Source organism: Ottowia sp. (assembly GCF_046348305.1).
In the GTDB taxonomy this organism is placed as follows: domain Bacteria; phylum Pseudomonadota; class Gammaproteobacteria; order Burkholderiales; family Burkholderiaceae_C; genus Ottowia.
The window spans coordinates 171,492-284,177 of the sequence record NZ_JAXMEM010000006.1 but is presented as its reverse complement, the minus strand read 5'-3'; the positions used below and the strand labels follow the sequence as shown (position 1 = coordinate 284,177).

Annotated in this window: 100 protein-coding genes, 1 tRNA gene and 1 pseudogene (2 of these 102 running past the window's edge); 57 read left to right on the top strand and 45 right to left on the bottom strand. The window is 67.4% G+C overall.

Annotation, left to right across the window (positions count from 1 at the left end; genetic code table 11):
* From U1F38_RS09005 to lptF, 5 genes are all read right to left on the bottom strand, one after another.
* Positions 1-312: the 5' portion of an EVE domain-containing protein gene (locus U1F38_RS09005; RefSeq protein WP_409986714.1), read on the bottom strand. The gene continues 171 nt to the left of window position 1, outside the view; the window shows 312 of its 483 coding nt (coding positions 1-312); it begins with the start codon at positions 310-312; its stop codon lies beyond the left edge, outside the window.
* Positions 313-371: 59 nt separating this feature from the next.
* Complete coding sequence (locus U1F38_RS09000) at positions 372-1,544, bottom strand: pyridoxal phosphate-dependent aminotransferase (RefSeq protein WP_409986713.1); 1,173 nt, start codon at positions 1,542-1,544, stop codon at positions 372-374.
* Positions 1,534-2,475: a CysB family HTH-type transcriptional regulator gene (locus U1F38_RS08995; protein ID WP_409986712.1), complete on the bottom strand. Its 942-nt coding sequence runs from the start codon at positions 2,473-2,475 to the stop codon at positions 1,534-1,536. Before U1F38_RS08995 ends, U1F38_RS09000 begins: the two co-directional genes overlap by 11 nt.
* 63 nt (positions 2,476-2,538) lie before the next feature.
* Complete coding sequence (gene lptG, locus U1F38_RS08990; protein WP_409986711.1) at positions 2,539-3,645, bottom strand: LPS export ABC transporter permease LptG; 1,107 nt, start codon at positions 3,643-3,645, stop codon at positions 2,539-2,541.
* Positions 3,642-4,742 carry an LPS export ABC transporter permease LptF gene (gene lptF, locus U1F38_RS08985; protein WP_409986710.1) on the bottom strand — a complete coding sequence of 367 codons (1,101 nt, stop codon included), beginning with the start codon at positions 4,740-4,742 and terminating at the stop codon, positions 3,642-3,644. Before lptF ends, lptG begins: the two co-directional genes overlap by 4 nt.
* A gap of 25 nt (positions 4,743-4,767) precedes the next feature.
* Here lptF and U1F38_RS08980 point away from each other — a divergent pair, with 25 nt between their 5' ends.
* The 4 genes from U1F38_RS08980 to U1F38_RS08965 all read left to right on the top strand — a co-directional run bounded on the left by U1F38_RS08980 (position 4,768) and on the right by U1F38_RS08965 (position 8,341).
* On the top strand, positions 4,768-6,288 hold the full coding sequence (locus U1F38_RS08980; RefSeq protein WP_409986709.1) for a leucyl aminopeptidase: 1,521 nt from the start codon (positions 4,768-4,770) through the stop codon (positions 6,286-6,288).
* A gap of 31 nt (positions 6,289-6,319) precedes the next feature.
* On the top strand, positions 6,320-6,766 hold the full coding sequence (locus U1F38_RS08975) for a DNA polymerase III subunit chi (protein WP_409986708.1): 447 nt from the start codon (positions 6,320-6,322) through the stop codon (positions 6,764-6,766).
* Positions 6,753-7,091: a hypothetical protein gene (locus tag U1F38_RS08970; RefSeq protein WP_409986707.1), complete on the top strand. Its 339-nt coding sequence runs from the start codon at positions 6,753-6,755 to the stop codon at positions 7,089-7,091. The genes U1F38_RS08975 and U1F38_RS08970 overlap by 14 nt, the downstream gene beginning before the upstream one ends.
* 119 nt (positions 7,092-7,210) lie before the next feature.
* A complete protein-coding gene (locus U1F38_RS08965; RefSeq protein ID WP_409986706.1) occupies positions 7,211-8,341 on the top strand; it encodes a branched-chain amino acid ABC transporter substrate-binding protein in 1,131 nt (376 codons plus the stop codon).
* A gap of 46 nt (positions 8,342-8,387) precedes the next feature.
* Here the strand turns inward: U1F38_RS08965 and U1F38_RS08960 are convergent, their stop codons facing one another.
* The 3 genes from U1F38_RS08960 to U1F38_RS08950 all read right to left on the bottom strand — a co-directional run bounded on the left by U1F38_RS08960 (position 8,388) and on the right by U1F38_RS08950 (position 11,698).
* The gene (locus tag U1F38_RS08960; RefSeq protein ID WP_409986705.1) at positions 8,388-9,284 is read right to left on the bottom strand and encodes an EamA family transporter; all 897 of its coding nucleotides are present in this window, start codon (positions 9,282-9,284) and stop codon (positions 8,388-8,390) included.
* Complete coding sequence (mnmC, locus tag U1F38_RS08955; protein ID WP_409986704.1) at positions 9,281-11,317, bottom strand: FAD-dependent 5-carboxymethylaminomethyl-2-thiouridine(34) oxidoreductase MnmC; 2,037 nt, start codon at positions 11,315-11,317, stop codon at positions 9,281-9,283. Before mnmC ends, U1F38_RS08960 begins: the two co-directional genes overlap by 4 nt.
* A 108-nt stretch (positions 11,318-11,425) precedes the next feature.
* Positions 11,426-11,698 (bottom strand): oxidative damage protection protein, encoded by a 273-nt coding sequence (locus U1F38_RS08950; RefSeq protein WP_409986703.1) that lies wholly within the window; start codon positions 11,696-11,698, stop codon positions 11,426-11,428.
* Between the two features lie 137 nt (positions 11,699-11,835).
* On the opposite strand from U1F38_RS08950, the gene U1F38_RS08945 reads away from it, so the two are divergent.
* On the top strand, positions 11,836-12,918 hold the full coding sequence (locus U1F38_RS08945; RefSeq protein ID WP_409986702.1) for a DUF6817 domain-containing protein: 1,083 nt from the start codon (positions 11,836-11,838) through the stop codon (positions 12,916-12,918).
* 194 nt (positions 12,919-13,112) lie between these two features.
* Positions 13,113-14,402 (top strand): O-acetylhomoserine aminocarboxypropyltransferase/cysteine synthase family protein, encoded by a 1,290-nt coding sequence (locus U1F38_RS08940; RefSeq protein WP_409986701.1) that lies wholly within the window; start codon positions 13,113-13,115, stop codon positions 14,400-14,402.
* Positions 14,403-14,603: 201 nt separating this feature from the next.
* Here the strand turns inward: U1F38_RS08940 and lpdA are convergent, their stop codons facing one another.
* The 5 genes from lpdA to msbA form a co-directional block, all read right to left on the bottom strand.
* The gene (gene lpdA, locus U1F38_RS08935; RefSeq protein ID WP_409986700.1) at positions 14,604-16,001 is read right to left on the bottom strand and encodes a dihydrolipoyl dehydrogenase; all 1,398 of its coding nucleotides are present in this window, start codon (positions 15,999-16,001) and stop codon (positions 14,604-14,606) included.
* Between the two features lie 173 nt (positions 16,002-16,174).
* Entirely contained in the window at positions 16,175-17,545 is a 1,371-nt protein-coding gene (locus U1F38_RS08930) for a dihydrolipoamide acetyltransferase family protein (protein WP_409986699.1), read from the bottom strand.
* A 4-nt stretch (positions 17,546-17,549) separates the two neighbouring features.
* The gene (locus U1F38_RS08925) at positions 17,550-18,590 is read right to left on the bottom strand and encodes an alpha-ketoacid dehydrogenase subunit beta (protein WP_409986698.1); all 1,041 of its coding nucleotides are present in this window, start codon (positions 18,588-18,590) and stop codon (positions 17,550-17,552) included.
* A 3-nt stretch (positions 18,591-18,593) separates the two neighbouring features.
* Positions 18,594-19,829, bottom strand: a complete 1,236-nt coding sequence (locus U1F38_RS08920) for a 3-methyl-2-oxobutanoate dehydrogenase (2-methylpropanoyl-transferring) subunit alpha (RefSeq protein ID WP_409986697.1) — start codon at positions 19,827-19,829, stop codon at positions 18,594-18,596.
* 198 nt (positions 19,830-20,027) lie between these two features.
* The gene (gene msbA / locus U1F38_RS08915; RefSeq protein WP_409986696.1) at positions 20,028-21,824 is read right to left on the bottom strand and encodes a lipid A export permease/ATP-binding protein MsbA; all 1,797 of its coding nucleotides are present in this window, start codon (positions 21,822-21,824) and stop codon (positions 20,028-20,030) included.
* Between the two features lie 208 nt (positions 21,825-22,032).
* On the opposite strand from msbA, the gene tolB reads away from it, so the two are divergent.
* From tolB to rplI, 7 genes are all read left to right on the top strand, one after another.
* Complete coding sequence (tolB, locus tag U1F38_RS08910) at positions 22,033-23,334, top strand: Tol-Pal system beta propeller repeat protein TolB (protein WP_409986695.1); 1,302 nt, start codon at positions 22,033-22,035, stop codon at positions 23,332-23,334.
* Between the two features lie 214 nt (positions 23,335-23,548).
* Positions 23,549-24,088: a peptidoglycan-associated lipoprotein Pal gene (pal, locus tag U1F38_RS08905; protein WP_409986694.1), complete on the top strand. Its 540-nt coding sequence runs from the start codon at positions 23,549-23,551 to the stop codon at positions 24,086-24,088.
* Between the two features lie 2 nt (positions 24,089-24,090).
* The gene (gene ybgF / locus U1F38_RS08900; RefSeq protein ID WP_409986693.1) at positions 24,091-24,870 is read left to right on the top strand and encodes a tol-pal system protein YbgF; all 780 of its coding nucleotides are present in this window, start codon (positions 24,091-24,093) and stop codon (positions 24,868-24,870) included.
* Between the two features lie 440 nt (positions 24,871-25,310).
* The gene (gene rpsF / locus U1F38_RS08895; protein ID WP_409986692.1) at positions 25,311-25,676 is read left to right on the top strand and encodes a 30S ribosomal protein S6; all 366 of its coding nucleotides are present in this window, start codon (positions 25,311-25,313) and stop codon (positions 25,674-25,676) included.
* 25 nt (positions 25,677-25,701) lie between these two features.
* Positions 25,702-26,010 carry a primosomal replication protein N gene (gene priB, locus U1F38_RS08890; protein ID WP_409986691.1) on the top strand — a complete coding sequence of 103 codons (309 nt, stop codon included), beginning with the start codon at positions 25,702-25,704 and terminating at the stop codon, positions 26,008-26,010.
* A 1-nt stretch (position 26,011) separates the two neighbouring features.
* Positions 26,012-26,293, top strand: coding sequence for a 30S ribosomal protein S18 (gene rpsR / locus U1F38_RS08885; protein WP_409986690.1), 282 nt, complete (start codon positions 26,012-26,014; stop codon positions 26,291-26,293).
* A 14-nt stretch (positions 26,294-26,307) separates the two neighbouring features.
* Positions 26,308-26,760: a 50S ribosomal protein L9 gene (gene rplI / locus U1F38_RS08880; protein ID WP_409986689.1), complete on the top strand. Its 453-nt coding sequence runs from the start codon at positions 26,308-26,310 to the stop codon at positions 26,758-26,760.
* Positions 26,761-26,824: 64 nt separating this feature from the next.
* Here rplI and U1F38_RS08875 read toward each other — a convergent pair whose 3' ends face one another.
* From U1F38_RS08875 to U1F38_RS08835, 9 genes are all read right to left on the bottom strand, one after another.
* On the bottom strand, positions 26,825-28,825 hold the full coding sequence (locus U1F38_RS08875; RefSeq protein WP_409986688.1) for a hypothetical protein: 2,001 nt from the start codon (positions 28,823-28,825) through the stop codon (positions 26,825-26,827).
* A gap of 43 nt (positions 28,826-28,868) precedes the next feature.
* Complete coding sequence (locus U1F38_RS08870) at positions 28,869-30,452, bottom strand: serine hydrolase (protein WP_409986687.1); 1,584 nt, start codon at positions 30,450-30,452, stop codon at positions 28,869-28,871.
* Between the two features lie 106 nt (positions 30,453-30,558).
* Positions 30,559-31,911, bottom strand: a complete 1,353-nt coding sequence (locus U1F38_RS08865; protein WP_409986686.1) for a prolyl oligopeptidase family serine peptidase — start codon at positions 31,909-31,911, stop codon at positions 30,559-30,561.
* A 50-nt stretch (positions 31,912-31,961) separates the two neighbouring features.
* Entirely contained in the window at positions 31,962-32,951 is a 990-nt protein-coding gene (locus U1F38_RS08860; protein WP_409986685.1) for a helix-turn-helix transcriptional regulator, read from the bottom strand.
* A 159-nt stretch (positions 32,952-33,110) separates the two neighbouring features.
* On the bottom strand, positions 33,111-34,103 hold the full coding sequence (locus U1F38_RS08855; protein ID WP_409986684.1) for an AraC family transcriptional regulator: 993 nt from the start codon (positions 34,101-34,103) through the stop codon (positions 33,111-33,113).
* A gap of 123 nt (positions 34,104-34,226) precedes the next feature.
* Positions 34,227-35,195: a tRNA (adenosine(37)-N6)-dimethylallyltransferase MiaA gene (gene miaA, locus U1F38_RS08850; RefSeq protein ID WP_409986683.1), complete on the bottom strand. Its 969-nt coding sequence runs from the start codon at positions 35,193-35,195 to the stop codon at positions 34,227-34,229.
* Between the two features lie 180 nt (positions 35,196-35,375).
* Positions 35,376-37,196, bottom strand: a complete 1,821-nt coding sequence (gene mutL, locus U1F38_RS08845; RefSeq protein ID WP_409986682.1) for a DNA mismatch repair endonuclease MutL — start codon at positions 37,194-37,196, stop codon at positions 35,376-35,378.
* 47 nt (positions 37,197-37,243) lie between these two features.
* Positions 37,244-38,830 carry an acyl-CoA carboxylase subunit beta gene (locus U1F38_RS08840; RefSeq protein WP_409986681.1) on the bottom strand — a complete coding sequence of 529 codons (1,587 nt, stop codon included), beginning with the start codon at positions 38,828-38,830 and terminating at the stop codon, positions 37,244-37,246.
* Entirely contained in the window at positions 38,827-39,756 is a 930-nt protein-coding gene (locus U1F38_RS08835) for a Bug family tripartite tricarboxylate transporter substrate binding protein (protein ID WP_409986680.1), read from the bottom strand. The genes U1F38_RS08840 and U1F38_RS08835 overlap by 4 nt, the downstream gene beginning before the upstream one ends.
* Positions 39,757-40,018: 262 nt before the next feature.
* Between U1F38_RS08835 and U1F38_RS08830 the strand changes: the two genes are divergently transcribed.
* On the top strand, positions 40,019-40,234 hold the full coding sequence (locus U1F38_RS08830) for an acetyl-CoA carboxylase biotin carboxyl carrier protein subunit (protein WP_409986679.1): 216 nt from the start codon (positions 40,019-40,021) through the stop codon (positions 40,232-40,234).
* Entirely contained in the window at positions 40,231-41,796 is a 1,566-nt protein-coding gene (locus tag U1F38_RS08825; protein ID WP_409986678.1) for a class I adenylate-forming enzyme family protein, read from the top strand. Before U1F38_RS08830 ends, U1F38_RS08825 begins: the two co-directional genes overlap by 4 nt.
* 3 nt (positions 41,797-41,799) lie before the next feature.
* Here U1F38_RS08825 and U1F38_RS08820 read toward each other — a convergent pair whose 3' ends face one another.
* The gene (locus U1F38_RS08820; protein WP_409986677.1) at positions 41,800-42,534 is read right to left on the bottom strand and encodes a GntR family transcriptional regulator; all 735 of its coding nucleotides are present in this window, start codon (positions 42,532-42,534) and stop codon (positions 41,800-41,802) included.
* A gap of 125 nt (positions 42,535-42,659) precedes the next feature.
* On the opposite strand from U1F38_RS08820, the gene U1F38_RS08815 reads away from it, so the two are divergent.
* Positions 42,660-43,310: a DedA family protein gene (locus tag U1F38_RS08815; RefSeq protein ID WP_409986676.1), complete on the top strand. Its 651-nt coding sequence runs from the start codon at positions 42,660-42,662 to the stop codon at positions 43,308-43,310.
* Between the two features lies 1 nt (position 43,311).
* Here U1F38_RS08815 and U1F38_RS08810 read toward each other — a convergent pair whose 3' ends face one another.
* The 3 genes from U1F38_RS08810 to tsaE are packed head-to-tail and all read right to left on the bottom strand — an operon-like array spanning position 43,312 to position 45,592.
* Entirely contained in the window at positions 43,312-43,644 is a 333-nt protein-coding gene (locus tag U1F38_RS08810; RefSeq protein WP_409986675.1) for a cupin domain-containing protein, read from the bottom strand.
* Between the two features lie 35 nt (positions 43,645-43,679).
* On the bottom strand, positions 43,680-45,095 hold the full coding sequence (locus U1F38_RS08805; RefSeq protein WP_409986674.1) for an N-acetylmuramoyl-L-alanine amidase: 1,416 nt from the start codon (positions 45,093-45,095) through the stop codon (positions 43,680-43,682).
* The gene (gene tsaE / locus U1F38_RS08800; RefSeq protein ID WP_409986673.1) at positions 45,092-45,592 is read right to left on the bottom strand and encodes a tRNA (adenosine(37)-N6)-threonylcarbamoyltransferase complex ATPase subunit type 1 TsaE; all 501 of its coding nucleotides are present in this window, start codon (positions 45,590-45,592) and stop codon (positions 45,092-45,094) included. The genes U1F38_RS08805 and tsaE overlap by 4 nt, the downstream gene beginning before the upstream one ends.
* 36 nt (positions 45,593-45,628) lie before the next feature.
* Here tsaE and queG point away from each other — a divergent pair, with 36 nt between their 5' ends.
* Entirely contained in the window at positions 45,629-46,678 is a 1,050-nt protein-coding gene (queG, locus tag U1F38_RS08795; RefSeq protein ID WP_409986773.1) for a tRNA epoxyqueuosine(34) reductase QueG, read from the top strand.
* A 100-nt stretch (positions 46,679-46,778) separates the two neighbouring features.
* On the opposite strand, the gene U1F38_RS08790 is transcribed toward queG, so the two are convergent.
* Positions 46,779-47,690 carry an AEC family transporter gene (locus tag U1F38_RS08790; RefSeq protein WP_409986672.1) on the bottom strand — a complete coding sequence of 304 codons (912 nt, stop codon included), beginning with the start codon at positions 47,688-47,690 and terminating at the stop codon, positions 46,779-46,781.
* A 104-nt stretch (positions 47,691-47,794) separates the two neighbouring features.
* On the opposite strand from U1F38_RS08790, the gene U1F38_RS08785 reads away from it, so the two are divergent.
* The 3 genes from U1F38_RS08785 to U1F38_RS08775 all read left to right on the top strand — a co-directional run bounded on the left by U1F38_RS08785 (position 47,795) and on the right by U1F38_RS08775 (position 51,011).
* Positions 47,795-48,757, top strand: a complete 963-nt coding sequence (locus U1F38_RS08785) for a tripartite tricarboxylate transporter substrate binding protein BugE (RefSeq protein WP_409986671.1) — start codon at positions 47,795-47,797, stop codon at positions 48,755-48,757.
* 69 nt (positions 48,758-48,826) lie between these two features.
* Positions 48,827-49,741: a site-specific tyrosine recombinase XerD gene (gene xerD, locus U1F38_RS08780; RefSeq protein WP_409986670.1), complete on the top strand. Its 915-nt coding sequence runs from the start codon at positions 48,827-48,829 to the stop codon at positions 49,739-49,741.
* A 166-nt stretch (positions 49,742-49,907) separates the two neighbouring features.
* On the top strand, positions 49,908-51,011 hold the full coding sequence (locus U1F38_RS08775) for a PA0069 family radical SAM protein (RefSeq protein ID WP_409986669.1): 1,104 nt from the start codon (positions 49,908-49,910) through the stop codon (positions 51,009-51,011).
* A 71-nt stretch (positions 51,012-51,082) separates the two neighbouring features.
* Here U1F38_RS08775 and U1F38_RS08770 read toward each other — a convergent pair whose 3' ends face one another.
* From U1F38_RS08770 to U1F38_RS08705, 14 genes are all read right to left on the bottom strand, one after another.
* A complete protein-coding gene (locus U1F38_RS08770) occupies positions 51,083-52,744 on the bottom strand; it encodes a phosphoethanolamine transferase (protein WP_409986668.1) in 1,662 nt (553 codons plus the stop codon).
* A gap of 324 nt (positions 52,745-53,068) precedes the next feature.
* Positions 53,069-54,199 carry a molecular chaperone DnaJ gene (gene dnaJ / locus U1F38_RS08765; protein ID WP_409986667.1) on the bottom strand — a complete coding sequence of 377 codons (1,131 nt, stop codon included), beginning with the start codon at positions 54,197-54,199 and terminating at the stop codon, positions 53,069-53,071.
* 105 nt (positions 54,200-54,304) lie between these two features.
* Positions 54,305-56,242, bottom strand: coding sequence for a molecular chaperone DnaK (gene dnaK, locus U1F38_RS08760; protein ID WP_409986666.1), 1,938 nt, complete (start codon positions 56,240-56,242; stop codon positions 54,305-54,307).
* Between the two features lie 260 nt (positions 56,243-56,502).
* On the bottom strand, positions 56,503-57,081 hold the full coding sequence (grpE, locus tag U1F38_RS08755; protein WP_409986665.1) for a nucleotide exchange factor GrpE: 579 nt from the start codon (positions 57,079-57,081) through the stop codon (positions 56,503-56,505).
* A 186-nt stretch (positions 57,082-57,267) separates the two neighbouring features.
* On the bottom strand, positions 57,268-57,612 hold the full coding sequence (locus U1F38_RS08750; RefSeq protein WP_409986664.1) for an FKBP-type peptidyl-prolyl cis-trans isomerase: 345 nt from the start codon (positions 57,610-57,612) through the stop codon (positions 57,268-57,270).
* A gap of 13 nt (positions 57,613-57,625) precedes the next feature.
* Positions 57,626-57,934, bottom strand: coding sequence for a winged helix-turn-helix transcriptional regulator (locus tag U1F38_RS08745; RefSeq protein ID WP_409986663.1), 309 nt, complete (start codon positions 57,932-57,934; stop codon positions 57,626-57,628).
* A 151-nt stretch (positions 57,935-58,085) separates the two neighbouring features.
* The gene (locus U1F38_RS08740; protein WP_409986662.1) at positions 58,086-58,559 is read right to left on the bottom strand and encodes a MarR family winged helix-turn-helix transcriptional regulator; all 474 of its coding nucleotides are present in this window, start codon (positions 58,557-58,559) and stop codon (positions 58,086-58,088) included.
* Between the two features lie 64 nt (positions 58,560-58,623).
* Entirely contained in the window at positions 58,624-59,760 is a 1,137-nt protein-coding gene (locus tag U1F38_RS08735; RefSeq protein ID WP_409986661.1) for an ABC transporter substrate-binding protein, read from the bottom strand.
* A gap of 65 nt (positions 59,761-59,825) precedes the next feature.
* The gene (locus U1F38_RS08730) at positions 59,826-60,239 is read right to left on the bottom strand and encodes an acyl-CoA thioesterase (RefSeq protein WP_409986660.1); all 414 of its coding nucleotides are present in this window, start codon (positions 60,237-60,239) and stop codon (positions 59,826-59,828) included.
* 28 nt (positions 60,240-60,267) lie between these two features.
* On the bottom strand, positions 60,268-61,503 hold the full coding sequence (locus tag U1F38_RS08725) for a serine hydrolase domain-containing protein (RefSeq protein WP_409986659.1): 1,236 nt from the start codon (positions 61,501-61,503) through the stop codon (positions 60,268-60,270).
* 64 nt (positions 61,504-61,567) lie between these two features.
* Positions 61,568-62,332, bottom strand: a complete 765-nt coding sequence (locus U1F38_RS08720; RefSeq protein ID WP_409986658.1) for an SDR family NAD(P)-dependent oxidoreductase — start codon at positions 62,330-62,332, stop codon at positions 61,568-61,570.
* A 209-nt stretch (positions 62,333-62,541) separates the two neighbouring features.
* A complete protein-coding gene (locus U1F38_RS08715) occupies positions 62,542-63,789 on the bottom strand; it encodes a thiolase family protein (protein ID WP_409986657.1) in 1,248 nt (415 codons plus the stop codon).
* 139 nt (positions 63,790-63,928) lie between these two features.
* Positions 63,929-65,830: a feruloyl-CoA synthase gene (locus U1F38_RS08710; RefSeq protein WP_409986656.1), complete on the bottom strand. Its 1,902-nt coding sequence runs from the start codon at positions 65,828-65,830 to the stop codon at positions 63,929-63,931.
* A gap of 55 nt (positions 65,831-65,885) precedes the next feature.
* Positions 65,886-66,677, bottom strand: a complete 792-nt coding sequence (locus U1F38_RS08705) for a crotonase/enoyl-CoA hydratase family protein (protein ID WP_409986655.1) — start codon at positions 66,675-66,677, stop codon at positions 65,886-65,888.
* A 220-nt stretch (positions 66,678-66,897) separates the two neighbouring features.
* Here U1F38_RS08705 and U1F38_RS08700 point away from each other — a divergent pair, with 220 nt between their 5' ends.
* The 5 genes from U1F38_RS08700 to U1F38_RS08680 all read left to right on the top strand — a co-directional run bounded on the left by U1F38_RS08700 (position 66,898) and on the right by U1F38_RS08680 (position 71,954).
* Positions 66,898-67,860 carry a Bug family tripartite tricarboxylate transporter substrate binding protein gene (locus U1F38_RS08700; protein WP_409986654.1) on the top strand — a complete coding sequence of 321 codons (963 nt, stop codon included), beginning with the start codon at positions 66,898-66,900 and terminating at the stop codon, positions 67,858-67,860.
* A gap of 39 nt (positions 67,861-67,899) precedes the next feature.
* Entirely contained in the window at positions 67,900-68,844 is a 945-nt protein-coding gene (locus tag U1F38_RS08695) for an AEC family transporter (protein WP_409986653.1), read from the top strand.
* 72 nt (positions 68,845-68,916) lie between these two features.
* Positions 68,917-69,828, top strand: a complete 912-nt coding sequence (locus U1F38_RS08690) for a 2-keto-4-pentenoate hydratase (protein ID WP_409986652.1) — start codon at positions 68,917-68,919, stop codon at positions 69,826-69,828.
* Between the two features lie 215 nt (positions 69,829-70,043).
* The gene (locus tag U1F38_RS08685) at positions 70,044-70,997 is read left to right on the top strand and encodes an alpha/beta hydrolase (protein WP_409986651.1); all 954 of its coding nucleotides are present in this window, start codon (positions 70,044-70,046) and stop codon (positions 70,995-70,997) included.
* A gap of 72 nt (positions 70,998-71,069) precedes the next feature.
* Positions 71,070-71,954, top strand: coding sequence for a YbgC/FadM family acyl-CoA thioesterase (locus U1F38_RS08680; RefSeq protein WP_409986650.1), 885 nt, complete (start codon positions 71,070-71,072; stop codon positions 71,952-71,954).
* Positions 71,955-72,014: 60 nt separating this feature from the next.
* Here the strand turns inward: U1F38_RS08680 and U1F38_RS08675 are convergent, their stop codons facing one another.
* Positions 72,015-72,905 carry an SMP-30/gluconolactonase/LRE family protein gene (locus tag U1F38_RS08675; RefSeq protein WP_409986649.1) on the bottom strand — a complete coding sequence of 297 codons (891 nt, stop codon included), beginning with the start codon at positions 72,903-72,905 and terminating at the stop codon, positions 72,015-72,017.
* 86 nt (positions 72,906-72,991) lie between these two features.
* Complete coding sequence (locus tag U1F38_RS08670; RefSeq protein WP_409986648.1) at positions 72,992-73,942, bottom strand: YgfZ/GcvT domain-containing protein; 951 nt, start codon at positions 73,940-73,942, stop codon at positions 72,992-72,994.
* A gap of 51 nt (positions 73,943-73,993) precedes the next feature.
* Between U1F38_RS08670 and mltG the strand changes: the two genes are divergently transcribed.
* From mltG to U1F38_RS08560, 22 genes are all read left to right on the top strand, one after another.
* Positions 73,994-74,983 (top strand): endolytic transglycosylase MltG, encoded by a 990-nt coding sequence (gene mltG / locus U1F38_RS08665; protein ID WP_409986647.1) that lies wholly within the window; start codon positions 73,994-73,996, stop codon positions 74,981-74,983.
* Positions 74,983-75,639 (top strand): dTMP kinase, encoded by a 657-nt coding sequence (tmk, locus tag U1F38_RS08660; protein WP_409986646.1) that lies wholly within the window; start codon positions 74,983-74,985, stop codon positions 75,637-75,639. The genes mltG and tmk overlap by 1 nt, the downstream gene beginning before the upstream one ends.
* On the top strand, positions 75,636-76,637 hold the full coding sequence (locus U1F38_RS08655) for a DNA polymerase III subunit delta' (RefSeq protein WP_409986645.1): 1,002 nt from the start codon (positions 75,636-75,638) through the stop codon (positions 76,635-76,637). Before tmk ends, U1F38_RS08655 begins: the two co-directional genes overlap by 4 nt.
* Before the next feature lie 22 nt (positions 76,638-76,659).
* Entirely contained in the window at positions 76,660-77,031 is a 372-nt protein-coding gene (locus U1F38_RS08650) for a PilZ domain-containing protein (protein WP_409986644.1), read from the top strand.
* Positions 77,032-77,285: 254 nt separating this feature from the next.
* Complete coding sequence (locus U1F38_RS08645; protein ID WP_409986643.1) at positions 77,286-78,092, top strand: TatD family hydrolase; 807 nt, start codon at positions 77,286-77,288, stop codon at positions 78,090-78,092.
* Positions 78,089-78,763 (top strand): ankyrin repeat domain-containing protein, encoded by a 675-nt coding sequence (locus U1F38_RS08640; protein ID WP_409986642.1) that lies wholly within the window; start codon positions 78,089-78,091, stop codon positions 78,761-78,763. Before U1F38_RS08645 ends, U1F38_RS08640 begins: the two co-directional genes overlap by 4 nt.
* A 260-nt stretch (positions 78,764-79,023) precedes the next feature.
* The gene (gene thrS / locus U1F38_RS08635; protein WP_409986641.1) at positions 79,024-80,931 is read left to right on the top strand and encodes a threonine--tRNA ligase; all 1,908 of its coding nucleotides are present in this window, start codon (positions 79,024-79,026) and stop codon (positions 80,929-80,931) included.
* 75 nt (positions 80,932-81,006) lie between these two features.
* Positions 81,007-81,630, top strand: coding sequence for a translation initiation factor IF-3 (infC, locus tag U1F38_RS08630; protein WP_409986772.1), 624 nt, complete (start codon positions 81,007-81,009; stop codon positions 81,628-81,630).
* Between the two features lie 145 nt (positions 81,631-81,775).
* On the top strand, positions 81,776-81,979 hold the full coding sequence (rpmI, locus tag U1F38_RS08625; RefSeq protein WP_009517525.1) for a 50S ribosomal protein L35: 204 nt from the start codon (positions 81,776-81,778) through the stop codon (positions 81,977-81,979).
* A 27-nt stretch (positions 81,980-82,006) separates the two neighbouring features.
* A complete protein-coding gene (gene rplT / locus U1F38_RS08620) occupies positions 82,007-82,363 on the top strand; it encodes a 50S ribosomal protein L20 (RefSeq protein WP_409986640.1) in 357 nt (118 codons plus the stop codon).
* A 119-nt stretch (positions 82,364-82,482) separates the two neighbouring features.
* Positions 82,483-83,553 (top strand): phenylalanine--tRNA ligase subunit alpha, encoded by a 1,071-nt coding sequence (gene pheS / locus U1F38_RS08615; protein WP_409986639.1) that lies wholly within the window; start codon positions 82,483-82,485, stop codon positions 83,551-83,553.
* Between the two features lie 14 nt (positions 83,554-83,567).
* Entirely contained in the window at positions 83,568-86,009 is a 2,442-nt protein-coding gene (pheT, locus tag U1F38_RS08610) for a phenylalanine--tRNA ligase subunit beta (protein WP_409986638.1), read from the top strand.
* 23 nt (positions 86,010-86,032) lie between these two features.
* Positions 86,033-86,377, top strand: coding sequence for an integration host factor subunit alpha (locus U1F38_RS08605; protein ID WP_409986637.1), 345 nt, complete (start codon positions 86,033-86,035; stop codon positions 86,375-86,377).
* A 104-nt stretch (positions 86,378-86,481) separates the two neighbouring features.
* Positions 86,482-86,904 carry a MerR family transcriptional regulator gene (locus tag U1F38_RS08600; RefSeq protein ID WP_409986636.1) on the top strand — a complete coding sequence of 141 codons (423 nt, stop codon included), beginning with the start codon at positions 86,482-86,484 and terminating at the stop codon, positions 86,902-86,904.
* Positions 86,905-86,939: 35 nt separating this feature from the next.
* Positions 86,940-87,016: transfer RNA gene (locus U1F38_RS08595), tRNA-Pro, on the top strand.
* A gap of 417 nt (positions 87,017-87,433) precedes the next feature.
* Entirely contained in the window at positions 87,434-87,643 is a 210-nt protein-coding gene (locus U1F38_RS08590; protein ID WP_409986635.1) for a hypothetical protein, read from the top strand.
* Positions 87,644-87,668: 25 nt separating this feature from the next.
* On the top strand, positions 87,669-90,761 hold the full coding sequence (locus U1F38_RS08585; RefSeq protein WP_409986634.1) for a BPTD_3080 family restriction endonuclease: 3,093 nt from the start codon (positions 87,669-87,671) through the stop codon (positions 90,759-90,761).
* Positions 90,758-91,351 carry an ORF6N domain-containing protein gene (locus U1F38_RS08580; protein WP_409986633.1) on the top strand — a complete coding sequence of 198 codons (594 nt, stop codon included), beginning with the start codon at positions 90,758-90,760 and terminating at the stop codon, positions 91,349-91,351. The genes U1F38_RS08585 and U1F38_RS08580 overlap by 4 nt, the downstream gene beginning before the upstream one ends.
* 38 nt (positions 91,352-91,389) lie before the next feature.
* Entirely contained in the window at positions 91,390-94,263 is a 2,874-nt protein-coding gene (locus U1F38_RS08575) for a site-specific DNA-methyltransferase (RefSeq protein ID WP_409986632.1), read from the top strand.
* Between the two features lie 10 nt (positions 94,264-94,273).
* The gene (locus U1F38_RS08570) at positions 94,274-97,390 is read left to right on the top strand and encodes an SNF2-related protein (protein WP_409986631.1); all 3,117 of its coding nucleotides are present in this window, start codon (positions 94,274-94,276) and stop codon (positions 97,388-97,390) included.
* 381 nt (positions 97,391-97,771) lie between these two features.
* Positions 97,772-99,226, top strand: coding sequence for a hypothetical protein (locus U1F38_RS08565; protein WP_409986630.1), 1,455 nt, complete (start codon positions 97,772-97,774; stop codon positions 99,224-99,226).
* A gap of 11 nt (positions 99,227-99,237) precedes the next feature.
* Positions 99,238-101,325, top strand: a complete 2,088-nt coding sequence (locus U1F38_RS08560; RefSeq protein WP_409986629.1) for a 3'-5' exonuclease — start codon at positions 99,238-99,240, stop codon at positions 101,323-101,325.
* Positions 101,326-101,501: 176 nt separating this feature from the next.
* Here the strand turns inward: U1F38_RS08560 and upp are convergent, their stop codons facing one another.
* Positions 101,502-102,146 carry a uracil phosphoribosyltransferase gene (gene upp, locus U1F38_RS08555; RefSeq protein ID WP_409986628.1) on the bottom strand — a complete coding sequence of 215 codons (645 nt, stop codon included), beginning with the start codon at positions 102,144-102,146 and terminating at the stop codon, positions 101,502-101,504.
* Positions 102,147-102,304: 158 nt separating this feature from the next.
* Here upp and U1F38_RS08550 point away from each other — a divergent pair, with 158 nt between their 5' ends.
* Positions 102,305-102,874, top strand: coding sequence for a sigma-70 family RNA polymerase sigma factor (locus U1F38_RS08550; protein ID WP_409986627.1), 570 nt, complete (start codon positions 102,305-102,307; stop codon positions 102,872-102,874).
* Complete coding sequence (locus U1F38_RS08545) at positions 102,871-103,512, top strand: NrsF family protein (protein ID WP_409986626.1); 642 nt, start codon at positions 102,871-102,873, stop codon at positions 103,510-103,512. The genes U1F38_RS08550 and U1F38_RS08545 overlap by 4 nt, the downstream gene beginning before the upstream one ends.
* An 84-nt stretch (positions 103,513-103,596) precedes the next feature.
* On the opposite strand, the gene U1F38_RS08540 is transcribed toward U1F38_RS08545, so the two are convergent.
* Positions 103,597-105,114 (bottom strand): helicase HerA-like domain-containing protein, encoded by a 1,518-nt coding sequence (locus U1F38_RS08540; RefSeq protein WP_409986625.1) that lies wholly within the window; start codon positions 105,112-105,114, stop codon positions 103,597-103,599.
* Positions 105,115-105,181: 67 nt separating this feature from the next.
* Between U1F38_RS08540 and U1F38_RS08535 the strand changes: the two genes are divergently transcribed.
* The 8 genes and pseudogenes from U1F38_RS08535 to U1F38_RS08500 all read left to right on the top strand — a co-directional run.
* Positions 105,182-105,910 (top strand): YebC/PmpR family DNA-binding transcriptional regulator, encoded by a 729-nt coding sequence (locus tag U1F38_RS08535; RefSeq protein WP_409986624.1) that lies wholly within the window; start codon positions 105,182-105,184, stop codon positions 105,908-105,910.
* Between the two features lie 6 nt (positions 105,911-105,916).
* Positions 105,917-107,194, top strand: a complete 1,278-nt coding sequence (gene purD / locus U1F38_RS08530) for a phosphoribosylamine--glycine ligase (protein ID WP_409986623.1) — start codon at positions 105,917-105,919, stop codon at positions 107,192-107,194.
* Between the two features lie 940 nt (positions 107,195-108,134).
* The gene (gene hemF / locus U1F38_RS08525) at positions 108,135-109,052 is read left to right on the top strand and encodes an oxygen-dependent coproporphyrinogen oxidase (RefSeq protein WP_409986622.1); all 918 of its coding nucleotides are present in this window, start codon (positions 108,135-108,137) and stop codon (positions 109,050-109,052) included.
* A pseudogene (nadD, locus tag U1F38_RS08520) lies at positions 109,043-109,660 on the top strand (nicotinate (nicotinamide) nucleotide adenylyltransferase); the annotation flags it as partial. The gene hemF and the pseudogene nadD, both read left to right, overlap by 10 nt.
* Before the next feature lie 18 nt (positions 109,661-109,678).
* A complete protein-coding gene (gene rsfS / locus U1F38_RS08515; RefSeq protein ID WP_409986771.1) occupies positions 109,679-110,392 on the top strand; it encodes a ribosome silencing factor in 714 nt (237 codons plus the stop codon).
* Positions 110,389-110,859 carry a 23S rRNA (pseudouridine(1915)-N(3))-methyltransferase RlmH gene (gene rlmH, locus U1F38_RS08510; RefSeq protein ID WP_409986621.1) on the top strand — a complete coding sequence of 157 codons (471 nt, stop codon included), beginning with the start codon at positions 110,389-110,391 and terminating at the stop codon, positions 110,857-110,859. Before rsfS ends, rlmH begins: the two co-directional genes overlap by 4 nt.
* A gap of 120 nt (positions 110,860-110,979) precedes the next feature.
* Entirely contained in the window at positions 110,980-112,116 is a 1,137-nt protein-coding gene (locus U1F38_RS08505; RefSeq protein ID WP_409986620.1) for a Dyp-type peroxidase, read from the top strand.
* Between the two features lie 42 nt (positions 112,117-112,158).
* Positions 112,159-112,686, top strand: partial view of a family 1 encapsulin nanocompartment shell protein gene (locus tag U1F38_RS08500; protein ID WP_409986619.1) — the 5' portion only. Its footprint extends 282 nt past the window's final position; only the first 528 of its 810 coding nucleotides appear in the window; it begins with the start codon at positions 112,159-112,161; its stop codon lies off the right edge, out of view.

The window sequence follows — 112,686 nt, the reverse complement described above, 5'->3', positions numbered from 1 at the left end:
CCAGCGGGGTTTGTCGGGGCTGGACTTGGGGTCGAAATAAGGCGATGCGGGGTCGAACTGCGTCGGGTCGGCGCGCACGCCCGACGCCACGCGGGCCAGGCCGGCGATGCCCGGTTGAGGGCAGCTGGAGTGGTAGAACAGCACGCCGTCGCCCACCTGCATGGCGTCGCGCATGAAGTTGCGCGCCTGGTAGTTGCGCACCCCCGTCCAGGGCACGGTTTGCGCGGGCGCGGCCAGGGCGTCGTCGATGCTGCACTCGGCCGGCTCGGACTTCATCAGCCAGCAGCGGGGCGGGCGGGTGTCAATGGTCATGAATGAATTCGGGCGCTGGCGCCCGTCAGTCAAGCGCAAGCAGCTATCAATTCAATAGTTCACAGCCGGGTCAGCCGCGCCAGCGCCGCGCGCAGCGTATCGTCCTGCTTGGCAAAGCAAAAGCGGATGGTCTTTTGCTCGAAGCCGTCGCCGTAGAAGGCGGCCAGCGGAATGGCGGCCACGCCGTGCTCGCGCGTGAGCCACTGGCAGAAGTCGGCCTCGCCCAGCTCGCGCTCGGGGCCGGGCATGTCGGCGTAGCTGGCGGTTTGAAAGTAGGTGCCTTCGCAGGGCAGCAGGCGAAAGCGCGTCTGCGCCAGACCCGCGCGAAACAGGTCGCGCTTGGCGGCATAAAACGCCGGCAGCTCCAGGTAGGGCGCGGCGTCCTGCATGTAGGCGGCCAGGCCGTGCTGCATGGGGGTGTTGACGGTGAACACGTTGAACTGGTGCACCTTGCGGAACTCGGCCATCAAGGCGGCGGGCGCGGCGACGTAGCCCACCTTCCAGCCCGTCACGTGATAGGTCTTGCCGAAGCTGCTGACGATGAAGGCGCGCGCGGCCAGGCCCGGCCAGCGCGCGGCGCTCTCATGGCGCAGCGGGGCATAGACCATGTGCTCGTACACCTCGTCGCTGATCAGCAGCACGTCGGTGGGGCCCAGCAGGTCTTGCAGCGTTTGCATGTCGGCGGCCGACCACACGGTGCCGCTGGGGTTGTGCGGGCTGTTGATGACGATGGCGCGCGTGCGCGGCGTGATGGCGGCGGCGATCTTGTCGAAGTCGGGCCGAAACGTGCCGGGCGTGAGCGGCACGCGCACGGCGGTGGCGCCCGCCAGCTCGATGTTGGGCACGTAGCTGTCGTAGCTGGGCTCCAGCACGATCACCTCGTCGCCCGGGCCGGCGCAGCACAGGATGGCCGTCAGGATCGCCTGGGTGGCGCCGGCGGTGATGGTGATTTCGCTCTCGAAGTTGTAGGCACGGCCGTAGAGTGCTTCGATTTTTGCAGCAATGGCCTGGCGCAGCGGGGCCGCGCCGGGCATCGGCGGATACTGGTTGTGGCCCTGGCGCATGGCGGCATCGACGGCATCGATCAGTCTCGGGTCGCAGCCGAAGTCCGGAAAGCCCTGGCCCAGGTTGACCGCCTGGTGCTGCGTGGCCAGCGCCGACATGACGCTGAAGATGGTGGTGCCCACGTTGGGCAGGCGCGATGGAAAGGCGGGGGTGCGTTCAGAGCTCATAGGTGGATGACTGGCCGCTCATGGCCTTGAGGATCAGCGCCTTGTCCAGGCGGTCGGACAGCAGGCTGGCAAAGTGATAGACGAAGTCGCGCAGGTAGGCGCCGCGCTTGAGCGCCACGCGCGCCGTGTTGTGGCCCAGCAGCTGGCCCAGTGGGCGCAGGGCCAGATCGGGGTCGGGCTCGCCCTGCACGGCCATTTCGGCAACGATGCCCAGGCCCAGGCCCAGGCGCACATAGGTCTTGATGACGTCCGAGTCGATGGCCTCCAGCACGACGCGCGGCGTGAGGTGACGCTGTGCAAAGGCGTGGTCGATGCGTGCGCGGCCAGTGAACGAGGGGTGATAGGTCACCAGCGGCTCGGCGGCGATGTCCTCCAGCGTCACGCGCTGCTGCTGGGCCAGCGGATGCTGCGCGGGCAGCACCAGCACGTGCTGCCATTCGTAGCAGGGCAGGGTGACCAGGTCCGGAAAGTCGGCCAGCGACTCGGTGGCGATGCCGATGTCGGCCACTTCGTCCAGCACCATGCGCGCCACCTGGTCGGGCGCGCCCTGGTGCAGGCTGATGTTGACCTTGGGGTAGCGCTCGCGCAGCTTGGTGACGGGCGCGGGCAGCACGTAGCGCGCCTGCGAGTGCGTGGTGGCGATCGACAGCGTGCCGCTGTCCTGCGCGCTGTACTCCTCGCCGATGCGCTTCAGGTTGCCGACCTCGCGCAGGATGACGGCGATGCTTTCAACCACGTGCTGGCCCGGCTCGGTCACGCGCTTGAGGCGCTTGCCGTGGCGGCTGAAGATCTCGATGCCGAGCTCTTCCTCCAGCTCAATGATGGCCTTGGACACGCCCGGCTGCGAGGTGTGCAGGGCCTTGGCCGCCTCGGTCAGGTTCAGGTTGCGGCGCACGGCCTCCTGGACAAAGCGAAACTGGTGCAGGTTCATTGTTTTGGGAATATGAAACGCCAAGATTATGGCGTATTCCATCTAAACAACGCCGTTGCGGCCCTACTGCCGCAGCACCAGCCAGCCAAACGCCGCCAGTGACAGCACCGAGTAGATCAGCCCCGGTGCGGCGGCGGCCAGCCACGGCACCCAGTTGCGCAGGTTGCCGATGAAGCCAAACACGTTGTTGAGCAGGAAAAAGCTGATGCCCACCAGCACGCCCAGAAACACCAGGCCGGCGATGTTGCCCGATCGGAAGTGCAGGTAGGCAAAGGGCAGGGCCAGCACCATCATCACCACGCAGCTGAGCGGGTAGAACACCTTGCGCCAGAACTCGATCTCGTAGCGCTGGGCGCTCTGGCCGTTTTCGCGCAGGTGGCTGATGTAGCGGTACAGGTCCACCGTCTGCATGCGGTCGGGGCTGAGCAGGGCGGCGGCCACCATGTCGATGGTGATCTCGGTGGGCCAGGACCAGTTGTCGTGATGCTCGACCTGCACGCGCGGGTCGGCGTCGTTCACGTGCTCGAACGTGCGTCGCTGCACGTCCTGCAAGGCCCAGGCCTTGTCGCCGAAGGTGCCGCGCGCGGCCTGCACGGTGGCCAGCAGGCGCGCGCCAGCGGGGTCGAACTCGAAGATGCGGATCTGGTTCATCGTGCCGTCCGGGCTCAGCGTGGCGACGTTGACGGAGTAGCTGCGCTCGCCTTGGCGGTCCTTCATCCAGGCGCCGGTGCGCCCCACCGTGATGTCGCCGATGAAGCGCGCCTGCATGGTGGCGGCCGCGCGGTTGGCCGCCGGCGCCACGTAGTCGCCGAACACGAAGGTCAGCACCACGAAGCCCAGGCCCAGCAGCACCAGGGTGCCCAGCGCCTTCAGCGGCCCCAGCCCGCTGGTGCGCAAGATGGTGTATTGCGAGCTTTCGGCCAGCCGCGCCATCACGAAGATGGTGCCGATCAGCACCGCGATGGGCAGCAGGTCGTACAGGTGGCTGGGCATTTGCAGCGCCACGTACAGCAGCGCCCAGCCCAGCGAATAGCCGCGGCCGGCGTAGTCGCGCACGTCCCCGAGTTGATCGACCAGGTCGAAAAACGAGAACAGCAGCAAGAAGGCCACCGCGACGAAGCCGACCGAAATCAGCACGTCGTTATAGATCAGGCGGCGAATGGTTTTCATGGCGGCTCGCCCGGTGTCGTGCGGCCGGCGGGCGGCACGCGCCAGTTGCGCTCGCGCCAGCGCAGCCAGCCGAAGGCCCCCGCCGCGATGCTGCCGTGCAGCGCCAGCATGAAGACACTGGCGTTCACCGCGCCGCCCTCGATCCAGTTTTGCCCGGCGTTGATCAGGTTGTAGTAGGCGGCGAAGGCAAACAGCGAAAACACCAGCCCGGCGCTGCGGCCCACGCGCGGGTTCACGCGGGTGACGGCCAGGGCGATCAGCACGCAGTTGACGGCGGCCAGCACCAGGCCCAGGCGCCAGGACAGCTCGGCCAGGTTGGACGCCGTGGCGTTTTGCAGCAGGGTGGGGGTCGACTGCAGGCGCGGCGCGTCGCTGGGCTCGGCCCGGGCGGCCTGGGTGCCGATGCGATTGCTGTACCGCACGAACTCGCTCACGCGCATGTCGCCGGTGCTGCTGTCGGTCTGCAGGCGAAAGCCGTGGTCCAGTTGCAGTTCGCGCTCGCCCCCCTGCGTGACGACGCGTCCGCGCTCGGCCGAGACCACCGCGTCGCTGTCGCGCTCGCGCGCGGCGATGAAGATGTTGGTGCCCGAGTCGGCGGCGGCGGTGTCCTTGTCGATGAAGAACACGCGCTGGCCGCCGGCCGATTCGATGAAGCGCCCGGGTGCCACGCGCTCGACGTCGCCGCGGTCCTGGTAGCGCTCGCGCAGGTCCTTGATCTGCCGGTTGGACCAGGGCCAGATCACCAGCGCCAGCACGGCGACCGCCAGCAGCACCGGCCAGGCAAAGCGCAGCAGTGGCCGCACGAAGCGGCCCAGCCCCTGGCCGCAGGAAAACCAGATCACCATCTCGCTGCTGCCGTACATGCGCGTGAGCGTGGCGGTGACGGCGACGAACAGGCTCAGCGTGAGGATGGTGGGCAAATGCCCCAGCACCGTCAGGCCCATGACCAGCAGCACCTCGGAGGGGTTGACCCGCCCGACCGAGGCCTGCCCCAGCGTGCGGATCAGCATCACCGTCATCACCACGGTGATCAACACCACCAGCGTGGCGCTGAAGCTGCGGCCGAGCTCTTTGCGAAGGGAAGAATCGAATACCATTGATTGAAAGGAGCAACACGCGATTATGGACGTTGAACTCGGCGCACTGCGCTTTGACACCGCCGCCACCCGCCGCACGCCGGCGCTGCTGGTGCTGGTGGCCGATGGATTTCAGGCCGCCGGCGATGACGCGCTGTCGGCGTGGATCGGCAAGGCCCTGGCCAGCGGCGACTTCAAGACCGAGGCGGGGCGGCTGACGACCTCGTTCGGCGCGCCCGCCCTGGCCGCCGAGCGCCTGGTGCTGGCCGGCATCGGCGACGGCCACCCGGCGCGCGTGCGCAAGGCGGTGGCGGCGGGCGTTGCGGCCTTGCGTGCCAGCGCGGCCGACGCGGTCACCGTGTGCTTTGCCCAGCAACCCCAGGCGGTGCACGCCGCCACGCTGGCGCTGCTCGAGGCCGGCTACAGCTACCAGACCACCAAGAGCCGGCCCGACCCCAAGAAGAAGACGCCCTCGCTCAAGAGCGCCGTGATCGGCGTGCCCAGCGTGGCCGCGGCGCGCGCCGACTTCGAGCGCGCGCTGGGCACCGCCCATGGCGTCGCCCTGGCGCGCGAATGGGCCAACCGCCCGCCCAACCACGCCACGCCCACCCTGCTGGCCGGCGCGGCGCGCCAGCTGGCCAAGCGGCCGGGCATCGACTGCCAGGTGCTGGGGCCCAAGGAGGTCGCCAAGCTGGGCATGGGGGCGTTTCAGGCCGTGGCGCAGGGCTCGGGCGAGGAGCTGCGCTTCATCGTGCTGCGCTACACCGGCGCGGGCAAAAGCGCGGCGCCGGTCGCCCTGGTGGGCAAGGGCATCACCTTCGACAGCGGCGGCATCTCGATCAAGCCCGCCGCCGACATGGACCAGATGAAGTTCGACATGGGCGGCGCCGCCAGCGTGCTGGGCGTGTTCCGCGCGCTGGCCGACCTGAAGCCCGCGCTCAACGTGGTCGGCCTGATCCCGGCGTGCGAGAACATGCCCGACGGCCGCGCCGTCAAGCCCGGCGACGTGGTGAGCAGCCTGAGCGGTCAGACCATCGAGATCCTGAACACCGACGCCGAAGGGCGCCTGGTGCTGTGCGACGCGCTGACCTATGCCGAGCGCTTCAAGCCGCGCGCCGTGATCGACATTGCCACGCTCACCGGCGCCTGCGTGGTGGCGCTGGGCGAGGTGCGCAGCGGCCTGTTTGCCGCCGACGAGGCGCTGGGCCAGGCGCTGCAGGCCGCCGGCGAGCGCGCGCTGGACCCGTGCTGGCGCATGCCGCTGGACGACGAATACGCCGAGGGCCTGAAAACCAACTTTGCCGACGTGGCCAACGTCGCCGGCCGCTACGGCGGCGCCATCACCGCGGCCAAATTCCTGCAGCGCTTTGCCAAGGCCTACCCGTGGGCGCATCTGGACATTGCCGGCACCGCCTGGAAGCAGGGCGCCAACAAGGGCGCCACCGGCCGGCCGGTGGGCCTGCTGGTCGAATACCTGCTGGCGCTGGCTGCCGACGCAGCGGCACCCCAGGCGGGTGCCAAGGCCAAGACGAAGGGCCGGGCGGCGCGGCGCGCGGCGTCGGCCTGAGCGCGCTTCGCTCTTCCGTGGCGCGCAGCGCATGACCGAGGTTCAGTTTCACGTCAACGTGCCCGACAAGGTGCACTACGCCTGCCGCCTGCTGCGCAAGGCGCAGGCCAGCGGCGCGCGCATCGGCGTGCTGGCGCCGCCGGATGTGCTGGACGCGCTGGACGTGGCGCTGTGGCGCTTTTCGGCGACGGACTTCGTCGCCCATTGCCGGGCCGACGCGCCGCCAGCCATGCGTGCCGCCTCACCCATCGTGCTGGCGCAGGACTGTGCCGCGCTGGACGCCGACCGGGTGCTGCTGCACCTGGGGCGCGAACTGCCCGACGGCTTCGAGCGCTTTGCGCGCCTGATCGAGCTGGTGGGCGCCGACCCCGAGGACTTGGCCCAGGGGCGCCTGCGCTGGCGCCATTACGCCACGCACGGCCATTCCCCCCAGCGGCACGACGTCGCCCAGCCAGCCGAGCACCATGACCCCCGATAACGCCAACCTTCCGCCCAGCGCGCCCCACCGCTACATCCCCACGCTGACCGAGCGTGCCAGCGACGGGCCACCGCCGGCCGGGCAGCCGGCCCCGGCGCCCGAGGCCGCCCGCGCCCCCACGGCCGGCGCCACCGTGACGGCCGAGCAGGTGCTGGCCTTGCTGGCGCCTGATCTGGATCAACGAATCAGCGAGGCCATCGCCCAGGCCTTGCACGAACAGATGCTGGGCCTGGGCGCGCGCGTGCGCCGCAGCGTGGCCGCCGTGGTGCAGGACGCCGTGGACACCGCCTTGCGGCAAGCCCGGCGCGGCCCGATGTCGGGATAAACCCGCGGTTCGGGCCGGCGGCGGATTAGCGTGTTCCCTATATGTTTCGCGCCGGATTTGCGCTATCGTTCGCGCCCGTTGACGCGCTGTTGCGTCATCCAACTTACGGAGGTTTTTTCATGCAGCTTCAACTGAAACTGACCGTGGCCGCGGCCCTGGTGGCCGCTTGTGGCATGGCCAGCGCGCAAGAGCAGGTCGTCAAGATCGGCAGCGTGGCGCCGATGTCCGGCGGTCAGGCGCACTACGGCAAGGACAACGCCAACGGCGTGCTGATGGCCATTGCCGACCTGAACAAGCAAAACATCACGATCGGCGGCAAAAAGATCAAGTGGGAAGCCGACGTCGAGGACGACGCCGCCGATCCCAAGCAGGGCACCGCCGTGGCGCAAAAGCTGTGTGACATGAAGGTCAACGGCGTGGTCGGCCACCTGAACTCGGGCACCACCATTCCGGCCTCCAAGATCTACCACGACTGCGGCATTCCCATGGTGACCGGCGCGGCCACCAACCCCGACCTGACCAAGCCGGGCTACAAGGAAATCTACCGCATCATCGCCAACGACAGCGCACTGGGTGCCGGCATGGCGCACTACGCCAAGGACGTCCTGAAGATCAAGACGGTGGCCGTCATCGACGACCGCACCGCCTACGGCCAGGGCTTGGCCGACATCTTCGCCGACACTGCCAAGAAGCTGGGCCTGAACGTGGTCGAACGCCAGTACACCACCGACAAGGCCACCGACTTCCTGCCCATCCTGACCGCCATCAAGGGCAAGAAGCCCGACGCCATCTTCTTTGGCGGCATGGACCCGCAAGGCGGCCCGATGCTGCGCCAGATGGACCAGCTGGGCATGACCGGCGTGAAGTTCATGGGTGGCGACGGCCTGTGCACCGTCAAGCTGGCCGAGCTGTCCAATGGCGCCAAGTCGCTGGCCAACACGGCCTGCGCCGAAGGCGGCACCTCGCTGCAGAAGATGCCTGGCGGCGTGGAATGGAAGAAGCGCTATGACGCGGCCTATCCGGGCCAGTTCCAGGTCTACAGCCCCTACACCTACGACGCCACCATGCTGCTGGCCGACGCCATGAAGCGTGCCGACTCGGTCGATCCGAAGGTCTACAACGCCAAGCTGGAGCAAGCCAACTACAAGGGCATCACCTCCACCATCGCGTTCGAGCCCAACCACGAGGTCAAGAACGCAGCCATCACGATCTCGACCTATCCGAACGGCAAGAAGACGCCGCTGGATTGATCCAGTTGCTCCGCTCTTGAAAAGCCACCCTTCGGGGTGGCTTTTTTCATGAGCGCCAGGCCCGGCTCACGTGCGGCCACAGCAGGTTGAGCGCCAGGCCGGCCATGATCAGCCCGGCGGCCAGCAGCTTCCAGGGCGGCAGGGGCTCGGCCAATACCACGGCCGACGCGCCCATGCCGAACACCGGCACCAGCAGCGAAAACGGCGAGATGGTGGCCGCCGGATAGCGCGCCAGCAGCCAGGCCCACACGCCGTAGCCGAAGATGGTGTTGCCCACCGACTGCCAGGCCACGGCGGCCCAGGTCACGGCATCGGCCTGGGCCAGGCCGGCGGCCATGCGCGGCCAGCCTTCCAGCACCCAGCTCATTGCCAGCAGCGGCGGCACCGCGAACAGGCTGGACCAGGCGATGTAGGCCAGCACGTTCACCGGCCCGGCCGCGCGGCTGGCGATGTTGCCCAGGGCCCAGCACAGCGCCGCGCCCAGTGTCAGCGCCAGGCCCAGCAGCGTGGTGTGGCCGTCGGTGTGGCTGGCGATGATGGCAATGCCTGCCACCGCGATCAGCGCGGCCACGCCCTGAAAGGCGCGCACGCGCTCGCCACTGGTCAGCATGGCCAGCGCCACCGTGAAGAACACCTGCGCCTGCACCACCAGCGAGGCCAGGCCGGGCGTGATGTCGCGCGTCATGCCGTAGAACAGCAGGCCGAACTGGCCCACGCCGATCACCAGCCCGTAGAAGGCCAGGTTGCCCCACGAGGCCTGCGGGCGGCGCACGAAGAACACCAGCGGAACGGCGGCCAGCGCAAAGCGCAGCGCCGCCAGCAGCAGCGGCGGCAGGTGCGCCAGCGCGAACTTGATGATGACGAAATTGGTGCCCCACACGGCCACCACGGCCAGGATCAGCAGCAGGTGGCGCAGGGTGAGCGGGGTGGTGCGCAGGGTCATGATGGCGTGGGTCTGCCGGCGGGAACGTCCGGCGGGGCAAAGCGTCGCGCACGCAACCGCCGCGCCAGCGAGCGGGCCACGGGCAGCGGCTCGTCGTGCAGCGTGGCGGCCAGCAGCTCGCCGCACAGCACGGCCAGCGTCAGGCCGCGTGCGCCCAGGCCGGTGCACAGGTGGATGGGCAGCGCTTCGGCTGGTATCGAATCGATAGCTGCTCGCGCTTGATTGGCGGGCGCTACGGCCCGATTTGATTCAAATTCGTCGCTGGGGCGCCACCCCCAGGCACCAACGGCCGGCAGCCGGTCGGGCAGGGTGGCGCGCACCCCCGCCCAAGCCTGGGCGCGGCCGTCCGTCCATTGCGGGGCCAGGGCGGCAGCGGCGCCGGGCAGCAGGTCGGCCAGGCGCTGGTGATTGGCAGCGTGATCGTCGGCTTTCAACTCGGGCTGCGCGCTGTCCCGCTCGAAGGTCGAGCCCGTGACCCAGCGCGGGCCGTCCGCGCCCGGCAGGTGGGCGATCAGGCTGCCGTGGCCGTTGACGGGAAACGCGGGCAAGGCGCCATCGGCCGCGCCGCCCGGCATGGGGCCGAAAGCCACCTGGCCGCGCAGCGCGTGCAGGGGCAGGGCGTCGTCCAGCAGGGCCAGGGATTGAAAGCCGGCAGCGATGACGACCAGCTCGACCTCGGCCAGCGTATCGCCGCGCGCATCGCGCAGATGCCAGCGGCGGTCGGCGCGGTCGATGCGCGCCACGGTGCAACTGCCGTGCCACGCCACGCCCGGCGCCGCCAGCATGGCGCGCACCAGCGCGGCGGGCCGGACCCAGCCGGCGCGCTGGTGCCACAGCGCCGGGTGACTGTCGTCCAGCGGCACCTGAGCGGCCTGCGCCTGGGCGCGCGTCAGGGCGTGGTCGCCGGCCAGGCTTTCGGCCTGCGTGGCCACCGGCAGTTCGTCGGCCTGCCAGGCGGCGGGTCGGCGGCGCTTGCCGGGCTCGTGGCGCTCCAGCACGCCGCTGGCGGCAAAGTCATGGCCCGCGCGCAGCAGGCCGGCCGCGCGCGTCAGCGTGGCGCGTGCGCCGGCGTGCGTGAGCTGCGACAGCGGCCGGTCGTCGGGCGACACGTGGGGCGCCACCACGCCCGCGGGCAGCGCACTGGCGCCAGCGGCGGGCTCGGGCGCGGCGTCGAGCACGCGCACCTGCCAGCCGCGCCGCGCCAGGCTGAAGGCCACCGCCGCACCAGCCAGGCCGCCGCCGATGATGGCGCAGCGCGCGGGCGGCTGCGGCCAGCTCGGTTCGGCGTCGGCGCGGGCGCGGGGCGTCCAGCGCGGGGCGTAGCGCGCACGCAAGGCGTGGCGCTTGGGCGGCAGGCCGGGCACGCGCTCGATGGTGAAGCCGCAAGCCGCCAGGCGCTCGCGCACGTCGCCGGCCACGCACCAGGTGGCGGCGCGCGCGCCCGGTCGCATCAGGCGCGCGGCGGCCTTGAACGTGGCCGCGCTCCACATGTCGGGGTTGCGCTCAGGCGCAAAGCCGTCCAGAAAGAGAGCGTCGTGCGCGCCGCTCAGCTCGGCCAGCATCGGGCGCACATCGCCCACGGCCAGGGTCAGCTGCACGCGCTCGTCGTCAAAGCTCAGGCGGTGCACGCCGGGCAGCAGGCCACGCCACTGGGCGGCCAGCGCGGCGGCCAGCGGGGCCAGCTCGGCAAAGGGCGCGGCGCTGCGGATCAGGTCGTCGGCCTCGCAGACCCAGGCCTCCACCGCCGTATAGAACAGCCGCGCCGGTCGCTGCGGGTCGCGGCGCCAGGCCTGCCAGGTGGCCAGAAAGTTCAGGCCCAGGCCAAAGCCGGTCTCCAGCACGGCCCAGCGCGGCGCACCGGCCCAGGCGGTGGCTTGTCCGGCGTCGGCCAGCAGGTCGCAGCCGTGCAGAAAGACGTGGCGCGCCTGCGCCAGGCCGCCATCACCCGCGCTGCCGTGGCTGCGGTAGATGTCGCCAAAGCGCGCGCTGGTGGGCGTGCCGTCGTCGCGCCAGAGGACGGGGGAGGGCGGCATCCGATGGACTATTAAATCAGGAGCTGCTTGCGCACATCAGGCGCGCGCTGCGGATGGATTTGGCTTGAAAATGAATTCGCCGGCCGCACAGGCGCGCGCCAGCGGCGCTCACGCCTTGGGTGCCACGTAGCCGGCGGCCTGCTCGGCGCCGTCGCCAAAGAAGTGCGCCTCCATCTGCCGGCGCAGGTAGGCACGCGCATTGGCATCGGCCAGGTTCAGGCGGTTCTCGTTGACCAGCATGGTCTGCTGACGCAACCACTCCTGCCAGGCCTGCTTGCTGACGCTGGCCCAGATGCGCTGGCCCAGCTCGCCGGGGTAGGGCGGCAAGTCCAGGCCCTCGGCCTCGGTGCCGAGCTTGATGCAGTGGACCATGCGTGCCATATCCCGATTTCCTTGGTGCGTATCTGTTCGAGCGAAGCCTTGGATTATCGGGTCTCTCGCCGCGGGGCGTTGGCGCAAGCCGTCGATCGGCAAGAATTCGCCGATACTGCGTCAGGCCCATTCACCTTGCCACCTCCATGACTTCCGCCCTTACGTTTGCCCCGCTCGACCCCGACCTGCACCAGCGCGCCTTGGCGCTGCTGGACGACGAATGGCTGGCCCGCGACGCCGACCTGGCCCCCGTGCTGCCCATCGTGCTGGCGCGCGGCGTGGGGCAGGACTGGCACAAGGCCGGCACCTTTCGCCACCACCTGGTGGGCGTGGCGCGCAGCCTGGCGCTGTGGCGCCAGCCGCGCGACGTGCGCCTGCTGGGCCTGCTGCACAGCGTGTACGGCAACGCCTTTGTCGACCTGGTCAAGTTCGACCCCGAGCGCGAGCGCGCCCGCCTGCGCGACGCCGTGGGCGAACGCGCCGAGCAGCTGGTGTACCTGTTTTGCACCGCCTCGCGCGCGCAGTTCGTGCGCCAGGTGCTGGCTGGGCAGATCGATGCCGACGGCAGCGTGCAGGTGCATGAGCACCGCCTGCCGGCCGACGTGGTGGCCGCCTTCATCATCGTCAGCATGGCCGACACCTGCGAGCAGTGGTTTGCCTGGCAGGACGACATCTACAGCGGCTTTCCGGACGTGCCGCACGTGCCCCAGGCCGCACACTGGATGGCCGCGCTGTGGCCCGGCCCCATGCGCCCGCCCAGCCGAATTTATGCGCAGATCAGCGCGCTGGGGGCGGCGCTGCAGCATCCGGCATTGAAAGGCCTGCTGCCCATGCCGCCGGTGTTCGAGCACTGCACGCGCACGCTGTCCGCCAGCGACGAAGCCGCCGCGTCGTCGCTCTACTGGTCGGTCATCTCGCAGGCCCAGCCGCTGGTGCAGATGGACGGCGCCGTCGCCGCGCTGGAGCACGCCGCGCGCCTCAACCCCTGGGTGGGCGAGCCGCAGATGGTGCTGGCCCAGCTCCACCTGATCGCCGGCCGCAGCCAAGAGGCTCAGGCCGCCGCCACCGGCGCCCTGCAGTGCTACAGCGCCTGGGGCAACGCCTGGGACAAGCGCGTGCAGTGGGACGCCTGGATGGCCTGGGCCCGCATCCTGCGCCAGGGCGCGCAGACGGGCGCGTGGCCCGAGCGGCTGGACAAGCTCAACAATGTGGCGCTGAAGGCCGCATAAGCTCATGCGCAATCTGTCTGATCCGCGGCGCATGGCGCGGGGCGCGCGCCGCTAGACTTTCGCAGTCTGGCCGCTGCATGGGATGTCATTAAGGCGGTGCGCAGAAGTTTTAGACAAATCTGCTGCTGACGCTTTCCAAGCAAGCGCAAGCAGCTATCAAAACCAGAGTTTTCCAAGCCTTCAAGGAGCATTCGATGAGCGATTCGTGGAAGTTCGAGACCCAGTCCGTGCACGCCGGCTACACGCCCGACCCGACGACCAAGTCGGTGGCCGTGCCCATCTATCAAACGGTGTCCTACGCCTTCGACGACACGCAGCACGGGGCCGACCTGTTCGACCTCAAGGTGCCGGGCAACATCTACACCCGCATCATGAACCCGACCACCGCCGTGCTGGAGCAGCGGCTGGCCGCGCTGGAAGGCGGCGTGGGCGCGCTGGCGCTGGCCTCGGGCATGACGGCGATCCACTACGCCATCCAGACCATCGCGGCGGCGGGCGACAACATCGTCTCCACCTCCACGCTGTACGGCGGCACCTACAACCTGTTTGCGCACACCTTCCCGCAGATGGGCATCGAGGTGCGCTTTGCCGACTACCGCGACCCGGCCGCCTTCGGCAAGCTGATCGACGCGCGCACCAAGGCGGTGTTCTGCGAATCCATCGGTAACCCGCTGGGCAACGCCACCGACCTGGCCGCACTGGCCAAGGTGGCGCACGAGCACGGCGTGCCGCTGATCGTGGACAACACGGTGCCCAGCCCCTATCTGTGCCGCCCGTTCGAGCATGGCGCCGACATCGTGGTGCATGCCGCCACCAAGTACATCGGCGGCCACGGCAACAGCATGGGCGGCGTCATCGTCGATTCGGGCAAGTTCCCCTGGGCCGAGCACAAGCAGCGCTTTGCGCGCCTGAACGAGCCCGACGTCAGCTACCACGGCGTGGTCTATACCGAGGCGCTGGGCGCCGCCGCCTACATCGGTCGCGCGCGCGTCGTGCCGCTGCGCAACCTGGGCGGCGCCATCAGTCCCATGAACGCCTTCTTGCTGCTGCAAGGCCTGCAAACCCTGCCGCTGCGCATGGACCGCACCTGTGCCAACGCGCTGGCCATTGCCCAGTACCTGCAAAAGCACCCCAAGGTGGCCTCGGTCAACTACGCCGGCCTGCCCGAGCACCCCGACCACGCCGTTGTCCAGCGCCTGATGGGCGGGCGCGCCTCCGGCATCATCAGCTTCACGCTCAAGGCCGCCGATGGCCGCGCCGCCGGCGGGCGCTTTCAGGATGCGCTGGGCCTGTTCCTGCGCCTGGTCAACATCGGCGACACCAAATCGCTGGCCTGCCACCCCGCCAGCACCACGCACCGCCAGCTCAGCCCCGAAGAGCTGGCCAAGGCGGGCGTGTCCGAAGGCATGGTGCGCCTGTCGGTGGGCATCGAGCACATCGATGATTTGCTGGCCGACCTGGAGCAGGCACTGGGCAAAGTTTGAGTGCATGCCGGGCTTTGAAACGGACGGGTTTCGATCCAGCCGAAGCACCCCTAGGCAGGCACATCCAGCAAGCGCCGATCGGGCGTGCGCGACCCGCGAGCTGCGAGGCCGTGCAAAAGCAATAGCTGCCAGCGCTTGATCCGCAAGCGCTGGCAGGTGTTTTTATTCTGACGATCGCGCACGGCCGGCGGTGCTGCGCGATCAAACGTGCAAGGCCTGCCCCAGCGCCCGCAGCGCTGCCTCCTGCACCGCCTCGCCCAGCGTGGGATGGGCGTGGATGGTGTGGCCCACGTCCTCCAGCCGCGCGCCCATCTCGATGGACTGGGTGAAGGCGGCGGCCAGCTCGGACACGCCGCCGCCCACGGCCTGCCAGCCGAGGATCAGGTGGTTGTCCTTGCGGGCGACCACGCGCACGAAGCCGGTGGTGGATTCGAGCGTCATGGCGCGGCCGTTGGCGGCGAAGGGGAAGTGCGCTTCGATGCAGTCGATGCCCGCGGCCTTGGCTTCGGCAGGGGTGCGGCCGGCGACGACGACCTCGGGATCGGTGAAGCACACGGCGGGAATGGCCATGGGTTCGAAGCGACGGTTTTTGCCCGCCACCTGCTCGGCCACGCATTCGCCCTGCGCCATGGCGCGGTGGGCCAGCATGGGCTCGCCGGTCACGTCGCCAATGGCCCACACGTTGCGCATCGAGGTGCGGCAATGCGCGTCGATGGCCACGTGGCGCCCCGCCATGTCCAGTTGCAGCGATTCAAGGCCGAAGCCGGCGGTGCGCGGGCGCCGGCCCACGGCCACCAGCACGCGGTCGGCGGGCAGGGTGAAGTCCTCGGCTTTCACATCGCTGCGCACGTGCACGCCGTGTTTGGCGTCCCAGCCTTGCACCTTGCAGCCCAGGTGCAGGGTGATGCCGCTTTTCTTGAGCGCCTCCAGCACGGGCTGCGTCAGCTCCGGGTCGTAGGTGGGCAGCACGCGGTCGATGGCCTCGACCACCGTGACGTCGGCGCCCAGCTTGCGGTAGGCCATGCCCAGCTCCAGCCCGATGTAGCCGGCGCCGACAACGACCAGGCGCTTGGGGATGGCGTCGGGCGACAGGGCCTGCGTCGATGACCAGATGGCGCCCCCGAAGGGCATGCTGGGCAGCTCGACCGGCTCGGAGCCGGTGGCCAGCAGCAGGTGCTCGCAGCGCACGCGCACCGGCTCGCCCTCATGCAGTTTGACGGTCACGGTCTTGCCGTCGTCGATGTGGGCCCAGCCCTTGAGGACCTGCACGCCGGCCTTGCGCAGCAGCGCGCCCACGCCGCCGGTCAGGCGCTGCACGATGCCGTCCTTCCAGCGCACGGTTTGCGCGATGTCGATGCCCGGGTCGGCCACGCGAATGCCCAGGGGCGAGCCCTTGGCCTGGTGGCGCGCCTGCTCGAACGCGTGCGCGGCGTGGATCAGCGCCTTGGATGGGATGCAGCCGATGTTCAGGCAAGTGCCGCCGGGGCTGGCGCCTTCGGCCAGCACGGTGGGCACGCCCAGTTGCCCGGCGCGGATGGCTGCCACATAGCCGCCGGGGCCGCCGCCGATGACCAGCAGTTTGGTTGAGAGTTCTTTCATTTCAATTTTCCATTGCGTTGCGCACCACCTGCTGACCATGAACCGCAAAGAGCCGAACGGCCGCGGAGCAGGCCAGGCCAGCGGACGCCGTGGAGCGGGCTTGGCCCGGCCACTGGCGTCGTCCCCCTTCAGGGGGAAGGCGCCGAAGGCGACTCAGGGGGTGTTTCATTTCTTTACTCCACGAACAGCAGGGCCGGGGTTTCGAGCAGGGCGCGCACGGCCTGGATGAAGCGTGCCGCGTCCATGCCGTCCACCACGCGGTGGTCGAACGAGGACGAGAGGTTCATCAGCTGGCGCGCCACCACCTGGCCGCCACGCAGCATGGGCCGCTCGATGATGCGGTTGACGCCGACGATGGCGACCTCGGGGTGGTTGATGACGGGGGTGGTGACGATGCCGCCCAGCGTGCCCAGGCTGGTGATGGTGATGGTGGAGCCCGACAGTTCGTCACGCGCGGCCTTGCCGGTGCGCGCGCCCTCGGCCACGCGGGCCACGCCGGCGGCGCAGGCCCACAAATCCAGCGCTTCGGCGTGGCGCAGCACGGGCACCATCAGGCCGCCGTCGGTCTGCGTGGCAATGCCCAGGTGAACGGCCTCAAAGCGGGTGACCACGCCGGCCTCGTCGTCGTAGCGGGCGTTGACCTGCGGAAACTCGCGCAGCGCCAGCACCAGCGCGCGCGCCAGAAAGGGCAGCAGCGTGAGCTTGCCGCGCGCGGCGCCGTGGATGGCGTTGAGGCGCTGGCGCAGGGCCTCCAGCTCGGTCACGTCCACCTCTTCGACATAGCTGAAGTGCGGGATGCGGCGCTTGGCCTCCTGCATCTTCTGCGCGATCTTGCGGCGCAGGCCGATGACGGGAATCTGCTCCTCGCCATGGCGCTCCACGTAGGGCGATGCGCCCGCGGCCCCGGTCTGTCCGCCAGCGGCATAGGCGTCCAGGTCGGCGTGCTCGATGCGCCCGGCCGGCCCGCTGCCGTGCACGCGCCGCAGGTCGATCCCCATGTCCAGCGCGCGGCGGCGCACGGCGGGCGAGGCCAGGGGGCGATCGCCTTCCTTGCGCGCGACGGCGGCTGGCTGTGCTCGCGATGCTATGCGTTCAGTAGCTGCTGGCGCTGGTTGCACGGGGGCTGGCGCCGATTTTTTTTCTCGACCTGCCGTTGCGCTTGCTCCCTCCCCCGCTGGGGGAGGGTTGGGGTGGGGGCCAGCGGCGGCGTGCCGCCCAGCCGCTGCGCCCATGGCAGGCAGGCCCCCATCCCCGCCTTCCCCCAGAGGGGGAAGGAGTGAGGACTCCTTCAGGTTGCCCTCACCCTCCACTTCCAGCCGCACCAGCTCGGCGCCAACGGCCAAGACCTGGCCCACGGCGCCGCCCAAGGCCAGCACTTTGCCGTGGGTGTGCGCCGGCACCTCGACCGTGGCCTTGTCGGTCATCACGTCGGCCAGGTGCTGGTCTTCCACCACGGCGTCGCCCGGCTTGACGTGCCAGGCCACCAGTTCCACTTCGGCAATGCCCTCGCCAATGTCGGGCACGCGAATCACGTAAATACCCATGGCGTCAACCCTCCACAGCGCGTTTGAGGGCTTCGGCAACGCGCGAAGGCCCGGGGAAGTAGGCCCATTCCTGGGCATGCGGATAGGGCGTGTCCCAGCCCGTCACGCGCTCGATGGGCGCCTCCAGGTGATAGAAGCAGTGCTCCTGCACCAGCGCCACCAGCTCGGCGCCAAAGCCGCTGGTGCGTGTGGCCTCGTGGACGACGACGCAGCAGCCGGTTTTCTTGACGGAATCGACGATGGTGTCCAGATCGAGCGGCCAGATGCTGCGCAAATCGATGATCTCGGCGTCGATGCCGCTCTCGCGCGCCGCGGCTTCGGCCACCCACACCATGGTGCCGTAGGTGAGCACCGTCACCGCCTTGCCGGGGCGAAACACCGCCGCCTTGTCCAGCGGCACCTTGAAGTAGCCCTCGGGCACCTTGCCCATGTCGTGCTTGGACCAGGGCACGACGGGCTTGTCGTGGTGGCCGTCGAAGGGGCCGTTGTACAGGCGCTTGGGCTCCAGAAAGATGACGGGGTCGTCGCACTCGATGGAGGCGATGAGCAGGCCCTTGGCGTCATACGGGTTGCTGGGCATCACGGTGCGCAGGCCGCACACGTGGGTAAAAAACGCCTCGGGGCTCTGGCTGTGCGTCTGGCCGCCGTAGATGCCGCCGCCGCAGGGCATGCGGATCGTCATGCTGGCGGTGAAGTCGCCCGCCGAGCGGTGGCGCAGGCGCGCCGCCTCGGACACGATCTGGTCGGTGGCGGGGTAGAAGTAATCGGCAAACTGGATTTCGACCACGGGTTTGAGTCCATAGGCGGCCATGCCGATGGCGGTGCCGACGATGCCCGATTCACTGATCGGTGCGTCGAAGCAGCGCGTCTTGCCGTACTTGGCCTGCAGGCCTTCGGTAACGCGAAACACGCCGCCGAAGTAACCCACGTCCTCGCCGTAGACGATGACGTTGTCGTCGCGGCCCATCATCACGTCCAGGCCCGAGCGCAGGGCCTGGATCATGGTCATGGGGACGGTCTTGGATTCCGGTTTTTTGTCCGCCATGGCTTACACCCCCATCTGCTGGCGCTGCCGGCGCAGGTGCTCCGGCATCTCGTGGTACACGTCGTCAAAGATGGTCGCGGCGCTGGGCACGCGGCCATCCAGCAGGGTGCCGTGGCGCTCGGCCTCTTTTTGCGCGGCGATGATTTCGATCTCCAGCTCCTTGTGCGTGTGCTCGTGCCGGGCCTCGGTCCATTCGCCGATGGCGATCAGGTGCTTTTTCAGGCGCGCGATCGGGTCGCCCAGCGGAAAGCGCTGCCAGTCATCGGCGGGGCGGTACTTGCTCGGGTCGTCGGACGTGGAATGGGGCCCGGCGCGGTAGGTTTCCCACTCGATCAACGTGGGGCCGTGGTTGGTGCGCGCGCGCTCGGCCGCCCATTGCGAGGCGGCGTACACCGCCAGAAAGTCATTGCCGTCCACCCGCAGCGAGGCCAGGCCCACACCCACGCCGCGCTGGGCAAAGGTGGTGCCTTCGCCGCCGGCGATGGACTGGAAGGTGGAGATGGCCCACTGGTTGTTGACCACGTTGATGATGACCGGCGCGTGATACACGTGGGCGAAGGTCAGCGCCGTGTGAAAGTCACTCTCGGCCGTGGAGCCATCGCCGATCCAGGCCGAGGCGATTTTTGTGTCGCCCTTGATGGCCGAGGCCATCGCCCAGCCCACGGCCTGCGGCACCTGCGTGGCCAGGTTGCCCGAGATGCTGAAAAAACCCGCGCGCTTGTACGAGTACATCACCGGCAGCTGGCGGCCCTTGATCGGGTCGCGCTCGTTGCTCATCAGCTGGCAGATCAGCTCGACCAGCGAGATGTCGTCGCGCGAGAGCAGCAGGCCCTGCTGGCGATAGGTGGGAAAGCACATGTCGCCGTCCTGCAGCGCCATCGCGTGGGCCACGGCAATGGCTTCTTCGCCCAGGCACTGCATGTAGAACGACAGCTTTTTCTGGCGCTGCGCGTTCAGCATGCGGGCGTCAAAAATGCGCGTCTTCATCATGGCACGCAGGCCGCGGCGCAGGCGCTCGGGGTGCATCGCCGGCACCCAGGGGCCGACGGCCTTGCCCTCATCGTCCAGCACGCGCACCAGGCTGGTGGCCAGGTCGGCCGTGTCGGCGGCTGGGGTGTCGGTGGGGGGGCGGCGCACGCTGCCGGCGGGCGAGGTGCTGAGGTACGAAAAATCGGTCTTGTGGCCCGGCCGCCCCGTGGGCTCGGGCACGTGCAGCGTGAGCGCTGGGTGCACTGTCATGGTCTGTCTCCGGTCTCGCAATCGTGTTGCGTGCCTCGTTGCAGGGTCTCGGGCGGCACGCCGGGGGTGGTGGCGCTCCGTCCGTCTTGTTTGCGCGGTAGCGCAGGCGCGATCGTACCGGAGCGCGGCCCCATGCTGCACCCGCCGCAAAAAAATTGTCGCCGGCGGGGGCTTGGGCCGGCGCCTGCGCAGGGCCGCTCAGGGCGCGTCGGCGCGGGCGGGTGCCGACTGCCCGTGCAGCCGCGCGTACAGGCCGCCGAGGGCCAGCAACTGGGCGTGCGTGCCTTGCTCGACCACGCGGCCGCGCTCCATCACCACGATGCGGTCGGCGCGTTCGATGGTGGACAGGCGGTGCGCGATGACCAGGGTGGTGCGCCCGGTCATGGCGGTGTTCAGTGCCTGCTGCACCAGGCGCTCGCTGTGCGTGTCCAGCGCGGACGTGGCTTCGTCCAGCAGCAGCACGGGGGCGTTCTTGTACAGCGCGCGGGCAATGGCCAGGCGCTGGCGCTGCCCGCCCGACAGCTCGGTGGCGTTGTGGCCTACCCGCGTGTCGATGCCCTGGGGCAGGGCGGCCACGTGCTCGGCCAGGTTGGCCTGCGCCAGGCAGCGCTGCACGCGCTCGCGGTCGATCGGCTCGGCCCCCAGCGCCACATTGGCGGCGATGCTGTCGTTGAGCATGGTCACGTCCTGGCCGACCAGCGCGAACTGCGCGCGCAGTGCGGCCAGCGGCCACTGCGTGATGTCGATGCCGTCCAGCTCGATGCGGCCGGCATCGGGCGCGACGAAGCGTGGCAGCAGGTTGACCAGCGTGGTCTTGCCCGAGCCCGAGGGCCCCACGAGGGCCACCGTCTCGCCGGCGCGTACAGCCAGATCCACGCCGTCCAGCGCCGGCGCGGCGTCGTCGCGGTAGTGCACGCTGACGCCGTGCAGCGCGATGTCGCCGCGCGCGGGTGTTGCGGGCGCGCTGGCGTGCGGCGGGTCGGGCTCGGGGCGCACCGTGTCCAGCAGCTCCAGCCCGCGCTCCAGCGCGGCCAGCCCGCGCGTGACCGGATGCACCACGTCGGCGAGGCGCCGCGTGGGCGACACCAGCATCAGCATGGCGCCGATGAAGGCCACGAAACCGCCCACCGTGATGGCACCGCCGCCCCCGCCGCTGCGCCCCTGCGACAGCGCAATGGCGATCACGGTGGACAGCGCGATGGCGGCCACCAGTTGCGACAAGGGCATGGTGGCGGCCGAGGCGCGCGTGGCCTTCAGCGCCAGATCGCGCAGGCGCCGGCTCAACTGCGCAAAGCGCCGGCTTTGCAGCGTCTGGGCCTGGTGCAGGCGCACCATGCGGTGCGAGAGCACGTTCTCTTCCACCACGTAGGCCAGCTCGTCGGTGGCGTCCTGGCTCTCGCGCGTGACCCGGTACAACTGGCGCGAGAGCACCTTCAGGATCAGCGCCACGGCCGGCACCAGCACCAGCACGATCAGCGTCAGCTTCCAGTTCAGGTAGATCAGGTAGGCCATCAGCGCCACCACCGTGAAGCCGTCGCGCCCCAGGTTGAGCAGGGCCTGCACCAGCAGGGTGGAGCCGGTCTGCACCTCGTAGACGATGGTGTTGGCCAGCTGGCTGGCCGACTGGCGCGAGAACAGGCTCAGGTCGGCGTGCAGCAGGCGCTCGAACAGCTGCTGGCGCAGCACCACCATGCCGTCGGCGGCGATGCGCGAGAGCGCGTATTTGCTGGCGAACTGCGCCAGTCCGCGCAGCACGAACAGGCCGATGATGGCGGTGGGCACCATCCACAACTGCAACTCGCCCTCGGTGAAGCCCTTGTCCAGCAGGGGCTTGAGCAACGCCGGTATGGCGGGCTCGGTCAGGGCGCTCATGAAAGTGGCGCCGATGGCCAAAAACCACCCCGTCCGATACTGCCCGAAATACGGCCACAGGCGGCGCAGGCGTTGCCACAGCGAGGCGACGACGGCGGGGTCTGGGGTGGGTTCGGCGGACATGCGGGCGGTGGCGGGAGAGCGTCGATTCTAGGGGGCGGCACTGTGCGTCCCGTCGCACGCCCCTGCGCGGTCGCGGGAACCATTGGCCGCGCGATCCCTCTCAACGGTTTTCAAGGCGGCGCTACAGTTTGTGACCTGGCGCCGCTTCACATGTGTAACATCGGCCCTCATGCGCTATCTGCTGCGGGCCGTTTTCTGATCGCATTGCATGAACATTGACTCCTCCTTCCGCCGAGTGCCAGACGGCTACCGGCGCAGCCTGTTGGGCGCATTGCTGTTGACTCCCGCGTTGCCGGCGCTGGCGCAGTTTCGCGTCGAGGTTTCCGGCGTGGGCCTGACGCAGATGCCTATTGCCCTGGTGCCGTTTCGTGGCGAGCCGGCTTCGCCCCAGCCCATCAGTGCCATCATTCGCGCCGACCTGGAGCGCAGCGGCCAGTTTCGCGCCGTGGACGCCGCGGGCGCCGCGATGGACGAGACCACGCGCCCGGACATGTCGAGCTGGCGCCAGCGCGGGGCCGATTCGCTGGCCGGCGGCAGCGTGTCACCCTTGGCCGATGGCCGCTGGGACGTGCGCTTTCGCCTGTGGGACGTGGTGCGCGATGCGGACCTGGGCGGGCAGGGCTACGTGGTGCCAAAGGCCGACCTGCGCCTGGCCGCCCACAAGAGCGCCGACTACATCTACGAGAAGCTGACCGGCGACAAGGGCGTGTTCTCCACCCGTATCGCCTACGTCACGCAAAACGGCAAGCGCTACACCCTGTGGGTGGCCGATGCCGACGGTGAGAACGCGCAGCCGGCGCTGTCCAGCCCCGAGTCCATCATCTCGCCGCGCTGGTCGCCCGACGGGCGCCAGTTGGCCTACGTATCCTTCGAGGCGCGCAAGCCGGTCATTTACGTGCATGACGTCGCCAGCGGCCGCCGGCGCCTGCTGGCCAACTTCAAGGGATCCAACAGCGCACCGGCCTGGTCGCCGGACGGGCGCTCGCTGGTGATCACGCTCTCGCGCGACGGTGGCTCGCAGCTCTACCAGATCAGCGCCAGCGGTGGCGAGCCGCGGCGCCTGACGCAGTCGCAAAGCATCGATACCGAGCCGGCCTTTTCGCCCGATGGCAAGAGTTTGTATTTCGTCAGCGACCGTGGCGGCGCGCCGCAGATCTACCGCATGCCCGCGGGCGGCGGTGCAGCGCAGCGCGTCACGTTCGGCGGCAGCTACAACGTTTCGCCCAACCTCAGCGCCGACGGCCGCTGGATGGCCTACGTCGCCCGCACGGGCGGCGCGTTCAAGCTGAACGTGATGGATCTGGCCAGCGGCAATTCGACGGCCATCACCGACACCGGCGATGACGAAAGCCCCAGTTTCGCCCCCAACAGCAAGCTGATCGTCTACGCCACCCGCCAGGGCGGGCGCGAGGCGCTCATGACCACCACGGTGGACGGCAAGATCAAGGCGCGCCTGGCTGGTCAGGCCGGTGACCTGCGCGAGCCCACCTGGGGCCCGTATTCGCGCTGAAATCCATGAATCACCCCCAGTCTCCACACGCTTCGCGTTGTTTCGCCTCCCCCCTTCAAGGGGGCATCGCCAGTAGCCGGGGAGACCCCGGCCACGGCGATCGCTGGCATGGCCTGCTCCGCGGCCGATGGGTTCTTTGGGTTTTGCGCTCTGTGGGCGGTGTTTGACGCCCCAGGCCACTGACAAGTTTTGTTGACACACAGGAGAAAACAGGATGTTCAAACGTTATTTCATGCTTGCCGCCATGGCCTTGTCCCTGGTGCTGGCGGGCTGCGGCTCCGACGTGAAGCTGGATCAACCCGCCGAGGGTTCGTCGACGGCCGCCGGCGCGGGCACGGGTGGAGCGCAAGGTCAGGGCACGGGGCAAAGCTCGGTCACCCAAGTGCAGGCTGGCGCCTCGGCCGCCGACAAGGCCGGCCCGGTGGGCGTGGCCAAGGTGATTTATTTTGACTATGACAGCTACACCGTCAAGCCCGACTACCAGTCGGTGATCGACCAGCACGCGCGCTTTTTGCAATCGCGCCCCAACGCCCGCCTGGTGCTGGAGGGCAACACCGACCAGCGCGGCAGCCGCGAGTACAACCTGGCCTTGGGCCAGAAGCGTGCCGAGGCCGTGCGCCGCGCCCTGACCCTGGTGGGCGCCAACGACAGCCAGATCGAGGCCGTGAGCTTCGGCAAGGAAAAGCCGGCCGTTGAAGGCACCAGCGAAGAGGCCTACGCCAAGAACCGCCGCGTCGAGTTTCGCTACCAGTGAACATGATCATCGCTACGCCCAGACCCCTGCTGCGCGCTTTGGCGCTGGCCGGCGCCGTGCTGCTTGCGTGGCCGGCGCACGCCCAGCTTTTTGGTGACGACCAGGCGCGCCAGGCCATCCTGGACTTGCGCCAGCGCTTCGACCAGGCCGTCACTGCGCAAAACCGCCTGGTGGACGAAAACACCCAGCTGCGCCGCAGCATGCTCGACTTGCAGCAGCAAATCCAGCTGCTGCGCGACGACCTGGCGCGCTCGCGAGGCCAGGAGGAGCAGTTGCAGCAGCAGATCGCCGAGCTGCAAAAGCGCCAGACCAGCGCGCTCGATGGCTTGGAGCAGCGGCTGCAGAAGCTGGAGAAAACCCAACCTTCCAATGCCGAGGGCACCAGCGCCCCCGGGGCTGCCGACGGCGGCGCCGAGAAACAGGACTACGACGCGGCGCTGGCGGTGTTTCGCAAGGGCGACTACGCCGGCGCCCAAACGGGCTTTGCCAACTTCGTCAAGCGCTACCCCAGCAGCGCGCTGGCGCCTGCTGCGCTGTTCTGGCTGGGCAACGCGCAGTACGCCACGCGCAACTACAAGGAGGCCATCACCAACTTCCGCTCGCTGCTGGCGGCCGCGCCCAACCACGCCAAGGCGCCCGAGGCCATGCTGTCCATCGCCAACTGCCAGGTCGAGCTGAAGGACGTGGCCGGCGCGCGCACCACGCTGAACGGGTTGATCAAGACCTATCCGCAGTCCGAGGCCGCGCAAGCCGGGCGTGAACGCCTGTCGAAGCTGAAATAAGCCACCCCCCAGTCTCCACTCGCTGCGCGATGTTTCGCCGGGTGCTCGCCGCCGGAGACGGCGTCCCTTCGATCTTTCCAGTGCTGCGCAGGCAGATCTGGAGCCGCCAGACCTCAGCCCCCTTGCAGGCGGCCGAGCCTGCGCACAAAAGGTCCGGTGGACGTTTTGTTGGCCGGCGAGGGGCCGGGCCACTGGCCCGGCGCGGCCTGCAAGGCTCGCCAGTGACCGGGGAGACCCCGGCCACGGCGATCGCTGGCGTGGCCTGCTCCGCGGCCTCTCGGCTCGTCGGACTTCGGCGCCGCGGGTGGTGGTTGGCGCTGCGGACGGCTGAACTTCGCAAACTGCTATAATTCTTGGTTCCTTGCCGCATCCCGTTCGACGCCGGGGGCGGCTTTCTCTTTGGGCCTTGCCATGGGGCCCGCCATCCACAAGGAGTTTGAATGCGTCACTACGAGATCATTTTGCTGATCCACCCGGATCAGAGCGAGCAAGTGCCGGCCATGCTGGAGCGCTACAAGGGCATGGTCACCGCCGGCGGCGGCAAGATCCACCGCGTGGAAGACTGGGGCCGCCGTCAGCTGGCCTACCAGATCAACAAGCTGAGCAAGGCGCACTACCTGTGCGTCAACATCGAGGCCGACCAGACCGTGATGGGCGAGCTGGAGCACGCCTTCCGCTTCAACGACGCGGTGCTGCGCCACCTGACGGTGCAGCGCAAGAAGGCCGACACGGCGCCGTCTTCGATGATGAAGAGCGTCGAGCGCGAAGAAGCGCGCAAGGCCCAGCAGGCGGAGGCCGCCAACTGATTGCCCGCGGGCGGTGGGTGCGTCGGTGGTCAATCAGCTGCGTCTGAGCGCCACCCTCGCCGAAGCCGGCGCCTTGCGCCACACGCCCGCCGGTCTGCCGGCCCTGGACATGCGGCTCGAACACGAGTCGAGCATCCAGGAGGACGGCCAGATGCGACAGGTCAAGGCGCAGCTCAGGGCGATTGCCTTGGGCACGGTGGCCGAGCGGCTGGCGCGCCAGCCCATCGGCTCCAGTTGGTGCTTCAGTGGCTTTCTGGCCAGCCCCCGCCAAGGCAAGCACGTCGTGCTTCACGTTCAAGACTTTCAGCAAAACCCCATTCACGGAGGCTTTTAAAATGCCCGCATTCAAGAAATTCAACAAGGACAAGCGTCCCAAGCGCAACACCCAGTCGCTGCTGTTCAAGCGCAAGCGCTACTGCCGCTTCACTGTCGCCGGCGTCGAGGAGATCGACTACAAGGACGTTGACACCCTGCGCGACTTCATTGGCGAGAACGGCAAGATCGTGCCCGCCCGCCTGACCGGCACACGCGCCATCTACCAGCGCCAGCTCAACACCGCCATCAAGCGCGCGCGCTTTCTGGCCCTGGTGCCCTACACCGACCAGCACCGCGTCTGAGCAAGGAGCCATTCATGCAAGTCATTCTTCTGGACAAGGTCGTCAACCTGGGCACCCTGGGTGATGTGGTCAAGGTCAAGGACGGCTACGCCCGCAACTTCCTGATCCCCACCGGCCAGGCCCGCCGCGCCACCGCCGCTGCCAAGGCCGAGTTCGAGGCCCGCCGCGCCGAGCTGGAAAAGCACGCCGCCGAAAAACTGGCCGCCGCGCAAGCGCTGGGCGCCAAGCTGCACGAGCAGACCATCAAGCTGACCCAAAAGGCCGGCGTGGACGGCCGCCTGTTCGGCTCGGTCACCAACCACGACATTGCCGACGAGCTGAAAAAGCAGGGCTTTGACGTGCACAAGTCGCAAATCCGCCTGCCCAATGGCCCGATCAAGACCATCGGCGACACCACGGTGGCCGTGTCCCTGCACACCGACGTGGATGCCGAGATCATCGTCGCGGTTTACGGCGAGACGGCCTGACTCGGCGCTTCACCAAACCAAGCAGCCGCCCTCGGGCGGCTGTTTTTATGGGGGATCGAAGGGCTTACTTGAAGTACTTCGACAGCGCCGCCAGCAGCCCCTCGGGGTGGGCTGCGCTGGTCAGAGGCGCCAGCTTGTCGACGTCGTAGGTTTCGTCGCCGTGGAAGGAGGCCCAGTAGTTCTCCTTTGCGTTCCACATGCCGAACTCGCCGGTCTTGGACTGGCACAGTGTGCCGCCGTAGGCGTGGATGCCGAAGGTGCTCTCGGTGTTGTCGGGCTTGTTGTCGCGCTTCCAGTTGGCGTTTTGCCATTCGAAGATGGCGAAGCCCTTGACCAGCGATTGCGGGTTGGCGTCCATGTACTCGCGCACCGCGCTGGCCTGGCCCACCACGGCGTCCACCTTGGCGTCCACCGAGCCGATGGCCAGGCTGTTGGTGCCCAGCTCGGTGATCAGCAGCGGCACGCCCAGCTTCAGGTCGTCGTAGGCCTGCAGGATGTTGTTTTTCAGGTCGTCGCCGTTCTTGAGCTTGAAGGTCTGCACCGAGTTGTAGAAGCGGTTTTGGTACAGATCGGGCGGCAGCTGATCGCGCAGCATGGCGTAGAACTTTTTCTCATCGGCGTTGCTGACCGGCACCGTCATGTAATGGTCGGGCGCCAGCTTGTGCAGCAGCTTGGCCACGCGCACGGCCTTGGGGATCAGAGTGGCCGAGGTTTCACCGCTTTGGTTCAAGTCCAGTTCGTTGCCGATGCTGAAGGAATGCACGGCCGGGTGGATGGCGCCGTTTTTCTTGACGCTGGCGACGATCTGCGTGACCGTGTTCTCGATCTTGTCCCACGGGCGGTTTGGACCATCCTGGTTCTTGAAGTTGTAGTTGGACACCGGGATGATGACCTTGATGCCCAGCGCCTGTGCCTTGTCCAGGAAGGCAATGTGGCCGTTGCCGCCCGTTTCCCAATCCTTGGAGCCGCGCTGGTAGTTGTAGTCATACAGGCGCACGAGGTTGATGCCTTGCGCAGCCATGGCGTCCAGGTCGTTGCGCCCGCAGCCGTTCTTGCTGCCCCACAGGGCCTGGAAGGCGTCGGCGGTGGTGTCGGAGTCGAAGAAGGCGCCCGTCGGTGCGGCAAGGAACTTGGCCGGAATGGCCGAGTACGCCACGCCACGCCAGTTCTGTGCGAACACCTCGGACGGAATGCCGCGGGCACCCGCGTCGACGAACAGCACGGCATTGCTCAGCACGGTGCTGGCGTCAGGCACGCCCGGGCCGGCCAGCAGCGTGGCGGCAAAGCTCAGGCTCCCGCTGGCGCCGTCGTAGCGCGGATCGGACAGGGTCAGCGGCATGATGTCGTAGTCGCCATCGCCGGGGTCGCCCGCCACCGATGCGTTGGGCAGCACCGCGCTGAAGCGCTCGGGCCACAGGTTGACGAACTGGCCCAGGCTTTCGACGTCGGCGCTGCGTGCGGGCGCGTTGTTCATCCACAGCACGTTGGGGTCTACGCCTTGCATCTCCAGTCGCCAGGCGCCATTGCTGTCTTTTGCCAGCGAGGTGCGGGTGGCCGCCAGGGCAAAGCTGGAGCCCTCGGCGGGCGGCTTGAGGTTGTTGAGCAGGGTGAGCACTGGGCGGGTGAAGCTGCCGGCGGGGGCGCCCACGGCGTCAGATGCGCGGGTCACGCGCAGGGTGAGGCGCAGGCTGCGGGCGCTGCTGTCATAGACCACGTCGCGCACGCTGCCGAATACGCCGTGCACGTCGCCCGCCATGTGGAACTGCAGCAGGGCGTTGGGCGCCACGTCGCCGTAGATGCGCTGCCAGTCGGTGTTGACGAAGTCCTGCGTCTTGGCGTCTCCGGTGAGCCGATCGGGGCGGTCGCTGTACCAATCGACCTCGGGCTCCACCCCGCTCAGCGTCACGGCGAGGTCCTGGCCGGCGCTGGCGGCGCTCGCGTTGCCGCTGCTTGCCGCCAGCACGTAGATGCGCTGCGTCGGGTCGCCCGCGTTGCCGGAGTCGTCGCCACCGCAGCCGACCAGCAGCAGAGCGACGGTGGCCAGCAATAGTTGAAGCAGTTTCATTCTTGTGTTCCTCATTGGTTGTGGGTGTTGGAACTGGAGGGAGTCAAGGTTGCTCGGCGGCGCGGGTGAAGTGCCCGTGCTCGAGGTCTTCGGCGTATCGTTCGATTTGCATTTGTCCCGGCGTGAACGTCACGGCCGAAATGGAGCCCGGCGTCGCGCTCTCGCCCTGCGGCGCGAAGGTGAAGACGTCGCCGTCCCAGTGACGCAGGCCATGGCGCACGGCGGCCGGACCGAGCACCAGTTGCAGCGCGTCGCCCGCGGCGTTCAACTCGATCCGGGCGTCGCCGTAGTACGCGTTGCTGTAGCGCCCGACCAGGCTGGCCAATGGCGGCGGTGACGTGGGTGCGGCCGGTGGCGGCTGGCCGACCAGGCGGCCCTGGGGCTTGTACTGACCGTGCATCGCGTCCAGGTTCTGCATGGCCATCAGCCAGTCGGCGGCGGGCGCGTCGTCCCAGGCGCGCTCGCCGAAGAGCACGGCGATGGCTTCGGCCAGCCCGCGCGGTTGCGCGTTGGTGAGCACGGTGACGCCCAACTGGGCCTCGGGCCACAGGATGAAGCTGGTGGCTGCGCCCATCACGAAGGCGCCGGAGTGAGAGACGCTGGCGTGGCCGTGCGGATCGGTGCCGACGTTGAAGCCGTAGCCATATTTGCCATCGGGGTGCGCTGTCATGGCCGCTTGCAGGGCGGCGGGGCTGGCGAGCGCGCGTCCTTGCCACTGGCCCTGCGCCAGCACCAGCTTCATCCACTGCGCCATGTCGGTTGCGCTGGAGCTGACACCGCCCGCGGGAGACTGCGCGTCGGGCTGGCGCGGGGGCTGTTGCACCACGTAGCGCGCGGGGAGGGCGCCATAGGTGTCATAGCTGATGTCTACCTGCACATGGCCCCACGCCCGGTTGGCCTGCGCCGCAAAGTCGGCAAAACGCGAGCTGGTGCGGCCCATGCCGAGCGGCCGGTACAGCGCTTGCTCGGACAGCGTTGCCCAGTCGGTGCCGCGGGCCTGGGCCATGGCCTGGGCGGCTGCGGTCAGGCCGAAGTTGGTGTAGTCGTAGCTGCCGTAGGGCCTGAGTGCGACCGCGCGCAGGCGCTGCAGAATCTCGGCGCGGTCGTAGCCGATGTCTTCGAGCTGATCGCCCGCATGGTCGGGCAGGCCGCTGCGGTGGCCGTACAGATCGCCCAGGGTGAGGCGGCCATTGGTCTGCGGGTTGGGGTAGGCCAGCGCAAAGCCGGGCATCAGGCGCTGGATGGGCGTGCTCCAGTCGATCGCCGGTTGTGCGGTTGCCGCGGCGCCCGGCATCTGGGTGGCCATTGCCGTGGCGCCCACCGACTTGGATACCGAGGCTAGTTGAAACACGGTGTCGGCATCGACCGCGCCGCCTTGATCCACGCGGCGCACGCCAAAGCCTTGGGCGTACACCGTCTGGCCGCGAAACACCACGGCCACCGCCACCCCGGGCACGCCGGTGCGGGCCATCCATTGCGGAATTTGCGTCTCCAGCCGGGTGATGGCGGCTTGCACGCTGTCGGGATTGGGCGCCGGCGGATCGCTGCCGCCGCAGGCGCCGAGCGTGGTGCCCAGGCAGGCGATGCCGGCAATGCCCAAACGGACTCTCAGGGACTTGCAGCGCATGATTCGATCCATGGGTTGGTCTGGACAGGATGCTCGCATGGGGGCCGGATGGCAGGAGGGCAAAGTGAGGGCGGGGCGTCCCGTGTCGAGGTCAGGCGTCCGGGCGCTATCGCGCCGCAAACACCTCGTCCAGCCAATCCATGGAGACGGCGGCGGAGTAGGCCAGGTTGCCGATCTGGCAGTGTCCGTCGGCGCCCTCGGCCACCGTGAACACGTGCGAGGCCGAGGGTCCGCCGACGGTTTTCAGAAAGTGCGCGTGCTGTGCCAGCGGCTCCGGGCCCTCGCCCTCGCCGACCAGGGCGAGGGCGGGGCAGCGAATGCGCCGGAGGCCGTCGTCGCCGACGCGAAAGTCGCGCAGCCGCCGATAGGCCTGCCGGAAGCTGGGCTGGCCCAGGCGCAGCATCAGGTTGCGCATCATCTCGCGCGTTTGCGGTGGCAGGACGCTGGGCGGGATCTGATCGACATCGGCCAGGCGGATGTCCTGCGCGTCGGACATTTCGGCCGGATCGAACCCGACGAAGGACACCATGTAAGCGTGCAGATCGACGATGGGCGAGTTGGCGATCAAGGCGCGGATGCGTGGCTCATGCGCGGCCATGCGGGTGGCGAAATAGCCGCCGTAGCTGATGCCCATCAGTGCCACGCGCCGGGCGTCGGTGCCGGGACGCGCCAGCACGTGGTCCAGCGCCAGCTTGCCGATGCGCTCGTATTCGGGGATGAAGGCCATGCCGGGGTAAAAGCGCAGGGTGTCCATCTGGCCGGGGCCGGTGATCAGCATGAGGTGGTAGCCGCGCTCCAGCGCCGCGCGGCCGTAGGCGAGCCAGGTTTCCTCCAGCGTGCCGTCGTAGCCGCTGATGATCAGCAGGGTCTTGCCGCGGCGCGCACCGGCGTGCGGCGAGCGCACGTAGTAGGCCGGCAGGGGCGTGTCGCGCCAGGGCAGGCTGACGGTGTCGAACCCGCCGCCCTGCTGCTGCATGGCGGCCAGAAAGCATTCGCGGCTCTTGAGGCCCAGGCGTTGGTGCTCGGGTGCCTGCACGCTGCTGTAGTACTCGGCGGCGCGGTAGTTGTTGCAGGCCACCAGGTATTGATCGCGCGCGCTGGCCGCATGGCCGCGGCGGGCCCGGATCAGGGCGTCGGCCTCCTGGCGCGCGCCGGCGGCGGCGAATTCCTGTATCCAGCTGGCCGGATCACCGTTCTTGATTCTTTGGGCCAGCGCCAGGCATTCGCCGACGGAGGCCCCGCCGTAGCGTGCCGCACCCAGCTGGCGCAGCAGCTGGTAGTCCATTTCGGCGTCGGCAAATCCCTGCACGCGGGTGCGGCTGCGCTCCAGCCGGGCTGCGGGCTTGTCGGCTTGCGCCGGGGCCGGCTGGGTCTGTGCCAGCACGGGCTGGGCCAGGGTGCCAGCTGCGGCAGCCATGAAGGCGCGCCGCTGGGGCGTTGCGGGATTTGGTGGGGTCATGATCGTTGGCGTCTGCAGAAGGGATGCGAAACCGGGTGGATCTCGGGCGGTCAGCGCGCGCGCTCCTGGCGCATGTTTTGATGCCATTCGGAGGGCGACAGGCCGAAGCGCTTGCGAAACAGCTTGCTGAAACTGGACTGGTCGGCGAAGCCGCACCGCCACGACAGCGCGCCCACGTTCAGCCGGGCGCTTTGCTCGATCAGCGCGCGGGCATTCAACAGCCGCTGTTCGCGCAGCGCGCCCATGACCGTCGCGCCCTGGGCGGCAAAGGCTTCGTACAGGCGGGTGCGCGAGCATGCGGCGCCGTGGGCGATGGCGGCGACGTCCAGGTCGTGCCGGTGGGCGTGCAGTTGCATGAAGTGCAAGGCGGCGGCGTGGTGCGCGGCGTCGGCGTCGGCCCTGCCGTTGGCTGCGCTCAGGTCGCGGCCCTGGCGCCCCAGGTTGCGCAGCGTCAGCAGGGCCAGGGCATGCGTGGCGTGCAGCAAGCCGGCATGGTCTTCGGCGTCGAGTCGGCCACTGCGGGCCAGTTGGGCGAGCTGATCCAGCTGGCCCGACAGCAGGGGCACCAGCGCGCACTGCGCCGGCGTGATGAGCATGTTGCCTGGCTCGCGCCCCAACGCGGCGGCTGCGTCCGTGCGCGGCAGGGCCAGGAAGACCTCGCGCGAGTTCGGGCCCCAGCGATAGTGCCCCGGACGTTGGGTGTCGTACAGACCGAGCATGCCCGGGCTCATGCGCTGGTGCTCCCCGGGTGCGGCGTCGCGCACCACGTGGCCGGCCTGAATCAGCGTAAGCACCACCATGCCGGGTTCGTTGCTGGCGCGATGGGAGGCGGCCCGCACCTCGTATGCCGTCGATCGCATGATGCCGAACAGGCAAGCGTCGCTGCGCAAGGTGAGCAGCTCGGCGTCGAGCTCCGTGCCCGGCAGCGGCGGCAGCAGATCGACCCAGCGGTGGGCGCGCTCGCGCCATGCGTCAAAGCGCTGCGCGGGCTCGGCGTCGGCGGTGGACAGACGCTCCAGCTCGCACGGAGGCGGCGTCATTGATTTCATGGCCCACAGCATGCCGCCAGAATCCGGCGCGGTCACGAAGGCTGGGACGCTTGCCCCCAAGCTGGGACGCATTGACCCAAGATACGTCCGTGCGCCGTGGATGGTTCTGGATTCGAAGTGCGCCGATCCGCATCGGGCGAAATGGCTGTCTCAATCGGCGAGGCTGCCGCGTGCGTGCAGGCGCCACTCGGTGGGCGACAGGCCAAAGCGGGCGCGAAAGAGCTTGCTGAAGGCCGAAGGATCGGCAAAGCCGCAGCGCCAGGCCAGTGCGCCGACGTTCAAACGGGGGCTTTGCTCGATCAGCAGGCGGGCACGTTGCAGGCGGGCCTCGCGCAGGGCGCCCATCACCGTTTCGCCGCGAGCGGCAAAGGCTTCATACAGCCGCGTTCGCGAGCAATGGGCACCGTGGGCAATGGCGGCGGCATCCAGGTCGTGGCGGTGCGCGTTTTGCTGCATGAAGCGTAGCGCGGCGGCGTGGCGCCCGGCGTGCAGGGGATCGCGCGCGTCCTGTTCGGCGTCTGGTTGGCCTTGGCGGCCCAGGTTGCGCAGCGTGAGCAGTGCCAGCGCGCGCGTGGCCTCCAGCAGGGTGGCATATTCGCTGGCGTCCAGTGCGCCAGGCAGACGGGCCAGGCGGGCCAGGTGGGCCATCTGGCTGGACAACAGGGGTGCCAGAGGAGATTGTTGCGGCGAGATCAGCACGTTGCCGGCGTCGCGTCCCAGGCAGGCCCAGGCTTCGCGGCGCGGCAAGGCCACATAGGTCTGCCGGGCGTGAGCGCCCCAGCGGTAGTGGGCCTTGCGCTGGGGTGCGTACAGGCCCAGCATGCCGGCGCCGGCGCGGTGCTGCTCTCCGGCAGTGCCGTTCAATTGCATTTCACCGGCCTCGAGCAGGGACAGGATGACCATGTCTTCGTTCGGTGGCACGTGCTGTGAGCCGGTGCGCATTTCGTAGGCCGTCGAGCGCTTGGTGCCAAAGAGGCAGACTTCGCTGCGCAGCAGCGACCACGACGCGTCCAGTTCATCGCCCGGCGCCAGCGGCTGGGCGTCAACCCAGTTGTGAGCCACGTCGTGCCAATACGCCAGCCGAGCAGCGGGCTCAAGCTCGCTGGAGGACCAGTGTTCGACCGTGCATGGCGGGGGTGGCATAGCGGATGGGATTTTAGATACAACTGAAAACTTTGAGTGTATGTTTTCTCCAGATCGCCAGAGCAAGTGCCGCCGAGCGCACAAGGCTGCGCTGATCCAGGGCCGCGTGGGTGGCCATGGCCGTCATGCTCTTGAGAAGGCGCCTTCGGGCAGGCGCGACAGCACCTGCGCGCCGAGCGTGGCGCTGGTGGCCTCCGCGTCAATCGTCAGCACGTGCCGCTGGGGCATGGCGCGCAGCCAGGTCATCTGCCGCTTGGCCAGCTGGCGCGTGGCGATGATGCCGCGCTCGCGCAACTCGGCCAGGGGCCAGGCTTCGTCCAGCGCCTGCCAGGCCTGGCGGTAGCCCACGCAGCGCATGGCGGGCAGGTCGGGGCTCAGGTCGCCTCGTGCGCGCAGGGCCTTGACTTCGTCCAGAAAGCCGGCGCGCAGCATGACGTCGAAGCGCTGGGCGATGCGCTCATGCAGCCAGGCGCGGTCCGTGGATTCAAGGGAAAACAGCGGGATGGCGCCCGCGCCTTGGGCGCTGGGTGCTCTTGTTTTTGAAGTGTGAAAGCGGGACAGGGGCTGCCCGGTGAGCTGCCACACCTCCAGCGCACGCTGGATGCGCTGGCTGTCGGTGGGGGCCAGGCGGGCGGCGCTGGCGGGGTCCACGCGCGCCAGTTCGGCATGTAGCGCCGGCCAGCCCAGCTGCCGGGCGCGTTCGTCGATCTGCCGGCGCGTGGCCGGGTCGGCGCGGGGCAACTCGTCCAGCCCGTCAAGCAGCGCCTTGAAGTACAGCATGGTGCCGCCCACCAGCAGCGGCAGGCGGCCGCGGGCGCGGATCTCGGGGATCAGGCGCCGGGCGTCGCGTGCGAACTCGGCGGCGCTGTAGGCCTCGGTGGGTTCACGAATATCGATCAGGTGGTGCGCCGTGGCAGCGCGTTCGGCCGGCGTGGGCTTGGCGGTGCCGATGTCCATGCCGCGATAGACCAGGGCCGAATCGACGCTGATGATCTCCACCGGCAGATGCTCGGCCAGGGCCAATGCCAGCGCGCTCTTGCCGCTGGCCGTGGGGCCGGCCAGACACAGCGCTTCGATGGGGGGCAGTGTCATGTCAGTTGTTCGTGGCGCTGCGAGCCACCCACACCGCATAAAACGCAAAGCGCCAAACGGCCGCGAAGCCGGCCATGCACGCGATCGCCGTGGCCGGGGTCTCCCCGGTCACTGGCGATGCCCCCTGCAAGGGGGTGGGCGAAACATCGCGCAGCGAGTGGAGACTGGGGGTGTGCCATTTCAGCGGCCACGCAGGAACAGTCCATCCAGCTCGCGCAGGCTGAGCTGGCGCCAGGTGGGGCGGCCGTGGTTGCATTGGTCGGAGCGCTCGGTGGCTTCCATCTGGCGCAGCAGGGCGTTCATTTCATCGACCGTCAGGCGCCGGTTGGCACGCACCGCGCCGTGGCAGGCCATGGTGGCCAGCAACTCGTGCTGGGCGCGCTGCACCACGGTGGCGGCCTCGTGCTGGGCCAGCTCGGCCAGCACGCTGCGCGCCAGCTCCACCGCGTCGCCGGCGGCCAGGGTGGTGGGCACGGCGCGCACGGCCAGGGTCTTTGGGGAAAAGGGCGTGATCTCCAGGCCCAGTTGCTGGAGCACGGCGGCGGCGCTTTCGGCCGTGGCCACTTCGGTCGGCGTGGCGGCAAAGGTGGCCGGGATCAGCAGCGGTTGGCTGGTGATGCGGTTGGCGCCCAGCTGCGCCTTGAGCCGCTCGTAGACGATGCGCTCGTGCGCGGCGTGCATGTCCACCACGATCAGGCCCGCGTGGTTTTCGGCCAGGATGTAGATGCCGTGCAGCTGCGCGATGGCGCGGCCCAGGGGCCAGGTGGGTGCAGGGTCAGCCTCGGGCGTTGCGGGCGCCGCGGGTGCTCGATCGGCGGCTGCGTGGGGCTGCCACAAGGCCTGCAACTCCTGCACGACGTGACCCGAGCGTGCTTCAAAATGAATAGCTGCTTGCGCAAATGGGACGGGCGTTGGAGCCTCAAAACGCTTGAAACTTGGTGGCTCGGCGGGCCATGCTGCCGCTGCCGTGGCGGGCTCGCCCAGGAGCGCGGCGCGCGGCGCGGCCAGGGCGTTTTCGACGGCGTGGCGCACGGCCTGGTGCACCTCGCGCCCGTCGCGAAAACGCACCTCGATCTTGGTGGGGTGCACGTTGACGTCCACGCGCGCGGGGTCGATGGCGATGTGCAGCACATACACCGGCTGGCGCTGGCCGTGCAGCACGTCTTCATAGGCGGCGCGGGCGGCGTGCGCGATGACCTTGTCGCGCACGAAGCGGCCGTTGACGTAGGCAAACTGCTGGTCGGCGCGCGAGCGGGCGATGTCGGGCACGCCGGCGCGGCCGGTGATGCGCACGGGACCAGCTTGGTGCTCGATGGCCACGGAGTCGGCCAGAAAATCCTCGCCCAGCACATCGGCCAGACGGCGATCGAGCGCATCGGGCCCCGCTTGCGCACGCCACTGCTCGATCAGCTTGCCCTCGTGCCAGATGGCAAAGCCCACGTCGGCGCGCGCCAGCGCGTGGCGGCGCACAGCCTCGATGCAGTGGGCCAGCTCGGTGGCGTCGCTTTTCAAAAACTTGCGGCGCGCCGGCACGCTGAAAAACAGCTCACGCACTTCCACCGTCGTGCCCGGGCCGCGCGCGGCGGGCCGCAGCTCGCCCGTGCGGCCATCGAGCAGCCAGGCGCCCTCCGCACCGGCCGTGCGCGAAAGCAGGCTCAGCTCGGCAATCGAGTTGACGGCCGCCAGCGCCTCGCCGCGAAATCCCATGGTGCCCACGGCCTCCAGATCCTGTAGGCTGGCGATCTTGCTGGTGGCGTGGCGCTTGAGGGCGGTGGCCATCTCCTGCGGCGCGATGCCGGCGCCGTCATCCTCCACGCCGATCAGGCGCACGCCGCCGGCCAGCAGGCGCAGCGTGATCTGCGTGGCCCCCGCGTCCAGCGCGTTGTCCAGCAGCTCGCGCACCACCGAGGCCGGGCGCTCCACCACCTCGCCGGCGGCGATCTGGCTGATCAGCTCGTCGGGGAGTTCGCGGATGGGGCGGCGGAGGGCGGCGGACAGCATCCCGGCATTTTAGAAAGCCTTGCCGGGCAGGCTGTGCTGACTTTGGTTCAGAACGGCCCGATTTGGCGTCGCGGCAAGTCGCCCTGAATCACGGCCCAGGCATCGTCCACCCAGTCACATAGCACGCGACGGGTTTCGCGGGGGTCGATGATGTCAAGCACGCCAAATTTCTCGGCGGTGCGAAATGGCGAGGTCATGGCCAGATAGTGCGCTTCCAATTCGGCGCGGCGGGCGACCGGATCGGTAGCGGCCTCGATTTCGGTCTTGTGGGCGGCCATCACGCCACCCTCGATCGGGATCGAGCCCCAGCGCGCGGAAGGCCAGGCAAAGCGGTGATTGAGCCGATCACCCCCCTTGGGACCGTGCAGCGCACCCGCCATGCCAAAGCAGCGGCGGATCAGAATCGACACCCACGGTGAACGGCAGGCCGCCAGCGCCTCGCCCACGCGCGTCGCGCCCAGCAACGTGCCGGCCAGTTCGGCGTCCAGGCCGGTGGCGTTGCCGGGCTGATCGACGAAGTTGACCACCGGCAGCCCGAACTGGCTGCACAGGCGGGTGTGGCGCTCCATCTTGTAGGCTGCCTGCAGAGTCATGGCGCCGCCTTGCACCTTGGGGTCGTTTGCCAGAACCCCCACCGGCACGCCGTTCAGGCGCCCGAGCAGGGTCAGTACCGAACCGCCTTGCCAGCGTCCGATCTCGAACAGGCTGGCCCGGTCGAAGACGGCCGCCAGCAGCTTGCGCGGGTCGTAGATCTTGCGGCGATCTCGGGGAATAGCGTCCTTGAGCCATTCGTCCGCGCGGTTCGGGTCATCGTCACAGGCCATGACTGGCGCCAACTCGTGCACGCTGCGCGGCAGATAGGACAGAAAGCGCCGCACCTGCGTCAGCGCATCGGTCTCGTCCTCGGCTTCGTTGTGAACCAGGGCGCTCTTGCGCTGCACCTTCCAGCCGCCCAACTCGTCTTTGTCCACCTCGACACCATAGGCTTGACGTACCACGTGCGGGCCCGCGGCCATCACCTGTGCCTGCCCGCGCACCAGCACCGAAAAATGGGAGGACAGCACCTTGATTGCCCCCTGGCCAGCGCAGGCGCCCAGCGCCACCCCGACCACGGGTACGGTCTGCAACAGCTCCTGCGCGGGCCAGGTGGTGTATTCGGGGATCTTGGTGCCGCCAATCTGCATCAGCAGTTTGACGCTGCCGCCGGCCGAATCCACCAAGCGGATCAGCGGCATGCGCAGTTGATGGGCCAGGCGCTCAATGTATATCCACTTGTCGGCGATGGCGCCTTCCGAGCTGCCTGCCTTGACGGTGAAATCATCGGCGTGCAAGGCCACCTTGCGCCCGTCGATGCGCGCGGTGCCGACGATGGTATTGGTCGGTTCGGTGGATTGATACCGGCCCTCGGCGTCGTAGTGGCCTTTGCCGGCAAGCCGACCCATTTCGAAAAAACTCGCGCCATCGACCAGGGCGGCGATGCGCTCGCGCGCGTTTTGACGGCCGCCATCCTTCAGGCGGGCCAGTGCTTCGGGGCCGCCCATGGTCAGCGCGCTGCGGCGCCGTTGGCCCAGTTCGGTGAGTTCGGCGGCCCACTCGCCAGCGGGGTCGAACTGGGTGTCGTGACGAACGTTCATCGCGCGCCTTTCAGGCCCAGGCTGGTGGCCAGTTCGGTGGCGGCCTGCCATTCGGACATCAGATAACGGTGCGACTCGACGTAGCCGCGGAAGATGGGCCGGTTGCCGGACTGCTCAACCATGGCTTGCCATGTCTTGTCTTGCGAAACCCGGCGCAGTGCGTCCTCCCAGAATCGGATTTGCTCCGCATTGACCCCCGGCGCGAGCATGACGCCGTTGTAGCTGACATAGTCTGCGGCCACGCCCTGCTCACGCCAGGTTTTGATGCCCGCCAGCGCGCCCGTGCCGGGCTGCGCCGCCGCACTGGCCAGCACGCGTAGCTTGCCTGCCTTGACCTGCGGCATGATCACCGGTGCGGTGGCGGAAACCACATCGACGTGGCCGCCGAGGAGGGCCGTGATGGACTCTCCCGAGGAGCGAAAAGGTGCAATGGTGAGTTTGTCGATAGCCACGCCCGCCGCTTTCAGGGGTTGGGAAATCGCCATGTGGGTGTTTTGCCCCAGGGCCGGCGCGACGGCGATGCGCAGGGCCGTGGGATCGGCTTTCAGCGCGGCAACCAGCTCGCTGGCGTTTTTCAATGCCGAGTCGGCGCGCACGGCAACAAGGGAGGTTTCCTCGACCATCATCGCCACCGGTGTGAAGTCGCGTGGGTCGGCCCTGATCAAACCAGTCACAGCGCCAGCGATGGCGCCGGTGTGAAAGGTGCCCAGGTCGTGTGCATTGCCGGCGTTGGTCTTGAGTTGTTGCAGGGCCAGCGCGCCACCGGCGCCAACCTTGTTCTCGATCACGACCGGCTGGTGGTTGGTCAGTTGCAATTGCTCCAGGGCGGCTTTGATCCCGCGGGCGTACAAGTCCACCGTTCCGCCAGGGGCCACACCCACGATGTAGTTGATGCGTTCCGTGGGTCTCCAGGGTGACTGGGCCATGGCCACGCTTGCGGTGATGAAGGCGCTGGCCAGGACGAGTAATGGGGATGCTTTCACGGGGTGTCTCCTGGGGTGGGAACGTGTTGTGGGTCTGACCTGCAGGTTGAAGGCGAATCGGGCATGAGCTGCTGGGAGTTTGGTGCGTCGTTGCCAACAACAAGAGGGGTTCCGAGGCTCATAGTTTAATCATTCAAAAACAAGATTGTCAACAATCATAATGTCGATTAAAATTTTGAGACCCAAAAGCAATCAAGGAGCTTTCATGAGTCAGACCCTGCAATCGGAAGTCACTGGAACCGTCTGGAAGGTAGAAGTCGTTGAAGGCCAGGAGGTGTCCGCGGAGCAGACCCTGTTGGTCATGGAAAGCATGAAGATGGAAATTCCGGTAGCTGCGCCGCGCGCGGGGCGCGTTTTGCAGCTTTTGGTTGGTGAAGGCGAGGCGGTGGCGGAAGGCCAGGGCGTGGTGGTGCTGGGGTGATCTCCGGGCACCTCATCACTTGGGCCGCGCACCAACACGGTGACCGACCCGCTCTGGTGTTTCGCGATCGGAGTTACAGCCATCTGGAGATCGAGCGACGAAGCAATCGAATGGCCCACGCCCTGATGGCGCTGGGCCTGAAACCGGGCGAGCGTCTGGCGGTGCTGCTGGACAACTCGGCAGAGAGCCTGGACAGTCTGTTTGCTGCGGAAAAGGCGGCCTTGCCCTACGTTGCGCTGAACGCCCGCCACACATTTGCCGAGCATCGCGCCATCCTCGGCGATGCCCAGGCTGGTGCGGTGATCGTGGGGCCGCAATACGCCGAGTTGGCCGCTATGTTCGTGCAGGAAGCCGGTGCGTCGCTGACGTCGTTGCGCCATGTTCTGACACTTGGGCCGTGCGTTGCCGGTGCTATTGATTTGGCGGGCGCCTGTGCACTGGCGTCCGACGAGCCACCGGCCCTGGAGGTTGGGCCAGAGCATTGCGTCCGTATCGCCTATACCAGTGGCACCACCGGTCAACCCAAGGGGGTGGTGTACACGCAGCGGCGCGTGCAAGAGCGTCTGGTAAACCACTTCTTGGCCATGGAATATGCCCTGGATGTAGATGATGCAATGCTGCACGTGGGCCCCTTGACGCATGCCGCTGGGGTGTATCTCTTTCCTTGTTTCCTGCGCGGCGCGCGCAACGTGATCCAGGAGCGCTTTGATCCCCTGTCCATGCTCGAGACCATCGAGCGTGAGCGCATCACGCACCTGATGCTGGTGCCCGCCATGATGAGCCGCCTGGTGGAGGCCGTTGAAGGCGGCGCGCGCGCGGACTTTTCAACGCTCAAGCGCATCCACTATGGGACTGCGCCGACCTCGGTGCCACTGATTCGGCGCGCGCAGGCGGTGTTTGGTTCGATTCTGCGCCAGCAATACGGCATGACCGAAGCCGTGCAACCCCTGACGGTGCTGTATCCCCATGAGCACGTGGGCGACGCCGAGGACGGCGCCGACGATCCGATCGGCTCCTGCGGGCGGCCCACGGCCAATGTGCGCATCGTGCTGCGCGATGCCCAGGGCCGGCCCGTGGCGGACGGCGACGTGGGCGAGGTGACCATCGCCCACGCGGGGGTTGGCAAGGTCGAGTTCTGGCGTCGCCCGGATCTGCTGGCGGCCAGCGTGCGCGACGGGTGGTTTTACAGCGGCGACCTGGGGCGAATCGATCGAAACGGATATCTGCACATCGTCGGGCGCAACAAGGACATGATCATCAGCGGCGGCTTCAACGTGTACGCCCGCGAGGTCGAGGATGCGCTGATGGCGCATCCCTGTGTGCTGGAGGCCGCAGTGATCGGTCTGCCCGATTCACAATGGGGTGAATTGGTGGCTGCCGTGGTGGTGCGGCGCGACGGCGCCATGGTCGATGCCGAACACCTGCAAGCGCACTGCGCCGGACGCATCGCCGGCTACAAAAAACCACGCCGCCTGGTGTTTGTCAATGCCTTGCCGCGCAACCTGGCAGGCAAGGTGCTCAAGGCCGAACTCGCGACGTTGTTCAGCGACGGTGGCGGTTGATTCTCAAGTGGCGAGACCCAGCAGGCGTGCCGCTTCGTCAGCCGATTCCTCGCTGCGCTGGCGCGCCAGACGCATCATGGCGTCGGCGTCGCCCCGCTCCAGCGCCTTCGCCGCTTGCTTCCACAGCTGCAGCGATCGGCGTCTGCGCTCCACCGACGCCAGCCCCAGCTTGGTGTAGCGCAGGCTCTGCAGCGAGAGCGCGGCGATCATGCGGCGAAGGCGTTCGTTACCGGCAAAGCGCGCGCAGATCAGGATCATCCGGTAGGTGGTTTCCGCATAGGCATTGCCGTCGTTTGGGTCTTCGGTCAGCGTTTGCAGGCGTTGAACGCCCGCGCGCATGACAGCAAGCAATTCAGGCGGACGCGTTTGCACGAGCTTGCGCGCGGCAATGTCGAACAATCCGGCGCGGATCTCGAACACCTCGCGCAACTCGGTGGGCGAGAGTTGCGTCACCACGGCGCCGCGTCGTGGCAATACCTGAACCAAACCTTCGCGCTCGAGTATCCGGATGGCCTCGCGGATGGGCCCGCGGCTGAGCGAAAATTCGTCCGCGAGTTCCTGCTCCCCGATGCGCGCGCCAGGCGTTAGCTCGCCAGCGATGATGCGGTTGCCGACTTTGGCCGCCACCTGCTCGGGCACCGACAAGGTGGGCCCGGCGGAGTCGGCGAACAGACGCAACTCGATGGCCTGCTCCCAGCGTGCGAAGATGGCTTGATCCGATTCGGTGACTTTGACCACGGCGTGTTGATATGCGGATTGTTTACAAATGGCAGTCAGTATATGCTGCGAGGTCGATCAGGCTCGAGCAAGTGCCGACGCGCATGGCTTGATTGCGCGTCATTCGAGGTCGATAGACTCGCGGCATGGAATACGCAATGCATCTGGTCGACTTCATCCTGCACGTCGACAAATATCTGGGCGCCTTCGTGGCGCAGTACGGCGCGTGGGTCTACGCGCTGCTGTTTCTGATCGTGTTCGTCGAGACGGGCGTGGTGGTGATGCCCTTCCTGCCGGGTGATTCGCTGCTGTTCGTGGCGGGGGCGCTGGCCGGTGCGGGGCTGATGAGCTGGCCGGTGGCCTGCGTGGTGCTGCTGGCGGCGGCCATTTTGGGCGACCAGTGCAATTACAGCATCGGGCATCGGCTGGGGCCCAAGGTGTTTCAGTGGGAGGACTCGCGCTGGTTCAACCGCCGTGCGTTTGATCGGGCGCATGCGTTCTATGAGCGCTACGGCGGCATCACGGTGATCCTGGCGCGCTTCATGCCATTCATTCGCACCTTCGTGCCCTTCGTGGCGGGCGTGGCGGACATGAGCCGCGCGCGCTTCACGCTGTTCAACGTGGTCGGTGGCGCGATCTGGGTGCTGGGGCTGGTGACGGCGGGCTACCTGTTCGGCAACCTGCCCTGGGTGCAGGCCAACCTGAGCAAGATCATCTGGGCGCTGATCCTGGTGCCGGGGCTGATTGCGCTGTATGGCGCGTGGAAAGCGGGGCGCGCCGATCGCCAGGCCGCCTGATTCAACCGGCCAGCAGGCAGATGGTGACCAGCAGCGACGCGTCTTCAACCGCGGTCAACTCGTGCGGCGCGCCGCCGGGCAGGTGCAGGAAGTCGCCCGCGCGCATGTGGCGCACTTCGCGGCCCAGGCGAAAGTCCACCACGCCTTCAAGGCATTGCACGGTGATTTCGCCGGCCACCTGATGACCCGGCATGGTCTTGCCGGCCAGCAGGACCACGCGGATGACTTCGAGTTGGGGGGCCTTGAGCAAGGCGTAGGAGGGGGTCTGGGCCAGTTTGTCGCCCAGCGGCAAAACGCTGCCGAGCTGGCCGGGGGCCAAGTGGGGTTGTGCCATGGCGGTTCCGTTGACTGTGACGCTGAGGCCTGATCTTAGACCTGTCGGTTGCGCGCCAACGGGGGGTTGGCGGCAAAGTACTTCTTGATGCCGCTGGCCAGCGCGTCGGCCAGCTCGTTTTGGTAGGCGGCGCTGCGCAGGCGCTGCTCTTCCTGGGGGTTGCTGATGAAGGCCGTTTCCACCAGCACGCTGGGCACGTCGGGGTTGCGCAGCACGGCAAAGTTGGCGCGCTCGACGCTGCCCTTGTGCAGGCGGCTGATTGCGCCGATGTGACCCAGCATGGCGTCGCCCAGCTTCAGGCTGTCGCGGATCTGGGCGGTGGTGCTCATGTCCAGCAGGGCGCGCTGCACGCCTGCGTCCTTGTCGCCCGTGTTGACGCCGCCGATGCGGTCGGCCTCGTTTTCCTTGTTGGCCAGCCAGCGCGCCGCGGTGCTGGAGGCGCCGTGCTCGGACAGCGCGAACACGCTGGCGCCGTTGGCGTCGGGACGGATGAAGGCGTCGGCGTGGATGCTGACGAACAGGTCGGCGCGCACGCGCCGCGCCTTTTGCACGCGGGTGGCCAGGGCCACGAAGAAGTCGGAGTCGCGCGTGAGAAAGGCGCGCATGGGGTTGCCGCCCACGCTGGCGCCGTCGATGCGGTCGCGCAGTTTGAGCGCGATTTGCAGCACCACGTCTTTTTCGTGCGTGCCGGCGGCGCCGGTGGCACCGGGGTCTTCGCCGCCGTGGCCGGGGTCGATGGCGACGATGATCAGGCGTTCGATGCCGGCGGCCTCAGCGGCGCGCGCCACCGCACGCGGAGGCGCGGGTGTCACCGGTGGCGCGGGCGCTCGCGCGACGGCGGCGTTGGCGCGCTCGATCTGGCGGGCGATCAGATCGCCCAGCGAATCGCCGGCGGGCGCTGTGGGCGGCAGGGGCGCCGTCGCGGCCGTGACGGGGGCCGTGGGCGCGCTGGCGGGGCCCGGCTCGCGCATGCGCTGCGCGATCAGCGCCATCAGCGGATCAACGGGGTGGGCGGGGTACAGGTCGAACACCAGGCGGTTGCGGTACGCCGCCACGGGGGTGAGGGTGAACACCTCGGGACGGATTTCCTGCTTGAGGTCGATCACCAGGCGCACCACGCTGGGCGAGTTTTGCCCCACGCGAATGCCGGCGATGTTGGGGTCGTCGGCGCGCACCTTGGCCACCAGCTCGCGCAAGGTGGCGTCCAGCTGCAGGCCTTCGATGTCCACGGCCAGGCGCGGCGGCGAGACCACCAGACGGTGCGTGGTCTTGAGCGGCTGGTCGGACTCGATGGTGACGCGCGAATAGTCTTCGGCAGGCCAGATGCGCACCGCGACGATGCCGGCGCCGTGGGCGATCTGGTGCGCGCCGATCAGCAGCACCAGCGAGCCGGTCTTGAGCAGGCGGCGCCGTTCGGGTGAGGGCGGGGCGGGCCATTGGGGGGACGTCATGCGCGAAACTCCTGCAGCAGTTGCTCTCCAACGCGCGTGCCGGCGTTCAGGTGCACCGTGCGCTGCTCGCCGGGCTCGACGGACAGGTGCAGTGCCAAATCTGCCACGGGCAGCAGCGGCGCGGCGTGCTCGGGCCATTCGGCCAGTTTCAGGCCCGGAGCGGCAAACACGTCGCGAAAACCGGCGTCTTCCCACTCGCGCGGATCGCCAAAGCGGTAGAAGTCGAAGTGCGCGATGCGCAGGCCGTCGGGTGCCTCGTGGGGCTCCAGCACGGCGTAGGTCGGGCTTTTGATGGGGCCTGCCACGCCCAGTGTGCGCAGCAGGTGGCGCACAAAGCTGGTCTTGCCCGCGCCCAGCTCGCCGTGCAGCGCGATGAAGGCGTTGCGCAGCGCCGGCAGCCGAGCCAGGCGCGCTGCGAACGCCGCGGTGTCGTCCTCGGAATGCCAGGTGAGCACGAGGGCCTGAGGCGTTTTTACAATGGGCGGGTGACTGGACATGGGGTGCAAATCGATTCTCGGGCCTTGCTCGAGCAGGTGCGCGTGTGGGCGCACGAGCTGGGGTTTTCGCAGATCGGCGTGGCCGGGGTGGACCTGAGCAGCGCCGAGCCGGGTCTGATGCAGTGGCTGGCCGCCGGGTTCCATGGAAGCATGCAATACATGGCCGCGCATGGCCTGAGGCGCGCGCGGCCGGCCGAACTGGTGCCGGGCACCGTGAGCGTGATCACGGCGCGCATGAATTATCTGCCCGCCACCATGCCCGAGGACTGGCCGCAGCGCGAGCGCGCGCGCCTGGCCCGGGTGGACGAGGGCGTGGTGTCGGTCTATGCGCGCGGTCGCGACTATCACAAGGTGGTGCGCGCTCGGCTGCAAAAATTGCAAGAGCGCATGGCCGCGCAAATCGGCCCCTTTGGCCACCGCGTTTTCAGCGACTCGGCGCCGGTGCTGGAAGGTGAGCTGGCAGCACGCAGCGGCCTGGGCTGGCGCGGCAAGCATACGCTGGTGCTCACGCGCGAAGCGGGGTCGATGTTTTTTCTGGGCGAACTGTTCGTGGACCTGGCGCTGCCGCCCACGCCCGCCGTGCAAGCGCACTGTGGCAGTTGCACGGCCTGCATCGACGCCTGCCCCACGGGGGCCATCGTGGCGCCCGGGCGGGTGGATGCGCGCCGCTGCATCTCGTACCTGACGATCGAGCATGACGGGCCGATCGATGAGGCGCTGCGCCCGCTGATGGGCAACCACGTCTATGGCTGCGACGACTGCCAGACCGTGTGCCCCTGGAACAAGTACGCCGCCCGCAGCGAGCTGCCCGACTTCGACGCGCGCGACGGCTTGACGGGCGCGCAGCTGACCGAGCTGCTGGGCTGGACGGAGGATGAATTTTTGCGCCGCACCGAGGGCACGCCGATCCGGCGCATCGGCCACGAGCGCTGGCTGCGCAACGTGGCCACGGCCATGGGCAACGCGTTGGCCGCCCTTGCGGCGGGCGATCCGCAGGCGTCGGCGCTGCGCGCGGCCTTGCAGGCGCGCAGCGAACACCCCAGTGCCGTGGTGCGCGAGCACGTGCACTGGGCCCTGGAGCGATAGAAGCTTGATTTTGCTAGCTTTTTTGACCACGATGCCAGCATCTGGATTGCCTGGGGTGCTTTGGTTTCTATAGCGTTTCGCGAGCACTGTCAAGCCGCAGTCAGCGGACCCCCGCCAAGGCCAGTGCCCACGGCAGGCTCAGCAGGCCGAGCAGGGTGGACAGCGTGACCAGGCCCGCCACCAGCGCGCCGTTGTAGCCCATGCGCGCGGCCAGCACGTAGCCGCTCGACGAGGTGGGCAGGGCCGAGAAGATCAGCAGGGCCGTGGTTTGTGGCGCGCTCAGGTGCAGCGCGCGCGCCAGCAGCCAGGCGGCCAGCGGTTGCAGCAGGTGGCGGATGGCGAGCACGCCGGCGCCCAGCGCCTTGCCGCGTGCCAGGCTTTGCAACTGCATGCCGGCGCCGGCCGCCAGCAGGCCCAGCGCAATGGACGAGGCGCCGATGCGCGAGAGCGTGGGTTGCAGCCAGGCGGGCGGGCCCAGGCCGGCCAAATTGGCGGCCAGGCCCAGGGCGGTGGCGATGATCAGCGGGTTGCGCACGATTTCAAATGCGAACGAGCGCTCGCCATGGCGCGCCATCGGCCACACCGCCGCCAGATTGGCCAGCGGCACGCTCACGCCGATCAACACCGCCATCATCTGCACGCCGGGCGTGCCCAGCGCGCGTTCGGCCACGGCCAGGCCGATGAAGGAGTTGAAGCGAAAGGCGATTTGCGCGCTGGCGGCGTGGTCGAGCGGGTCGATCGCGCGCCGCAGCCCCGGCAGGTGGGGCAGGGCCCAGGCCAGCGCGATGCCGCAGGTCATCAGGCCCAGGCCGGCCGCGAGCAACGCGCTGGCGGCGTGCAGATCGAGCGGCGTGCGCACGATCGACTGGAACAGGAAGACCGGAAAGAGAAAGAAATACACCAGCTTCTCGACCGCCAGCCAGAGCGGGCGGTCCAGTGCGGTGTGGCGGCACAGCAGGTAGCCGATCAGGATCAGCGAGAAATCCGGCAGCAGCAGTTCGGCGTCGCGCACCCGGCGAGGATAGCCGAGCCCGAGCCCGCGGCCGCGCCACGGCGCCCTTTCGCCATGCGCATAATGAGCGGCCCCAAAAACCAACCCCCAGGAGAATCGCCGCAATGCAAAGACGTCATTGGATCGCCCTGGCCGCCACCAGTCTGGCCGCCGGATCGGTATTCGCGCAGGCTTACCCGAACAAGCCCATTCGCCTGGTCGTCCCGTTTGCACCGGGCGGCACCACGGACATCATTGCCCGGGTGGTGGCCGATCCCCTGGGCCGCGTTTTGGGGCAAGCGGTGGTGGTGGACAACAAGGCGGGCGCGGGCGGCATCATCGGCGCCGCCGAGTTGGCACGCTCGGCGCCGGACGGCTACACGCTGGGCGTTGCCACGGTATCGACGACCGCCGCCAACCCGGCCATCAACAAGAAGACGCCCTACGATCCGATCGCCGATTTCGTGCCGGTCATCAACATCGCCGCCACGCCCAACGTGATTGCCGTCAACCCCGACTTCCCGGCGCACGATTACAAGAGCTTTGTAGCCCTGCTCAAGAAGGAGCCCGGCAAGTATTCGTATGCGTCCTCGGGCACCGGCGGCATCGGGCACCTGCAGATGGAGCTGTACAAGAGCCTGGCGGGCCTGTTCGTCACGCACATCCCGTATCGCGGCGCCGGCCCGGCCCTGAACGACACCGTCGCGGGGCAGGTGCCGATGATCTTTGACAACGTCCCCTCGTCGCTGCCCTTCATCAAGAGCGGCCGGCTGATCCCGATCGTGGTGGCCGCGCCCGAGCGTCTGAAGGACCTGCCCAATGTGCCGACGTTCAAGGAGGTCGGCCTGGAGCCGGTCAACCGCATGGCCTACTACGGCATTCTGGCGCCCAAGGGGACCAGCAAGGAGATCGTCGACAAGCTGCATGCCGCCGTGCTGAAGGTCCTGGCCGACCCGGCGGTGAAAAAACGCATCGAGGAGACCGGCTCCCTCATCATCGGCAACACGCCCGCGGAGTTTGCCCAGCAGATCAAGGACGAGCTGGCGGTCTACCAGCGCGTGGTGGCGCAGCAAAAACTGAGCTTGTGACGGTCTGTTGATTGCTCTTGTTTTAATAGCTTGATGCGCTTGCTGTTCAAGCGCTGCGGCTTGATTTGAATGAGACAAGCACCGGCCGCGCCCGACGCGTCGATCGACCGCTTCATCGACGCGCTGTGGCTGGAAGACGGCCTGTCGGCCAACACGCTGGCCGCCTACCGGCGCGACCTGGCGCTGTACGCACGCTGGCTGGGCCAGACGCACGGCGCGGCGCTGGCGCAGTCGCAGGAGCACCACCTGCAGGCCTATTTCGCCGCGCGTGCCGACACGCGCGCCACATCGGCCAATCGGCGGCTGACGGTGTTCAAACGCTACTTTCGCTGGGCCCTGCGTGAGGGTCTGATCCGGCAGGATCCCACGCTCAAGCTGCTCGCGGCCAAACAGCCCCTGCGCGTGCCCAAGACGCTGAGCGAGGCGCAGGTCGAGACCCTGCTGGCCGCGCCCGACACCGACACGCCGCTGGGCCTGCGCGACCGCACCATGCTGGAGCTGATGTACGCCAGCGGCCTGCGCGTGAGCGAGCTGGTGGCCCTCAAGACCATCCACGTCGGCCTGAACGAGGGCGTGCTGCGCGTGCTGGGCAAGGGCAGCAAGGAGCGCCTGGTGCCCTTTGGCGAGCTGGCGCGCGACTGGCTGGAGCGCTGGCTGCGCGAAGGCCGCCCGGCCGTGCTGGGCACGCGGCAAACCGAGGCCCTGTTTGTCACCAGCGCCGGCCGCACGCCGGGCACCGCCATGTCGCGCGTGATGTTCTGGGGGCTGGTCAAGCGTTACGCGCGCCAGGCCGGCATCACCACGCCGCTGTCGCCGCACACGCTGCGCCATGCCTTTGCCACGCATTTGCTCAACCATGGCGCCGACTTGCGCGCGGTGCAGATGCTGCTGGGCCATGCCGACATCTCCACCACCACCATCTACACCCACATCGCGCGCCAGCGACTGAAGGACCTGCACGCGCAGCACCATCCGCGCGGCTGACCGCCATCCTTGCCCCCTGGAATCCGCCGCTGGCTGGCTCACCCAGCCCATCGGACAGGCCGCGCTGCTGGCGCTGGCTTGCGGTGCAAGGCAAGTTGATGCTGCGCTTTGGCGCGGACGGCTGAGGGGTTTGCACAGCCTGGAAACTGTATAAAAATACAGTTTCATGAGCCGCGTTGATTTGATTCCAAACGGACCCCGCGACGTCCTTCAGCCGCTGAAGGGCCGTGGCGCAGTGTCCCGGTTGGCGCACCGCTTCGTGCGGGATCAGCGCAGCGCCTTCGATGATGGCTGGGGCGAGGGGGCCGATGACGGCGCGACGCCGGCCCCCGCCACCCAGGTGATCTGGCAAGACGCCCGCAGCGCCATCAGCGCCAACGACTCGCCCGACATCGCGTTCGACTACTCGGTCAACCCGTACCGCGGCTGCGAGCACGGCTGCATCTACTGCTTTGCGCGGCCCACGCACAGCTACCTGGGGCTGTCGCCGGGCCTGGACTTCGAAACCCGCATCATCGCCAAGCGCAACATCGCCGCCGTGCTGGCGCGCGAGCTGGCGGCGCCGCGCTATCGGCCCTCGGTGATCAACGTCGGATCGGCCACCGACTGCTACCAGCCGGTGGAGCGCGAACTGCGGCTCACGCGCGGCGTCCTCGAACTGCTGGCGCGCGTGCGGCACCCGCTGTCCATCGTCACCAAGTCCAGCGGCATCGAGCGCGATCTGGACTTGCTGGCCCCGCTGGCTGGGCAAGGGCTGGCCGCCGCCTACGTGACCATCACCACGCTCGACGCGGGCCTGGCGCGCATCCTGGAGCCGCGCGCCGCCGCGCCGCACCGGCGCCTGCGCAGCATTCGCGCGCTGGCCGAGGCGGGCGTTCCGGTGGGCGTCAGCGTGGCGCCGCAGATTCCATTCATCACCGAGGACATGGAGCAGGTGCTGGCGGCCGCGCACGCCGCCGGTGCGCGCCGCGCCTTCTACACGGTGCTGCGGCTGCCCTGGGAGCTGTCCGAGCTGTTTCAGCAGTGGTTGCAATCGCACTATCCGGACCGGGCCGAACGGGTCATGGCGCGCGTGCGTGACATGCGCGGTGGCAAGGACTACGACAGCAACTGGGGCCAGCGCATGCATGGGCAGGGCGTTTGGGCCGACGTGCTGCGCCAGCGCTTTGACGTGGCCTGCCGCCGACTGGGCCTGAACCGCGAGCGCTTTGGGCTGGATACCCGTCGCTTTCACCCGGGCGTGTTGCGCGGGCAAGGGGACTTGTTTTGATGAAATCGGCCGGCAGGCCTTTATGAATCAGCGCAAGATGCTATAAATACAGTAGTATTCGGCCGATACCCTTATCCCGCCGCCTGGCACATCACGCCCATGTCGCGCCGCGGGTCGTACACCGTCGTGCGCACGCCCAGCAGGCCCAGAACGGTGTGAAAGTAGTTGTCCTGCGACACGGGTTCGTCGCGCAGCTTGGCCAGGCACTTCAGGCTGATGCCGCTCTCCTGCTGGAACTGGGGCGAGAGCCAGAACATCCAGGGGATGTGCTTTTGCACGTCGGGCGCAAAGCGGTAGGGCAGGCCGTGCAGGTACAGGTTGTTTTCGCCCAGCGACTCGCCGTGGTCGGACAAATACATCAGGGCGGGTGACCACTGGGCCTCGTGCGCCTTCAGCCAGTCGATGTTGCTGGCCAGCACGTGGTCGGTGTAGACGATGGTGTTGTCGTAGGCGTTGATCACCTGCTCGCGCGAGCACTGCTGCAGCGCGTTGGTGGTGCATTCGGGCTCGAACTTCTTGAAGGCCTTGGGCGAGCGCTTGTAATACGCCGGGCCGTGGCTGCCCATCTGGTGCATGAAGACGACCACGCCACGCGCGCGCCGCTCGGGGGGCAACTGGGCGATCCGCTCGTCCAGGCCGTTCAGCATCACCTCGTCCAGGCACTCGCCCTCGGCGTCGCACAGGCCGGGGGTTTGCAGCGCCCGGTCGTCCACCGTGGGCACGCGGTCGCACACGCCCTTGCAGCCGCCAGCCTGGTTGTCCAGCCACAGCACGGCGTAGCCGGCACGCTGCAGCACGTCGGCCAGGCCCTCGGTGTTGTCCGGGCGCGCGTTGAAGGACTCGCGCCCCAGGGGCGAGAACATGCAGGGCACCGAGGCGGCGGTGTTGGTGCCGCAGGACCAGGCGTTGCGCAGGCTGACCACGCCGCGCGCGGCCAGCTCGGGCGTGGTGTCGCGCGCGTAGCCGTTCAGGCCCTGGTGGTCGGCGCGCGCCGTCTCACCCACCACCAGCAGCACCAGCGGCGGCTTGGCGCCGGCAGGAAGCGGGGTCAGGTGCGCGTCCTGCCCGATCGGCAGCACCGCGGCGCCGTTGCGCTGGATGGGCTGATTGCCCAAGGTGGCGATGGCGTAGAAGGAATTGAGCGGGTTGATCAGGTAGCGCAGCTGCGTGTGGTTGCGCATGGTGGCCGACAGGTCCTGAAACGACAGGCCCATGGCGACGACGGCCAGCGCCAGGGCGGCAACCAGGGTGAGGGCGTTGCTCCGCAACTGGCGCCGGCCCGAGGGCCACGCGACGCGCGCGCGCCACAGCAAGGCCACAGGCAGCAGGCCCAGCACGGCCAGTGCGCCGGCCATGCGCCAGCTGAGCAGCTCGCGCGCCTCGCGCGTGTCGGTCAGCAGCACGTTGACCATCATGGTGCGCTCGATCACCACGCCGTAGCTGAGCATGAAGTAGGCCCCCGCCGCGGCGGACAGCAGCATCAGGGCGAGTGCCGGCTTGAGCGTCCAGCGCCAGGCAAACAGGGCCGAAAGCGCCACCTGCACCGCGCCGATCATCAGCGCAAACGCCAGGCCAAACAGCAGGCCGCGCGCGTTGCCCAACTCGGGCAGGGCCGCCAGCGCGCGCCACAGCGCCAGATTGCCGATGGTGGCGATCCACAGCGCCGCCAGCACCATCACCGTGAGTGGCCGCAGGCCGTGTGGCGTGGCCGTGGGCGTTGTCGTGTCCATCATGGGCGGTGATTGTCGGACGATTGGCTGAGGCGGGGCTGAGGGTCAGGCGCGGGTGCCGGTTTCTTTGATATGGCTTTTTGTACGGCGTTCACCCGAAGCGATCAAACCTCAAAGAAGCCAATGGCCGCGGAGCAGGCCAAGCCAGCGATCGCCGTGGCCGGGGTCTCCCCGGTCACTGGCGAGCCTTGCAGGCCGCGCCGGGCCAGTGGCCCGGCCCTTCGCCAGCCAACAAAAGATCCACCGGACCTTTTGTGCGCAGGCTCAGCCCCCTGAAAGGAGGGGATGGCGAATCATCGCGCAGCAAGTCAAGACTGGGGGTGAGCGTTACGCCCCGAAGAAGCTGCGTACCTTGTCCGTCCAGCTTTCGGTGCTGGGCGAATGCTTGGCGCCGCCTTTTTTCAGCGACTCGTCAAACTCCTTCAGCAGCTTGCGCTGGTGCTCCGTCAGCTTGACGGGGGTTTCGACGCTGATGTGGCAATACAGGTCGCCCGGATAGGACGAGCGCACGCCCTTGATGCCCTTGCCGCGCAGGCGGAACTGCTTGCCGGCCTGCGTGCCCTCGGGGATGTCGATGGCGGCCTTGCCGCTGAGGGTGGGCACCTCGATTTCGCCGCCCAGCGCCGCGGCCACAAAGCTGATGGGCACCACGCAGTGCAGGTCGTCGCCGTCGCGCTCGAAGATATCGTGCTTCTTGACGCGGATCTCGATGAACAGGTCGCCCGGCGGGCCGCCATTGCTGCCCGGCTCGCCGTTGCCGGTGGATCGGATGCGCATGCCGTCGTCGATGCCGGCCGGGATCTGCACTTCCAGCGTCTTCTGGTTCTTGATCTTGCCCTGGCCGTGGCAGGTGGTGCAGGGCTCGGGAATGATCTTGCCCGTGCCGCGGCAGTGCGGACAGGTCTGCTGCACGCTGAAAAAGCCCTGGCGCATCTGCACCACGCCCTGGCCGTGGCAGGTGCTGCAGGTCTTGGCGCTGGTGCCGGGCTTGGCGCCGCTGCCCTTGCAGGTGGCGCAGTCGTCCCAGCTGGGGATGCGGATTTGCGCCTGCTTGCCGGCCGCGGCCTCGTCCAGCGTGATCTCCATGGCGTAGCTGAGATCGGCGCCGCGAAACACCTGCCGGCCGCCGCGCGCGCCGCCCGCGCGGCCGCCACCGAAGATGTCGCCGAAGATGTCGCCGAAGGTCTCGGCAAACCCGCCGAAGCCTTCGGCGCCACCGCGCATGTTCGGGTCCACGCCCGCATGGCCGTATTGGTCGTAGGCCGCTTTCTTCTGCGGGTCGGACAGCATCTCGTAGGCTTCCTTGGCCTCCTTGAACTTGGTCTCGGCGCTCTTCGGGTCGCTCTGGTTGCGATCCGGGTGGTACTTCATCGCCAGCTTGCGATATGCCTTCTTGATCTCGTCTTCCGACGCGTTCTTGGGAACGCCCAAGACTTCGTAGTAATCGCGTTTGGCCATCTGCGTTCTTCAAATCCATGGAATGACAACGCCGCGCGGGCGAATGTTCGGGTTGAACATTGCCGGCGCGGCGACTTGAAAGGGGCTCGTCGACCGAGCCCGCAGTCAGCCTTTCTTGACTTCTTTCACCTCGGCATCGACCACGTTGTCGTCGGCCGGGGCCGACGCCTGCGCGCCGCCGGGTGCTGCACCCGCGGCACCGGCGGCTTGCGCGGCGGCCTGGGTGTCGGCGTACATCTTCTCGCCCAGCTTCTGGCTGGCGCTCATCAGGGCTTCGGTCTTGCCTTCGATCGCAGCCTTGTCGTCGCCCTTGAGGGCTTCTTCCAGCTCCTTGATGGCGGCCTCGATCTTGTCCTTCTCGCCGGCTTCCAGCTTGTCGCCGTGCTCGCCAATCGACTTGCGCACGCTGTGCACCATGGCATCGCCCTGGTTGCGCGCCTGCACCAGCTCCAGCTTCTTGTGGTCCTCGGCGGCGTTCAGCTCGGCGTCTTTCACCATCTGCTGGATCTCGGCCTCGGACAGGCCCGAGTTGGCCTTGATGGTGATCTTGTTTTCCTTGCCGGTGCCCTTGTCCTTGGCGCTCACGTGCAGGATGCCGTTGGCGTCGATGTCGAAGGTCACCTCGATCTGCGGCAGGCCGCGCGGGGCGGGCGGGATGCCCTCCAGGTTGAACTCGCCCAGCGCCTTGTTGCCGCTGGCCATCTCGCGCTCGCCCTGGTAGACCTTGATGGTCACGGCCGGCTGGTTGTCGTCGGCGGTGGAGAAGGTCTGCGCGAACTTGGTCGGGATGGTCGTGTTCTTGGTGATCATCTTGGTCATCACGCCGCCCAGGGTCTCGATGCCCAGGGACAGGGGCGTGACGTCCAGCAGCAGCACGTCCTTGCGGTCACCGCTCAGAACCTGGCCCTGCACCGCGGCGCCCACGGCCACGGCCTCGTCGGGGTTCACGTCCTTGCGCGGCTCCTTGCCGAAGAACTCCTTGACGGCCTCCTGCACCTTGGGCATGCGCGTCATGCCGCCCACCAGGATCACGTCGTTGATGTCGCCGACGGCAATGCCCGCGTCCTTGATGGCGGTGCGGCAGGGCTCGACGGTGCGCGCGATCAGGTCTTCGACCAGGGCTTCCAGCTTGGCGCGGGTGAGCTTGATGTTCAGGTGCTTGGGACCCGACGCATCGGCCGTGATGTAGGGCAGGTTGACGTCGGTGGCGGCACTGGAGGACAGCTCGATCTTGGCCTTTTCGGCGGCTTCCTTCAGGCGCTGCAGGGCCAGCACGTCGTTCTTCAGATCGACGCCTTGCTCCTTCTTGAACTCGCCGATGATGTAGTCGATGATGCGCTGGTCGAAGTCTTCGCCGCCCAGGAAGGTGTCGCCGTTGGTGGCCAGCACTTCGAACTGCTTTTCGCCGTCAACGTCGGCGATCTCGATGATGGACACGTCGAAGGTGCCGCCGCCCAAGTCATAGACGGCGATCTTGCGGTCGCCCTTGCCGTGCTTGTCCAGGCCGAAGGCCAGCGCGGCCGCGGTCGGCTCGTTGATGATGCGCTTGACGTCCAGGCCGGCGATGCGGCCGGCGTCCTTGGTGGCCTGGCGCTGGCTGTCGTTGAAGTAGGCCGGCACGGTGATGACGGCCTCGGTCACGGGCTCGCCCAGGTAGTCCTCGGCGGTCTTCTTCATCTTGCGCAGCACTTCGGCGCTGATCTGCTGGGGCGCCAGCTTGTTGCCGCGCACCTCGACCCAGGCGTCGCCGTTGTCGGCCTTGATGATCTTGAAGGGCGCCAGGCCGATGTCCTTCTGCACTTCCTTGTCGTCGAACTTGCGGCCGATCAGGCGCTTGACGGCATAGATGGTGTTCTTGGGGTTGGTGACCGCCTGGCGCTTGGCCGAGGCGCCAACCAGCACCTCGCCATCGTCCTGGTAGGCGACGATGGAGGGCGTGGTGCGCGCGCCTTCGGAGTTTTCAATGACCTTGGTGGCGCTGCCTTCCATGATGGACACGCAGCTGTTGGTGGTGCCCAAGTCGATGCCGATGATTTTTCCCATGTTGGTTCTCCGCGAGGATTTGAAATTCAGATGAATGTGATTTGGTGGCCGCAGGGGTGCTTTTCAAGCGAAAGAAGCGCGTTCGATGCACTTTTTGCCGCCGGGCCGTCCCAAGGCGGCGAGCGCCCCCTCGGGGGGCAGCGCACCACGCGCAGCGGGGGAGCGTGGGGGCATCATTTCGCCGCCGCCGGGCCGTCCCAAGGCGGCGAGCGCCCCCTCGGGGGGCAGCGCACCACGCGCAGCGGGGGAGCGTGGGGGCATCATTTTGCGACAGTGACCAGCGCGGGGCGCAGCACGCGGTCGGCGATGGTGTAGCCCTTTTGCAGCACGCTGACGATGGTGCCCGGCTCCTGATCGGCCGGCACCACGCTGATCGCCTGTTCTCGCGTCGGGTCGAACTTGGCGCCGGCGGCGGGGTTGACCTCGGCCACCTTGTTGCGCTCCAACGCGCTCATCAACTGGCGTTGCGTGGCTTGCGTGCCTTCGAGCAGTTGCTCGGCACTGGCGTTTTCCACCTTCAGGGCGGCTTCCAGGCTGTCGACGACGGGCAGCAGGCTCTCGGCAAAGGCCTCCACGGCGAACTTGCGCACCTTGGCGACTTCTTCGTCGGCACGCCGGCGGGCGTTCTGCGCCTCGGCCTGGGCACGCATCGCCTGGTCGACCAGGTCGGCCATCTTGGCTTGCAGCGCCTGAAGCTCGGCTTGGGTGTTTTCCTGCTGGGCCAGCGAGTCCGCTGCATCCGCGGCGGCCGCGGCCTCGATCTCCTCGGGGCTCCGCGGCGGATCAAATGCGCTGTGCGGGACGGACGCGTCGGAGGGGTCGGGCGTGGGATGGGACATGCTCGAAATGTGGTGAAAACCGAATGAAGCGTTTGGATGGCCTTCAGATGGTCGCCCGCGGGCCGATTTCAAGGGTGCCGAGCCGTCGAATGGGCAATTTTTGCGGTCGGCCCGCCCGATCGCGGGGCCGCAGGAGCGAAAAAACCGCTCCGGCGGGAGCGGTTGGGCTGGATTCGTCGGCCGATGTCAGTCGGTGACGGCCAGCAGCTGCACGTCGAACTTGAGCGTGGCGCCCGGGGGAATGACGCCGCCGGCGCCGCGCGCGCCGTAGCCCAGCTCGGGCGGAATGATCAGCGTGCGCATGCCGCCCACCTTCATGCCGGCCACGCCTTCGTCCCAGCCGCGGATGACCATGCCGGCGCCCAGCGGAAAGACAAAGGGGTCGCCCCGGTCGTGGCTGGAGTCGAACTTGGCGCCGGCCTGGCCGTTTTCATAGAGCCAGCCGGTGTAATGCACGGTGACCGTCTGGCCCGTGCGGGCCGGGGCGCCGTCGCCGGTGCGGGTGTCGGTGATTTGCAGGCCGGTGCTCATGGTCTCGCGGACCTTACTTTTTCTTGGCCTGCGCAGCCACCCACTTGGTGGCGAAGGCTTGCAGGTCGGACAGGCGCTTGGTCAGGTCGGCCCCGGTGGGCGTGAGGCTGTAGCCGTCGGAGCCGTGCGTGACCAGCCCGGCCGCGCGCAGCTCTTTCAGGCGGGTGTTGAGGGTGTTGGGGGTGATGCCGCCCACGCTGTCTTGCAGCAGGCGAAAGGTTTGCGGATGGCCGTCGCGCAAGGCCCACAGCACACGGATGGCATAGCGCGCCTCGAGCAGCGCGAGCAGTTGGCTGGTGGCCGTGTTTTCTTTTGAGCTCATGTCGGGCTTCTCCTCGGGTTCGCAGTGTGCGTGCTGGGGACTATATCGCAATTTTGTAGCACGCTAGCAGTTTCATAGCTCCCGAGGTCGCCCCGCCGTGGGTGGGGCGCTACAGTTTCCAGACCAGCCCGGATGATCCAAGGGAAAACCCCTATCCCTGGTAGAGCTTTTGCAGCAGCCGGATCAGGGTGCGGCGCTCGGCCGCGCTCAGTGCCTGCGAGACCTCGATTTCAAGCTGCGAGGCGGCCTTTTCGGCCTCGCGCATCAAGGCCTGGCCCTCGGCCGTGAGTTGCAGGCTTTGCGCGCGTCGATCCAGGGGGTGCGGATGCCGCAGCAGCAGGCCGCGGCGCTCCAGGCCGCCGATCTTGCCCACCAGATTGGGTGGCAGCAGGTTGAGCGTGTCGCACAGCTGGCGCGAGGTGATGCCCGGGTTGTGGTGGATGAGCGACAGGATCGAAAAATCGACCACCCGCAGGCCAAAGCCCGCCATGCGCGGCACGAATTGCCCAATGATCTTGAGCGCGGCCATGCGGGCATTGAAGCCCACCAGGGACTGGAGATAGCGGGCGTCGACCCGCTCGACGCAGGGAGCGGCGAGTTCGGGTGGAAGGTCGGCGGGTGTCACGTCGCGGCAATGGGGCGGGAGAGCGGGCGATGATCGCACAGCGCCCGCTGTCGCCCCGGCGACCTCATTCGACCTTGAACTGCCCGTCCACCACCTTCATCATCACCCCGGTGTCGTTGGTGTAGCCCCAGTGGTCCTGCGCCGTCCAGTTCAGCACGCCGTGCGCCAGCACGGTGCGGCCGATGTGCTCGAAGGCGTCGCGCAGCGCCGCGCGGAACTCGGGCGTGCCGGGCTTGGCCTTCTTGAGCGCGATCGGCACGGCCTTCTCCAGCACGATGATCGAGTCATAGGCATGGCCGGCAAACTGGTTGCGCGAGCCGGGGCCATAGGCCTTTTCATACTGTTGCACGAACTTGATGGCCTCTTGCTTGGACGGGTGGGAGTCGGGCAACTGCTCGGCCAGCACGGCGGGGCCCGAGACGACGAAGGTGCCCTCGACCTGCTTGCCGCCGACGCGGATCAGATCGCGCGTGGCGGCGGCGTGGGTCTGGTAGATCTTGCCCTTGTAGCCGCGCTCGCGCAGCGCCATCTCGGGCATGGCCGCGCCGCTGCCGGAGGCCACGACCAGGATCGCGTCGGGGTTGGCCGACACGAGCTTGAGCGCCTGGCCCGTGACGCTGGTGTCGGCCCGTGCAAAGCGCTCGACCGGGCCGAACTTGATGCCCGCCTTCTCGGCCTGCGGCTTGAAGTCGGTCAGCCAGGTCTCGCCATAGGCGTCGCTGTAGCCCAGAAAGCCCACCGACTTGACGCCCTGCTTCTGCATGTGCTCCAGCACCGCGTAGCCCATCACGGCGTTGGACTGCGGCAGGCGAAACACCCAGTGGTCCTTGCCCGGCGGCAGCGCCACCGGCGACCACGCGATCTGCGTCGTTTGCGACTCGGTGGCCACTTGGGCGATGGCGGCCGCCACCGGCGTGGCCACCGAACCCATGATGACGTCCACCTTGTCCTGCGACACGAAGCGCTTGGCGTTGGTCACGCCCTGGGTCGGGTCGCTGGCGTCGTCCATCAGGATCACGTTGAGCTTTTCGCCGGCGATTTCCTTGGGCCACAGCTTGACCTCGTTGCCGGCCGGAATGCCCAGCCCCGAGGCGGGGCCGGTCAGCGGCGCGATCACGCCGATGGTGATGTCGGCCAAGGCCGTGCCACAGGCGGCGAGGGCGGCGGCGGCCGCGAGGGCCTTGAGTGCATGCGCTTTCATGGTGAGTTGTCTCCTGGGTTGGCGCGTTGAAAAAAGAGTGGTTGGGTGAGCGGACGCGGGCAGATTCAGCTGCACTTGTCCTTGATGAAGTCGGGCACCGGGATGGCCTGCAGGCGCCCGCCCTCGGGATGCACGCAAAACGCTCGCGTCTCGCGGCCCTCGCACAGCACCACGTCGCCTTTCATCACCACGTGCTTTTGCACGAAGGTCTTGGCGGCCCAGATCTCGATGCTGGTGTGCACCTGCAGCGTGTCGCCGTAGGTGGCCGGACGCATGAATTTGGTGTGAATCTCCAGCAGTGGCGTGCCGATGATCCCGTGTGAGGCCTTCAGTTCGCGCCAGGGCGGCACGCCGCACTGCATGAAGAAGTCCAGCGACGAGGCGTCCATCCACTTGCTGAAGTTGGGAAAGAACACGATGCCGGCCGGGTCGCAGTCGCCGAACATCACCTTGACTTCGTAGACAGTGGTCTTGCTCATGGGGTTGTCGGGGTCTATGGCAGCGTTCTCAGCCGATGGCGCGCGCGATTTGCCGCATCGCGGGTAAATTGCCATCGCTGTAGACATCAGCCTTGGTGGCGAACTGACGGTTGGCCGACAGTTTGACGATTACCACCCCGCGCTGGCGGTTGACATAGATGTTCTGGTTGTAGGCGCCGATCACCTGGAACTCTCCTTCGTTGCCTTCGGGCAGCCACCACTGGTAGCCATAGCCAGTCAATCGAGTGCTCTTGACCCGGCCGGGGCGCAGGTGATCGGCATCGGCATGCGTGGCCGCCTCCACGTAGGCTTGCGGCAGGATCTGACGGCCGTGCCAGTGACCGCCAAGGCGGTACAGCTCACCTAGCTTGGCGAAGTCGCGTGCCGTCATCAACAGACCCGCAAATGCCATTTCGCGGCCTCTTTCGTCCACGATCCAGTAGGAGGGATGCTCCAGTCCCAGCGGCTCGACCAGCTTGCGCTGCATGTAGGTGGCGATGTCACCGCCCGTGGCAGCGGCGATCAGCACGCCCAGCGCCTGCGTGTCGGCCGAGTTGTAGCGACACACGGTCCCCGGCGCTAGTTCTTTACCGGTGCGCCCGATGAACACATCCAGAGAACCACCCGGGCTCAGTGCGTTGCCCAGTTGCAGCGCATCCGATTCAGGGTTGCTGTAGTCTTCGCTCCAGCGCGCGCCCGACGACATCTGCAGCACGTCCTTGATTCGCACGCCTTCGTAGGCCGAGCCCTTGAACACAGGCGAGTAGTCGGAAATCGGATCTTCCAAGCTATTGATGTGCTTTTCGTGCAGGGCAATACCCACCAGCGTCGAGATGAAGCTCTTGGCCACCGACATTGACATCAAGGGAACGTCGCGTCCGCCCGTGACTGCGTATTCCTCGTGCACCAGCTTGCCGTTCTTCAGCACCAGCAGAGCGACCGTGTCGGATTCACCCAGGAAAGCCTTTAGCGGGCGCTCAGCGCCTTGCGCGTCGGTGAACCGGACGGGCAGTGTCACGCTTTTGCCAACCGGAAACGCATGCGTGATCCGGCTAGGCGCCATCTTCTTCACTCGCTGGGTAAGATGAAAAGTCGAGAAGTTCTCGAACTGCGGCACACCCGTGAACAGCTTCCATTCCTTGAAGCGCGTTACTCCGTTCGAGGTGGTCACGGCGTCATTGGCAAAGGCGGGCAGGCTGAGAGCGCTGCCTGCTGTGGCGGCGGCCAGATGGCCCAAGACAAAGGTTCGTCGACTGAAGGTCATTTGGTGGAGCTCCTATGGTGTGAGTGGTTGCTGTTGAAAGTGTGGCGGTGTTAGCGGGCGGCGTTCACCGCGGCGCCATGCGCAGCGCGCCGTCCAGGCGGATGACTTCGCCGTTCATGTGGCCGTTGCTGACGATGTGGCAGGCCAGCTCGGCAAACTCGCTGGGCTTGCCCAGGCGCTGCGGGAACGGGATCGACGCCGCGAGCGATTGCTGCACCGGCTCGGGCAGCGTCTTCATCAGCGGGGTGGCAAACAGGCCGGGAGCGATGGTGCACACGCGAATGCCGTGCTGCGCCAGGTCGCGCGCCATCGGCAGCGTCATGCCGACCACGCCACCCTTGCTGGCGCTGTAGGCCTGCTGGCCGACCTGGCCGTCGAACGCGGCCACACTGGCGGTGAACACCATGGCGCCGCGCTCGCCGTCTTCCATCGGCTCCAGCTTGGCACACGCGGCGGCAAACAGGCGCGCGGCGTTGTAGGTGCCGATCAGGTTGACGTTGACCACGCGCACGAAGTCTTCGAGCGGGGCGGCGTTGCCGTCCTTGCCGATCACGCGCTTGGCGGCGCCGATGCCGGCGATCTGCATCAGGATGCGCGCCGGGCCGTGGGCGGCGCCGGCCTGGGCTATGGCCGACTGCATGCCCTCGGCGCTGGTCACGTCGCACTGAATGGCCAGGCCGCCGATGTCGGCCGCGACCTTTTGCGCATGCTCCAGGTTGACGTCCAGCACCGCCACCTTGGCCCCCAGCCGCGCCAGCTCGCGCGCCGTGGCCTCGCCCAAGCCCGAGCCACCGCCGGTGACGAGGGCTGCTTGTCCTTCGATCTTCATGCTGTACTCCTTACTATTGAATGAATAGCTGCTTGCGCTTGCTGCACAAGCGCCAGAGGCTTGTTTGATTCATAAAACAGCCGAACGCAGAGGTCGCGGAGGATTCGCAGAGAACGCAGAAGAAAACCTTTCCTGATTTTCTTTTTTTGCGTCCTCTGCGCCATCTTTGCGTCCTCTGCGTTCGGTATTCGGTGTTCATGTCCAGCGCCTCAAACCCCAGGGTTCTCCAGCAGCAGCGCCATGCCCTGGCCGCCGCCCACGCAGGCCGAGCTGATGCCGTACTTGACGCCCGCGCGCTGCATCTCGCGTGCGACGGTGAGCGTCAGGCGCACGCCGGTGGCGGCCAGCGGGTGGCCCAGCGCGATGGCGCCGCCGTTGACGTTGAGCTTGTCGAGGTCGAGCCCCAGCTCCCGGGCCACGGCCAGCGTCTGCGCGCCCTGCGCCTCGTTGATCTCGATGCGGCCGATGTCGGACAGCGCCAGGCCCGTGCGCTCCAGCAGCAGGCGGATGGCGGGCGCCGGGCCGATGCCCATGATCTCGGGCGGCACGCCCACCGCCGCGGCGCCGACGATGCGCGCCAGCGGCTGCTTGCCATGGGCTTTTGCGTACGCGCCCGAGGCGACGACGGCCGCTGCCGCCGCATCGACCAGGGCCGAGGAGTTGCCACCGGTCTGCACGCCGCCCTCGAACACCGGCCGCAGCTTGGCCAGCACCTCGATGGGCGAGGGGCGCGGGTGCGTGTCCTGCGCGACCTCGGTCGTCTTGCCTTGCAACTTGATGCCGCGCGGCTTGTAGCCGTCGAGCTCGAATTTCTCGGTGACGACCGGCACGATCTCACCGGCCAGGAAGCCGCTTTGCTGCGCCGCCACGGCACGGGCAAACGAGGCGGCGGCAAATTCATCCACCTGCTCGCGCGTGATGCCGTACTTTTTGGCCAGGTTCTCGGCCGTCTGGATCATGTTGATGCCGGGGGCCGGGTCCTTGAGCGCCTCCCACATGTAGTCCTTGAAGCCCACGGGCGCGCCCAGCTTGAAGCCGGTGCGGTGCTCGAACGCGGCAATCGGGTTGCGCGTCATGCTTTCGGCGCCCACCACCAGCGCCGCCTCGCACGCGCCGCCCTGCACGTGCTCGCCGGCCTGGCGAAACAGCTCGAAGCCGGTGCCGCAGATGCGCTGCGCCATGATGGCCGGCACCTCCACCGGCACGCCGGCGTACAGGCCGATGTGGCGCGGCAGGAAGAACTGGTCGAAGTCGCCCGGCGCCATGTTGCCGGTGACGACGGAGCCGATGTCGCTGGCGGCCACGCCCGCGCGCTTGAGTGCTTCGCGCGCCGCCTTGATGCCCAGGTCGGTGGGCGAGACGTGGCCCAGCGCGCCGCAGTAGTCGACCATGGGCGTGCGCACGCCATCCAGCATCCAGACGTCGTGGAAGGCGGTGAAGAATCCTTTGGTGGCCATGGTCAATTCCTTTCAAGGCGCGGGTTTTTCTCCTTCCCCCGCTGGGGGAAGGCAGGGATGGGGGCTGGCGACGTTGGGGCGCCGGGCGGCCCCCACCCCAACCCTCCCCCAGCGGGGGAGGGAGCCAGGCCGGTGCGGCTCACGGTGCGGCCCCCGGCTTGATGACGTCATGCCCCGGCGTCTCGTCGTACAGCGCCTGGACCAGCGCATCGCGCTCCTTGAGCACCGCGCGCTGGTTGATGCTGCCCTTGTCGGTCACCTCGCCCTTGTCGATGGAGGGCGGCTCGGCCAGCAGCAGCAGGCGCGCCACGCGGTTGGCGCTGCCGGTGGCCGTCAGCGACAGGTCGGTCACCAGGCTCTGGAAGCGGGCGCGCACGGCGGCGTGGCGCAGCACCTCGGCCAAGGGTGCATCGGCCGGCAGCCCGGCCAGCGAGCGCACGGCGGGGGTGGGAAACACCAGCGCGCCGATCTCGCTGCGGTTCAGGCCCGTGAGCACCACGTCCTGGATGTAGGGCGCGCCGCCGGCGATCACGCGCGCGCGCAGCGGCCCGACGCTCACGAAGGTTCCGGTGGCCAGCTTGAAGTCCTCGGCGATGCGGCCGTCGAAGCGCAGGCCGCGGTTCGGGTCGGCGTCGTCGATCCACCGCACGGCATCGCCGGTGCAGAAAAAGCCTTCCTCGTCGAAGGCTTCGGCCGTCGCCTCGGGCGCGCGCCAGTAGCCGGGCGTGATGTTGGGGCCGCGGTAGCGCAGCTCCAGCTTGCCTTCGGCCGGCACCAGCTTGCATTCCATGGCGGGCGTGGGCAGGCCCAGGTCGCCCGCCTGGATGTCGGGGCTGGTGGGGAACAGGCCGTAGGGCGAGGACTCCGTCATGCCGAAGCCGCAGGTCATCACCACGCGCTCGCCCAGCTCGCGCTCGGCGCTCTCAAACAGCGAATCCCACACCGGCTGCGCCAGCGAGGCGCCGGCGTAGAAAAACATCTTCACGCGCGAGAGGAAGTTGCGGCGCAGCGCGTCGTCGGTCTTCATGGCGCTGGCGATGGCGTCGAAGCCCGTCGGCACGTTGAAGTACAGCGTGGGCGCGATCTCGCGCAGGTTGCGCAGCGTCTCGCCCACCAGCGCCGGCGTGGGCCGGCCTTCGTCGATGTACAGCGTGCCGCCGTTGGCCAGCACCATGCCCACGTTGTGGTTGCCGCCGAAGGTGTGGTTCCAGGGCAGCCAGTCCACCAGGATGGGCTTTTCGTCCAGCAGGATGGGCATGGACTGGCGCATCTGCTGCTGGTTGGCGCACCACATGCGGTGGGTGTTGATGACGGCCTTGGGCAGCTTGGTCGAGCCGCTGGTGAACAAGAACTTGACGATGGTGTCGGGCCCGGTGGCGGCCTGCGCCGCATCGACGGCGGCCGTGGGCGCGGTGGCCAGCAGCGCGGCCAGCGGCGTGCTGGCGCGGCCCTGCAGCGCGGCGGCGTCCGGGTTGCACGAGAGCACGATCTCGGCATCCTGCGGCGCGGCGGCGGCGATGGCCTTGCCGTAGCGCGCGCCGTCCTCGGCCCAGATCAGGCCGGGCGTGAGCGTCTGAATGATGTGGCGCAGCTTGCCGAAGTCCTGGCTGACGATGGAGTAGGCCGGCGAGGCCGGGCACCAGGGCACGCCGGCCCACAGGCAGCCCAGCGCCAGCAGGGCGTGGTCCAGGCTGTTTTCGCTCAGGATCAGCAGCGGCCGCTCGGCCGACAGGCCGCGCTCGAGCAGCGCCTGGCCGATGCGGCGGGCGCCGTCCAGCGCCTGCGCATAGCTCAGGTGGCGCCACTCGCCCAGGCTGCCGTCGGCCTGGCGCGCCCGCTGGGCCATGAAGCTGACGTCGGGCGTGCTGCGCGCCCAGTGCGCCAGGCGGTCGGACATGCGCGCGTCAAAGGCCTGCAAGGCTTGGTCGGCGCTGAGGTATTGCGCGCCGCCGGCGCCATGGCGTGTCAGCGCGCGGGTGACGCCAAAGCGCAGCGGGCGGTAGCGGGGCGGGGCCGAGTTGGCGGTGGCCTGCGCGGTCATGGGCTTGTCTCCGTACTCTTATATCGATAGCTGCTTGCGCTTGCCAGGCAAGCGCTCAGGCCTTTTTGACCTTGGTGCCGGCTTTGCCCGACAGAAAATCGCGCACGCGCTGCTTCGCTTCGGGTGCGGCCTGGGCAATGGCGCTGATCAGCGCCTCGGTCATCAGGCCGTGGTCGGCCGGCTGCTCGGCAATGCGCGGCAGGGCGTGCATCAGCGCGTAGTTGGTCAGCGGCGCGTTGCCGGCGATGCGCTCGGCCAGCTCCAACGCCTTGTCGAAGGCGCTGCCGGCCGGCACCAAGTATTGCGCAAACCCCAGGCGCTCGCCGTCCTCGGCGTTGTAGACGCGGCCGGTGAGCATCATGTCCGTCATGCGCGCCACCCCGATCAGCTTGGGGATGCGCACCGCGCCGCCGCCGCCCACGAAGATGCCGCGCGAGCCCTCGGGCAGGGCGTAGAAGGTTGTCGCGTCGGCCACGCGGATGTGGCTGCTGGCGGCCAGCTCCAGCCCGCCGCCCACCACGGCGCCGTGCAGCGCGGCCACCACCGGCACCGGGCCGAACTGGATGGCGTCCAGCGCCACGTGCCAGCCGCGCGAGTGGTGCAGGCCCTCGGCCGCGTCGCGCTCTTTCAGCTCCGACAGATCCAGCCCGGCGCAAAAGTGCTCGCCGTCGCCGGTCAGCACGGCGGCGCGCACGGTGCCCGGCAGGTTCTGGAAGGTGTCGCGCAGCGCGGCGACCAGGCCGTCCGACAAGGCGTTGCGCTTGGCGCCGCGCGTCAGGCGCACGATGGCGAGCTGCTTTTTCTTGCCGGCAAATTCGAGGGAAAGGTCTTTTTTCGAGCTGGGCATGGGTGAACTCCAAGTGCCTTTATTGTTTATGATTGATAATTAAAATCAAGGGATTTGGGTTGGCAATTTCCTAGGGAAAACACCAATGATCGAGCGGCATTGGTGCCCGTCGGCCGGGCTGGCCAAACGGCCGGGTCAGCAGCGCCCGGGTGGCCTTGCCGATAGACTGGGCGCCTTGGCCGCGCTCGGCCAGCGCCGTCGTTTTTTGGAGATCCGATCGATGCAACGTCGCAGTTTCCTCACCCTGGCGGCGGCCGCCGCCCCCTGGAGCGCCGCGCAGGCGCAGGGTTTTCCGTCCAAGCCGATCCGCATCGTCGTGCCCAACGCGCCGGGTGGGGCGGCCGACATCACCGCGCGCGCCGTGGGCGAACACATGGCACGCACCCTGGGCCAGCCGGTGATCATCGACAACAAGCCCGGCGCCGGCGGCGTGGTGGCCGGCCAGAACGTGACCAGCGCCGCGCCCGACGGCTACACGCTGCTGCTTATCTCCAGCGGCACGGCCGTCAGCCAGGCGCTGTTCAAGTCGCTGCCCTTCGACACGCTGAAAGCCTTTGCCCCCGTGGCGCCGCTGGCCACCTTCGATCTGGTGATCGTCAGCAAGGAAGGCGGCGCCTTCAAGACGCTGGGTGATCTGATCGAGTACGGGCGCAAGAACCCCGGCAAGCTCAACATCGGCACGCCCAACATCGGCACCACGCAGCACCTGGCGGCCGAGCTGTTCAAGAGCGCCACCGGGCTGGACTTGCAGGTGGTGCCGTTCAAGGGCACGCCCGAAGTCGTCACCGCCATCCGCGGCGACCAGATCCAGGCCGGGCTGGACATCCTGAGCCCCTTGTTGCCACAGTTCCAGAGCAAGGCGCTGCGCCCGCTGGCGGTGACGGGCGCCAAACGCTCGCCCGTGCTGCCGGATGTGCCCACGGCGCAAGAGGCCGGCGTCAAGGGCCTGAACGCCACGTCCTGGAACGGGCTGGCCGTGCCCGCCGGCACGCCGGCGCCCGTGATCGAGCGCCTGAACCGGGCCGTCAACGCCGCGCTGGCGGACGCCGGCGTGCGGCAAAAGCTGGACGCGCTCAACCTCGAGCCGCACCCCGGCACGCCCGCGCAGGCGCGGGAATTGCTCAGCGGCGACATCCAGCGCTGGAGCGAGGTGATCGCCAAGGCGAAGATCGAGCGCAAGTGATCTTGCAAGTCCGATCGACCTTGCCCGCCCCAGTTGCCCATGCTTGACATCCTGGCCATCACCGGCCCCATCTACCTGTGCATCGCGCTGGGCTGGCTGGCCACGCGCACGGGGCTGTTCGAGCGCGGCGACATGCGCGTGCTGGGCCAGTTCGTGCTCTACATCGCGCTGCCGGCCCTGTTGTTCGACGCCGTGGGCAAGCGGCCCATCGGCGACATCCTCGATTGGCACTACCTGGGCGTGTACGCGCTGGGCGGGCTGGCCACCATCGCGCTGGGCCTGGCATGGACGCGGCGCGTGGCCAGGCAGGCGCCACTGCCGGCCGTGATGCAGACCATGGGCATGAGCTGCCCCAACAGCGGCTTCGTCGGCTACCCCATCAACCTGCTGGTGCTGGGCGGCTCCAGCGCGGCAGTGATCCTGGGCATGAACATGCTGGTCGAGAACCTGCTGCTTATCCCGGTGCTGCTGGCGCTGGCCGACGGCGCCGGCGGCGGGCGCCACTGGCGCGCCGTGCTGCGTGGCGTGGCTGCCGGGCTGTGGCGCAACCCGCTGGTGCTGGCTCTGGCCGCGGGGCTGGTGGCGGCGATGCTGGGCCTCAAGCTGCCCGCGCCCATCGAGCGCACGGTGAGCCTGTTGGCCCAGGCCAGCGCGGCGCTGTCGCTGTTCGTCATCGGCGGCTCGCTGGCGGGCTTGCGGCTGCAGGGCATGGGTCGCCAGGTCGCGCGCGTCGCCGTCGGCAAGCTCGTCGCCCACCCGCTGCTGACGGCGGGCGTGCTGGCGCTGGCCGCCGCGCTGGGCACGCCGCTGGCCGACCCGGCGCTGCGCACCGGCGTGATCCTGACCACCGCGTGCCCGATGTTCAGCATCTACCCCATCCTGGCCGGGCGCAGCGGCGAGGAGGGCATGGCCGCCGCCGCGCTGCTGGGCACCACCTTGGCCTCGTTTTTCAGCATCAGCGCGCTGCTGTGGTTGCTGGGGTGAGCGGCGCCGGCAGCCTGGGCAGGCTGCTATACGATGCCACCCTGTCATCACCACAATACCCGAGGAGACTTCATGACCGTGCTTGCCCCCCGTTGGATTCGTCATGCCGGCGCTGCCGCTGCATTGGCCTTGCTGGCCGCCTGCGCCAGCGCCCCCGCGCCCATCGCGCAAACGCCCGGCTGCCTGAGCGACGCGCAGATCAGCGCCTGGGTGGCCGACTACAACGCGCGCAAGCCGGCCATGAACCCGCCCGAATCCATGACCATGCAGGACGCGGTCTGCACGCGCGCCAGGTTTCAGCAGCGCCTGGCCGCGCAGGACGGGCCGCTGGTGGGCTACAAGGCGGGCCTGACCAATCCGGCGGTGCAAAAGCGCTTCAACACCGACCAGCCGGTGTGGGGCGCGCTGTACCTGTCCATGCTGCTGGACAGCGGTGCCACGGTGGACGCGGCCTTTGGCGCGCGGCCGTTGTATGAAGCCGACCTGCTGGTGCGCGTCAAGGACGCCGGCATCAACGCGGCCAAAACCCCGGCCGAGGTCTTGCAGCACGTGGATCAGATCGTGCCCTTCATCGAGCTGCCCGACCTGATGGTGCAGGCCCCACCCAAGCTGAACGGCGTGGGCGTGAGCGCCATCAACGTCGGCGCGCGCCTGGGCGTGCGCGGCCCCGGGCTGGCGGTGCCGGCTGATGCGGCGGGCCAGGCCAAATTGCTGACCGAACTGCGCGACATGGACGTGAGCCTGACCGACGCGCAAGGCGTCAAGCTGGGCGGCGGCAAGGGCAGCGACGTGCTGGAGCACCCGCTGAACGCGGTCGTCTGGCTGGCCGGCGCGCTGAAGGCACAGGGCCTGGCCATGCAGCCGGGCCAGCTCATCAGCCTGGGATCGTTTTCGGCCCTGCTGCCGCCCAAGCCGGGGCTGAAGGTCACCGTCCACTACGGCGGCGTGCCGGGCCTGCAGCCGGTGACGGTGACGTTCCGGTGAGTGGGTGCACTGAGGTTTGAATAAAACCGGACGCAGAGGACGCAGAGAAAACGCAGAGGACGCAAAAGAATACAAAATTGATTTGCATTGGCCGGAAACCGGCGACCATTCGGCGCGACGTACTATCAAAACGAAAGCAACCCTGCCCCTGTCTTTTTTGCGTCCTCTGCGAATCCTTTGCGTCCTCTGCGTCCGGTTGTTCGTGCTTCATTGCAATGACCCCCGAAGTCAACGCCCGCTACACCCCCACCATGCGCCTGCTGCTGGAGCGCATGGCGCGCGCGCCGTATCCGCCGCTGCACACGCTCAGCGCGCAGGCGGCCAAGCAGGCTTATGAAAAATCCGCTGGCGTGCTGGAGGTTCCCAAGCCCGAGCTGGCGCGCATGCACGATCTGGTCATCACCGCGCGCGACGGCGCCGCGCTGCGCGCCCGCCTGCTGGCGCCCAGCAGCGATGCGGGCCTGCCGGTGCTTTTGTTCCTGCACGGGGGCGGCTTCACCATCGGCAGCATCGACACCCACGACACGCTGTGCCGCATGCTGGCCAAGCTGAGCGGCGTGGCGGTGCTGACGCTGGAGTACCGCCTGGCACCCGAGCACCGCTTTCCCACCGCCGTCAATGACGCCTGGGACGCCCTGCAATGGCTGGCCGGCGAGGGCGCGCGCACGCTGGGGCTGGACGCCACGCGCATCGCCGTCGGCGGTGATTCGGCTGGCGGCACGCTGGCGGCGGTCAGCGCCATCCAGGCGCGCGACGCCGGCCTGCCGCTGGCGCTGCAGCTGCTGATCTACCCGGGCACCACGGCGCACCAGGACACGCCGTCGCATGCCACCCACGCCGACGACCCGATGATCGACAAGGCGCAGATCGACTGGTTCTTCGGCCAGTACATCGATGAGAGTCAGCGCGAGGACTGGCGCTTTGCCCCGCTGCTGGCCGACGACGTCGAGGGCGTGGCCCCCGCCTGGCTGGGCCTGGCCGAATGCGACCCGCTGGTGGACGAGGGCGTGCTGTACGCCGACAAGCTGCGCGCCGCCGGCGTGCCGGTCGATCTGGAAATCTACCGCGGCGTGGTGCACGGCTTCGTGCAGATGGGCCGCGCGCTGCCCGAGGCGCGGCGCTTTCACCACGACGCCGCGCAAGCGCTGCGCCAGGCGTTCGGCCGTTGACTGGATACTATTGATCTGATAGCTGCTTGCGCTTGTCCATCAAGCGCCAAAGCCTTGTTTGAGTTGCAAATCATGGACAAGACCCCGTTGCCGCGCCGTGCCGACTTCCGCTTCTTCGAGCCCCTGCGCGTGCGCTGGGCCGAGGTGGACATGCAGGGCATCGTCTTCAACGCCCACTACCTGATGTACTTCGACACCGCCGTCACCGGCTACTGGCGCGCGCTGGCGCTGCCCTATGCCCAGGCCATGGCGCAGTTGCAGGGCGACCTGTACGTGCGCAAGGCGGGCATCGAGTTCCATGCCTCGGCGCGCATGGACGACAGCCTGGCTGTCGGACTGCGTTGCGCGCGCATCGGCAGCTCGTCGATGAGCATGGCCGGCGCCATCTTCCGCGGCGACCAATTGCTCATCACCGGCGAGCTGGTGTACGTGTTTGCCGACCCGGTGACGCAGACGGCCCGCCCGATTCCGCCGCCCATGCGCGCCATCGTGCAGGGCTTCGACGCCGGCGAGGCGATGAGCAATGTGCGCATCGGCGACTGGGCCACGCTGGGCGAGGCCGCGGCCGCCGTGCGCACGGCCGTGTTTGTCGAGGAGCAGGGCATCGCCCGCGAGGACGAGTGGGACGAAGCCGATCACACGGCGGTACACGCCGTGGCCACCAACCGCCTGGGCCAGAGCGTGGCCACCGGCCGGCTGTTGCAGGACGCTCCGGGCGTGGCCCGCATCGGCCGCATGGCCGTGCTGCGTCCGCTGCGCGGCTCAGGTCTGGGCGAGCAGATCATCGCCGCGCTGGAGCAGGCCGCGCGGGCGCGCGGCGACGCGCAAGTGCGCCTGAACGCCCAGCGCAGCGCCGAGGGCTTCTATCGGCGGCTGGGCTATGCGCCGTATGGCGAGCCCTTCGACGAAGTGGGCATCCCGCACATTGCCATGCGCAAGGCGCTGGCGGCGGGTTGAAGCGCGTATCCTTGCGACCAGACTGGCCAGATAAGTTATTTCGTTTGCACCCTCTGAGCTTCAAACGCCCAGGCCGGGCACGTCCACCCGCGTGGTCCAGATCTGCGCCTCGCGCACCGGGGCCCGGTTGTGCTCCATGAAGTCGGGCGCCACGCACAGGAACAGCGTGCGGCCGTCGGGCCCGCCCAGCGTGCAGGCAAAGGTGCCGAGCTGGCCGGTCGAGACTTCCTGCAGCACGCGCCCGCCCTCGGCCACGCGCAGCGCGCGGTTGCCCACCGCGTCGGACAGCCACACGGCGCCTTCGGCGTCCAGCACGCCGCCATCGGGGGCCACCTTGCCGCCGGCGATGTAGTCGTTGATGCTCTCGCTTTGCACCAGCGGGCCGAACACCGCCCAGTCGCGGCGCGGGCCCAGGCCGCCGTCGGCGGCGATGTCGAACACAGAGAGGCGGTTGCCCAGCGTTTCGTTGACGATCAGCCGCTTGCCGTCGGGCGTGGGCATGATGGCGTTGGGAAAGTACAGATCGCGCGCCGCTTCGGTCACGCGCCCGTCGGGGTCCACGCGCGCCAGGCTGGCGGTGCGCACCGCGCCGCCGCTCATCAGGTCGAACCCGAAGTTGCCGACCCAGGCGCGGCCCTGCGCGTCCACGGCCATGTCGTTGCAGTGGCCGGTGGCCACGCCCGACAGATCGGCGTGCGTCACCAGCCGGCCGTCGGCCTCGCGGCGCAGCAGCTTGCGATCGCGCATCGACACGATCAGCAGCCGCCCGTCGGGCAGCCAGCCCAGGCCCGAGGGCTGGCCCGGCACATCGGCGATCTTCTCGACCTTGCCCTGCAGGTCGCAGGCCAGCACCTGATGCGTGTAGAAGTCCGACAGCCACAGGCGGCCGTCGTGCCAGCGGGGGGCTTCGAAATAGCTGTATCCCGTGAGCAGGGGGGTGAGGTCGGACATGGTGGGGCTCCTGGATGAATGAGCGGCCATCTTAGGAGCAGGCGGCAGGCGATGGAAGTCGCCCGCGTGTCACCGTTTGCGCGCGGTCACAGATCCTCGCGCAGCGGGTAGGGGATGGCCAGCTCCTGCAAACGCGCGCCTTCGGGCTCGCCCACGCGCAGCGCCAGCCCCGCCGCCACATCCTCGCTGCGCAAGACCGCGATCACCGCCGTGCCGCCCTGGGGCGCCTTGGCCGCCTGGGCAATCACGCCCACGGGCTCGCGCGCGTCGCCCGCCGCAAACACGTCCTGCCCCGCCTGCGCCGCGCCATCGACGTGCCCCACATAGGCCCGCCGCTTGATGGCGCCGCGAAACTGGCTGCGCGCCACCACCTCCTGACCGGGGTAGCAGCCCTTCTTGAAGCTGACACCGTCCACCGACTCGTAGTTGAGCATCTGCGGCACGAAGGCCTCGACCACCGGCGCGGTGACCGTGGCCACGCCGCTGCGCACGGCGGCAAAGTCCCACAACGCGGCGCTCAGGGCGGCGCCGGGCGGTGGCGCGCTGCCGACGGGGCCGATCCACAGCGCGCGGGCGGCGCCGTCGGCTGGTGGCAGCGGCACCAAAAGATGCGTGTCATTCTGGCCTGAAGCGCTGGATCGATCAGCGCCGGGAGCTACTGCATTGATAGCGTCCCCGACCAGGCCGTACAGCTGCAACTCGTGGGACGCGTCACTCAGGCGCACCTTGGCGCGCAGCACGAACATCGACAATTTCTTGAGCGTGGGCGCCAGCAGGTCGCGGCTGCACACCAGCCAGAACTCGTCATCGGCGCGCCGCCCCACGATGAAGCTGGCCAGCAGGCGGCCCTTGGCGTTGCACAGCCCGGCCAGCCGCGCCTGGCCGGGCGCGATGGCGGCCACGTCCTGCGTCAGCTGGCTTTGCAAAAAGGCGGCGGCCTGCTCGCCCTGGGCGCGGATCACGCCCAGGTGGGGCAGGGCGGCCGCGCCCGACAGGGCGGCGGCAGTTGCGGGCGAAGGACACAGGGGCTCGGACATGCGCTGAATTATCATGGCCGCCCCTTTTGTTTGCTTGGGCTCCATCGCGTCGTGCGCCGACTCCTGCTGCTTCTCGTCATTGCGCTGCTCGCCGGCGCCGGCCTGCTGGGCTGGTGGGTCACGCAGCCGCTGCCCCTGCGCAGCGATACGGTCGAGATGAGCGTGCCCGCCGGCGCATCCCTGCGCACCGCCGCCAACCAGGCGGTGAAGGCCGGGGTGGAGCTGCCGGCCGACGTGCTGTATGGCTACTTTCGCTGGCAGGCCGGCCAGCAGACCATCAAGCCGGGCGACTACGCGGTCACCCGCGGCATGCGCGCGCAAGACCTGCTGGACAAGCTGATCCGCGGCGACCGCATCCTGCTGCCCGTCACCTTCGTCGAAGGCTGGACCTTCAAGCAGGTGCGCCAAGCGCTGGCGCAGGCCGAGCAGCTCAAGCACGACAGCGCCGCGCTGTCGGGCGCCGAGGTGATGACCGCGCTGGGCCGCCCCGGCGTGGCGCCCGAGGGGCGGTTTTTTCCGGACACCTACCTGTACGCCAAGAACGCCAGCGACCTCGCCGTGCTGCGCGAAGCCCTGCAGCTGATGGACAAGCGCCTGGCCGCCGCGTGGGACGCGCGCACGCCAGGCCTGCCGCTGAAAACGCCCGATGACGCCCTGATCCTGGCCAGCCTGGTCGAGAAGGAAACCGGTCAGGCGGCCGACCGCGCCGAGATCGCCGGCGTCTTCATCAACCGCCTGCGCCTGGGCATGCGCCTGCAGACGGACCCCAGCGTGATCTACGGCCTGGGCGACGCGTTCGACGGCAACCTCAAGCGCAGCCACCTGGCCAGCGACACGCCCTTCAACACCTACACCCGCGCCGGCCTGCCGCCCACGCCCATCGCCATGCCCGGCAAGGCTTCGCTGATGGCGGCGGTGCAGCCGGCGCAAACCAAGGCCTTGTACTTCGTGGCCCGCGGCGACGGCTCCAGCCAGTTCAGCCCGACGCTGGACGAGCACAATCGGGCGGTGAACAAATATCAGCGCGGAGGGGGCAACTGATGCCGGGCACGGGCCTGTTCTTGACGTTTGAAGGCATCGACGGCGCCGGCAAGTCCAGCCACATGGCGGCGTTGGCCGACGCCTTTCGTGCCGCCGGCCGCGCCGTGGTGCTCACGCGCGAGCCGGGCGGCACGCCGCTGGCCGAGAAGATCCGCCAACTGGTTCTGCACGACCCGATGGACGCCCTGACCGAGGCCCTGCTGATGTTTGCCGCCCGGCGCGAGCACCTCACGCAAATCATCGTGCCGGCGCTGGCGCGCGGCGCGGTGGTGCTGTGCGACCGCTTCACCGACTCGACCTTTGCCTACCAGGGCGGGGGGCGCGGCTTCGACTGGGAATCGCTATTGATTCTGGAGCGACTTGCGCAGACCCTGAGCGGTCCACAGGCCGATTTGATTCATCAAACGCTGCTGCAACCCGACCTGACGCTGTGGTTCGAGCTGCCGCCGGCCGTGGCCGCCCAGCGCCTGGCGGGCGCGCGCGTGCCCGACAAGTTCGAGGCCCAGCCCCTCGCCTTTTTCGAGGCCGTGCATGCCGGCTACGCCCGCCGCGCGCAGCAGGACCCGGCGCGCTTTGCCCGCATCGACGCCAACCAGCCCATGGCGGCGGTCGGCCAGGCCGTGCGGGCCGCCGTGCAGGCGCGGGGCTGGCTGTGAGCGCAGCGCTGGCCCCCTGGATCGCGCGCCAATTGCAGGCGCTGCTGGCCCAGCGCGGCCACGCCTGGCTGCTGCAAGGGCCTTCGGGGCTGGGCCAGTTCGACCTCGCCTTGGCCCTGGTGCGCGCATGGCTGTGTGACCAGCCCACACCCCAGGGCGCGTGCGGCACGTGCGCCAGCTGCCACGCCATCGACGTGCACGCCCACACCGACCTGGTGGTGCTGATGCCCGAGACCGAGATGCTCGCGCGCGGCTGGCCCCTGCCCGAAAAGGCGCAGGCCGACATCGACGACAAGAAGCGCAAGCCCAGCCGCGACATCCGCGTGGACGCCATGCGCGAGGCCATCGAGTTTGCCCAGCGCACGAGCGGCCGCGGGCGCGGCAAGGCCCTGCTGATCTACCCGGCCGAGCGCATGAACGCGGTCACCGCCAATGCCTTGCTCAAGACGCTGGAAGAGCCCCCGGGCGACGCGCGTTTCGTGCTGGCCAGCGACGCGGCGCATCTGCTGCTGCCCACCATCCGCAGCCGCTGCCTGGCGCACACGATGGCCTGGCCCGCCGAGCCCGAGGCCCTGGCCTGGCTGGCGGGGCAGGGCGTGGCCGCCGGCGCGGGCGCGGCGGCCCTGCGCGCCGCCGGGGGCCGCCCCTCATCCGCGCTGACCTGGGCGGCCGACAAGGACAGCGCCAGCCAATGGGCCGCCCTGCCGCGCGCCATGGCCCGGGGCGACGTCGCGGCGCTGGCGCCATTGAGCCTGCCCGAGGCGGTCGATTGCCTGCAAAAGCTGTGCCACGACCTGCTGGCCCGCCAACTGGGCGCCGCGCCCCGCTTCTTCGACCCTGCCGACCTGCCCGCGCGCGCGCTGCCGCTGGCGGCGCTCACCCGCTGGTGGAAGCTGCTGGCCGAATCCGCCCGCAGCGCCGAACATCCGTTAAACGCCGGTTTGGCGACAGAATTCCTGGTCAGCAGCGCCCATCAGGCCCTAAACTCCAAGTCCTGACGTTTTCGGCCCTGCGCAAACCATGTCCACCACCCAAAGCGGCGCCCTCAGTTCGGCGCGTCCCAGCGTCATCCAGCTGGCCATCAAGGAAAAGGCGGCCTTGTACGCCGCCTATATCCCCGCGTTCTCCGAGGGCGGCATCTTCGTGCCCAGCGCGCGCGAGCATCGCCTGGGCGACGACGTCTACGTGCTGCTCACCCTGCTGGACGACCCGCAGCGCTATCCGGTGTCCGGCAAGGTGGCCTGGATCACCCCGGCGCGCGCCGCGGGCAATCGCACGCAGGGCGTGGGCATCCGCTTTCCCAAGGACGAAAAGTCCGAGCAGCTCAAGTCCAAGATCGAGCTGATCCTCGGCTCCGCGCTGGGCTCCGACCGTCCGACCCAGACGTTTTGAACCCAGGCCGGACAGCCTGACAGCCGAACGCAGAGGACGCGAAGGCTTCGCAAAGGGCGCAGAAAAGTCAAATTGATGACTATAATTTTGATAGCTGCTGCGCTTGCGGTTGATGGGGCGACAAGCCCGATTTCAAATTTTTCTTCTTCTGCGTCCTCTGCGCGCTCTCTGCGACCTCTGCGTTCGGCTGTTGGGTTCGCTGTTTGACAGGGCGGCCAAACACCCCACAGCCCCAGCAGTACCATCAGGGCCGCATGTTCACCGATTCGCACTGTCACCTCACTTTCCCCGAGCTTGCGGCCGATTGGCCCGCCATTCGCGCCGCCATGGCCGCCGCCCGGGTCACGCGCGCGCTGTGCATCAGCACCACGATGGAGGAATTTCCCCAGGTGCAGGCGCTGGCCGCCGCGCACGACAACCTGTGGGCCACTGTGGGCGTGCATCCCGACAGCGAGGATGTGCACGAGCCCAGCGTCGATGAGTTGCTGGCGGCCGCCCGCCAGCCCAGGGTGGTGGCCATTGGCGAAACCGGGCTGGACTACTACCAGATGGACGAGCGCAAGGGCGGGCGTGCCGTGGCCGACCTGGACTGGCAGCGCCAGCGCTTTCGCACCCACATCCGCGCCGCGCGCCAGGCCGGGCTGCCGCTTGTCATCCACACCCGCGCCGCCTCCGCCGACACCCTCGCCATCCTGGATGAGGAGGGCGAGAACGGCAGCGCCGGCAGCGCCGGCGGCGTGTTTCACTGCTTCACCGAAAGCGCCGAAGTGGCCCGCGCCGCGCTCGATCGGGGTTTTCACATCTCGTTTTCCGGCATCGTCACCTTCAAGAGCGCGCGCGATCTGCAGGACGTGGCGCGCTGGGTGCCCGACGAGCGCCTGCTGATCGAGACCGACTCGCCCTATCTGGCGCCCGTGCCCTATAGGGGCAAGATCAACACGCCGGCCTACGTGCCCCACGTGGCCGCGCGGCTGGCGGAACTGCGCGGCGTTGGCGTGGATCGCATCGCCACGCTCACCAACGAGAATTTCACTCGTCTTTTTCCGGGGGTTGCGCCATGAAGCGCCTGCTTGTCTCCAAATCGCTTGTTGCCATCGCCCTGGGCCTGGGCGCCCTGGCGCCCGTCTGGGCGGCCGACGCCGGCGACTTCTTTCGCGCCATCCACCAGGACAACGACTACGCCATGCGCCGCCTGCTGGAGGACGGGTTCGACCCCAACACCAAGAGCGACAAGGGCGTGCCCGGCCTGTACATGGCGCTGCAGGAAGGCTCCATGAAGGTGGCCAAGGTGCTGCTGCAGTCGCGCCGCCTCAAGGCCGAGCAGCGCAACGCCACCGACGAAAGCCCGCTGATGATGGCCGCGCTCAAGGGCCAGCTGGACGTGGCCCAGGCGCTGATCGACAAGGACGCCGACGTCAACAAGACCGGCTGGACGCCGCTGCACTACGCGGCCACCGGCGGACACCTGAAGATGATCGAGCTGCTGCTGGAGCACTACGCCTTCATCGACGCGCAGGCACCCAACGGCAACACGCCGCTGATGATGGCGGCCTACTTCGGCACGCCCGAGGCCGTCAAGTTGCTGATCGAGCAGGGCGCCGACGTGAAGATGACGAACCAGAGCGGCAAGACCGCGCTGGATTTTGCGCAAATGGCCAAGCACCGCAACTCGGCCGAGCTGATCACCGAGGGCCTGCGCCGCAGCCAGGGCGTGCCGCGCGGGCAGTGGTGAGGCGCCCGCAGTAGAATGCCAAGCTTCGGGCGCATGGTGCGTCCCATTCAAAAGAGCGAGAAAGGCAGCGACGGGTTATGACACCGCGAACTTGTGGAACCACCCCGATGGTTTGAGACCGTTCGCGTTGCATGGCCTGGCCCCAGCCCCATCGAGGCAGCGGCCACCCGATCACCAAGGCGCGGTCTTCACCGCGCTTTTTGTTTGCCTTTTCATCTTCACGCGCAGGCTTGGCCTGCCCCATACGACGGAGCACTTTCATGGTTCAAATCACGCTGGCCGACGGCTCGAAACGGGACTTCGAGGGCCCCGTCACGGTGGCCGAGGTGGCCCAGTCCATCAGTCCCGGCCTGGCCAAGGCCGCGCTGGGCGGCAAGGTCGGCGGCAAGCTGGTGGACACCAGCTACTGCATCGACGCCGATGCGCCGCTCACCATCATCACCGCCAAGGACGCCGACGGCCTGGAGATGATCCGCCACTCCACCGCCCACCTGCTGGCCTACGCCGTCAAGGAGCTGTTTCCCGACGCGCAGGTCACCATCGGCCCGGTGATCGACAACGGCTTTTACTACGACTTTTCGTACAAGCGCCCCTTCACGCCCGAGGACCTGGCCGCCATCGAGAAAAAAATGAGCGAGCTGGCCGCCAAGGACGAGCCCGTGGTGCGCCGCGTGCTGCCGCGCGACGAAGCCGTGCAGTATTTCAAGGGACTGGGCGAGCACTACAAGGCCGAGATCATCGCCAGCATCCCCAGCAACGAGGACGTGAGCCTGTACCGCGAGGGCGCTTTTGAAGACCTGTGCCGCGGCCCGCACGTGCCCAGCACCGGCAAGCTGAAATTCTTCAAGCTGATGAAGGTGGCCGGCGCCTATTGGCGGGGCGATCATCGCAACGAGATGCTGCAGCGCATCTACGGCACCGCCTGGGCCAGCAAGGACGAGCTGGCGCAGTACCTGCACATGCTGGCCGAGGCCGAAAAGCGCGACCACCGCAAGCTGGGGCGCGAGCTGGATCTGTTCCACATCGACGAGCACTCGCCCGGAACGGTGTTCTGGCACCCCAAGGGCTGGGCGCTGTGGCAGGAGGTCGAGCAGTACATGCGCCGCGTGTACCGCGACAACGGCTACCAGGAGGTGAAAGGCCCGCAAATCCTGGACAAGGGCCTGTGGGAAAAAACCGGCCACTGGGACAAGTACCGCGAGAACATGTTCACCACGGAGTCGGAAAAGCGCGAGTACGCGCTCAAGCCGATGAACTGTCCCGGCCACATCCTGATCTTCAAGCAGGGCGTCAAGAGCTACCGCGACCTGCCGCTGCGCTACGGCGAATTCGGCGCCTGCCACCGCAACGAGCCCTCGGGCGGCCTGCACGGCATCATGCGCGTGCGCGCCTTCACGCAGGACGATGGGCACATTTTCTGCACCGAAGACCAGATCCTGGCCGAGTGCACGGCCTACACGGCGCTGCTGCAAAAGGTGTATGCCGACTTTGGCTTCACCGACATCATTTACAAGGTGGCGACGCGGCCCGACCAGCGCATCGGCTCCGACGCGGTGTGGGACAAGGCCGAGCACGCGCTGATCGAAAGCCTCAAGGCCTCGGACTGCCAATTCGAGATCTCGCCGGGCGAGGGCGCCTTCTATGGCCCCAAGATCGAATACACGCTGAAGGACGCCATCGGCCGCCAGTGGCAGTGCGGCACCATGCAGGTGGATTTTTCGATGGCCGAGCGGCTGGACGCCGAATACGTGGGCGAGGACGGCGCGCGCCACCGCCCCGTCATGCTGCACCGCGCCATCGTCGGCAGCCTGGAGCGCTTCATCGGCATCCTGATCGAGCAGCACGCCGGCGCCATGCCCGTGTGGCTGGCGCCGGTGCAGGTGCTGGTCACCGGCATCACCGACGCGCAGGCCGATTACGTCCAACGTGTGGCGAAAACGCTGCGCGATCAAGGGCTTAGAGTGGCGACGGATCTGCGCAACGAGAAAATTACCTATAAAATACGCGAGCATTCGTTGCAAAAGCTGCCCTACATCCTGGTCGCGGGCGACAAGGAAAAGGCAGCCGGCGCCGTCGCAGTGCGCGCCCGGGGCAATGTCGATCTCGGGGTGGAGTCGCTCGAAGCGTTTGCCAAACGCATCGCCGGCGACATTTCCACAAAAGCCTGATTTTTAATCCATTCGTGGTTCAGGCCGCGTCAAACGGGCGGCATTTGCTATTTTTTGAATAGCGTTTTTTGAGGAATCGATACCATCGCTACCAATTTTCGTGACCGCCGCCAACGCGAGGAGCGCGCCCATCGTCTGAACCGGGAAATCATGGCCCCCGAGGTGCGCCTGAACGGGCCCAACAACGAGCCGCTGGGCATCGTGCCCATCCAGGAGGCCCTGCGCATGGCGGGCGAGCTGGACGTCGATCTGGTCGAGATCGCCGCCACGGCCGTTCCGCCCGTCTGCCGCCTGATGGACTACGGCAAGTTCAAGTACCAGGAGCAGAAGAAGGCGGCCGAGGCCAAGGCCAAGCAGACGGTCATCGAAATCAAGGAAGTGAAGTTTCGCCCCGCCACCGATGACGGCGACTACAACATCAAGCTGCGCAACATCCGCCGCTTTCTGGCCGATGGCGACAAGATCAAGGTCACGCTGCGTTTTCGCGGCCGCGAGATCACGCACCAGGAGCTGGGCATGGCGCTGCTCGATCGCGTGCGCGCCGATCTGGCCGACGCCATCGTGGTCGAGCAGTTTCCCAAGCTGGAGGGCCGCCAGATGATCATGATGCTGGCGCCCTCGCGCAAGAAGGCGGCCGCTGCGCCGGCCAAGGCGGCGACGCCGGCCAGCGAGGAAGCAGCAACCCCCGCCGCCGGTTGAACCGGCGCCAGGGCGCAAGAATTTGCCGGGCTTGCCCGGCGAACGGGCAGATTGCAAGGTCTGCCACCAGAAGTGGCTCGGGGCCAGTCAAGGGTGCAAGGATTTGCGCACGCCTCACGAGCACAAGCAAAAAGGAGCATGTCACATGCCCAAAATGAAGACCAAGAGCAGCGCGAAAAAGCGTTTTCGCGTTCGTCCCGGTGGCACCGTCAAGCGCGGTCAAGCCTTCAAGCGTCACATCCTGACCAAGAAGACCACCAAGAACAAGCGCCACCTGCGCGGTGCGGTGAATGTGCATGAGACCAACATGGGTCACATGGCGCAGATGCTGCCCTTCGCTGGCCTTTGATCAACCGACGAACCAGGAGAAAACGACATGCCTCGCGTCAAACGTGGTGTAACCGCCCGTGCTCGTCACAAGAAAATTCTCGCCCTGGCCAAGGGTTTCCGCGGCCGCCGCAAGAACGTCTTCCGCGTCGCCAAACAGGCGGTGATGAAGGCAGGCCAATACGCCTACCGTGATCGCCGCAACAAGAAGCGCGACTTCCGCCGCCTGTGGATTGCCCGCATCAACGCCGCCGCGCGTGAATGCGGCATCACCTACAGCCAGTTCATCAACGGCATGAACAAGGCCGGGATCGAGCTCGACCGCAAGGTGCTGGCCGACCTGGCCGTGCACGACAAGGCGGCTTTTGCCGGCATCGTCGAGCAGGCCAAGGCCAAACTCGCCTGATTCAGGCGCCACCGCGCGACACTCTGATTTTCATAGCTGGTTGCGCAGGTGGTTCAAGGGGTTGAGGCCGGTTTGGCTTCAATCCCTTTTTCATTTCGGATTTTTCAGCTGCCGCATTCATGACTGCCATTGCCGAACCCAGTGACCTGACCGAGCTGGTGCGCGACGCCACGCTGCGCTTTTCGCAAAGCGCGGCGCCCGCCGACCTGGAAAACGCCAAGGCGCTGTTCCTGGGCAAGGCCGGGCGCGTCACCGAGCTGATGAAGGGCCTGGGCGCCCTGGGGATTGACGAGAAGAAAGCGCGCGGCGCTGCCATCAACCAGGCCAAGCAGGCCATCGAGGCGGCGCTGAACGCGCGCCGCCAGGCCCTGCAGGACGCCGAGCTGGAGCGCCAGTTGCAGGCCGAGGCGCTGGACGTGAGCCTGCCCGGGCGCGAGCGCGGCACGGGCGGCCTGCACCCCATCTCGCGCGCCTGGGAGCGCATCGAGCAGGTGTTCGGCAGCATGGGTTTCGACGTGGCCGACGGCCCCGAGATCGAGAGCGACTGGTTCAACTTCACCGCGCTGAACAACCCGCCCAACCACCCGGCGCGCTCGATGCAGGACACCTTCTACGTCGATCTGCAGGACGAAGGCGGCCAGCCGTACTGCCTGCGCACGCACACCAGCCCCATGCAGATCCGCTATGCCACGGCGCACGCCAAGCGTCACGCGGCGGCCCTGGCGCGCGGCGAGATGAGCGAAATCCGCGTCATCGCCCCGGGCCGCACCTATCGCGTGGACAACGATGCCACGCACTCGCCCATGTTCCACCAGGTCGAGGGCCTGTGGCTGGGCGAGAACGTCAGCTTCAAGGACCTGAAGGTCACCTACCTGAACTTTTGCAAGGCCTTCTTCGAGACCGACGACCTGACGCTGCGTTTTCGCCCCAGCTACTTTCCCTTCACCGAGCCCAGCGCCGAGATCGACATCCAGTTCGCCCGCGGTCCGCTGGCCGGCAAGTGGCTGGAGGTGTCGGGCTCCGGCCAGGTGCACCCGCAGGTGGTGCGCAACATGGGGCTGGACCCCGAGCGCTTCATCGGCTTTGCCTTCGGCTCGGGCATCGACCGCCTGGCCATGCTGCGCTACGGCGTGAACGACTTGCGTCTGTTCTTCGAAGGCGACACCCGTTTTCTCAGCCAGTTCCGCTGATCGAGGCCCCTCCCATGCAGTTTCCCGAATCCTGGTTGCGCGCGTTCTGCAATCCCCCGCTGTCCACGCAAGAGCTGGCCGACACCTTGACCATGGGCGGCTTCGAGGTCGAGTCCTTGCGCCCGGTCGCGCCGCCGTTCACGCACATCGTGGTGGGCGAAATCAAGCACGCCGAGCAGCACCCCAACGCCGACCGCCTGCGCGTGTGCCAGGTCGATGCGGGGCAGGGCGCTTTGCTCAATATCGTCTGCGGCGCGCCCAATGCGCGAGTGGGCATCAAGGTGCCCTGCGCGCTGGTGGGCGCGCAATTGCCTCCCGGCGAAGACGGCAAGCCCTTCGTCATCAAGACCGGCAAGCTGCGCGGCGTGGAAAGCCAGGGCATGCTGTGCTCGGCGCGCGAGCTGGGCCTGTCGGATGACCACGGCGGCCTGCTCGAACTGGCGGCCGATCTGCCGCCGGGCCAGGACATCCGTGCCGCGCTCGACCTGGACGACACCGTGTTCGAGCTCAAGCTCACGCCCAACCTGGGCCACGCACTCAGCGTCCATGGCGTGGCGCGCGAGCTCTCGGCGCTGACCGGCGCGCCCCTGCTGACGCCCGCGATCGCGCGCGTGCCCGCCAGCATGGCCGAGGTGCTGCCGGTCACCATCAGCGCGCCCGATCTGTGCGGCCGCTTTTCGGGCCGCGTGATCCGCCACGTCAACACCCGCGCCGCCACCCCCGCGTGGATGGTCGATCGGCTGGCGCGCTGCGGCCAGCGCAGCGTGACCGCGCTGGTGGACATCTCCAACTACGTGATGTTCGAGTACGGCCGGCCCACGCACATCTTTGACCTGGACAAGATCCACGGTGGGTTGGACGTGCGTTGGGGCCGCACCGGCGAAACGCTCAAGCTGCTGAACGGCAACACCGTCGAACTGGATGAAAGCGTGGGCGTGATCGCCGACACGCAGGCCGTTGAGTCCCTGGCCGGCATCATGGGCGGCGACGCCACCGCGGTGTCGGACGACACGCAGAACATCTACGTCGAGGCCGCCTTCTGGTGGCCAGACGCCGTGGCCGGCCGTTCGCGCCGCTACAACTTTGGGACCGACGCCGGCCATCGCTTCGAGCGCGGCGTCGATCCTTCGCTCACCGTGGCGCACATCGAGCGCATCACCCAGCTCATCATCGACATCTGCGGCACGCCGCAAACGCAGTGCGGACCCGTCGATGACCAGCAGCCCAACATGCCGGTGCCGCAGCCCGTGACGCTGCGCGTGGCGCGCGCGGCCAAGGTCATCGGCATGCCGCTCACGCAGGCGCAGTGCGAAGGAGTCATGCACCGCTTGGGCCTGGGCTTCACGCCGGGCGATGGCACGCTCACCGTCATGCCGCCGCCGCACCGGTTCGACCTGCGCATCGAGGCCGACCTGATCGAGGAAGTGGCGCGCATCATCGGCTACCAGCAGTTGCCCGAGACCGCGCCGCTGGCCCCCATCGTGCCGCGCACCCGCTCCGAATCGCGCCGCAGCGCCTTCGACGTGCGCCACGCCTTGGCCGACCTGGGCTATCTGGAGACCATCAACTTCAGCTTTGTCGACGAGGCCTGGGAGCGCGACCTGGCGGGCAACGCCAACCCCGTGCGCCTGCTCAACCCCATCGCCAGCCAGATGAACGTGATGCGCTCGTCGCTGCTGGGCTCGCTGCTCGACGTGCTCAAGCACAACGTCGATCGCCGCGCCAGCCGCCTGCGCGTGTTCGAGGTCGGCCGCGTCTTTCTGCGCGATGCGCACGTGGGCACCACCGACGAGACCGTGCGCGGCGTGCGCCAGCCCATGCGCGTGGCCGGCACGATCTATGGCCCCGCAGCCCGCCAGGGCTGGGACGGCGCCCAGCGCCCGGCTGACTTCTTCGACATCAAGGGCGACGTCGAAGCCTTGCTCGGCGCGCGCGCCGCCGTCTTCGAGCCGGCCGAGCACCCGGCGCTGCACCCCGGGCGCTGCGCCCGCGTGCTGCTGGCCGGGCAGGTCATCGGCCATGTGGGCGAGCTGCACCCGCGCTGGCGCCAGGCCTGGGGCCTGCCGCTGGCGCCCGTCATGTTCGAGCTCGATCTGGAGGCCGTGCTGCAGCGCCCGCTGCCGGCGGCGCAGCCCGTGCCGCGGCAGTTGTCGGTGGAGCGCGACATCGCCGTCGTGGTGCGCGAGGCCGTCACGCACGCGCAGTTGCAAGCCACCGCGCGTGCGGCAGCCACCGCCTCGGTGCGGCTCGATGATGTGACGCTGTTCGACATCTATCGCGCCAAACCCGGCAGCGAGACGGCCGCCGGCATGACGGCCGGGGAAAAGAGCATGGCCCTGCGCCTGGCGCTGGGCAGCGAAGACGGCGAGAACCTGACCGACGAGCGCATCGACGCCGCCGTCAAGGCCGTCCTGGATCGACTGCGGGCCGATCTGGACGCCCGCTTGCGCGCGTGAACCAAGGGGAGGAGACGGCTGCCATGGCAGAACAGCAAAACGATCCGGCGATGTTGATGGTCGACAGCCTGGAAACCGCCGCCTTGACCAAGGCCCAGCTGGCCGAACTGCTGTTCGAGCAGATCGGCCTGAACAAGCGCGAGGCCAAGGAAATGGTCGATGCGTTTTTCGAGCAGATCAGCCAGGCCCTGGTCGGCGGCGACGAAGTCAAGCTCTCGGGCTTTGGCAACTTTCAGCTGCGCATCAAGGCGCCGCGTCCCGGGCGCAACCCGCGCACCGGCGAGCTCATCCCCATCGACGCGCGCCGCGTGGTCACCTTTCACGCCAGCCAAAAGCTCAAGGATTCGGTGCAAGGGCCATCCGAGTAACTTTCCTCGGCAAGCCGTTGCCGATTCGCCCCCGGCCATGGTTTCGCGCCGCGACTTGCGCTAACCTCGGGCCCTGTGTCCGCCGCGCCGCGCTCGTGACCTCGATGGAGCCCACCCTTCCACCCATTCCCGCCAAACGCTACTTCACCATCGGTGAGGTCGGCGAGCTGTGCGCCGTCAAGCCGCACGTGCTGCGCTATTGGGAGCAGGAGTTCACCCAGCTGCGCCCCATGAAGCGCCAGGGCAACCGGCGCTACTACCAGCACCACGAGGTGCTGATGATCCGCCGCATCCGCGAGCTGCTGTACGAGCAGGGCTTTTCCATCAACGGCGCGCGCCAAAAACTCCAGCAGGCCTCGCAAAAAGGCCGCCATGGCGCCGACCACCCGGATGGCGACACCAGTCCGTTGCCGGACGAGTCAACCGTGGGCACCGCGGGCGATGGGGGCCGGATCAGCGCCGATCAGCTCGAAGCCGTGATGCGCGAGCTGCGCGAAATTCGCTTTTTGTTGAGTGTCGAGCGCTGAAGCCCGGGCAACCGACGCTATAATCAAAGGCTTGTCGGCGTGTAGCGCAGCCTGGTAGCGCACTTGCATGGGGTGCAAGGGGTCGCGAGTTCGAATCCCGCCACGCCGACCATTCATATCAAGGACTTAGCTTCGCAAGGGGCTAAGTCCTTTCTTCTTTGTGCCTGCGGGTTTCCCGTTGTCCCGGCCATTGTCCCAACTCCAAACGTAGCTGAGCCATGGCCATTGCATATGAATTCTTCGACTTCGTCGTACCGATCGAATTGCCCGGCAGAAGCACCCCGGCGGCTGGGAGCAACGCCTGCGGGATCACGAGTGCCTGATCGGAGGACGTGTTTGGTTCGATGAGCACCTGCTGCCGGATGAGGCCATGAATCCGACCGATATTGCATCACTCGTTGAGGAGTGAACGTCGCTCGGATTCCAGCCAACGGCGGAGATCGACGGGCAACGCATCTGGCAGCTGAACGACCCTGAACCGTGCTGTACATTGCAGTGCATCTACAGCCAAACCGTCACTGAAACAGACATGGCCACAGAGAAAACCACCACCCTGACGTTTCGCATTGAGCCCCGCATCAAAGAGGCGCTGTGCATTGCCGCAGACCGTGACCACCGATCCATTGCCAACATGGTTGCCGTGATGATTCTGGAGCACTGCGCCCGCGCAGGCATACCAATTGAGGGCAAGCAGGTGCCGCCCGTGCTGTCGGCGCGCAAACCCAAATCACGCCAATGACACACGTCAGCCCAAAGTGAGCCCCATGGAACTGTCCTCGTCCAATCCGTTTTTTGATCACCCCATTCTCAATTCCCCCTACGACTGCCCGCAGCGTCATTGGGAGCTCGACGCCGATGGCCAGCCCACCCAGCAAATCATCGAATCGCGACGGCGTGCCGAATTCATCACGCCCATCCCCAAGCCCAAAAAGCGCAAGAAGGCCGCGCAGCAAGGCGAGATGGTGTTTGACGAAGGCAAAGACCTCTCCACCGCGGCGCAGCAGTACGACATCACCTCCATCATCAACCAGGTGCGCCAGGCCGTTGACACCTGGCGCCTGCTGCCCAATCCCGCGCAGTGGCAGGTCACGCCCGAGACGGCGCGCCTGTTGCAACACTGGCGGCACCACCACTTCAGCGGCGTGCGCCCGTTCTTCTGCCAGGTCGAAGCCGCCGAAACCGCCATCTGGCTGACCGAAGTCGCTCCGCAGAGCAAAACCGGCAAGCTGTTGCTCGATCACCTGGCCAGCGCCAACAAGGATGCCAACCCCGAGCTGATGCGCCTGGCGCTCAAGCTCGCCACCGGTGCCGGCAAAACCACCGTCATGGCCATGCTGATCGCCTGGCAGACCATCAATGCCGTGCGCCGCCCCACCAGCAAGCACTTCACCCGGGGTTTTCTGATCTGCGCCCCCGGCCTGACCATCAAGGACCGCCTGCGTGTCCTGCAGCCGGGCGACCCCAACAGCTACTACAAAGACCGCGAACTGCTGCCCAGCGACATGCTCGATGACATGGGCAAGGCCAAGATCGTCATCACCAACTACCACGCCTTCAAGCTGCGCGAGCGCATCGAGCTGTCCAAGGGCGGGCGCCAGTTGCTGCAAGGCCGCACCGGCGACGCCCCGCTGACGCTGGAAACCGAAGGCCAGATGATCCAGCGCGTCATGCCCGACCTGATGGGCCTGAAAAACATCATGGTCATCAACGACGAGGCCCACCACTGCTACCGCGAAAAGCCCACCCCCGACGATGACGAGGCCCTCAAGGGCGACGAGAAGAAAGAAGCCGACAAGAACAACGAGGCCGCCCGGCTGTGGATATCGGGCATCGAGGCCGTCAACCGCAAGCTTGGCGTTGCCCGCGTCATCGACCTGTCCGCCACCCCGTTTTTCCTCAGCGGCTCGGGTTACGCCGAAGGCACCTTGTTCCCCTGGACCATGAGCGACTTCTCGCTGATGGACGCCATCGAATGCGGCATCGTCAAGCTGCCCCGCGTGCCGGTGGCCGAAAACATCCCCGGCGAAGAAATGCCGGTGTTCCGCAACCTGTGGGAGCACATCCGCAAAGACATGCCCAAAAAAGGCCGCGGCAGCGGCGGCGATTTGGACCCGCTCAAGCTTCCCCTTCGCCTGCAAACCGCGCTGCTGGCGCTCTACGGCCACTACGAAAAAACGCACCAACTGTGGCAAGACCACGGCATCAAGGTGCCGCCGTGCTTCATCATCGTCTGCCAGAACACCGCCATCTCCAAGCTGGTGTATGACTTTGTCTCCGGCTTTCAGCGCCAGAACGACGACGGCACCAGCACGCTTGAAAACGGCCGCTTGGCGCTGTTTCGCAACTTCGACGACAGCACCGGCAACCCGCTGCCGCGCCCCAACACCCTGCTGATCGACAGCGAACAGCTCGAAGCCGGTGATGCGCTGGACGCCAGCTTTCGCAACATGGCCGCCGATGAAATCGAGCGCTTTCGCCGCGAGATCGTCGAGCGCAGCGGTGATGCCCGTGCCGGTGACAACATCACCGACCAGGAGCTGCTGCGCGAGGTCATGAACACCGTGGGCAAGACCGGGCAACTGGGTGGCGGCATCCGCTGCGTGGTGTCGGTTTCCATGCTCACCGAAGGCTGGGACGCCAACACCGTCACCCATGTGCTGGGCGTCCGCGCCTTTGGCACGCAGTTGCTGTGTGAGCAGGTCATTGGCCGTGCGTTGCGCCGCCAGTCCTACGATCTGAACGAGCAAGGGCTGTTCAACGTCGAATACGCGGACGTGTTCGGCATCCCCTTCAACTTCACCGCCAAGCCCGTCATCGGCCCGCCGCAACCGCCGCGCGAGACCGTGCAGGTCAAGGCCATGCGCCCGGAGCGCGATGCGCTGGAGATCCGCTTTCCCCGCGTCGAAGGCTACCGCGTCGAGCTGCCCGAAGAGCGCCTGAGCGCCCGCTTCAACGACGAATCCATCCTCACCCTCAGCCCCGCGCTGGTCGGCCCCTCCATCACCCGCAACTCCGGCATCATCGGCCAGGGTGCCGACATGAGCCTGCAGCACCTGGGCGACATGCGCCCCAGCACGCTGCTGTTCCAGCTCACCCAGCGCCTGCTCTACACCAAGTGGCGCGACCCCGGCGAAGCACCCAGGCTGCACCTGTTCGGCCAGCTCAAGCGCATCGTCAAGGAATGGCTGGATGCGGTGGACGATGCTGGCAACCCGAAATATCTGGTCTGCAAGGGCGATACCTACCCCGCGCTGCTGATGTACCAGGAGCTGGCCGACATGGCCTGCAACAAGATCAACGACGCCATCACACGCCAGTTTCTGGGTGATCGCCCGATCAAGGCGCTGCTCGACGCCTACAACCCCACCGGCTCCACCGCCCATGTGCGCTTCAACACCAGCAAGACCGAGCGTTGGGAGACCAGCGGGCCGCCGCCCAAGTGCCACCTGAACTGGGTGATTCTGGACAGCGACTGGGAGGCCGAGTTCTGCCGCGTGGCCGAATCGCACCCCAAGGTGCTCGCCTACGTGAAGAACCACAACCTGGGGCTGGAAGTGCCCTACCGCTTTGGCTCGGCCCTGCGCCAATACCGGCCCGACTTTGTGGTGCTGGTCGATGACGGCCACGGCCCCACCGACCCGCTGCACCTGGTGGTGGAGATCAAGGGCTACCGCGGCGAGGACGCCATCGAGAAAAAATCCACCATGGACACCTACTGGGTGCCCGGCGTCAACCACCTCGGCAGCCATGGCCGCTGGGCCTTTGCCGAATTCACCGAGGTGTTCCAGATCGAGGCCGACTTCAAGGCCACGGTGGAAGCCAATTTCAACAAGCTGATCGAGGGGTTGAAAACATGACCGCCATGGCCCCCAAACCGGAAAATCTGGCCAGACTTGTGCTTCTGATCCGTGGCGAGAAGGTTCTGCTCGATTCCGATCTGGCCGACCTCTACGGGGTCGAGGCCCGTGCCTTGAACCAGGCCGTTGCGCGCAACCGCTCGCGCTTTCCGGACGACTTCATGTTTCAGCTCACGCCGCAAGAGTGGGTGGCCATGCGGTCACAAACGGTGACCTCATCCGGTGCAAAAGGCAGCAAGACGGCGCAAACCGCGATGAGCCAAGCACCCGTCGCGGCTTTGACATCACAAACTGTGATCTCAAACGGCAGGGGCGGCCGGCGCACCTTGCCCTACGCCTTCACCGAGCAAGGTGTCGCCATGCTCTCCAGCGTGCTGCGCTCGCAGCGTGCGGTCGAGGTCAACATCGCCATCATGCGCACCTTCGTGCAGCTGCGCCGCCTGATGGATTCCAACCGCGATCTGGCCCGCCGCATCGAAGCCATGGAAACCCGCTACGACGAGCAGTTCTCGCAGGTGTTCGACGCCATCAAGCAACTCATCGCCGAAGACAAAACGCGCAAAGCCAAGCCCCCCATCGGCTTTCTTTGACCCGCCTTGCTTCTGCCACCCACGCACACACCAAATCCATGGCCACCAAGCCCAGCACCAAACACGTCGAAACCCTCACCCACGACGAGGCCCGGCGCAAGAACATCCCCTCGGTCGAGCAGCAATCCATTGCCACGCAAGAGCACATCGCCCCTCGGCAGGTGCGCTATGCGCGCAACACCGACTTGGACCCGCAACTCGTCTGGCGCGGCAAGGACGAGCAGGACTGGAGCGACCTGGTCGTCAACGCGCCGCCGCTCTACATCCAGGAAAAGGTCCACCCCAAGGTGCTCATCGACGACCTGCTGCGCAGCAGCAAGGCGCGCGAGCACGAGGCCGGGCAGGCCACCCCCGACCTGTTTGCCGACTTCAACGGCATTCCCAAGGGCGTGGACAAGACCGAGTTCTACCAGCACGACCAGAACTGGACCAACCGCATGATCCTGGGCGACAGCCTGCAGGTCATGGCCAGCCTGGCCGAGCGCGAGGCCCTGCGCGGCAAGGTTCAGTGCATTTATTTCGACCCGCCCTACGGCATCAAATTCAACAGCAACTTCCAGTGGTCAACGACCAGCCGCGACGTGAAGGACGGCAACGCCCAGCACATCACGCGCGAGCCCGAGCAGGTCAAGGCCTTTCGCGATACCTGGCGCGACGGCATCCATTCCTACCTGACCTATCTGCGCGACCGGCTGACGGTGGCGCGCGATCTGCTGGCCGAGTCGGGGTCGATCTTTGTGCAGATCGGGGATGAGAACGTGCACCGGGTGCGGGCGGTGATGGATGAGGTGTTTGGGGATGAAAATTTCGTTGCACAGATTTCGACAAAAACATCTGGCGGTTCGACTGGCATTTACCTGTCAGGCGTGATGGATCACATCCTGTGGTTCGCCAAAAACACGGAGCAGACGAAGTATCGTGAGCTTTTCGGAACGAAAGAACTCGGAGAAGATGGCGCAGAAAAATACAACCGCGTCAGATTGCCGAGCCTTGAGGCCCGCAGTCTGACTGCCGCTGAAAAACAATTGGAACAAGCCATTCCAACTGGCTCACGAGTTTATCGACAGGACAACATCACCAGTCAGAGCGTTGGCCGCGACAAGGGCGAAGGCGCGGCGTCCTGGTTTCCAGTGAACATTGATGGCAAGGAAATCAAGCCGTCCTTGAAGGTTCGATGGAAAACGAACGAGAACGGAATGAAGCGCCTCTTGGCAGCGTCTCGCGTTGAACTCACGAGCAATAGCCTCGCGTATGTTCGATTTCTCGATGACTTCAGCGCGACGACGATCAACAACCTTTGGACTGACATTGGTGGTATCCAGAGCCGCGCAGACCCGAAGGTCTATGTTGTTCAGACACCAACAACGGCAATCCAGCGTTGCATCCTCATGGCCACCGACCCCGGCGACCTCGTGCTCGATCCCACCTGCGGCTCCGGCACCACCGCCACCGTCGCCGAGCAATGGGGCCGCCGCTGGATCACCATCGACACCTCGCGCGTGGCACTCGCCTTGGCCCGCGCCCGCATCATGGGCGCACGCTACCCGTTCTACCTGCTGGCCGATTCGCGTGAAGGCCAGATCAAGGAGGCCGAAGTCACCCGCACGGCGCCCAGCAGCCAGCCGGTGCAGGGCAACATCCGCCACGGCTTTGTCTATGAGCGCGTGCCGCACATCACGCTCAAGTCCATCGCCAACAACGCCGAGATCGACGTCATTTGGTCGCAATGGCAAGCCACGCTGGAGCCGCTGCGCGAGCAGCTGAACGCGGCGCTGGGCACCCACTGGCAGGAGTGGGAGATTCCCCGTGAGCTGCCCGCACCGCCCGCTGCATCCACCAGCACGGCCAAGGGTATCAAAAATGATAGCTGCTCGCGCTTGCCAGATAAGCTCCAGGAGGCAAAAACACTCTTGAACGCCTGGTGGCAGGCCCGCATTGCCCGCCAGAAGGAGATTGACGCCTCCATTGCCGCCAAGGCCGAGTTTGAGTATCTGTACGACAAGCCGTACGAGAACAAGAAGGCCGTGCGCGTGGCCGGGCCCTTCACGGTCGAATCGCTCAGCCCGCACCGCATGCTGGGCGTGGACGAGAACGATGAGCTGATCAACGTGGCCCAGGAGCCGGGGGCAGACTACAACGCCCGCCAGACCTTCCCGCAGATGATTCTGGACAACCTCAAGACCGCGGGCGTGCAGCAGGCGCACAAGGCCGACCGCATCAACTTCACATCGCTCACGCCCTGGCCGGGCGAGGGCGCGGTGTGTGCCGAAGGCCGCTACCTGGAAGGTGACGTTGAAAAGCGCGCCGGCATCTTCATCGGCCCCGAATTCGGCACCGTGCAGCGCAGCGACTTGGTCGAAGCCGCCCGCGAGTGCGGCGACGCCGGCTTTGACGTGCTGATTGCCTGCGCCTTCAACTACGAGGCGCACGCCACCGAATTCAGCAAGCTGGGCCGCATCCCCGTGCTCAAGGCCCGCATGAACGCCGACCTGCACATGGCCGAGGATTTGAAGAACACCGGCAAGGGCAACCTGTTCGTGATCTTCGGCGAGCCCGACATCAGCCTGCTGCCCCAGGAGGGCGGCCAGCTGCGCATCAAGGTCAACGGCGTGGATGTGTTCAAGCCCCAGACCGGCGAAATCATCAGCGACGGCGCCGACGGCATCGCCTGCTGGTTCATCGACACCGACTACAACCAGGAGAGCTTCTTCGTGCGCCACGCCTACTTTCTGGGCGCCAACGACCCCTACAGCGCGCTGAAAACCACGCTCAAGGCCGAGATCGACAAGGAAGCCTGGGACACGCTCAACAGCGACACCTCACGCCCGTTCGATCGCCCCAAGTCCGGGCGCATCGCGGTGAAGGTCATCAACCACCTGGGGGATGAGGTGATGAAGGTGTTCAAGGTGTAAGGGGGCTGGCATGGAGGCTGGAGACAAGGTCAGGCTGAAAGCCAACCCAGGGCGCATCGGCATTCTGGGCCGCGAGACCGATGGCCCACCCGGACGCCAGCGCGTGCTGGTGAACTTTCTGGACGGCACGGAAGAATTCTTTTTGCCCGGTGCGCTGGAAAAAGTAGAGAAAAAAGCGCCTGGGCCTTACGAGCTGATCAAGCAGGGGCGCTATGGCCGCACCAACGACCTGCGCGGTGCCATCACCTATTACAGGCTCAGCGGCAAGTTGGCCAACCTCATCTACAGCATGAACTCCACCAACACGGAGTTCCTGGCTTACCAGTTCAAGCCGGTGCTGCAGTTTTTGGACTCACCCACCAATGGCATCCTGATTGCAGACGAGGTCGGCTTGGGCAAGACCATTGAGGCGGGCCTGATCTGGACCGAGCTGCAGGCGCGCGAGGATGCGCGCCGCCTGCTGGTGGTCTGCCCCGCCATGCTGTGCGACAAATGGAAGCGCGAGCTGGCCCACCGCTTTGGGGTCAAGGCCAGCATCGTGGACGCACACGAGTTAATCCAGCAGCTCGAAGAGATCAAGCGACAGCCGCATCAGGAATTCGCCCTTATTGCCAGTCTGCAGGGTATTCGGCCGTCGCGCGGCTGGAACGACGAGGACGAGCCATCCGACACGGCAGCAGCACGCCTGGCGCGTCTGCTCAACGAGTCCGAGCTGGAGGAGCCCTTGCTCGACATGGTGATCATCGACGAGGCCCACTACCTGCGCAACCAGGATACCCAGACCTATCGATTGGGCAAGCTGCTGCGCCCGGTGGCGCAGCACATGGTGATGCTGTCGGCCACGCCGATCCAGTTGCGCAACCGCGACCTGTTCAACCTGGTGCATTTGCTGGACGAGGATGCTTTCCCCTACGAACGGTCTTTTGAATGGACTTTGCGCGCCAATGCGCCCATCGTTGATTTGCGCGACCGCGTGCTGAGCTCCACCATCACCCAGCAGGACTTTGTCTCTGCAGTGGCCACTGCGCAGGAGTTGACCTGGTTTGAAGACAGCGAGCAGTTGGCCTACCTGCGCCAAAACCCGCCCAGCGATGCAGAGCTTGCCAGTCCGCGCGGCCGGGCAGAAGTTGCCGATCAGCTGGACCGCGTCAACCCGCTGAGCAAGGTTGTCACGCGCACCCTCAAGCGAGACGTGCAGATCAACCGTGTGGAACGCCTGCCGGTGGTGCTCAAGGCACGCATGTCTCCCATTGAGGAAAACTTCTACAACCAGGTCACAGCTGCCGTGCAGGACCTGTGCGAGGAACTCAACATCTCCGAGGGGTTTTTACTCACCATCCCTCAGCGCCAGATGGCGAGCTCCATGGCCGCTGCTTGCGAGGGCTGGAAGGCGCGGGTCGAAACGGCCGAGGGGCGACAGGCGTTTGGCGAGGCTGCGGCAGAGCTGGATGCCGACATCGACGACCATGTGCACACATCAAGCGGAACTCTGATCAACGAACTCAGGGCCATTGCGCACGAGGTGGGTGATGCGACCGCCCTGGCCGCCAGTGACAGCAAGTTTGAACTGTTGCGCAGTCACTTGGCTGACTATTGGCGCCAGCACCCGGGAAAAAAAGTGGTGTTGTTCTCCTTCTACCGCGCCACGTTGTATTACCTGCAACGAAGGCTGGCGAGCGACGGGATCCAGGCGGTGGTGCTGCACGGCGGAATGGACAAGCAGCAGGCCCTGGAGCACTTTGAGCGCGCTGACGGGCCGCACATCCTGTTGTCCTCCGAGGTGGCGTCTGAAGGGGTGGACCTGCAATTTTCCAGCTTGCTCATCAATTACGACCTGCCGTGGAATCCGGCCAGGATTGAGCAGCGCATTGGGCGGATCGACCGCATCGGCCAGCAGGAAGAGCAGATCCTCATTTGGAACCTGGTGTATGAAGACTCCATTGACGACCGGGTGTATGAGCGATTGCTGGATCGACTGGGTGCCTTTCGGCAAGCGCTGGGCAGCATGGAGGCAGTGCTGGGCGAAGAAATGCGCAAGCTGGCGTACGAGCTCCTCTCGCATAGGCTGACGCCGGAGCAGATGAACCGGCGCATCGACTCGACTGCGGTGGCCATCGAGAACACGCAGCGCCACCAGATCCAACTCGAATCCGAGGCGGCCAACCTGATTGCGCACGGCGAATACATACAGAACAAGGTGCGCGCAGCCGACGAAGTGGGGCGCTACATCCGAGGAGAGGATTTGCTGGCCTACGTGCGCGATTTTTTCCTGCGCGCTTACCCAGGCACCAGACTGATCGCGCAGAACGAAGACAGTCTGCTGTGCCGTTTAGAGCTGTCCACCGATGCGCGCGTCAGGTTTGCAGATTTCATCCAGGCCCAGCGCCTGCAGGGGCGTACGACGCTACAGGCAAGCAGCCCGCTGCTGTTGCGCTTTGACAACCGCAAGGGCAAAGCCCCGTCCGGTGTGGAGATCGTGGGCCAGGACCACCCTCTGGTGCGTTTCGTTGGAGAGCAGCTGCGCCAGGCAGGTGGTGAGCTGAATTACCACCCTGTGGCTGCGTTGGAGTTGCAGCAAACCCATTTGCCCAAGTTTCAACGCGGTGCTTATGTGTATGTGGTGATGCGCTGGTCGGTTTCGGGTTCGCGTGAGATTGAGCGCCTTGAATACATGGCCAGGTCACTGGATCGGGACCGACTTCTAGATGGCGATCAGGCTGAGCAGCTGGTCAATATGGCCGCTCTCAAGGGCAGCGATTGGTTGGGTGCAGCCGATCAGGTTGACTCGGACCGTGCCGCTGCCTTGCAAGATGAGTGCCGCACCGAGTTGGATGAACGCTTTCACCATTTTGTTGAGGCCCAGCAACGTGAGGATGCAGACCGTGTGCGCCTGATGGTCAGCTTGCTGGAACAGCACCTTGCAAAGAAACGAGAGCAGTCACAAGAGCTGATTCGCAGGCACGAGGCGTCCAGCAACCCCCGGCGGCGGAGCTTGATACCTGCGGTGAGGGGACGTCTTCAGAAAGAGGAAAACCGGGTCAATGAAAAGATCGCAGAACTGCGGCTCAAGACTGATTCGGCACCCCACCCAAGCGTGGTCTCTTCGGGAGTGATTCGCATCAGTTGACATTTGTTGTCAGGAGGGGAAAGCATGGCGAGATCAATTCGGGAAGCTTTCGAGCTGGCCGGTGGAGCGGCAAAGGCAGCAGTGACGTCCGGCAGACCGGTTGCCAATCAGCCTTTTCCAGAAGTCAAGTCACCAAACCAACCGGCCGCAGCAGACCCGCCGCCGCGAAACGTACCGCCGGCCGCCGGAGCAAGGTCGTCAAAGCGGCGGCTCGGCTCGCAGGCACGGCGCGCACCGCCTCCTGAGCAAGACGGGCTGGGCACACATTTGCGCAGTGATTCGTCAACGCGACGGGCGCAGGTTCGCAGCGCGGTTTCGCATCCTCCCCAAGCACGACCGCATCCTCCGAAAAAGGTAGTGCCAGCACCTGCGATGGCTCCAATGATCCCAGCGGCCGTCAAGCCGCTGACTGTGTCGCCTTCAGCCAGGCTGCTGCTCACGGCTGGCGAGGACAAAACCATTGCCGTTGCGCCTCAGATAGAACGGGCAGGCCGCAGGACACAAGCCTTGGTTGGCGAGGCACAGGCCCAGCACGAGATTGCACTTGGGTTGGATTTCGGCACATCGTCGGTCAAGGTGGTCATTGGCGATAGCGCTCTAGGCAAGTCATTTGCAGTACCGTTTGCGAAGCATGAAGGCATCGACAAGTACCTTCTGCCTTCGCGCCTGTTCCAGACTGGCTCGCAGTTCTCGCTTGCAGAGGGCGCCCAATGCCACCGAGACCTGAAACTTTCTTTTCTGGCGGCGCCGCAGGACCAGAGCAACCAGGTGCGCATCGTCGCGTTCTTGGCGCTGGTGATTCAGCGTGCACGGGCCTGGTTGCTGACGCGTCACGCGCAGACGTACCGCCGCACACAGCTCTTCTGGAAGCTGTCCATAGGGCTTCCCGCTGCACATTTTCAGGACTCGACGTTGTTCAGTCCTTTCGCCCAGCTTTGCGCAGTGGCCTGGGCGGTGGCCGGTAACACGGGGCCGGTGGATGAGTCCACCATTGTGGCGCTGCTGCGGCAGCCGCCCACCGCCACTGGCTCGGATCAGGACGCCGTGGTGACGGTTGTGCCTGAGATTGCGGCGCAGATATACGGCTTCGTGGTCTCAACCAGTTTCGACAGGAGGGCGAAAAACATCTATCTCATGGCCGATGTGGGCGCTGGCACTGTGGATGCGTCGCTTTTTCGTGTGTTTCCGGCGCATGGTGGCAAGTGGGATTTCGAGTTCTTCACATCGGTTGTCGCGCCTTACGGAGTGAGTAACCTGCATCGGCACCGCGTTGACTGGTGGACAGAATCTCTACAGGAGTCCTCAGCGCCGGCGGAACTTGCTCAGCAACTTCTTCAGTTCAAATTCCAGACCGACCAGCAGCGCAATATTCCGGCTTCATTCGCCAATTACTTCGCTGGAATCAAAGTGAACAAACGCACCGGGATGTCGGACCCAGATCGTCACTTCTACGAAAAGACGCTGGCTCAGATACAAGGTCGAGCCCTCTTGCGAACGTGGAAGGACAACCTCCTGTCTCAGGAGGCGATCGCTGGAGTGCCTTTTTTCCTTGGCGGCGGCGGCGCGCGCATGACGTTCTACGCAAATTTGACTGCCTCGATGAATCAGCGCCCCACCGGTTACTCGTGGCTTTACGCTACGCCACGCGCCTTGACGCTGCCCGACGATCTGGTGCTCGATGACATTGCCAAGGCAGACTACGACCGACTTTCCGTAGCCTATGGCCTCAGCCGATTGGAGCTGGGTCGTGTACTGAAGGCCTTGCCCAAGCCCAAGCTGGTTTTTCCGGACACGGCAACGTGGACCGATCACTACATCAGCAAGGATCAGTGTTGAGCGCGTCAACTATGCAATTCCGCATCGCCGACACCTTCACCGACAGCCTCGCCCGGCTGACCGGCGACGAGCAAAAGGCCGTCAAGACCACCGCCTTCGATCTGCAACTGAACCCGGCGCATCCCGGCATGAGCCTGCACCGGATCGAGCAGTCCAAGGACAAGAACTTCTGGTCGGTACGTGCCGGCAGCGACATCCGGCTCATCGTTCACCGGACGGAAAACAGCCTGCTGCTTTGCTATGTCGATCACCATGACAAGGCCTACGACTGGGCCGCAAGGCGCAAGCTGCAGACGCATCCCGCGACGGGCGCGGCGCAGTTGGTGGAGGTGCGCGAAACCGTGCAGCAGGTAGTGGTGCCGGTCTATGTGCAGACCGACTTGCCTTTGGCACACGGGCCGGGCGCGCCAGCCAAGCTTCTGTTTGCAAACAGGCCGGACGATGAGCTGTTGGGCTATGGCGTGCCCGCCGAGTGGCTGGCCGACGTCAAGGCCGCCACCGAAGACAGCCTGCTGGCTCTGGCCGATCACCTGCCCGCCGAGGCGGCGGAGGCCTTGCTGGAGCTGGCCACGGGTGGCAAGCCCCGCGTGCCTGTTCCTGCCGCGGCCACGGCCAACCCGTTCGATCATCCGGACGCGCAACGGCGTTTCCGCGTGATGGCCAACGTGGCCGAGCTGGAGGCGGCGCTGAACTTTCCCTGGGACAAGTGGACCGTCTTTCTGCACCCCGAGCAGCGCCAATGGGTGGAGCGCGACTACACCGGCCCGGCCCGCGTGTCTGGTTCTGCCGGCACCGGCAAGACCGTGGTGGCATTGCACCGCGCTGCCCATCTGGCACGCACCCATCCCGACGCCCGCGTGCTGCTCACCACGTTTTCGGACACGCTGGCCAGTGCCTTGCATACCCAGCTGAAAAAGCTGGTCAGCAGCGAGCCCAAGCTGGCCGAGCGTATCGACGTGCATTCACTCAACGCCATCGGCCTGCGTCTCTACAAGGCGCAGCATGGGGCGGCAACGCTGGCCAGCCGCGTTGCGGTGCGGCAGATGCTGGAGCATGCGTCCAAAGCCGTAGGCGGTCACAAATTCAGCCTGCACTTTCTGCTGACGGAGTGGGAGCAGATCGTCGATGCCTGGCAACTTGCGCGCTGGGAGGACTACCGCGACGTCACCCGCCTGGGGCGCAAGACACGGCTGCCGGAACCGCAGCGGGCGGTGCTGTGGGCCATTTTTGAGCAGGTGCGCACGGCATTGACGGGCCAAAAGCTGATCACGCACGCGGCCATGTTCACCATGCTGGCAGACAGCAAGCACGCGCCGTTCGACTTTGCCGTGGTGGACGAGGCTCAGGACCTCAGCGTGGCGCATTTGCGTTTTCTGGCGGCGTTGGGAGCCCATCGTCCGGATGCATTGTTTTTTGCGGGGGATCTGGGGCAACGCATCTTCCAGCAGCCGTTTTCCTGGAAGTCGGTGGGCGTGGACATTCGCGGCCGCTCGCGCACGCTGCGCATCAACTACCGAACCTCCCATCAGATTCGCCAGCAGGCCGACCGTTTGCTTGGCGACCAGAGCCTTGACGTGGATGGCAACGCCGAAATCCGCAGTGACACCGTGTCGGTCTTCAATGGCCCGCCGCCTGTGATTCGGGTGACCAAGTCCGAGAGCGAGGAAATCAAGGCCGTCGGCGCCTGGCTGGCCGAGCAGGAAGAGGTCGGCGTCTTGCCGCAAGAGTTTGGCGTGTTCGTGCGCTCACCAGCGCAACTGGAACGGGCGCGCGCCGCAGTCGCCGCGTCGGGCATGCCTTTCAAGGTGCTCGATGAACATGCCGAAACCGCCGTCGGCCATGTCTCCATCGCCACCATGCACCTGGCCAAGGGGCTGGAGTTTCGTGCCGTGGCGGTGATGGCCTGTGACGATGAGGTCATGCCCTTGCAGGAGCGCATTGAAACGGTGGGCGACGATGCCGACCTGCACGAGGTGTATGAAACCGAGCGGCACTTGCTGTACGTGGCCTGCACGCGGGCGCGCGATCAGTTGCTGGTGACCGGGGTGGAACCGGCTTCTGAGTTTTTGGATGATTTCAGGCAGGGAATTCACGCATAGCCACATGAACTCTGATGCACTTTTTTGTTCGCTGTCGCAGTCGCGCTTTTCCGAACGGGTTCAGTCCATTCCCCGGCTTCTGACTGATGCGCTTCCGGTGGCTTGTGATCGGGTGTACGAGGATTTCAAGGCGTTCTAGGGCAACAAAAAACCCCATCGCTGGGGCATGTTGAAGTTCACTTCGTGCCGAAGATGCGGTCGCCTGCATCGCCCAGGCCCGGCAGGATGTAGCCGTGGTCGTTGAGCTGGCGGTCGATGGCAGCGGTGTAGATCGGCACGTCCGGGTGCGCCGCCTGCAGCGTGGCAATGCCCTCGGGCGCGGCCAGCAGGCACAGGAACTTGACCGAGCGCGGCGAGCAGGCCTTGATGCGCTCGATGGCCGCCACGGCCGAGTGGCCGGTGGCCAGCATCGGGTCGACCACCACGACGTCGCGCTCGGCCATGTCGGCGGGCATCTTGAAGTAGTACTCCACCGCCTGCAGCGTCTTGGGGTCGCGGTACAGGCCCACGGTGCCCACGCGGGCGTTGGGCACCACGCGCAGCAGGCCGTCGAGCATGCCGTTGCCGGCGCGCAGGATGCTGGCGAACACCAGCTTCTTGCCGTCGATCATGGGGCTTTGCATGGTCTCCAGCGGCGTCTCGATCTGCACCAGGTGGGTGGGCATGTCACGCGTCACCTCGTAGGCCATCAGCATCGCCAGCTCGCCCAGCAGGGTGCGAAAGCTGGTGCTGCTGGCCTCCTTGTTGCGCATCAGGGTCAGCTTGTGCTGCACCAGCGGGTGGGTGATGTGGTGGACCTGGGAGCGGGCGGTGGGCGACATGGCGGCGATTTTAGACAGCGCACCGGCGCGCCGGGCTCTGCGGCATTGAGCCGCCGTGCCGACTCGCTTTGCGCAGCCCATGGGCAAAATTTCTTTCGCCTGAAGCCGTCAAGGCGTAACCTGCGCCGTGTCCGGACCGAACTTCTCACTGCCACCCGATGTCCGCCGCCGATACCGAAGCCGAGTTGCGCCGCCTGCTGCTGGCCGGCCTGGCCGGCGACGATGTCGCCTATCGGCGTTTTTTGCAGTTGCTGGCCGGGCACCTGCGCGGTTTTTTGCGGCGGCGCCTGTTTGGCTGGCCCGATGACGTGGAGGATCTGGTGCAGGAATGTCTTTTGGCCATGCACACCAAGCGCCACACCTACCAGGCCGACCAGCCGCTCACGCCCTGGGTGCACGCCATCGCGCGCTACAAGCTGATCGACCTACTGCGCGTTCGCGGCGTGCGCGAGGCCCTGCACGACCCGCTGGACGAGGCGGTGCCGCTGTTGGGCGCGGCCGAAACCGACGCGCTGGACGCCCGCCACGACGTGCTGGAGATGCTGCAAAGCCTGCCTGCCAAGCAGCGCCGCTCGATCGAGTGCGTGAAGATCGCGGGCCTGTCGGTGGCCGAGACGGCGCGTCTGACGGGCCAGTCCGAGTCGGCCGTCAAGGTGGGCGTCCACCGCGGCCTGAAGGCGCTGGCCGCGCGCTTTGGCGTCACACGCCAACCCGAGGGCCAGAGATGAGAACCGACGAATTGATCACCTTGCTGGCCACGCGCGCCGCCGCTGAACGGCAGGCCCCCGCCGCCGCGGCTTTGCTGCGTGCCGTGGTCGTGGGGCTGCTGGGCGCGCTGCTCATCATGCTGGCGGGCTACGGGGTGAACCCCGCCTTGCCGCAGTTGCCGGGTCGGCCCATGTTCTGGATCAAGCTCGGAGCGCCGGCGCTGGTGGCGGCGAGCGGCGCTCTCGCGGTGGCGCGCCTGGCGCGCCCCGGCGTGCCGGCGGGCCGCGTGGGCTGGGGCATCGCGCTGGCACTGGCGCTGCTGTGGGGCGTGGCGTTGGCGCAGTGGCTGGGCGCGCCCGCAGCCGGGCGCTCGGCGCTGCTGTGGGGTCAGACCTGGCGCAGCTGCCCTTTCAGCATCGGCCTGATCGCGCTGCCGGTGCTGCTGGCCGCGCTGCGGGCTTTGCGCGAGCTGGCGCCCACGCGCTTGCGCCTGGCCGGCGCCGCAGCCGGTGCGCTGGCCGGCGGCGCGGGCGCCGCGGTCTATGCCTTGCACTGCCCCGAGTTCGGCGCACCGTTTTTGGCCGTGTGGTACGTGCTGGGCATGGCGCTGCCGGTGGCGGTGGGCGCCTGGCTGGGGCCGCGCGTACTGCGCTGGTAAGGGGGTGCGCTGCCGGAATACTATATTTTCAATAGCTGCCTGCGCTTGCGATTTGGGCGATGCCGGCCGGTTTGATCTGAATGTTCAGCGCTTTCGGCCACCCAGCAGGCTGCCCAGCGCCCCGCGCAGCAGCTCGCGGCCCATGCGGCGCATTTCGCCCTTGACCACCGTCTGCACCATGCCGTCGTACTGGCCGCCGCGCGGGCCGGTGCGGCCGACGAGCGCCTCCTTGCCCCAGTTGAGCACGTCGCCCAGCAGGCCGCCGCCCTCCGCCGGCGTGGCCGCGCCCGGTGCGCCGGCCTGGGCAGGTCCGCCCGTGGCACCGGCGGCGCCGCGCTGGGCCAGCTTCTCGTAGGCCGATTCGCGGTCCACCATCTGCTCGTAGGTGCCGGCCACCAGCGAGTTCTTGATCAGATCGGCGCGCTGCGCATCGGTGATGGGGCCGATCTGGCTGCCGGGGGGCAGCACGAACACGCGCTCGGTCACGCTGGGGCGGCCCTTGGCGTCCAGAAAGCTCACCAGCGCTTCGCCGGTGCCCAGCTCGGTGATGGCCGTTTCGATGTTCAGCTGGGGGTTGGCGCGCATGGTCTCGGCCGTGGCCTTCACCGCCTTCTGGTCGCGCGGGGTGAAGGCCCGCAGCGCGTGCTGCACGCGGTTGCCCAACTGGGCCAGCACGGTGTCGGGCACGTCGATCGGGTTTTGCGTGACGAAGTAAACCCCCACGCCTTTGGATCGCACCAGGCGCACCACCAGCTCGATGCGCTCCAGCAGCACCTTGGGCGCGTCGGCAAACAGCAGGTGCGCTTCGTCGAAGAAGAACGCGAACTTGGGCTTTTCGGGGTCGCCCACCTCGGGCAGGCGCTCGTACAGGTCGGACAGCATCCAAAGCAAAAAACTCGCATACAGGCGCGGCGCCGTCATCAGCTTGTCGGCGGCCAGGATGTTGATGACGCCCTTGCCACCCACCGACTGCATCATGTCATCCAGGTTGAGCATGGGCTCGCCGAAGAACTTGTCCGCGCCCTGGCTCTCCAGCTGCATCAGCCCGCGCTGAATGGCGCCCACGCTGGCGGCGCTGATGTTGCCGTACTGCGTGGTGAACTGCTTGGCGTTGTCGCCCACGTGCTGCAGCATGGCGCGCAGGTCCTTCAAGTCCAGCAGCAGCAGGCCGTTGTCGTCGGCGATCTTGAAGACGAGGTTCAGCACGCCGGTCTGCGTGTCGTTCAGGTCGAGCATGCGGCCCAGCAGCAGCGGGCCCATGTCGCTGATGGTGGCGCGCACCGGGTGGCCTTGCTGGCCGAACACGTCCCACAGCGTGACGGGGCAGGCCACGGGCGTGGGCAAGGGCAGGCCGCGCTCCTTCAGGATGTCGGCCAGCTTGCCCTGGATGCTGCCGGCTTGGCTGATGCCCGTGAGGTCGCCCTTGACGTCGGCCATGAACACCGGCACGCCGATGCTGGAAAACGACTCGGCCAGCTTTTGCAGCGTCACCGTCTTGCCGGTGCCGGTGGCGCCGGTGATCAGCCCGTGGCGATTGGCCAAGCCGGGCAAGATGAAGCATTGCGTGTCGCCGTGCTGGGCGACCAGGATCGGGTCCGCCATGGGGATGCTCCCTCCAAAAGTAAAATCGCCTGATTATCAAACGACTTTCAGAGAAAGCAGCAGCGTCATGGCCGGCCACAGCAAATGGGCAAACATTCAACACCGCAAGGGGCGCCAGGACGAAAAGCGCCAGCGCATCTGGACGCGCGTGGTGCGCGAGATCATGGTGGCAGCGCGCACCGGCGGGGGCGACCCCACCGCCAACCCGCGCCTGCGCCTGGCCATTGACAAGGCCAAGGCCGCCAACGTGCCGGCCGACACCATCAAGCGCAACATCGACAAGGCCACCGGCAACCTCGAGGGCGTGAACTACGAAGAGATTCGCTACGAGGGCTACGGCATCGGCGGCGCGGCCATCATCGTCGACACCATGACCGACAACCGCGTGCGCACCGTGGCCGACGTGCGCCACGCCTTCAGCAAATACGGCGGCAACATGGGCACCGAGGGCTCGGTGGCCTTCCAGTTCAAGAACGTGGGGCAGATCGTGTTTGCCCCCGGCGCCAGCGAAGACAAGGTGATGGAGGTGGCGCTGGAGGCCGGTGCCGACGATGTCATCACCGATGCCGACGGCGCCATCGAGGTGCTGACCGATCCCGGCGCCTTCGAGGCCGTGCGCGATGCGCTGGCCGCCGCGGGCCTCACGCCCGAGCTGGCCGAGGTGACGATGCGCGCCGAAAACACCATCGAGCTGGCGGGCGAAGACGCGCAAAAAATGCAGAAGCTGCTGGACGTGCTGGAAGACCTGGACGACGTGCAGAACGTCTATCACAACGCCAACGTCGATCTGGGCTGATCCGCCATGAAAGTTCTGGTCATCGGCGGCGGCGGGCGCGAGCACGCGCTGGCCTGGAAGCTCAGCGCATCGCCCAAGGTGCAGCAGGTGTTCGTGGCGCCGGGCAACGGCGGCACGGCGCTGGACCACGCCTTGAAGAACGTGCCCCTGACCGACATCGTGGCGCTGCGCGAGTGGGCCCTGGCCGAGAAAATCGCGCTGACGGTGGTGGGCCCCGAGCAACCGCTGGCCGCCGGCGTGGTGGATGAATTTCGCAAGCACGGCCTGCGCATCTTCGGGCCGACGCGGGCCGCCGCGCAGCTGGAGAGCTCCAAGGCCTTCAGCAAGGCCTTCATGCAGCGCCACGGCATTCCCACGGCGGCATACGAGGCTTTCACCGACGCAGCCGCGGCGCGCGCCTACGTGGACAAGCTGGGCGCACCCATCGTCGTCAAGGCCGACGGCCTGGCCGCCGGCAAGGGCGTGGTGGTGGCGCAAACCGTGGCCGAGGCGCATGCCGCCATCGACGACATGCTGGGCGGCAACCAGTTGGGCGTGGCGCACAACGAAGGTGGCGCGCGCGTCGTCATCGAGGAGTTCCTGCATGGCGAGGAAGCCAGCTTCATCGTCATGTGCGACGGCAAGAACGTGCTGCCGCTGGCCACCAGCCAGGATCACAAGCGCCTGCTGGACGGCGACGCCGGCCCCAACACCGGCGGCATGGGCGCGTATTCGCCCGCGCCGGTGGTCACGCCCGACATCCACGCGCGCGTGATGCGCGAGATCATCATGCCCACCGTGCGCGGCATGGAGCAGGACGGCGTGCCTTTCACCGGCTTTCTGTACGCGGGCTTGATGATCGACGCCCAGGGCCACCCGAAGACGCTGGAGTTCAACACCCGCATGGGCGATCCGGAAACGCAGCCGATCCTGATGCGCCTGAAGTCCGACCTGTTCGATGTGCTGATGGCCGCCACCGCCGGCAAGCTGGATGCCGTGCAGCTGCAGTGGGACCGGCGCGTGGCGCTGGGCGTGGTGATGGCCGCGCAGGGCTACCCGGCCGCACCGCGCAAGGGCGATGTCATCACCGGCCTGCCGGCGGCGCAGGACGACGCCGTGGTGTTTCATGCCGGCACGGTGGTCGATGGCGGCCAGGCCAGGACCGCCGGCGGGCGCGTGCTGTGCGTCACCGCGCTGGCCGACTCGGTCAAGCAGGCGCAGGTGCGGGCGTACGACGTGGCGCGTGGCATTCACTTCGACGGCGCTCAGTACCGGCGCGACATCGGCCACAGGGCGGTGGTGTGAGCGCTAGGGGTCCTGCTCCCTCGTCCCTTGGGGGTTGGGGTGAGGGGCCGCGGCGATTGAGCCGCTTCCCGGCGTGTCCTCTATGCCCGGCGTGGCTCCCTCGCCCCTTTGGGGAGAGGGTGGGGGTGAGGGGCTTTCTGGCGCTGGAAGCGTTGACGTTGTTTGCTTCGTCGCTGGCTCTGCATGCGCTCGCTGGCCGGGATATGCGCCCGGCGGCGCACCTACTTTTCTTTGCTTCGCCAAAGAAAAGTAGGCAAAAGAAAGGCGACCCCACTGGCCGTGTCCCTTCGCTTCGCTGCGGGCAACCTGCGATGCTCGGTCATGGGGCGGTGCTGCGGAACTCGCTGCGTTCACTTCGTTCACTGCGCTCAAACAACCGCAGCAAGTCAGTCCACGATGCATGGGCATACTACGTTGCCCATGCCCGCCCCACGCCCTGCGCTTCTCGGCACGGCCAGAGGGGAGTTGAACTCCAACACGGGCCATCGCTGCGCTCGGCCCCGACAACAACCGACACCAAGGCCGAGCGCAGCGATGGCCCGTGTGGGTTCTCCACCCCCTTGAGGCTGCGCCTGCGGCGCGGCGCTTGCGGGGTGGCGCGTGCAGCGCAGCATGCACGCGCTTCGTGGTCTGACTCGCCGCGGTTGTTTGAGCGCAGTGAACGAAGTGAACGCAGCGAGTTCTGCGGCGCACCCCGCAAGCGTTGCGACGCAGGTTTGCCCTGGAGCGAAGCGCAGGGGTCGCAGACGTGGGGGCGCTTTCTTTTGCCTCCTTTTCTTGTGCGTACAAGAAAAGGAGGTGCGCCGCCGGGCGCACATCCCGGCCAGTGGGAGCATGCAGGGCCGGCCACCCATCGAACCACAGCCACAAAATCCAACGCCCAGCCCCTCACCCCCACCCTCTCCCCAGAGGGGCGAGGGAGCAAGTCCATACCCCTGAAATGACCGACTTCAACACCCAAGTCCGCAACTACCTCGTCGATTTGCAGGCTCGCATCATCCAGGCCGTCGAAGACGTGGACGGCCAGGCCACGGCCGTGCGCGACGAATGGCGCAAGGCACCGGGCGAGGCGCTGCAGGGCGAAGGCGTCACGCGCATCATGGAGGGCGGCGCCGTGTTCGAGCGCGCGGGCTGCGGCTTCTCGGACGTGCGCGGGCCCAGGCTGCCGCCGTCGGCCACGCAGCACCGGCCCGAGCTGGAAGGCAGCCCCTTCGAGGCCATGGGCGTGTCGCTGGTGTTCCATCCGCGGAGCCCCTACGTGCCCACGGTGCACATGAACGTGCGCATGATCTCGGCCGGCCAACCGGGGCAGGAGCCCGTGCGCTGGTTTGGCGGCGGCATGGACCTGACGCCCTACTACGGCTTCGACGAGGACTGCCAGCACTTTCACCGCGTGTGCCGCGATGCGCTGGCGTCGCTGGGCGGGGACTTGTATGCGCGCTTCAAGCCCTGGTGCGACGAGTACTTCTTCAACAAGCACCGCGGCGAGGCGCGCGGCATCGGCGGCATCTTCTATGACGACTTTGCCGAGGGCGGCGCCGAGCACGGCTTTGCGCTGATGCGCGCGGTGGGCGATGCGTTCTTGCAGGCCTATCTGCCCATCGTCGACAAGCGCCGCGCCATGCCCTGGGGCGAGCGCGAGCGCCAGCACCAGTTGTACCGGCGCGGGCGATATGTCGAGTTCAACCTGGTGTGGGACCGCGGCACGCACTTCGGCCTGCAGTCGGGTGGGCGCACCGAATCCATCCTGCTGTCGATGCCGCCGCTGGCGAGCTGGGCCTATCAACGCACGCCCGAACCCGGTACGCCCGAGGCGCGCCTGGTCGAGCACTTCCTGGTGCCGCGCGCGTGGGTCTGACAGCGCCACCGCAACGCATCGGTGTCTACGGCGGCGCCTTCGATCCGCCGCACGCGGCGCATCTGGCCGTGGCGCGCGCGGCCATCGAGCAACTGGCGCTGGACGAATTGCTGGTGATACCCACCGGCGACGCCTGGCACAAGTCGCGCCCGCTGTCGCCCGCCCGCGACCGGCTGGCGCTGTGCCGGCTGGCCTTTGCCGACTGGCCCCGGGTGCGGGTCGACGACCGCGAGCTGCAGCGCGACGGCCCGACCTACACCATCGACACGCTGACCGAGCTGCATGCACAACATCCGCGGGCCGAGCTGTTTCTCGTCATCGGCAGCGACCAGGCGCAGGCGTTCTCGCGTTGGCGCCAGGCGCAAGACATTGTCTCGATTGCTACTGTTGTGATAGCTGCCCGCGCCGATGCAGAGGGCGCCAGCGCCATATCTGATTCAAAACATGCGCTGCCCGGCCTGCGGCTTGGCGATGCACGAGCCGTGCGCCTGCTGCGGCTGAAGGCGCTGGCGCACAGCTCCACCGACATCCGCGCCCGCGTGGCCGCCGGACGCGCCATCGCGCGTCTGGTGCCCGCCGCAGTCGCGCGGTATATTGCCGATCACCATCTCTACCAAAGCCAATCAATGAGCGAAACCGCCGCCAAGAAAGACGTTCAGAAACTCCAGCGCGCCATCGTCGATGGACTGGAGGACATCAAGGGCCAGGACATCCGCGTGTTCAACACCGAGCACCTCTCGCCGCTGTTCGAGCGCGTGATCGTCGCCAGCGGCACCTCCAACCGGCAGACCAAGGCGCTGGCCACCAGCGTGCGCGACAAGGTGCGCGACGCCGGTTTTGCCAAACCCCGGATCGAGGGCGAGGACAACGGCGAGTGGATCATCATCGACTGCGGGGCGGCCGTGGCGCACGTGATGCAGCCCATGATTCGCCAGTACTACAACCTGGAAGAAATCTGGGGCGAAAAACCAGTGCGCCTGCGCTCGGCGGGGCCCGCCGTGGCCAAGCCCGCGGCCAAGAAGGCGCCGACCAAGCCCGCTGCCAGCGCCAAGCCTGCGCCCGCCAGAAAGACTTCCGCCAAGGCCGGCGATGCCGCTGCAGGCGCCGCGCGCAAACCCGTCGCCAAGAAGGCTGCGGCGAGGCCCGTGGGCAGCGCGCCGGCACGCGGGGCCGGCCCCCGCAAGCCGGCAGCCAAGGTGGCTGTGGCCAAGAAGGTGCTGGTGGTGGGCAAGCCCGCGGCCAAGACGGCCGGCAAGACCGCCGCCCGAACGCCGGCCAAGGCCGCGCCTGCCCGCAAGGCCGCGCCCGTGCGCAAGACGCCGACGCGCCCGGCGCGATGAAGCTGTGCGTGGTTGCCGTCGGTCAGCGCGTGCCGGCGTGGGCCGAAGCGGCCTGGGACGACTACGCCAAGCGCTTTCCGCCCGAGCTGAAGGTCGAGCTCAAGGCCATCAAGACCGAGCCGCGCGCCGGCGGCAAGACCGCGGCGCAGGCCATGGCCGCCGAGCGCCAGCGCATCGAGGCGGCCTTGCCCAAGTCGGCCCACGTGGTGGTGCTGGACGAGCGTGGCACGGCCCTGGGCACCACCGCGCTGGCCGAGCGCCTGACGCACTGGCAATCGCTGGGGCAGGATGTGGCGCTGCTGATCGGCGGCCCCGATGGCCTGGACCCTGCCTTGCGCCAGTCGGCGCACGAGCGCATTCGCCTGTCCGACCTGACTTTGCCGCATGCCATGGTGCGCGTGCTGCTGGTCGAGCAGCTGTATCGCGCCTGGTCTCTCAACGCGGGTCATCCGTACCACCGGGCGTGAGGGTCGCCGCGGGCACGGGGTCGTGCGGGTTCGTGCGCCAGGGGGCGAGATAGACTCAAGTTCCTGTCGGCGGATCGCCGCCGGTGCCTGTCCTGTCGCAACCCCATCCCACAACACGCCATGGCCGACACTTCTCAAACATCCTCGCAAGCGATCAACGATCCGGGCCCGGCCGATGCGCTCGAACCCCAGCCGGTGGTCGAGCCGGTGGGCATGGCGGCGCATTTCGTGGTGCTCGGCATCGCGCCCGGGGCCGCAGCCGAGGCGGCGGTGCGCGCCTTCTTCGGCAACGCGGCCGGCCTGGTGCGCAGTGTGGCGCGGCGGCAGCCTGAAGAGCGCCTGAGCATGGTGGTGGGCGTCGGCGCCAACGCCTGGGACCGGCTGTTCGGCCAGCCCCGGCCCGCCGGCTTGCACCCCTTCCGCGAATTGCGCGGCGCCCGACACCACGCGCCTTCGACCCCCGGCGACATCCTGCTGCACATCCGCGCCATGACCGAGCGCATGTGCTTCGAGCTGAGCATGCAGGCCATGCGCGCGCTCGGCGGCGCGGTGTTGCCGCTGGACGAGGTGCACGGCTTTCGCTCCTTCGACGCGCGCGCCATGATCGGCTTCGTCGACGGCGTGGAAAACCCGGACGGTCGCGCGGCCTGGGCCGCCACCCTGGTCGGCGACGAAGACCCCGATTTTGCCGGCGGCAGCTACGTCATCGTGCAGAAGTACCTGCACGACATGGCGGCCTGGAACGCGCTGCCAACCGAGGAGCAGGAGCGCGTGATCGGCCGCAGCAAGGCCGACAACATCGAGCTGGCCGACGACGTCAAGCCCGCCAACTCGCACGTGGCGCTGAACGTGGTGGAAGACGAAGAGGGCAACGAGCTGGACATCGTGCGCGCCAACCTGCCGTTTGCCGTGCCCTCGCGTGGCGAGTTCGGCACCTACTTCATCGGCTATGCGCGTGACCCGGCGGTGACCGAGCTGATGCTGACCAACATGTTCATCGGCCGCCCGCCCGGCAACCACGACCGGCTGCTGGACTTCAGCACTGCGGTGACCGGTTCGCTGTTTTTCGTGCCCGCGCAGCCCCTGCTGGAAGCCCTGGCCGAACGCCATCCACCGACGCCAAGCCAAGCCGCAGCAGACACGGATGGCGCCGCCGCGCCGTCTGGCGGGCGCCTGGCCATCGGCTCGCTGCGGGGCCAGCCCCAGGCGCTGGCCCCGCGCGCGCCGGCCGACGGCTCCGGCGACCCCATGTCCTGAGCCGCGCCCGATTTCCCCTCAGTCTTTCATCAGGAGCCTTCCATGAACAACCTGCACCGTGAACTTGCCCCCGTTTCCGACGCCGCCTGGGCGCAGATCGAGCAGGAGGTGGCACGCACCTTCCGCCGCAACCTGGCCGGCCGCCGCGTGGTCGACGTCAAGGTGGCCGAGTCGGGCCGCGAATGCTCGGCCATCGGCACCGGCCACCTGAAGGCGCTGAAGGCGCCGCAGGAGGGCGTGATCGCGCGCCAGCGCATCGTCATGCCGCTGGTGGAGCTGCGCGTGCCCTTCGAGCTGTCGCGCGAGGCCGTCGACGACGTCGAGCGCGGCGCCGACGACTCCGACTGGCAGCCCGCCAAGGACGCGGCCGAGCAACTGGCCTACGCCGAGGACCGCGCCATCTTCCTGGGCTATGCGGCCGCCGGCATCCGGGGCGTGCGCGAAGGCACCTCCAACCCGGTGCTGACCCTACCGGCCAAGGCCATGGAGTACCCCGACGCGGTTGCCGCCGCGCTCAAGCAGCTCAAGCTGGCGGGGGTGGACGGGCCCTATGCGGCGGTGCTGGGCGCC

What these genes read in the sequence shown, in the direction of transcription:
- U1F38_RS09000 (WP_409986713.1), bottom strand. Translation starts at nt 1,544, where the DNA reads ATGAGCTCTGAACGCACCCCCGCCTTTCCATCGCGCCTGCCCAACGTG.
- U1F38_RS08995 (WP_409986712.1), bottom strand. Translation starts at nt 2,475, where the DNA reads ATGAACCTGCACCAGTTTCGCTTTGTCCAGGAGGCCGTGCGCCGCAAC.
- lptG (WP_409986711.1), bottom strand. Translation starts at nt 3,645, where the DNA reads ATGAAAACCATTCGCCGCCTGATCTATAACGACGTGCTGATTTCGGTC.
- lptF (WP_409986710.1), bottom strand. Translation starts at nt 4,742, where the DNA reads ATGGTATTCGATTCTTCCCTTCGCAAAGAGCTCGGCCGCAGCTTCAGC.
- U1F38_RS08980 (WP_409986709.1), top strand. Translation starts at nt 4,768, where the DNA reads ATGGACGTTGAACTCGGCGCACTGCGCTTTGACACCGCCGCCACCCGC.
- U1F38_RS08975 (WP_409986708.1), top strand. Translation starts at nt 6,320, where the DNA reads ATGACCGAGGTTCAGTTTCACGTCAACGTGCCCGACAAGGTGCACTAC.
- U1F38_RS08970 (WP_409986707.1), top strand. Translation starts at nt 6,753, where the DNA reads ATGACCCCCGATAACGCCAACCTTCCGCCCAGCGCGCCCCACCGCTAC.
- U1F38_RS08965 (WP_409986706.1), top strand. Translation starts at nt 7,211, where the DNA reads ATGCAGCTTCAACTGAAACTGACCGTGGCCGCGGCCCTGGTGGCCGCT.
- U1F38_RS08960 (WP_409986705.1), bottom strand. Translation starts at nt 9,284, where the DNA reads ATGACCCTGCGCACCACCCCGCTCACCCTGCGCCACCTGCTGCTGATC.
- mnmC (WP_409986704.1), bottom strand. Translation starts at nt 11,317, where the DNA reads ATGCCGCCCTCCCCCGTCCTCTGGCGCGACGACGGCACGCCCACCAGC.
- U1F38_RS08950 (WP_409986703.1), bottom strand. Translation starts at nt 11,698, where the DNA reads ATGGCACGCATGGTCCACTGCATCAAGCTCGGCACCGAGGCCGAGGGC.
- U1F38_RS08945 (WP_409986702.1), top strand. Translation starts at nt 11,836, where the DNA reads ATGACTTCCGCCCTTACGTTTGCCCCGCTCGACCCCGACCTGCACCAG.
- U1F38_RS08940 (WP_409986701.1), top strand. Translation starts at nt 13,113, where the DNA reads ATGAGCGATTCGTGGAAGTTCGAGACCCAGTCCGTGCACGCCGGCTAC.
- lpdA (WP_409986700.1), bottom strand. Translation starts at nt 16,001, where the DNA reads ATGAAAGAACTCTCAACCAAACTGCTGGTCATCGGCGGCGGCCCCGGC.
- U1F38_RS08930 (WP_409986699.1), bottom strand. Translation starts at nt 17,545, where the DNA reads ATGGGTATTTACGTGATTCGCGTGCCCGACATTGGCGAGGGCATTGCC.
- U1F38_RS08925 (WP_409986698.1), bottom strand. Translation starts at nt 18,590, where the DNA reads ATGGCGGACAAAAAACCGGAATCCAAGACCGTCCCCATGACCATGATC.
- U1F38_RS08920 (WP_409986697.1), bottom strand. Translation starts at nt 19,829, where the DNA reads ATGACAGTGCACCCAGCGCTCACGCTGCACGTGCCCGAGCCCACGGGG.
- msbA (WP_409986696.1), bottom strand. Translation starts at nt 21,824, where the DNA reads ATGTCCGCCGAACCCACCCCAGACCCCGCCGTCGTCGCCTCGCTGTGG.
- tolB (WP_409986695.1), top strand. Translation starts at nt 22,033, where the DNA reads ATGAACATTGACTCCTCCTTCCGCCGAGTGCCAGACGGCTACCGGCGC.
- pal (WP_409986694.1), top strand. Translation starts at nt 23,549, where the DNA reads ATGTTCAAACGTTATTTCATGCTTGCCGCCATGGCCTTGTCCCTGGTG.
- ybgF (WP_409986693.1), top strand. Translation starts at nt 24,091, where the DNA reads ATGATCATCGCTACGCCCAGACCCCTGCTGCGCGCTTTGGCGCTGGCC.
- rpsF (WP_409986692.1), top strand. Translation starts at nt 25,311, where the DNA reads ATGCGTCACTACGAGATCATTTTGCTGATCCACCCGGATCAGAGCGAG.
- rpsR (WP_409986690.1), top strand. Translation starts at nt 26,012, where the DNA reads ATGCCCGCATTCAAGAAATTCAACAAGGACAAGCGTCCCAAGCGCAAC.
- rplI (WP_409986689.1), top strand. Translation starts at nt 26,308, where the DNA reads ATGCAAGTCATTCTTCTGGACAAGGTCGTCAACCTGGGCACCCTGGGT.
- U1F38_RS08875 (WP_409986688.1), bottom strand. Translation starts at nt 28,825, where the DNA reads ATGAAACTGCTTCAACTATTGCTGGCCACCGTCGCTCTGCTGCTGGTC.
- U1F38_RS08870 (WP_409986687.1), bottom strand. Translation starts at nt 30,452, where the DNA reads ATGCGCTGCAAGTCCCTGAGAGTCCGTTTGGGCATTGCCGGCATCGCC.
- U1F38_RS08865 (WP_409986686.1), bottom strand. Translation starts at nt 31,911, where the DNA reads ATGACCCCACCAAATCCCGCAACGCCCCAGCGGCGCGCCTTCATGGCT.
- U1F38_RS08860 (WP_409986685.1), bottom strand. Translation starts at nt 32,951, where the DNA reads ATGACGCCGCCTCCGTGCGAGCTGGAGCGTCTGTCCACCGCCGACGCC.
- U1F38_RS08855 (WP_409986684.1), bottom strand. Translation starts at nt 34,103, where the DNA reads ATGCCACCCCCGCCATGCACGGTCGAACACTGGTCCTCCAGCGAGCTT.
- miaA (WP_409986683.1), bottom strand. Translation starts at nt 35,195, where the DNA reads ATGACACTGCCCCCCATCGAAGCGCTGTGTCTGGCCGGCCCCACGGCC.
- mutL (WP_409986682.1), bottom strand. Translation starts at nt 37,196, where the DNA reads ATGCTGTCCGCCGCCCTCCGCCGCCCCATCCGCGAACTCCCCGACGAG.
- U1F38_RS08840 (WP_409986681.1), bottom strand. Translation starts at nt 38,830, where the DNA reads ATGAACGTTCGTCACGACACCCAGTTCGACCCCGCTGGCGAGTGGGCC.
- U1F38_RS08835 (WP_409986680.1), bottom strand. Translation starts at nt 39,756, where the DNA reads ATGGCCCAGTCACCCTGGAGACCCACGGAACGCATCAACTACATCGTG.
- U1F38_RS08830 (WP_409986679.1), top strand. Translation starts at nt 40,019, where the DNA reads ATGAGTCAGACCCTGCAATCGGAAGTCACTGGAACCGTCTGGAAGGTA.
- U1F38_RS08815 (WP_409986676.1), top strand. Translation starts at nt 42,660, where the DNA reads ATGGAATACGCAATGCATCTGGTCGACTTCATCCTGCACGTCGACAAA.
- U1F38_RS08810 (WP_409986675.1), bottom strand. Translation starts at nt 43,644, where the DNA reads ATGGCACAACCCCACTTGGCCCCCGGCCAGCTCGGCAGCGTTTTGCCG.
- U1F38_RS08805 (WP_409986674.1), bottom strand. Translation starts at nt 45,095, where the DNA reads ATGACGTCCCCCCAATGGCCCGCCCCGCCCTCACCCGAACGGCGCCGC.
- tsaE (WP_409986673.1), bottom strand. Translation starts at nt 45,592, where the DNA reads ATGTCCAGTCACCCGCCCATTGTAAAAACGCCTCAGGCCCTCGTGCTC.
- U1F38_RS08785 (WP_409986671.1), top strand. Translation starts at nt 47,795, where the DNA reads ATGCAAAGACGTCATTGGATCGCCCTGGCCGCCACCAGTCTGGCCGCC.
- xerD (WP_409986670.1), top strand. Translation starts at nt 48,827, where the DNA reads ATGAGACAAGCACCGGCCGCGCCCGACGCGTCGATCGACCGCTTCATC.
- U1F38_RS08775 (WP_409986669.1), top strand. Translation starts at nt 49,908, where the DNA reads ATGAGCCGCGTTGATTTGATTCCAAACGGACCCCGCGACGTCCTTCAG.
- U1F38_RS08770 (WP_409986668.1), bottom strand. Translation starts at nt 52,744, where the DNA reads ATGATGGACACGACAACGCCCACGGCCACGCCACACGGCCTGCGGCCA.
- dnaJ (WP_409986667.1), bottom strand. Translation starts at nt 54,199, where the DNA reads ATGGCCAAACGCGATTACTACGAAGTCTTGGGCGTTCCCAAGAACGCG.
- dnaK (WP_409986666.1), bottom strand. Translation starts at nt 56,242, where the DNA reads ATGGGAAAAATCATCGGCATCGACTTGGGCACCACCAACAGCTGCGTG.
- grpE (WP_409986665.1), bottom strand. Translation starts at nt 57,081, where the DNA reads ATGTCCCATCCCACGCCCGACCCCTCCGACGCGTCCGTCCCGCACAGC.
- U1F38_RS08750 (WP_409986664.1), bottom strand. Translation starts at nt 57,612, where the DNA reads ATGAGCACCGGCCTGCAAATCACCGACACCCGCACCGGCGACGGCGCC.
- U1F38_RS08745 (WP_409986663.1), bottom strand. Translation starts at nt 57,934, where the DNA reads ATGAGCTCAAAAGAAAACACGGCCACCAGCCAACTGCTCGCGCTGCTC.
- U1F38_RS08735 (WP_409986661.1), bottom strand. Translation starts at nt 59,760, where the DNA reads ATGAAAGCGCATGCACTCAAGGCCCTCGCGGCCGCCGCCGCCCTCGCC.
- U1F38_RS08730 (WP_409986660.1), bottom strand. Translation starts at nt 60,239, where the DNA reads ATGAGCAAGACCACTGTCTACGAAGTCAAGGTGATGTTCGGCGACTGC.
- U1F38_RS08725 (WP_409986659.1), bottom strand. Translation starts at nt 61,503, where the DNA reads ATGACCTTCAGTCGACGAACCTTTGTCTTGGGCCATCTGGCCGCCGCC.
- U1F38_RS08720 (WP_409986658.1), bottom strand. Translation starts at nt 62,332, where the DNA reads ATGAAGATCGAAGGACAAGCAGCCCTCGTCACCGGCGGTGGCTCGGGC.
- U1F38_RS08715 (WP_409986657.1), bottom strand. Translation starts at nt 63,789, where the DNA reads ATGGCCACCAAAGGATTCTTCACCGCCTTCCACGACGTCTGGATGCTG.
- U1F38_RS08710 (WP_409986656.1), bottom strand. Translation starts at nt 65,830, where the DNA reads ATGACCGCGCAGGCCACCGCCAACTCGGCCCCGCCCCGCTACCGCCCG.
- U1F38_RS08705 (WP_409986655.1), bottom strand. Translation starts at nt 66,677, where the DNA reads ATGCCCAGCTCGAAAAAAGACCTTTCCCTCGAATTTGCCGGCAAGAAA.
- U1F38_RS08700 (WP_409986654.1), top strand. Translation starts at nt 66,898, where the DNA reads ATGCAACGTCGCAGTTTCCTCACCCTGGCGGCGGCCGCCGCCCCCTGG.
- U1F38_RS08695 (WP_409986653.1), top strand. Translation starts at nt 67,900, where the DNA reads ATGCTTGACATCCTGGCCATCACCGGCCCCATCTACCTGTGCATCGCG.
- U1F38_RS08690 (WP_409986652.1), top strand. Translation starts at nt 68,917, where the DNA reads ATGACCGTGCTTGCCCCCCGTTGGATTCGTCATGCCGGCGCTGCCGCT.
- U1F38_RS08685 (WP_409986651.1), top strand. Translation starts at nt 70,044, where the DNA reads ATGACCCCCGAAGTCAACGCCCGCTACACCCCCACCATGCGCCTGCTG.
- U1F38_RS08680 (WP_409986650.1), top strand. Translation starts at nt 71,070, where the DNA reads ATGGACAAGACCCCGTTGCCGCGCCGTGCCGACTTCCGCTTCTTCGAG.
- U1F38_RS08675 (WP_409986649.1), bottom strand. Translation starts at nt 72,905, where the DNA reads ATGTCCGACCTCACCCCCCTGCTCACGGGATACAGCTATTTCGAAGCC.
- U1F38_RS08670 (WP_409986648.1), bottom strand. Translation starts at nt 73,942, where the DNA reads ATGTCCGAGCCCCTGTGTCCTTCGCCCGCAACTGCCGCCGCCCTGTCG.
- tmk (WP_409986646.1), top strand. Translation starts at nt 74,983, where the DNA reads ATGCCGGGCACGGGCCTGTTCTTGACGTTTGAAGGCATCGACGGCGCC.
- U1F38_RS08650 (WP_409986644.1), top strand. Translation starts at nt 76,660, where the DNA reads ATGTCCACCACCCAAAGCGGCGCCCTCAGTTCGGCGCGTCCCAGCGTC.
- U1F38_RS08645 (WP_409986643.1), top strand. Translation starts at nt 77,286, where the DNA reads ATGTTCACCGATTCGCACTGTCACCTCACTTTCCCCGAGCTTGCGGCC.
- U1F38_RS08640 (WP_409986642.1), top strand. Translation starts at nt 78,089, where the DNA reads ATGAAGCGCCTGCTTGTCTCCAAATCGCTTGTTGCCATCGCCCTGGGC.
- thrS (WP_409986641.1), top strand. Translation starts at nt 79,024, where the DNA reads ATGGTTCAAATCACGCTGGCCGACGGCTCGAAACGGGACTTCGAGGGC.
- rpmI (WP_009517525.1), top strand. Translation starts at nt 81,776, where the DNA reads ATGCCCAAAATGAAGACCAAGAGCAGCGCGAAAAAGCGTTTTCGCGTT.
- rplT (WP_409986640.1), top strand. Translation starts at nt 82,007, where the DNA reads ATGCCTCGCGTCAAACGTGGTGTAACCGCCCGTGCTCGTCACAAGAAA.
- pheS (WP_409986639.1), top strand. Translation starts at nt 82,483, where the DNA reads ATGACTGCCATTGCCGAACCCAGTGACCTGACCGAGCTGGTGCGCGAC.
- pheT (WP_409986638.1), top strand. Translation starts at nt 83,568, where the DNA reads ATGCAGTTTCCCGAATCCTGGTTGCGCGCGTTCTGCAATCCCCCGCTG.
- U1F38_RS08605 (WP_409986637.1), top strand. Translation starts at nt 86,033, where the DNA reads ATGGCAGAACAGCAAAACGATCCGGCGATGTTGATGGTCGACAGCCTG.
- U1F38_RS08600 (WP_409986636.1), top strand. Translation starts at nt 86,482, where the DNA reads ATGGAGCCCACCCTTCCACCCATTCCCGCCAAACGCTACTTCACCATC.
- U1F38_RS08590 (WP_409986635.1), top strand. Translation starts at nt 87,434, where the DNA reads ATGGCCACAGAGAAAACCACCACCCTGACGTTTCGCATTGAGCCCCGC.
- U1F38_RS08585 (WP_409986634.1), top strand. Translation starts at nt 87,669, where the DNA reads ATGGAACTGTCCTCGTCCAATCCGTTTTTTGATCACCCCATTCTCAAT.
- U1F38_RS08580 (WP_409986633.1), top strand. Translation starts at nt 90,758, where the DNA reads ATGACCGCCATGGCCCCCAAACCGGAAAATCTGGCCAGACTTGTGCTT.
- U1F38_RS08575 (WP_409986632.1), top strand. Translation starts at nt 91,390, where the DNA reads ATGGCCACCAAGCCCAGCACCAAACACGTCGAAACCCTCACCCACGAC.
- U1F38_RS08570 (WP_409986631.1), top strand. Translation starts at nt 94,274, where the DNA reads ATGGAGGCTGGAGACAAGGTCAGGCTGAAAGCCAACCCAGGGCGCATC.
- U1F38_RS08565 (WP_409986630.1), top strand. Translation starts at nt 97,772, where the DNA reads ATGATCCCAGCGGCCGTCAAGCCGCTGACTGTGTCGCCTTCAGCCAGG.
- U1F38_RS08560 (WP_409986629.1), top strand. Translation starts at nt 99,238, where the DNA reads ATGCAATTCCGCATCGCCGACACCTTCACCGACAGCCTCGCCCGGCTG.
- upp (WP_409986628.1), bottom strand. Translation starts at nt 102,146, where the DNA reads ATGTCGCCCACCGCCCGCTCCCAGGTCCACCACATCACCCACCCGCTG.
- U1F38_RS08550 (WP_409986627.1), top strand. Translation starts at nt 102,305, where the DNA reads ATGTCCGCCGCCGATACCGAAGCCGAGTTGCGCCGCCTGCTGCTGGCC.
- U1F38_RS08545 (WP_409986626.1), top strand. Translation starts at nt 102,871, where the DNA reads ATGAGAACCGACGAATTGATCACCTTGCTGGCCACGCGCGCCGCCGCT.
- U1F38_RS08540 (WP_409986625.1), bottom strand. Translation starts at nt 105,114, where the DNA reads ATGGCGGACCCGATCCTGGTCGCCCAGCACGGCGACACGCAATGCTTC.
- U1F38_RS08535 (WP_409986624.1), top strand. Translation starts at nt 105,182, where the DNA reads ATGGCCGGCCACAGCAAATGGGCAAACATTCAACACCGCAAGGGGCGC.
- purD (WP_409986623.1), top strand. Translation starts at nt 105,917, where the DNA reads ATGAAAGTTCTGGTCATCGGCGGCGGCGGGCGCGAGCACGCGCTGGCC.
- hemF (WP_409986622.1), top strand. Translation starts at nt 108,135, where the DNA reads ATGACCGACTTCAACACCCAAGTCCGCAACTACCTCGTCGATTTGCAG.
- rsfS (WP_409986771.1), top strand. Translation starts at nt 109,679, where the DNA reads ATGAGCGAAACCGCCGCCAAGAAAGACGTTCAGAAACTCCAGCGCGCC.
- rlmH (WP_409986621.1), top strand. Translation starts at nt 110,389, where the DNA reads ATGAAGCTGTGCGTGGTTGCCGTCGGTCAGCGCGTGCCGGCGTGGGCC.
- U1F38_RS08505 (WP_409986620.1), top strand. Translation starts at nt 110,980, where the DNA reads ATGGCCGACACTTCTCAAACATCCTCGCAAGCGATCAACGATCCGGGC.